This window comes from Wolbachia endosymbiont of Rhagoletis indifferens (assembly GCF_048537595.1).
Lineage (GTDB): Bacteria > Pseudomonadota > Alphaproteobacteria > Rickettsiales > Anaplasmataceae > Wolbachia.
Map to the genome: position 1 here is coordinate 979,423 of NZ_CP175923.1, position 115,343 is coordinate 1,094,765.

General features: G+C 35.1%; 110 protein-coding genes, 2 tRNA genes, 2 other RNA genes and 6 pseudogenes (2 of these 120 only partly in view). 59 read left to right on the plus strand and 61 right to left on the minus strand.

All coding sequences use genetic code 11. The annotated features are described in order from the left end of the window. The 3 genes from ACJZL1_RS05135 to recA all read right to left on the minus strand — a co-directional run. Positions 1-32, minus strand: partial view of a CDP-alcohol phosphatidyltransferase family protein gene (locus ACJZL1_RS05135; protein WP_265026190.1) — the 5' end (the start) only. It extends 739 nt beyond the left edge of the window; 32 of the gene's 771 nt are visible here — the first part of the coding sequence; it begins with the start codon at positions 30-32; its stop codon lies off the left edge, out of view. Beyond that, positions 29-721, minus strand: a complete 693-nt coding sequence (locus tag ACJZL1_RS05140) for a phosphatidylserine decarboxylase (protein WP_265026674.1) — start codon at positions 719-721, stop codon at positions 29-31. The genes ACJZL1_RS05135 and ACJZL1_RS05140 overlap by 4 nt, the downstream gene beginning before the upstream one ends. A 181-nt stretch (positions 722-902) precedes the next feature. Next, positions 903-1,970, minus strand: coding sequence for a recombinase RecA (recA, locus tag ACJZL1_RS05145; RefSeq protein WP_265026191.1), 1,068 nt, complete (start codon positions 1,968-1,970; stop codon positions 903-905). A gap of 142 nt (positions 1,971-2,112) precedes the next feature. Here recA and truA point away from each other — a divergent pair. After that, a pseudogene (gene truA, locus ACJZL1_RS05150) lies at positions 2,113-2,847 on the plus strand (tRNA pseudouridine(38-40) synthase TruA); the annotation flags it as partial. Between the two features lie 89 nt (positions 2,848-2,936). Here the strand turns inward: truA and dnaN are convergent. The 8 genes from dnaN to ffs all read right to left on the minus strand — a co-directional run bounded on the left by dnaN (position 2,937) and on the right by ffs (position 9,152). Further along, positions 2,937-4,094 (minus strand): DNA polymerase III subunit beta, encoded by a 1,158-nt coding sequence (gene dnaN, locus ACJZL1_RS05155; RefSeq protein WP_265034555.1) that lies wholly within the window; start codon positions 4,092-4,094, stop codon positions 2,937-2,939. A gap of 123 nt (positions 4,095-4,217) precedes the next feature. Further along, on the minus strand, positions 4,218-4,715 hold the full coding sequence (locus ACJZL1_RS05160; protein WP_419247108.1) for an invasion associated locus B family protein: 498 nt from the start codon (positions 4,713-4,715) through the stop codon (positions 4,218-4,220). After that, positions 4,708-5,601 carry an RNA polymerase factor sigma-32 gene (locus ACJZL1_RS05165; protein WP_419247109.1) on the minus strand — a complete coding sequence of 298 codons (894 nt, stop codon included), beginning with the start codon at positions 5,599-5,601 and terminating at the stop codon, positions 4,708-4,710. The genes ACJZL1_RS05160 and ACJZL1_RS05165 overlap by 8 nt, the downstream gene beginning before the upstream one ends. Before the next feature lie 138 nt (positions 5,602-5,739). Then, the gene (locus ACJZL1_RS05170; protein ID WP_265034552.1) at positions 5,740-5,907 is read right to left on the minus strand and encodes a hypothetical protein; all 168 of its coding nucleotides are present in this window, start codon (positions 5,905-5,907) and stop codon (positions 5,740-5,742) included. Positions 5,908-5,919: 12 nt separating this feature from the next. Continuing rightward, on the minus strand, positions 5,920-6,621 hold the full coding sequence (locus ACJZL1_RS05175; RefSeq protein ID WP_419247110.1) for a P44/Msp2 family outer membrane protein: 702 nt from the start codon (positions 6,619-6,621) through the stop codon (positions 5,920-5,922). A 482-nt stretch (positions 6,622-7,103) separates the two neighbouring features. Continuing rightward, on the minus strand, positions 7,104-7,418 hold the full coding sequence (locus ACJZL1_RS05180; RefSeq protein ID WP_320109942.1) for a YbaB/EbfC family nucleoid-associated protein: 315 nt from the start codon (positions 7,416-7,418) through the stop codon (positions 7,104-7,106). 21 nt (positions 7,419-7,439) lie between these two features. Continuing rightward, on the minus strand, positions 7,440-9,041 hold the full coding sequence (gene dnaX / locus ACJZL1_RS05185) for a DNA polymerase III subunit gamma/tau (RefSeq protein ID WP_265026201.1): 1,602 nt from the start codon (positions 9,039-9,041) through the stop codon (positions 7,440-7,442). Between the two features lie 21 nt (positions 9,042-9,062). Continuing rightward, positions 9,063-9,152, minus strand: an RNA gene (gene ffs, locus ACJZL1_RS05190) — signal recognition particle sRNA small type. 215 nt (positions 9,153-9,367) lie between these two features. Between ffs and ACJZL1_RS05195 the strand changes: the two are divergent. Both ACJZL1_RS05195 and ACJZL1_RS05200 read left to right on the plus strand, forming a co-directional pair. Next, positions 9,368-9,484 (plus strand): annotated as a pseudogene (locus ACJZL1_RS05195) (WPE palindromic element domain-containing protein); the annotation flags it as partial. A gap of 107 nt (positions 9,485-9,591) precedes the next feature. After that, entirely contained in the window at positions 9,592-10,245 is a 654-nt protein-coding gene (locus ACJZL1_RS05200; RefSeq protein ID WP_265026204.1) for a glutathione S-transferase family protein, read from the plus strand. 1 nt (position 10,246) lies between these two features. On the opposite strand, the gene ACJZL1_RS05205 is transcribed toward ACJZL1_RS05200, so the two are convergent. Further along, on the minus strand, positions 10,247-10,894 hold the full coding sequence (locus tag ACJZL1_RS05205; RefSeq protein ID WP_265034547.1) for an O-methyltransferase: 648 nt from the start codon (positions 10,892-10,894) through the stop codon (positions 10,247-10,249). A 258-nt stretch (positions 10,895-11,152) separates the two neighbouring features. Here ACJZL1_RS05205 and ACJZL1_RS05210 point away from each other — a divergent pair, with 258 nt between their 5' ends. Next, the gene (locus tag ACJZL1_RS05210; protein WP_250295262.1) at positions 11,153-11,431 is read left to right on the plus strand and encodes a DUF2671 domain-containing protein; all 279 of its coding nucleotides are present in this window, start codon (positions 11,153-11,155) and stop codon (positions 11,429-11,431) included. A gap of 29 nt (positions 11,432-11,460) precedes the next feature. Here ACJZL1_RS05210 and ACJZL1_RS05215 read toward each other — a convergent pair whose 3' ends face one another. The 3 genes from ACJZL1_RS05215 to ssrS form a co-directional block, all read right to left on the minus strand. Then, positions 11,461-12,147 (minus strand): DsbA family protein, encoded by a 687-nt coding sequence (locus ACJZL1_RS05215; protein ID WP_265034546.1) that lies wholly within the window; start codon positions 12,145-12,147, stop codon positions 11,461-11,463. A gap of 53 nt (positions 12,148-12,200) precedes the next feature. Then, a complete protein-coding gene (locus ACJZL1_RS05220; protein ID WP_265026206.1) occupies positions 12,201-12,662 on the minus strand; it encodes a type II toxin-antitoxin system RatA family toxin in 462 nt (153 codons plus the stop codon). Positions 12,663-12,681: 19 nt separating this feature from the next. Continuing rightward, positions 12,682-12,843: non-coding RNA, 6S RNA (gene ssrS / locus ACJZL1_RS05225), on the minus strand. A 109-nt stretch (positions 12,844-12,952) separates the two neighbouring features. On the opposite strand from ssrS, the gene ACJZL1_RS05230 reads away from it, so the two are divergent. Together ACJZL1_RS05230 and ACJZL1_RS05235 are read left to right on the plus strand one after the other, a co-directional pair. Beyond that, positions 12,953-13,543, plus strand: a complete 591-nt coding sequence (locus ACJZL1_RS05230; protein ID WP_265026207.1) for an MlaC/ttg2D family ABC transporter substrate-binding protein — start codon at positions 12,953-12,955, stop codon at positions 13,541-13,543. Then, positions 13,540-14,829, plus strand: coding sequence for a bifunctional folylpolyglutamate synthase/dihydrofolate synthase (locus tag ACJZL1_RS05235; protein WP_419247111.1), 1,290 nt, complete (start codon positions 13,540-13,542; stop codon positions 14,827-14,829). The genes ACJZL1_RS05230 and ACJZL1_RS05235 overlap by 4 nt, the downstream gene beginning before the upstream one ends. On the opposite strand, the gene ACJZL1_RS05240 is transcribed toward ACJZL1_RS05235, so the two are convergent. After that, positions 14,826-15,299, minus strand: coding sequence for a hypothetical protein (locus ACJZL1_RS05240; RefSeq protein WP_419247112.1), 474 nt, complete (start codon positions 15,297-15,299; stop codon positions 14,826-14,828). The genes ACJZL1_RS05235 and ACJZL1_RS05240 overlap by 4 nt on opposite strands. 119 nt (positions 15,300-15,418) lie before the next feature. Between ACJZL1_RS05240 and ACJZL1_RS05245 the strand changes: the two genes are divergently transcribed. Together ACJZL1_RS05245 and ACJZL1_RS05250 are read left to right on the plus strand one after the other, a co-directional pair. Continuing rightward, positions 15,419-15,640 (plus strand): hypothetical protein, encoded by a 222-nt coding sequence (locus ACJZL1_RS05245; protein ID WP_419247113.1) that lies wholly within the window; start codon positions 15,419-15,421, stop codon positions 15,638-15,640. Then, complete coding sequence (locus ACJZL1_RS05250; RefSeq protein WP_419247114.1) at positions 15,625-16,581, plus strand: IS5 family transposase; 957 nt, start codon at positions 15,625-15,627, stop codon at positions 16,579-16,581. The genes ACJZL1_RS05245 and ACJZL1_RS05250 overlap by 16 nt, the downstream gene beginning before the upstream one ends. A gap of 156 nt (positions 16,582-16,737) precedes the next feature. On the opposite strand, the pseudogene ACJZL1_RS05255 reads toward ACJZL1_RS05250, so the two are convergent. Then, positions 16,738-16,887: pseudogene (locus ACJZL1_RS05255) on the minus strand (DnaJ domain-containing protein); the annotation flags it as partial. 616 nt (positions 16,888-17,503) lie between these two features. Next, on the minus strand, positions 17,504-17,662 hold the full coding sequence (locus ACJZL1_RS05260) for a hypothetical protein (RefSeq protein WP_341812821.1): 159 nt from the start codon (positions 17,660-17,662) through the stop codon (positions 17,504-17,506). Between the two features lie 33 nt (positions 17,663-17,695). Here ACJZL1_RS05260 and ACJZL1_RS05265 point away from each other — a divergent pair, with 33 nt between their 5' ends. Beyond that, a complete protein-coding gene (locus tag ACJZL1_RS05265; protein ID WP_265026211.1) occupies positions 17,696-18,715 on the plus strand; it encodes an IS4 family transposase in 1,020 nt (339 codons plus the stop codon). An 805-nt stretch (positions 18,716-19,520) separates the two neighbouring features. Here ACJZL1_RS05265 and ACJZL1_RS05270 read toward each other — a convergent pair. Together ACJZL1_RS05270 and grxC are read right to left on the minus strand one after the other, a co-directional pair. Continuing rightward, positions 19,521-20,393 carry a hypothetical protein gene (locus tag ACJZL1_RS05270; protein ID WP_265034674.1) on the minus strand — a complete coding sequence of 291 codons (873 nt, stop codon included), beginning with the start codon at positions 20,391-20,393 and terminating at the stop codon, positions 19,521-19,523. A 119-nt stretch (positions 20,394-20,512) separates the two neighbouring features. Further along, the gene (grxC, locus tag ACJZL1_RS05275; RefSeq protein ID WP_265026213.1) at positions 20,513-20,863 is read right to left on the minus strand and encodes a glutaredoxin 3; all 351 of its coding nucleotides are present in this window, start codon (positions 20,861-20,863) and stop codon (positions 20,513-20,515) included. Between the two features lie 68 nt (positions 20,864-20,931). On the opposite strand from grxC, the gene ribF reads away from it, so the two are divergent. From ribF to ACJZL1_RS05295, 4 genes are all read left to right on the plus strand, one after another. Continuing rightward, positions 20,932-21,864: a riboflavin biosynthesis protein RibF gene (gene ribF / locus ACJZL1_RS05280; protein ID WP_353285122.1), complete on the plus strand. Its 933-nt coding sequence runs from the start codon at positions 20,932-20,934 to the stop codon at positions 21,862-21,864. Further along, the gene (lspA, locus tag ACJZL1_RS05285; protein WP_265034677.1) at positions 21,861-22,337 is read left to right on the plus strand and encodes a signal peptidase II; all 477 of its coding nucleotides are present in this window, start codon (positions 21,861-21,863) and stop codon (positions 22,335-22,337) included. Before ribF ends, lspA begins: the two co-directional genes overlap by 4 nt. Before the next feature lie 114 nt (positions 22,338-22,451). Continuing rightward, entirely contained in the window at positions 22,452-23,792 is a 1,341-nt protein-coding gene (locus tag ACJZL1_RS05290) for a M16 family metallopeptidase (protein WP_419247115.1), read from the plus strand. Further along, positions 23,779-25,098 carry a M16 family metallopeptidase gene (locus tag ACJZL1_RS05295; protein WP_419247116.1) on the plus strand — a complete coding sequence of 440 codons (1,320 nt, stop codon included), beginning with the start codon at positions 23,779-23,781 and terminating at the stop codon, positions 25,096-25,098. The genes ACJZL1_RS05290 and ACJZL1_RS05295 overlap by 14 nt, the downstream gene beginning before the upstream one ends. Here the strand turns inward: ACJZL1_RS05295 and purN are convergent. Further along, positions 25,092-25,658 (minus strand): phosphoribosylglycinamide formyltransferase, encoded by a 567-nt coding sequence (gene purN, locus ACJZL1_RS05300; RefSeq protein WP_265026218.1) that lies wholly within the window; start codon positions 25,656-25,658, stop codon positions 25,092-25,094. The genes ACJZL1_RS05295 and purN overlap by 7 nt on opposite strands. Positions 25,659-25,963: 305 nt before the next feature. Between purN and ACJZL1_RS05305 the strand changes: the two genes are divergently transcribed. Further along, positions 25,964-26,380: a hypothetical protein gene (locus ACJZL1_RS05305; RefSeq protein ID WP_006279382.1), complete on the plus strand. Its 417-nt coding sequence runs from the start codon at positions 25,964-25,966 to the stop codon at positions 26,378-26,380. Here ACJZL1_RS05305 and ACJZL1_RS05310 read toward each other — a convergent pair. Continuing rightward, positions 26,373-26,903 (minus strand): Na+/H+ antiporter subunit E, encoded by a 531-nt coding sequence (locus ACJZL1_RS05310; RefSeq protein ID WP_353285119.1) that lies wholly within the window; start codon positions 26,901-26,903, stop codon positions 26,373-26,375. The two genes, ACJZL1_RS05305 and ACJZL1_RS05310, sit on opposite strands and share 8 nt — an antisense overlap. A 68-nt stretch (positions 26,904-26,971) precedes the next feature. Between ACJZL1_RS05310 and ACJZL1_RS05315 the strand changes: the two genes are divergently transcribed. From ACJZL1_RS05315 to lgt, 3 genes are all read left to right on the plus strand, one after another. Further along, positions 26,972-29,311: an ankyrin repeat domain-containing protein gene (locus tag ACJZL1_RS05315; protein WP_419247117.1), complete on the plus strand. Its 2,340-nt coding sequence runs from the start codon at positions 26,972-26,974 to the stop codon at positions 29,309-29,311. Between the two features lie 120 nt (positions 29,312-29,431). Continuing rightward, positions 29,432-29,881 carry an SsrA-binding protein SmpB gene (smpB, locus tag ACJZL1_RS05320; RefSeq protein WP_265026222.1) on the plus strand — a complete coding sequence of 150 codons (450 nt, stop codon included), beginning with the start codon at positions 29,432-29,434 and terminating at the stop codon, positions 29,879-29,881. A gap of 6 nt (positions 29,882-29,887) precedes the next feature. Further along, on the plus strand, positions 29,888-30,679 hold the full coding sequence (lgt, locus tag ACJZL1_RS05325; protein ID WP_265026223.1) for a prolipoprotein diacylglyceryl transferase: 792 nt from the start codon (positions 29,888-29,890) through the stop codon (positions 30,677-30,679). A gap of 344 nt (positions 30,680-31,023) precedes the next feature. Here the strand turns inward: lgt and ACJZL1_RS05330 are convergent, their stop codons facing one another. Then, positions 31,024-31,158, minus strand: a complete 135-nt coding sequence (locus tag ACJZL1_RS05330; protein WP_419247118.1) for a hypothetical protein — start codon at positions 31,156-31,158, stop codon at positions 31,024-31,026. Positions 31,159-31,580: 422 nt separating this feature from the next. Between ACJZL1_RS05330 and ACJZL1_RS05335 the strand changes: the two genes are divergently transcribed. The 7 genes and pseudogenes from ACJZL1_RS05335 (at position 31,581) to ACJZL1_RS05365 (ending at position 36,189) form a co-directional block, all read left to right on the plus strand. Beyond that, a complete protein-coding gene (locus ACJZL1_RS05335) occupies positions 31,581-31,748 on the plus strand; it encodes a hypothetical protein (RefSeq protein WP_419247119.1) in 168 nt (55 codons plus the stop codon). Next, positions 31,733-32,690 (plus strand): annotated as a pseudogene (locus ACJZL1_RS05340) (IS5 family transposase). Before ACJZL1_RS05335 ends, ACJZL1_RS05340 begins: the two are co-directional and overlap by 16 nt. A gap of 27 nt (positions 32,691-32,717) precedes the next feature. After that, on the plus strand, positions 32,718-32,960 hold the full coding sequence (locus ACJZL1_RS05345; RefSeq protein ID WP_419247534.1) for a hypothetical protein: 243 nt from the start codon (positions 32,718-32,720) through the stop codon (positions 32,958-32,960). An 83-nt stretch (positions 32,961-33,043) separates the two neighbouring features. Further along, a complete protein-coding gene (gene ruvA / locus ACJZL1_RS05350) occupies positions 33,044-33,625 on the plus strand; it encodes a Holliday junction branch migration protein RuvA (RefSeq protein ID WP_265034685.1) in 582 nt (193 codons plus the stop codon). Then, positions 33,622-34,602, plus strand: coding sequence for a Holliday junction branch migration DNA helicase RuvB (gene ruvB, locus ACJZL1_RS05355; protein WP_419247120.1), 981 nt, complete (start codon positions 33,622-33,624; stop codon positions 34,600-34,602). The genes ruvA and ruvB overlap by 4 nt, the downstream gene beginning before the upstream one ends. 77 nt (positions 34,603-34,679) lie before the next feature. Then, complete coding sequence (locus ACJZL1_RS05360) at positions 34,680-35,579, plus strand: hypothetical protein (protein ID WP_419247121.1); 900 nt, start codon at positions 34,680-34,682, stop codon at positions 35,577-35,579. A 100-nt stretch (positions 35,580-35,679) separates the two neighbouring features. Continuing rightward, positions 35,680-36,189 (plus strand): DNA-3-methyladenine glycosylase, encoded by a 510-nt coding sequence (locus ACJZL1_RS05365; RefSeq protein WP_265026230.1) that lies wholly within the window; start codon positions 35,680-35,682, stop codon positions 36,187-36,189. A 356-nt stretch (positions 36,190-36,545) separates the two neighbouring features. Here the strand turns inward: ACJZL1_RS05365 and ndk are convergent, their stop codons facing one another. Further along, positions 36,546-36,965 (minus strand): nucleoside-diphosphate kinase, encoded by a 420-nt coding sequence (gene ndk, locus ACJZL1_RS05370; protein ID WP_265026231.1) that lies wholly within the window; start codon positions 36,963-36,965, stop codon positions 36,546-36,548. A 113-nt stretch (positions 36,966-37,078) separates the two neighbouring features. Here ndk and ACJZL1_RS05375 point away from each other — a divergent pair, with 113 nt between their 5' ends. Further along, entirely contained in the window at positions 37,079-37,936 is an 858-nt protein-coding gene (locus ACJZL1_RS05375; protein WP_419247122.1) for a hypothetical protein, read from the plus strand. A gap of 65 nt (positions 37,937-38,001) precedes the next feature. Here the strand turns inward: ACJZL1_RS05375 and ACJZL1_RS05380 are convergent, their stop codons facing one another. Then, positions 38,002-38,199: a hypothetical protein gene (locus tag ACJZL1_RS05380; protein WP_265026233.1), complete on the minus strand. Its 198-nt coding sequence runs from the start codon at positions 38,197-38,199 to the stop codon at positions 38,002-38,004. 8 nt (positions 38,200-38,207) lie between these two features. Here ACJZL1_RS05380 and hemH point away from each other — a divergent pair, with 8 nt between their 5' ends. Beyond that, entirely contained in the window at positions 38,208-39,155 is a 948-nt protein-coding gene (hemH, locus tag ACJZL1_RS05385; RefSeq protein ID WP_265026234.1) for a ferrochelatase, read from the plus strand. A gap of 78 nt (positions 39,156-39,233) precedes the next feature. Then, the gene (locus ACJZL1_RS05390; RefSeq protein ID WP_419247123.1) at positions 39,234-40,055 is read left to right on the plus strand and encodes a hypothetical protein; all 822 of its coding nucleotides are present in this window, start codon (positions 39,234-39,236) and stop codon (positions 40,053-40,055) included. Positions 40,056-40,058: 3 nt separating this feature from the next. On the opposite strand, the gene gshA is transcribed toward ACJZL1_RS05390, so the two are convergent. Next, positions 40,059-41,219 carry a glutamate--cysteine ligase gene (gene gshA, locus ACJZL1_RS05395; RefSeq protein WP_419247124.1) on the minus strand — a complete coding sequence of 387 codons (1,161 nt, stop codon included), beginning with the start codon at positions 41,217-41,219 and terminating at the stop codon, positions 40,059-40,061. Between the two features lie 115 nt (positions 41,220-41,334). On the opposite strand from gshA, the gene hslV reads away from it, so the two are divergent. Next, positions 41,335-41,889 (plus strand): ATP-dependent protease subunit HslV, encoded by a 555-nt coding sequence (gene hslV, locus ACJZL1_RS05400; RefSeq protein WP_265026236.1) that lies wholly within the window; start codon positions 41,335-41,337, stop codon positions 41,887-41,889. A gap of 1 nt (position 41,890) precedes the next feature. Continuing rightward, positions 41,891-43,381: an ATP-dependent protease ATPase subunit HslU gene (gene hslU / locus ACJZL1_RS05405; protein WP_265034692.1), complete on the plus strand. Its 1,491-nt coding sequence runs from the start codon at positions 41,891-41,893 to the stop codon at positions 43,379-43,381. Between the two features lie 65 nt (positions 43,382-43,446). Here the strand turns inward: hslU and ACJZL1_RS05410 are convergent, their stop codons facing one another. Both ACJZL1_RS05410 and ACJZL1_RS05415 read right to left on the minus strand, forming a co-directional pair. Then, entirely contained in the window at positions 43,447-44,388 is a 942-nt protein-coding gene (locus ACJZL1_RS05410) for an FKBP-type peptidyl-prolyl cis-trans isomerase (protein WP_265026238.1), read from the minus strand. Further along, positions 44,381-45,388 carry a polyprenyl synthetase family protein gene (locus ACJZL1_RS05415; protein WP_419247125.1) on the minus strand — a complete coding sequence of 336 codons (1,008 nt, stop codon included), beginning with the start codon at positions 45,386-45,388 and terminating at the stop codon, positions 44,381-44,383. Before ACJZL1_RS05415 ends, ACJZL1_RS05410 begins: the two co-directional genes overlap by 8 nt. 181 nt (positions 45,389-45,569) lie before the next feature. On the opposite strand from ACJZL1_RS05415, the gene acpP reads away from it, so the two are divergent. The 4 genes from acpP (at position 45,570) to thyX (ending at position 49,401) form a co-directional block, all read left to right on the plus strand. After that, a complete protein-coding gene (gene acpP / locus ACJZL1_RS05420; protein ID WP_253309951.1) occupies positions 45,570-45,794 on the plus strand; it encodes an acyl carrier protein in 225 nt (74 codons plus the stop codon). A gap of 13 nt (positions 45,795-45,807) precedes the next feature. After that, a complete protein-coding gene (fabF, locus tag ACJZL1_RS05425; protein WP_265026240.1) occupies positions 45,808-47,082 on the plus strand; it encodes a beta-ketoacyl-ACP synthase II in 1,275 nt (424 codons plus the stop codon). Positions 47,083-47,259: 177 nt separating this feature from the next. Beyond that, positions 47,260-48,537, plus strand: coding sequence for a UDP-N-acetylglucosamine 1-carboxyvinyltransferase (gene murA, locus ACJZL1_RS05430; protein WP_265034694.1), 1,278 nt, complete (start codon positions 47,260-47,262; stop codon positions 48,535-48,537). A gap of 9 nt (positions 48,538-48,546) precedes the next feature. Beyond that, positions 48,547-49,401 carry an FAD-dependent thymidylate synthase gene (gene thyX, locus ACJZL1_RS05435; RefSeq protein WP_265026242.1) on the plus strand — a complete coding sequence of 285 codons (855 nt, stop codon included), beginning with the start codon at positions 48,547-48,549 and terminating at the stop codon, positions 49,399-49,401. A 43-nt stretch (positions 49,402-49,444) separates the two neighbouring features. On the opposite strand, the gene ACJZL1_RS05440 is transcribed toward thyX, so the two are convergent. The 3 genes from ACJZL1_RS05440 to ACJZL1_RS05450 all read right to left on the minus strand — a co-directional run bounded on the left by ACJZL1_RS05440 (position 49,445) and on the right by ACJZL1_RS05450 (position 55,675). Continuing rightward, positions 49,445-50,629: a hypothetical protein gene (locus ACJZL1_RS05440; RefSeq protein ID WP_353285141.1), complete on the minus strand. Its 1,185-nt coding sequence runs from the start codon at positions 50,627-50,629 to the stop codon at positions 49,445-49,447. A gap of 115 nt (positions 50,630-50,744) precedes the next feature. Continuing rightward, positions 50,745-53,609, minus strand: a complete 2,865-nt coding sequence (locus ACJZL1_RS05445) for an ankyrin repeat domain-containing protein (RefSeq protein ID WP_419247126.1) — start codon at positions 53,607-53,609, stop codon at positions 50,745-50,747. A gap of 431 nt (positions 53,610-54,040) precedes the next feature. Continuing rightward, complete coding sequence (locus tag ACJZL1_RS05450; RefSeq protein ID WP_419247127.1) at positions 54,041-55,675, minus strand: hypothetical protein; 1,635 nt, start codon at positions 55,673-55,675, stop codon at positions 54,041-54,043. 77 nt (positions 55,676-55,752) lie between these two features. Between ACJZL1_RS05450 and priA the strand changes: the two genes are divergently transcribed. Further along, positions 55,753-58,095 carry a replication restart helicase PriA gene (gene priA, locus ACJZL1_RS05455; protein ID WP_419247128.1) on the plus strand — a complete coding sequence of 781 codons (2,343 nt, stop codon included), beginning with the start codon at positions 55,753-55,755 and terminating at the stop codon, positions 58,093-58,095. A 9-nt stretch (positions 58,096-58,104) separates the two neighbouring features. Here the strand turns inward: priA and petA are convergent, their stop codons facing one another. The 3 genes from petA to ACJZL1_RS05470 all read right to left on the minus strand — a co-directional run bounded on the left by petA (position 58,105) and on the right by ACJZL1_RS05470 (position 61,624). After that, positions 58,105-58,704, minus strand: coding sequence for a ubiquinol-cytochrome c reductase iron-sulfur subunit (petA, locus tag ACJZL1_RS05460; RefSeq protein ID WP_341818393.1), 600 nt, complete (start codon positions 58,702-58,704; stop codon positions 58,105-58,107). 86 nt (positions 58,705-58,790) lie between these two features. Then, positions 58,791-61,499 carry a DNA gyrase subunit A gene (gyrA, locus tag ACJZL1_RS05465; RefSeq protein ID WP_419247129.1) on the minus strand — a complete coding sequence of 903 codons (2,709 nt, stop codon included), beginning with the start codon at positions 61,497-61,499 and terminating at the stop codon, positions 58,791-58,793. A 52-nt stretch (positions 61,500-61,551) separates the two neighbouring features. After that, a tRNA-Val gene (locus ACJZL1_RS05470) sits at positions 61,552-61,624 on the minus strand. Between the two features lie 193 nt (positions 61,625-61,817). Between ACJZL1_RS05470 and ACJZL1_RS05475 the strand changes: the two genes are divergently transcribed. Continuing rightward, on the plus strand, positions 61,818-62,141 hold the full coding sequence (locus ACJZL1_RS05475) for a GIY-YIG nuclease family protein (protein ID WP_265026250.1): 324 nt from the start codon (positions 61,818-61,820) through the stop codon (positions 62,139-62,141). Positions 62,142-62,520: 379 nt separating this feature from the next. Here ACJZL1_RS05475 and ACJZL1_RS05480 read toward each other — a convergent pair whose 3' ends face one another. Beyond that, positions 62,521-63,396 (minus strand): tetratricopeptide repeat protein, encoded by an 876-nt coding sequence (locus tag ACJZL1_RS05480; protein WP_419247130.1) that lies wholly within the window; start codon positions 63,394-63,396, stop codon positions 62,521-62,523. 540 nt (positions 63,397-63,936) lie between these two features. Between ACJZL1_RS05480 and ACJZL1_RS05485 the strand changes: the two genes are divergently transcribed. Next, positions 63,937-64,125 (plus strand): hypothetical protein, encoded by a 189-nt coding sequence (locus ACJZL1_RS05485; protein WP_265034466.1) that lies wholly within the window; start codon positions 63,937-63,939, stop codon positions 64,123-64,125. Between the two features lie 599 nt (positions 64,126-64,724). Here the strand turns inward: ACJZL1_RS05485 and ACJZL1_RS05490 are convergent. Then, positions 64,725-65,135, minus strand: coding sequence for a DUF1284 domain-containing protein (locus ACJZL1_RS05490; RefSeq protein ID WP_265026253.1), 411 nt, complete (start codon positions 65,133-65,135; stop codon positions 64,725-64,727). After that, a complete protein-coding gene (locus ACJZL1_RS05495) occupies positions 65,132-65,659 on the minus strand; it encodes a biotin transporter BioY (RefSeq protein ID WP_265026254.1) in 528 nt (175 codons plus the stop codon). Before ACJZL1_RS05495 ends, ACJZL1_RS05490 begins: the two co-directional genes overlap by 4 nt. 81 nt (positions 65,660-65,740) lie before the next feature. On the opposite strand from ACJZL1_RS05495, the gene ACJZL1_RS05500 reads away from it, so the two are divergent. The 3 genes from ACJZL1_RS05500 to ACJZL1_RS05510 all read left to right on the plus strand — a co-directional run bounded on the left by ACJZL1_RS05500 (position 65,741) and on the right by ACJZL1_RS05510 (position 67,816). Continuing rightward, the gene (locus ACJZL1_RS05500) at positions 65,741-66,328 is read left to right on the plus strand and encodes a nitroreductase family protein (RefSeq protein ID WP_265026255.1); all 588 of its coding nucleotides are present in this window, start codon (positions 65,741-65,743) and stop codon (positions 66,326-66,328) included. Then, a complete protein-coding gene (dapF, locus tag ACJZL1_RS05505) occupies positions 66,309-67,097 on the plus strand; it encodes a diaminopimelate epimerase (protein ID WP_265026256.1) in 789 nt (262 codons plus the stop codon). Before ACJZL1_RS05500 ends, dapF begins: the two co-directional genes overlap by 20 nt. Positions 67,098-67,579: 482 nt before the next feature. Beyond that, complete coding sequence (locus ACJZL1_RS05510; protein WP_353285147.1) at positions 67,580-67,816, plus strand: hypothetical protein; 237 nt, start codon at positions 67,580-67,582, stop codon at positions 67,814-67,816. Here the strand turns inward: ACJZL1_RS05510 and ACJZL1_RS05515 are convergent. Further along, positions 67,759-68,715: an IS5 family transposase gene (locus ACJZL1_RS05515; RefSeq protein WP_264735368.1), complete on the minus strand. Its 957-nt coding sequence runs from the start codon at positions 68,713-68,715 to the stop codon at positions 67,759-67,761. The genes ACJZL1_RS05510 and ACJZL1_RS05515 overlap by 58 nt on opposite strands. Then, complete coding sequence (locus ACJZL1_RS05520; RefSeq protein WP_419247131.1) at positions 68,700-68,828, minus strand: hypothetical protein; 129 nt, start codon at positions 68,826-68,828, stop codon at positions 68,700-68,702. Before ACJZL1_RS05520 ends, ACJZL1_RS05515 begins: the two co-directional genes overlap by 16 nt. Between ACJZL1_RS05520 and ACJZL1_RS05525 the strand changes: the two genes are divergently transcribed. Continuing rightward, positions 68,822-69,307 carry a hypothetical protein gene (locus tag ACJZL1_RS05525; RefSeq protein WP_419247132.1) on the plus strand — a complete coding sequence of 162 codons (486 nt, stop codon included), beginning with the start codon at positions 68,822-68,824 and terminating at the stop codon, positions 69,305-69,307. The genes ACJZL1_RS05520 and ACJZL1_RS05525 overlap by 7 nt on opposite strands. On the opposite strand, the gene sucD is transcribed toward ACJZL1_RS05525, so the two are convergent. The 4 genes from sucD to ACJZL1_RS05545 form a co-directional block, all read right to left on the minus strand. Next, the gene (gene sucD, locus ACJZL1_RS05530; protein ID WP_419247133.1) at positions 69,219-70,103 is read right to left on the minus strand and encodes a succinate--CoA ligase subunit alpha; all 885 of its coding nucleotides are present in this window, start codon (positions 70,101-70,103) and stop codon (positions 69,219-69,221) included. The two genes, ACJZL1_RS05525 and sucD, sit on opposite strands and share 89 nt — an antisense overlap. Before the next feature lie 3 nt (positions 70,104-70,106). Then, the gene (sucC, locus tag ACJZL1_RS05535; RefSeq protein ID WP_341812816.1) at positions 70,107-71,258 is read right to left on the minus strand and encodes an ADP-forming succinate--CoA ligase subunit beta; all 1,152 of its coding nucleotides are present in this window, start codon (positions 71,256-71,258) and stop codon (positions 70,107-70,109) included. A 37-nt stretch (positions 71,259-71,295) separates the two neighbouring features. Then, positions 71,296-71,496 (minus strand): 30S ribosomal protein S21, encoded by a 201-nt coding sequence (gene rpsU / locus ACJZL1_RS05540; RefSeq protein WP_006279819.1) that lies wholly within the window; start codon positions 71,494-71,496, stop codon positions 71,296-71,298. 199 nt (positions 71,497-71,695) lie between these two features. Next, positions 71,696-71,769, minus strand: a tRNA-Pro gene (locus tag ACJZL1_RS05545). Positions 71,770-72,012: 243 nt separating this feature from the next. On the opposite strand from ACJZL1_RS05545, the gene ACJZL1_RS05550 reads away from it, so the two are divergent. The 3 genes and pseudogenes from ACJZL1_RS05550 (at position 72,013) to ubiG (ending at position 75,160) form a co-directional block, all read left to right on the plus strand. Further along, entirely contained in the window at positions 72,013-73,212 is a 1,200-nt protein-coding gene (locus ACJZL1_RS05550) for a phosphoglycerate kinase (RefSeq protein WP_419247134.1), read from the plus strand. 54 nt (positions 73,213-73,266) lie between these two features. Then, positions 73,267-73,844: pseudogene (locus ACJZL1_RS05555) on the plus strand (EndoU domain-containing protein); the annotation flags it as partial. Positions 73,845-73,996: 152 nt separating this feature from the next. Further along, positions 73,997-75,160 (plus strand): bifunctional 2-polyprenyl-6-hydroxyphenol methylase/3-demethylubiquinol 3-O-methyltransferase UbiG, encoded by a 1,164-nt coding sequence (gene ubiG, locus ACJZL1_RS05560; RefSeq protein ID WP_419247135.1) that lies wholly within the window; start codon positions 73,997-73,999, stop codon positions 75,158-75,160. Between the two features lie 340 nt (positions 75,161-75,500). Here the strand turns inward: ubiG and ACJZL1_RS05565 are convergent, their stop codons facing one another. Genes ACJZL1_RS05565 through ACJZL1_RS05575 form a run of 3 tightly spaced genes read right to left on the minus strand, consistent with a single transcriptional unit; the run spans position 75,501 to position 77,264 of the window. Continuing rightward, entirely contained in the window at positions 75,501-75,887 is a 387-nt protein-coding gene (locus ACJZL1_RS05565) for a cytochrome c-type biogenesis protein (protein ID WP_341818748.1), read from the minus strand. Next, positions 75,871-76,902, minus strand: a complete 1,032-nt coding sequence (locus ACJZL1_RS05570) for a hypothetical protein (protein ID WP_419247136.1) — start codon at positions 76,900-76,902, stop codon at positions 75,871-75,873. The genes ACJZL1_RS05565 and ACJZL1_RS05570 overlap by 17 nt, the downstream gene beginning before the upstream one ends. A gap of 2 nt (positions 76,903-76,904) precedes the next feature. Next, positions 76,905-77,264 carry a ferredoxin family 2Fe-2S iron-sulfur cluster binding protein gene (locus ACJZL1_RS05575; RefSeq protein ID WP_265034587.1) on the minus strand — a complete coding sequence of 120 codons (360 nt, stop codon included), beginning with the start codon at positions 77,262-77,264 and terminating at the stop codon, positions 76,905-76,907. Between the two features lie 344 nt (positions 77,265-77,608). On the opposite strand from ACJZL1_RS05575, the gene ACJZL1_RS05580 reads away from it, so the two are divergent. Then, positions 77,609-77,824, plus strand: coding sequence for a hypothetical protein (locus tag ACJZL1_RS05580; protein WP_419247137.1), 216 nt, complete (start codon positions 77,609-77,611; stop codon positions 77,822-77,824). Positions 77,825-77,966: 142 nt separating this feature from the next. Here ACJZL1_RS05580 and ACJZL1_RS05585 read toward each other — a convergent pair whose 3' ends face one another. Next, complete coding sequence (locus ACJZL1_RS05585) at positions 77,967-78,134, minus strand: hypothetical protein (protein ID WP_419247138.1); 168 nt, start codon at positions 78,132-78,134, stop codon at positions 77,967-77,969. Positions 78,135-78,282: 148 nt separating this feature from the next. Between ACJZL1_RS05585 and ACJZL1_RS05590 the strand changes: the two genes are divergently transcribed. Beyond that, on the plus strand, positions 78,283-78,468 hold the full coding sequence (locus ACJZL1_RS05590) for a hypothetical protein (protein ID WP_419247139.1): 186 nt from the start codon (positions 78,283-78,285) through the stop codon (positions 78,466-78,468). Positions 78,469-78,610: 142 nt separating this feature from the next. Here the strand turns inward: ACJZL1_RS05590 and ACJZL1_RS05595 are convergent, their stop codons facing one another. The 3 genes from ACJZL1_RS05595 to ACJZL1_RS05605 are packed head-to-tail and all read right to left on the minus strand — an operon-like array spanning position 78,611 to position 79,930. Further along, positions 78,611-78,853, minus strand: coding sequence for a hypothetical protein (locus ACJZL1_RS05595; protein ID WP_419247140.1), 243 nt, complete (start codon positions 78,851-78,853; stop codon positions 78,611-78,613). After that, complete coding sequence (locus ACJZL1_RS05600; RefSeq protein ID WP_264735368.1) at positions 78,837-79,793, minus strand: IS5 family transposase; 957 nt, start codon at positions 79,791-79,793, stop codon at positions 78,837-78,839. The genes ACJZL1_RS05595 and ACJZL1_RS05600 overlap by 17 nt, the downstream gene beginning before the upstream one ends. Next, positions 79,778-79,930: a hypothetical protein gene (locus ACJZL1_RS05605; RefSeq protein ID WP_419247141.1), complete on the minus strand. Its 153-nt coding sequence runs from the start codon at positions 79,928-79,930 to the stop codon at positions 79,778-79,780. Before ACJZL1_RS05605 ends, ACJZL1_RS05600 begins: the two co-directional genes overlap by 16 nt. A gap of 577 nt (positions 79,931-80,507) precedes the next feature. Here ACJZL1_RS05605 and murD point away from each other — a divergent pair. The 3 genes from murD (at position 80,508) to ACJZL1_RS05620 (ending at position 83,963) form a co-directional block, all read left to right on the plus strand. Beyond that, positions 80,508-81,899 carry a UDP-N-acetylmuramoyl-L-alanine--D-glutamate ligase gene (gene murD / locus ACJZL1_RS05610; protein WP_419247142.1) on the plus strand — a complete coding sequence of 464 codons (1,392 nt, stop codon included), beginning with the start codon at positions 80,508-80,510 and terminating at the stop codon, positions 81,897-81,899. Positions 81,900-81,917: 18 nt separating this feature from the next. Beyond that, the gene (locus tag ACJZL1_RS05615; protein ID WP_419247143.1) at positions 81,918-82,508 is read left to right on the plus strand and encodes a COQ9 family protein; all 591 of its coding nucleotides are present in this window, start codon (positions 81,918-81,920) and stop codon (positions 82,506-82,508) included. A gap of 90 nt (positions 82,509-82,598) precedes the next feature. Beyond that, complete coding sequence (locus ACJZL1_RS05620; RefSeq protein ID WP_419247144.1) at positions 82,599-83,963, plus strand: alpha/beta hydrolase family protein; 1,365 nt, start codon at positions 82,599-82,601, stop codon at positions 83,961-83,963. On the opposite strand, the gene rsmD is transcribed toward ACJZL1_RS05620, so the two are convergent. The 8 genes from rsmD to ACJZL1_RS05660 all read right to left on the minus strand — a co-directional run bounded on the left by rsmD (position 83,960) and on the right by ACJZL1_RS05660 (position 99,221). Further along, on the minus strand, positions 83,960-84,508 hold the full coding sequence (gene rsmD / locus ACJZL1_RS05625; RefSeq protein ID WP_265026273.1) for a 16S rRNA (guanine(966)-N(2))-methyltransferase RsmD: 549 nt from the start codon (positions 84,506-84,508) through the stop codon (positions 83,960-83,962). The genes ACJZL1_RS05620 and rsmD overlap by 4 nt on opposite strands. A gap of 113 nt (positions 84,509-84,621) precedes the next feature. Further along, complete coding sequence (locus tag ACJZL1_RS05630) at positions 84,622-85,254, minus strand: WD_0853 family protein (RefSeq protein ID WP_265034581.1); 633 nt, start codon at positions 85,252-85,254, stop codon at positions 84,622-84,624. A gap of 2 nt (positions 85,255-85,256) precedes the next feature. Further along, complete coding sequence (locus ACJZL1_RS05635) at positions 85,257-88,490, minus strand: type IV secretion system protein (RefSeq protein ID WP_419247145.1); 3,234 nt, start codon at positions 88,488-88,490, stop codon at positions 85,257-85,259. Positions 88,491-88,580: 90 nt separating this feature from the next. After that, positions 88,581-91,523, minus strand: a complete 2,943-nt coding sequence (locus ACJZL1_RS05640; RefSeq protein ID WP_419247146.1) for a type IV secretion system protein — start codon at positions 91,521-91,523, stop codon at positions 88,581-88,583. Continuing rightward, complete coding sequence (locus ACJZL1_RS05645) at positions 91,520-93,934, minus strand: type IV secretion system protein (protein WP_419247147.1); 2,415 nt, start codon at positions 93,932-93,934, stop codon at positions 91,520-91,522. Before ACJZL1_RS05645 ends, ACJZL1_RS05640 begins: the two co-directional genes overlap by 4 nt. A 33-nt stretch (positions 93,935-93,967) precedes the next feature. Further along, positions 93,968-96,517, minus strand: coding sequence for a type IV secretion system protein (locus tag ACJZL1_RS05650; RefSeq protein WP_419247148.1), 2,550 nt, complete (start codon positions 96,515-96,517; stop codon positions 93,968-93,970). Next, positions 96,510-98,915 (minus strand): VirB4 family type IV secretion/conjugal transfer ATPase, encoded by a 2,406-nt coding sequence (locus ACJZL1_RS05655; RefSeq protein ID WP_419247149.1) that lies wholly within the window; start codon positions 98,913-98,915, stop codon positions 96,510-96,512. The genes ACJZL1_RS05650 and ACJZL1_RS05655 overlap by 8 nt, the downstream gene beginning before the upstream one ends. Before the next feature lie 9 nt (positions 98,916-98,924). Then, positions 98,925-99,221 (minus strand): type IV secretion system protein VirB3, encoded by a 297-nt coding sequence (locus ACJZL1_RS05660; RefSeq protein WP_253307377.1) that lies wholly within the window; start codon positions 99,219-99,221, stop codon positions 98,925-98,927. Positions 99,222-99,329: 108 nt separating this feature from the next. Here ACJZL1_RS05660 and lysS point away from each other — a divergent pair, with 108 nt between their 5' ends. The 3 genes from lysS to ACJZL1_RS05675 all read left to right on the plus strand — a co-directional run bounded on the left by lysS (position 99,330) and on the right by ACJZL1_RS05675 (position 102,471). After that, positions 99,330-101,060, plus strand: coding sequence for a lysine--tRNA ligase (lysS, locus tag ACJZL1_RS05665; protein WP_419247150.1), 1,731 nt, complete (start codon positions 99,330-99,332; stop codon positions 101,058-101,060). Positions 101,061-101,428: 368 nt separating this feature from the next. After that, positions 101,429-101,764, plus strand: a complete 336-nt coding sequence (locus ACJZL1_RS05670; protein ID WP_419247151.1) for a recombinase family protein — start codon at positions 101,429-101,431, stop codon at positions 101,762-101,764. Continuing rightward, positions 101,713-102,471, plus strand: coding sequence for a recombinase family protein (locus ACJZL1_RS05675; RefSeq protein ID WP_419247152.1), 759 nt, complete (start codon positions 101,713-101,715; stop codon positions 102,469-102,471). The genes ACJZL1_RS05670 and ACJZL1_RS05675 overlap by 52 nt, the downstream gene beginning before the upstream one ends. Here ACJZL1_RS05675 and ACJZL1_RS05680 read toward each other — a convergent pair. Beyond that, positions 102,454-103,212, minus strand: a pseudogene (locus ACJZL1_RS05680) (IS5 family transposase). The gene ACJZL1_RS05675 and the pseudogene ACJZL1_RS05680 sit on opposite strands and share 18 nt — an antisense overlap. 737 nt (positions 103,213-103,949) lie before the next feature. Beyond that, positions 103,950-105,272, minus strand: coding sequence for a glutamate--tRNA ligase (gltX, locus tag ACJZL1_RS05685; protein ID WP_419247153.1), 1,323 nt, complete (start codon positions 105,270-105,272; stop codon positions 103,950-103,952). A gap of 289 nt (positions 105,273-105,561) precedes the next feature. Here gltX and ligA point away from each other — a divergent pair, with 289 nt between their 5' ends. The 8 genes from ligA (at position 105,562) to ACJZL1_RS05725 (ending at position 114,629) form a co-directional block, all read left to right on the plus strand. Continuing rightward, on the plus strand, positions 105,562-107,559 hold the full coding sequence (ligA, locus tag ACJZL1_RS05690) for an NAD-dependent DNA ligase LigA (protein ID WP_419247154.1): 1,998 nt from the start codon (positions 105,562-105,564) through the stop codon (positions 107,557-107,559). Positions 107,560-107,945: 386 nt separating this feature from the next. Next, the gene (gene alaS, locus ACJZL1_RS05695) at positions 107,946-110,528 is read left to right on the plus strand and encodes an alanine--tRNA ligase (protein WP_419247155.1); all 2,583 of its coding nucleotides are present in this window, start codon (positions 107,946-107,948) and stop codon (positions 110,526-110,528) included. Positions 110,529-110,934: 406 nt separating this feature from the next. Further along, positions 110,935-112,431, plus strand: a complete 1,497-nt coding sequence (gene gatA, locus ACJZL1_RS05700) for an Asp-tRNA(Asn)/Glu-tRNA(Gln) amidotransferase subunit GatA (RefSeq protein ID WP_265034567.1) — start codon at positions 110,935-110,937, stop codon at positions 112,429-112,431. Positions 112,432-112,898: 467 nt separating this feature from the next. After that, positions 112,899-113,078 carry a hypothetical protein gene (locus ACJZL1_RS05705; RefSeq protein WP_419247156.1) on the plus strand — a complete coding sequence of 60 codons (180 nt, stop codon included), beginning with the start codon at positions 112,899-112,901 and terminating at the stop codon, positions 113,076-113,078. A gap of 30 nt (positions 113,079-113,108) precedes the next feature. Continuing rightward, on the plus strand, positions 113,109-113,264 hold the full coding sequence (locus ACJZL1_RS05710) for a hypothetical protein (protein WP_419247157.1): 156 nt from the start codon (positions 113,109-113,111) through the stop codon (positions 113,262-113,264). 108 nt (positions 113,265-113,372) lie between these two features. Continuing rightward, a complete protein-coding gene (locus ACJZL1_RS05715) occupies positions 113,373-113,552 on the plus strand; it encodes a hypothetical protein (protein ID WP_419247158.1) in 180 nt (59 codons plus the stop codon). Beyond that, positions 113,537-114,493, plus strand: coding sequence for an IS5 family transposase (locus tag ACJZL1_RS05720; protein WP_264735368.1), 957 nt, complete (start codon positions 113,537-113,539; stop codon positions 114,491-114,493). The genes ACJZL1_RS05715 and ACJZL1_RS05720 overlap by 16 nt, the downstream gene beginning before the upstream one ends. Then, positions 114,477-114,629: a hypothetical protein gene (locus ACJZL1_RS05725; protein ID WP_419247159.1), complete on the plus strand. Its 153-nt coding sequence runs from the start codon at positions 114,477-114,479 to the stop codon at positions 114,627-114,629. The genes ACJZL1_RS05720 and ACJZL1_RS05725 overlap by 17 nt, the downstream gene beginning before the upstream one ends. A 73-nt stretch (positions 114,630-114,702) precedes the next feature. Here ACJZL1_RS05725 and ACJZL1_RS05730 read toward each other — a convergent pair whose 3' ends face one another. Continuing rightward, positions 114,703-115,343 carry the 3' portion of a heme exporter protein CcmB gene (locus ACJZL1_RS05730; RefSeq protein ID WP_419247160.1) on the minus strand. It continues 7 nt past the right edge of the window, so only the last 641 of its 648 coding nucleotides appear in the window; its start codon lies beyond the right edge, outside the window — the gene reads right to left on this strand; its stop codon occupies positions 114,703-114,705.

Sequence of the window (115,343 nt, forward strand, 5' to 3'; positions counted from 1 at the left end):
AAGAATCTACTGTTACTTCCATCGTTATTCATATAACGTCAAAAGTAAGCTTCTCTTGAACGTTTTCCTTATTTAAGTTTACTATAATTGTTTCACCACCAATAACAGTTTGCCCTTCTGAAACTCTTACTTCTATATCAGCAGGAACATAAATATTTACTCTACTGCCAAATCTTATAATTCCAAACCTTTCACCTGCTTTTACGTTCTGGGATACTCCTAAATTACAAACGATACGACGTGCAATTAATCCAGCTATTTGCTCCACAATAATTTCTTTTCCCTTTTCGTATTCAATCACAATAACCTGCTTTTCATTTTCATTACTAGACCTATTGCTCATTGCGGATACAAACTTGCCTTTTTTATAACTCATTTCCTTTATCGCACCAGATATTGGTATACGATTCACATGGACGTTCAAAACACTTAAAAATATGCTAACAAGCGTGAACTTCTTCTCTTCTCCATTTTCTGCCAATAAAGGATAATTAACTTCTTCAATTTTTGAAATCACACCATCAGCAGGACTTAATATAAGATCCTTATTGTTTGGCACAACTCTTGCTGGATCACGAAAGAAATAAGTACACAATAATGTCGGAAACAAGCACGTAACACCAAACCCCCAAGATATAGAGAATGCTATACACGTTACTATAAAGGAAACTACTATAAATGAATAACCTTCCCTATTTATATTAGGTAAACCAAAACACATAATCTTATTCACAATAACCTATTGTTAACAATTTATCATTTATAATTTCTCATGAAAAGCTTTTTTTAACTGCTTCAGCAAAGTCTTTTTGATACAAGGTAACATTACAGATTGTTATATTAGCACACACCGTCATACTGTAACAACCCGTCCAACACAAAATCTAATGTCTAAGTTTAGATCAGAACACTGATTCTTCTAAAAGTTGCTCACTGTCCTCGTCTATTATGATAGAATTATCATGATTTCTGAGTAAATCTCTGATTTTCGTTTCTATTTCATTTGCGACTTCTTTGTTTGTTTTTAAGTAAGTTTTTACATTCTCTCTTCCTTGTCCAAGACGTGTGTTGTTATATGAATAGTAAGCACCTGCTTTTTCAAGCACACCAAGCTTTGCTCCCATATCTATTATTTCTCCGAGTTTTGATATACCTTCATTGTACATTATATCAAATTTCGCTTCTCTAAATGGAGGAGCAACTTTATTTTTTACAACTTTAACTCTTGTTTCATTACCTGTAATATTTTCTTTGTCTTTTATTACACCAACTTTTCTTATATCAAGCCTTACAGAAGTATAGAATTTTAATGCATTTCCACCCGTGGTAGTTTCAGGATTTCCATACACTACTCCTATTTTCATACGAATTTGATTAATAAATATCAATATACAGTTCGCTTTTGAAACGGCAGAGGTTAGTTTCCGTAGCCCATGACTTAAAAGCCTTGCTTGCAGCCCCATGTGCTGATCACCCATATCACCCTCAATTTCAGCTCTTGGAGTTAACGCTGCAACAGAGTCAATAACTATCACGTCAACCGCGCCAGAACACACTAAATACTCAACAATATGCAACGCCTGCTCTCCAGTGTCTGGTTGCGAAATTACTAAATCATCAGTGCTCACCCCAAGTTTGCGAGCATATAAGACATCCAATGCATGTTCTGCATCGATAAATGCGCATGATCCTCCTTTTTTTTGTGCTTCAGCAATCACGTGCAAGGCAAGAGTGGTTTTACCAGAACTCTCGGGACCAAATATTTCAATTATACGCCCTTTTGGCAGACCTCCAACACCTAGAGCCGAATCAAGCGCAATTGATCCTGTGGATATTGTGTCTATTTTCTCTAAAGGATTTTGCTTCAGCTTCATTATTGCACCTTTACCGAATGCTTTTTCAATCTGGCTTATTGCGTTATCTAGCGCTTTTTGTTTATCACTATTTCTTTCTTCTGGGTTACTTGCCATAGATCATTTATTAATTTATATAATTCTCTATGATAATCGAACGCAAGTAACCTGCCAAGGGTTTTTTAATGATGAAGAACGTTATCGTAGAAAAATTAGCTACCTAAATTATATTAAGATAGAAAGTTAGATAGACTCTGCAGTGCGATACAAAATAACAATAGAATATAATGGCAGTAGTTTCTCTGGCTGGCAAAAGCAGCAACACTCTGCTAACTCAATCCAGGAGAAGATAGAAAATGCTATATTTAATTTTAGTGGTGAGAAAGTTACCTTGTACTGTGGTGGCAGGACTGATGCAGGGGTTCATGCTTTAGGACAAGTTGCTCATTTTGATATGGAAAAGGAATTTGAGCTTTATAGAATAAGAAACGCAATAAATTATCATTTAAAATCAATTCCTATAGTCGTGCTCAATGTAGAAGTTGTAGATGATGCGTTTCACGCACGGTTTTCAGCAAAAAAAAGATATTACGAATACAGAATAGTTAATCGCTATGCTCCTGCCGCTCTGGAGACGGGTTATGTATGGCAAGTGTTTAGCCCACTTGATGTAAATATTATGCGTGAAGCTGCTAAACATCTACTTGGAAAACATGACCTTTCAAGTTTCTATTCAAAAGATTGTCAAGCTGCGAATCCGATAAGAACAATTGATGATATCGATATAATACAAAACGGGAGCCATATACACATCAAAATATCTGCTATTTCCTTTTTACATAACCAAGTGAGGATTATTGTGGGTACTTTAGTTGAATTTGGAAAAAATAGAACCAATCCGCAAGAAATGCTACATATATTAAGCCAATGCAAAAGAAGTGCCGCTGGGGTTACTGCACCACCTTTTGGCTTATATTTGGTAAAGATAGATTACTCATTAATAAAAAATAACATTCTTAGTGAAATAAGTGTCATACCGCCACGGTATCTCCAGATCCCGCTAACAAGCAGCGGATGACGTGTTTAAGTTCTCATTGGCATCACTACATATAATACACTTGAATCGTCTTCATCAGTGATAATTGTAGCACTATTACCATCGGCTAAGCTAAACTTACATTTATTTTTTATACAGGATAGAACATCAAGCAAATAACGCGAGTTGAACCCTATTTCTATAGGGGCTTTATTGTAGTCCGCTTCTATGGATTCAGTTGCATCACTGCACTCTTGAGAGTTTGAATGCAAAGTTAGCAGCTTTTCTTGTAGTGAGAATTTAATGGATTTTACTTTATCAGATACAACAACGGAAACTCGATCTATAACATCTAAAAGTTTTTTACTTTCAATAATCATATGCTTATCTTGAGATGCTGGAATAACTGCTTTATAATTTGGAAAAGTCCCATCTATTAATTTTGATATTAGAATATATTCACCGCATGTAAACTTGATTTTTCTGTCTGAAAGTTTTATATTAACTTCATTACAATCGTCCAATATTTTTAACAGCTCCATAACAGTTTTACGTGGAATGATCACACCAAATTCATCATTGATGTTCCCAGGCTTTGGCCTCTTTATACATGATAAACGATGGCCATCAGTTGCAACGCAGTACAGAAACTGCTCATCCGTATGCAGATATATTCCATTTAAATTATACCTTGTATCATCTAGTGATACAGCAAATTTTGTTTTAGTTAATAAGTCTATCAGGTCCGTATTTAGTAGAATAAAATCATGTTTATAATTGTCTTCTTCAAGAGCAGGAAAGCTGCTTGAAACTACATTCGGTAAAGAAAAGTTTGCATTTCCACAAGACATCAATAATTTTCCTTGGTTGTTTACTTCAAAATTGACATCCAAATCAGCGGGTAACTTCTTCACTATGTCATGTAAAGTATGCGCTGAAATTTTTACTTCTCCTTCTGTTAATACGGTTGCAGCAAGTGAGGCAAACATTGAAATGTCAAGATCAGTTGCCATTAGTTTTATGCTGCCGTGTTGTGCTTTGATATTTATACATGCCAAAACATCTATTGCATTACGCCTTTCAACTACTCCACTTACTCTGGATAATGTATTTAAAAGACTTGTGCGGCTCACGCTAAAACGCATCTGCTCACACACAGAATTTTGCTTTTTGATTTCTGTATCTACACCTGCAACCTCTGACATTGCTAACTCTCAAAAATATATTTTAAATGATATCCACATCCCATATAAAGTAAAGTGCTATTTATATTTCCATTGAAAGAGTAGTCTAGTTTATACTATAGCTGGGTATTCTGTTACAATAATTTACTTTGTATGGCATAAATTATGCATTTTTTGATACGCTTTTTGAAACCCAAGTAGGGAATAAGTATCATCAATGGTCACTGTTTTTGTTTTCCCATTCACTACCATTGATAATCCCTGCTTCATTTTTAGAATGAGATCTTGATCTATTTTTGTATGCTCTGCCCACGCAAGACTTCCCTGTATTATAGGCAATGTGTATTTAATTTTTTTGTCGATATTGAGAGCTACAGGCTCTTTATCATATTGAAAACCAGAGGTAACGCTTACCTCATCTGCTTTTTTATCAACATAACTAACCATTACATATGGCTTGCGGTTGGTTGTATAATGTTCGCTTTTTTTTTTAGGATAGGATACAATATAACATACTTTTTCTCCATCTTCCAATGCAGTATACACGAGCCAATCTTTATATTTTTCCTTCAATTGTACATCACTAACTGATGCAAAAGTGCCTATTGAAAAAAATATTAGAAATATAAAAAAACTATGCATGCAAACCAAATTTCAAACTTTCAGATTGTATATATTGTTTTACCTTAGCCATCGCCTGCTCAGCCAACTGCCTTATTCTTTCTCTTGAAACACAATACTTTTTACTAAGTTCATCTAGAGTTTGAGTGTTTTCAGACAAATATCTACTGATAAAAATGTCTCTTGCCCTTTCGTTGAGGCTCGCTAGTGCATTGTTTAAAATTGTTTCTTTTAATTCTTTTTCTTCATGATTCTGATAGGTTACTTCTTGACTAACCAAGTTACATGGGATCATATCTTGCAACTCCCTTTTAGAGTCATCACCTATTTTTATGCAATCGTTTAGCGACTGATCCTTACAAGCCAAACGGTAATTCATCTGCAGAACGTCTCCTTCGGATACAGAAAGCTCATTAGATATTGCTTTTATTTCTTCATTATTTAAAGTTTCCCTGTTTGTATACTGTAAAATTCTTTTTTTTATTTTACGTAAACTAAAAAATAATCTTCTTTGTGCTTGCGTTGTGCCTATCTTCACAAATGACCAAGATTTCAATATAAAGTCTTTTATTGAAGCTTCAATCCACCACACTGCATAAGTTGAAAAACGAAACCCTAAATCAGGATTAAACTTTTTCACTGCATGCATTAAACCAAGATTCCCTTCCATGACCAGGTCCATCAACAATAGTCCATAATTTTTGAATTTCATTGCAATTTTCACTACCAAATTCAAATGGCTGGTAATCAATTTATGAGCAGAAGAAATATCCTTATATTGGTTCCAATTTTTTGCTAGTTGTACTTCTTCCTCTTGAGACAGCATGGGAAATTTTCGCACCCTAGCAATATATTGCATGAGATTGGTTCTGCTATCAACACATAAGCTTGCCATTGGGGTCAACATAACAACTTAAATTAAAACTTCATGCATATAATATATTGATTTTCTAGCAAAAATTCAAGCTTTGATTTGAAAAAAGCACAAATTTTCCATCTAATTTCTTGGAGACAGTAGGCCGCAGTGTTAGCTAATTGGACAACATTATGTAACTTTAGATAATATTCTACCAGTACAATGGTGAACATTATAGCTTAAACACATAGCAAGTAGTGTTATTCCAGTGCCTTGGCACTGGAATCCACATTTCTTTTTTCTAGATCCCAGTGTCATGCTACTTGGATGACAAGAAAAAACCCACTGGGATAACAAGACTGAGATAGACTAGAAATTAAACGCTACTCCAGCTTCTGCACCAACAGTGCTGTAAAGAACTTTGATTCCGGCATCGTCTTTAGCTGTCTTACCAAAGTTAGCACCATAAGAACCGAAATAACGAGCTCCAGCATAAAGTTTGACTTCTGGAGTTACATCATAACTAACACCAGCTTTTGCTTGATAAGCAACACCAAATCCAGAGGCTTTACCATCAGTAACTTTTGTTGCTAAAGGATTGCTTACATATGCTGCACCAACACCAACACCAACATATGGAGTGATAGGCATATCTTCAATTGCTATATCGTAATAAACATTAACTAGCCCTGAAATTGCTGTTAAGTTCTTTGCAATTCCTCCTGCTGGGACAGAAGTTCCAGTTACCGTAGTATCTTGATTTAGCTGTGAATAAATCCCTTCAACATCAACTCTGATATCGTCCATTTTGTAACCAAATGCACCACCACCAGCCATAAAAGAAGCTGTGTACAGATCAGTAGTGTCGGTTTTATCGTTAGCGCTCTTTTTAAGACCTGTAACACCATCAACTTTTGTGAAAAGAGGTAAAATTTCACCGTTGTATTGCAAACGAACGTAGTAGCTAGTTTCTTCATCACTTATTGGACCAACAGGATCTGAGAAAGCAGAGTTTGATAAACTTAGCAACGTTGCTAAAGCGGCTGCTGAAAAAAACTTTTTATAATGCATAATTGTCCTCGTAAAAAAAAATTAAAATTCCACTTTAGCAGTCTAAGTAACAACTAAAGTTAAGTCAAGTGCTAACTTAATAACACAAAATATTCTACATTTTAACTAATTTTTAGGAGAAGACAAAGATTTTATTAATGAATAAATAGAGTTACACGACTTTTGATTTTTTGGTATAGCTAATACAGGTAAGATTTACTATCGAAAGACCTCGTCATCCCGCTGCTTGTTAGCGGGATCTAGAGATACCGTGACGGTATGACGTAGGACTGCTGTCATTCCGCTCCTTGTTAGCGGGATCTAGAGATACCGTGACGGTATGACGTAGGACTTGCTGTCATTCCGCTACGTGTTAGCGGCTGAGATACCGCGGCGGTATGACATAGGGCTGTGCTAGCTATAGGTGCATTATATGAAGAAGTACTGGCGTTAGAAATATTAAAAAAGAAATACTTACACTAAAAGAAACTTCAGTAGTAAATTCAAAAAGGAAGTTTAAATCCAGGTGGTAAACCCATCATACCTGCAAGATCAGAAGTTGCATTTGCCATATCTTCTTCTGCTTTTTTAACGGCATCATTAAACGCTGCTGTCACTAAATCCTCTACTATATCTTTTTCCTCATTTCTCATAAGTTCTAAGTCTATGTTCACCTTTTTAGCTTTATAGCTACCTATTTTTATGACTTCCACTAATACAGAAACTTTGCCGCCACCAGAAATACCTTGAAACTCTTTTCCAATATATTTTTCTTGAGCTTCTGCAAACTTTTTTTGCATCTCTTGCGCTTGTTTCATTATTTGACTAAGATCCACAACTTACTCCTTATTTTCTATATTAACTACTTTTGCACCTTTAAACGTGTCAAGTACATCCTTAACTGCAGGTGCATAATTTAAATTACTCACTTCCCTGTTTATATAACCCGTATCAACTGTAATAACCCACTCCTGCTGAGTCACCTGGTTTAAGTAATTTTTTAAATCATTGCAAAAATTACTATCCAACTTAGATACAGCTTTTAATTTTAAATACCCAGGTTTACAATCTATTAATTGTAGATTATTACACAGTTGTTTGTAAAGATAAATTTGGTTACTCCGCCGTAATAGTTGCAAAACTTTGTCAAAATCGTAATTTTGTTGTTTATTTTCTACATGGATCCCAGTGTCACGCACTGGGATGACAGAGTGGGGTTGTTGTTTACTTTCCACATATTTTTTTGGATCCGAGTAGTCAGCTACTTGGATGACAGAGGGGGAAGGTGCAACAGGTCTGCCCTGTCTATTTCCTTGCTCTGCATTCTGCGAAAGAATTTTTTTGACCACCTGTTCCGGAGAAGGCAGATCAGAAAGATAACAGAGGCTAATTAACATCATTTCAGCAGCAACATCGTTGCATGTTGAAGTTTTTATATCTTGAATACCTTTAAGCAACACCTTCCACAATCTCGAAAAAAATATTAAAGATCTCTTTATACTTAAATCTTTTATCCTATTCTTTTCATGCTCTGTAACTGCACTATCAATCTCTTTCGTAATTAAAAAACGGCATACTAACTGAATTGTTTGCAATAGACCTTCAAAAATACTAAGTGGGTTTGCTGTTTTTATCGCCTTGTCAAACACTGATAGAGCTTTCTGTAAATCACCTTCTAATATTGCTCCTAATAGATCGAATATAATATCTTTATCCACTAGGCCAAGTATGTCTGTCACGTTTTTAGTGGATATTGCACCATCTTTGCTATATAGCACTGCTTGATTCATCAAAAACAAGGCGTTACGCATTGAATTTCCAGAGTGTCGTGCAATTAATTCTAATGCTCCCTTTTCAATGGAATAACTCTCTTTTTGTGCAACATCATTTAAACGTTCCACTATTTTAGCTACAGGAATGTTGTGTAAATCAAATCTTTGACAACGTGCAATAATAGTTATTGGTATCTTTTTTATTTCCGTAGTTGCTAAAATGAACTTTACACTAGATGGTGGCTCTTCTAGGGTTTTAAGTAATGCGTTAAATGCGCTGCTGGATAACATATGTACTTCATCTATAATGTAGACTTTGAATTTAGAGCTTATAGGTGAATAGCAAATATCTCCCAGGATTACTTTAATATCGTCAATGCTAGTGTGACTTGCTGCATCGATTTCAATTACATCTGGATGGCTTGAATTTTTTATTGCTAGACAGTTTTCACATGATCCGCAAGGTTCAAAAATTGGCCCCAGAGAACAATTCAAACATAAAGCTATTATCCTTGCAGTGGTGGTTTTACCAACTCCACTACTACCAGAGAGCAGTATAGATTGTGGGATTTTGTTTAAAGTAAAAGCATTTTCTAATACACGCACTAATATATCTTGACCTACTAGATCTTTAAAGCTACTAGGACGATGTTTTAATGCTATATTCATAGCCTCGGATAAAACAAATAATGAAATAGGTATGCAACCCAAAAAGGTTCCGATATGGCTGCTTCATTTCTGATCTGACCAAATTACAGAGTTTTTGCCTGCATACCTTATAAAATATTATACTTTTTTTTTTATTTAGCAAGGTATATCCTATATTAGCTCTATAATTTGATATGTTAAATTTTTTACAGTGCTATTTTGAAGTAAACAAAAAGTTAGTTGTCATGCAAGTCACTACAAGATTGTCACTCCAATGTTTATTTATGTCATCCCAGTGCCTAGGCATACAGCTGTATGAATGTTGTGATATAAGAGCAATTTTTACCGAAAAGGATGTCATCCCAGTGCTTGACTACTTGGATCCAGAAAACTTAACTGTAAATGAGCGCACTAGGCAATTGTATAACAAGAACTGGATTCCAGTGTCAGCTACTTGCATCACACCACCTGCTACGCAAACTTCTGTGGACTACAAAGAAAGTTCGTACAGTTGTAGGTCAAGCCATAGAGTAACAAAAAAAGGATATTGGGATAACAAAAGAGGAATATTATGATTTTATATCATTTTCCTCTTTGTCCGTTTTCACGAAAAGTTAGAGTGCTTTTGAAAGAAAAAAAATTGAACTGTGATTTAGTACATGAAAATCCATGGGAAAAGCGGAATGAATTTATGGAGATCAATCCAACCGGGCAAGTACCAGTATTAATAGATAATAACTTTGTAATAGTGGATAGTAATGCCATTTGTGAATATATAGAAGAGACTTACAATAGCGACGTCAAATTACTTGGTTCATCCACTATTATTAAGTCTAAAATACGCGCTCTAATCAATTGGTTCGATAACAAATTTTACAATGAAGTTACTAAGTATATTATGAATGAAAAAGTAATTACTAACCGCAGCCCTGACTCTAGATTTCTTCATGCAGCTCAGCATAACCTGCCTTGCCATATGGAATACATCGAACACTTAATTAACAAGAACGTTTGGCTTGCAACTGATAAGTTCACTTTAGCTGATATTGCTTTAGCATCGCATATTTCCGTAATGGATTATGTAAGTAGTTTTCCATGGGAAAAAAGTAAAATTTTAAAAGAATGGTACTCCATTGTTAAATCAAGGCCTTGTTTTCGCGAAATATTATTAGAGAGAGTTTCCGGGTTAACCCCTCCTAAACATTATGCTGACCTTGATTTTTAACTTATGTTAGCTTTAAAGCTACAGTCATTCCTTCATCAGTTGGAATCAATATAGAGAAATATTTCTTTTCATCTGATAATCTATTATTAAACTCCCTCATAGCATGCCATGATTTTTCTGATACTTCTTTTGGAGGCGATTCTAAAAATACTGTGTTAAACAGTAGAGTGTTATCTGCAACGATTAGCCCATCTCGTTTAATGTATGACTCTGCCCAATCTAAATACTTAGGATAACTGCTTTTGTCAGCATCGATAAATATCATGTCAAATGGTGCCTTTGCTGATAATTCATTAATTTTTTCCAGTGCATCGCCTTCTATTAGAGTAATTTTATCACTTAGATTAAAAGCACTAAAATTTTTTTTTGCTATTCTTGAGTGTTGAGGATTATTTTCTATTGTATATATATGACCGTCTTTCAGTAGAGCTTTTGCCATACAAATCGACGAATAACCGTATAACGTGCCAATCTCAACAATACTTTTGATTTTATGGATTTTTATAAATAAACTTAATAGCTTTCCTTCTTCAGGGCCAATCTGAATATGTTGCTTTTTTTCAAGAATACAATACTCTTCTATTGTTTTATATTCTTTTGCAAATAGATTTCTTATGTATGACAATTTTGTACTAGGATTATTACGCATTACGTTTTATATTATAAATTAGGGAGGCTTAATTCATACACAATTTATAAATATAATAATATAGTTTAAAATAATAAAAACATTTATTTTAAGTTATTATTTCATAGTATAAAATTTTAAGTGACAAGAATTATTATATATTGTACTATAGTTAACTAGTATAATAAACAATCGATTATTATGCTAGAATTAAAGGGATTGTTTATGCGCATTTCTCTTTTTAAAATATAATTTTTATAATCAATTAGAGGGGGTTATATGTCTTATACTATTGCTGGTGAAGTTGAAACGTTAAACAAAAAATCTAACAAGAATGAAGGGGTTATGTTACTACATAATCCAGCTTATCGTGAAAAGTATAAAGAACGTTTTAATGAAGCTCAGAAAAAAGTTATGGATATGGTTCAGTTTTATGATGGGACAATAATATTAATAGAGAATAAAATCGCTATGTATTACTACACTTGGCACAGTAAAAAAAGAGAGTTTGAGCGTAAAAAACAACAAACAGTAGTGAAAAACAATGACTCAGCATAGAGTCTTTTATATGGTAAGCTACAGTGGTATTACTTCACTATAGCTTTTCCATATAATTCATCTATTACGTTAGTGAAGTATTTCAGCTCTTTATACCCTTCATGTTTAACTTTATTATGCTCTATATATGACTTACCATCGTTGAGCTTGATGAAAAATATTGGAGTGGCTGTGATACCAAGTTTATTAATTGCCAGTGATTTATCATTTATGATTTTATCCATCATTTTCTTATCATTAATGCATTGGTTAAATGCATCTTGCTTTAAGTTGCTTAGTGCAGCAATTCTTTGTAGTAAAGTCAAATCACTCAAATTGGAGTAATTCCACGAATCTATTGAGTTAAAAACAGCTTTGTTAAAATTAAAGTAGTCTTCTTGTTTTTCGTAGCAATGACTTAGCATTGCAGCCTTTAGCCCTCTGTAATCCAAAGGAAAATGACGAAATATATATAACATCTTACCTGTATCTATATATTTCTCTTTAATTTTGGGAAAAACATTCTTATGAAAAAGAGAGCAGTGATAGCAAGTTAATGAAGCATATTCTATCATTAGAATTGGTGCTTTTGGATCTCCTAATAATTTATCATCAGGTAATAGTGATAGTAACTCTTTTGATGTTATTTCATTAGTTTCTTTTTGAATATGTTGGTTAACAACTGCATAAGAATCAACACTCATAAGAATTAGTAAAAACAATAGTCTAAAAATCATTACAATACAAACACTTAACTTACTAAAAAAATTACATATTTATATTAATAATGTCAAGATAACTTTTGTTTAGCAAGGCTTTCAGCCCTATCTTTAAATGCAGCAATTATTTTACTTTGTGTATATTTATATACTGAGTTTAATAAAGTGGAAAATGAGTTGGACTTAAACTTAAACTCTATATAAAACTTTACCATAGTTTTATTTTCATCTATGGGAATGAATTGCCATTCATTGTATAGATGTTTAAATATTCCATTTGATGATACAGCTTTTATCCAACCTTCATTTGTTCCACTTGGAGAAAGAAAGGTTACTTCTGATGTGTACCTTCCTTTAATTCCATGAAAAGCTGCGAGGAGATCCACAACCATTTGGTTGTTAATTTTTTCTTTTATATAAACGGCTTTGCACCAAGGAACAAAATCAGGATACCTTTCAACATCAATTACAATTTTGAATACTTCATTAGGCGAACATAGGAAGGTACCTTGTTCTCTGTATTGATAAAGCATAAATTTAGTACCAATCAAAAAAGGATCCGTATCTACCGTCAGCCTTAGTAGATTCCTGAGACCTGAAGTTAAGGTGGGCATCGCATATTAGTTTCAACGAAACCAGCAGAGGCATTTCCCTTCTCTAGAAATTATCGCTCAGGAAATTTAACTTAACTCATAACGCATAGCACAGACCCCTACTTGAATTATAGATGATTTACACAGGGCATGTCTATAGGTATATTAAAGTCAGCGATTATTATTTAATCTTTATTAAATTTTGCATTTTAAGTATTATAGTTTATCTTATGAACATTACTAAAGTTTTAATCATTATTGTTTTTATTGTAATTTCTTCAAGTGCTTATACTAATTGTACAGATCACAAAATTTTTGTGCATACTATGAAGCAACAAGTGGATGGTATATCTACAAAAGGAAATAGAAAAAACCTAGAGCATGTACACGAAAAGCTTCAGGAGGTCATTCAGAATAATGTTAACCTCAAAGGAATATCGCAATTCGTTATAGGGAAACATTGGGCTTTAGTTAAACAAAAAGAAAAAGAAGATTTTTTAAGAGAGTATGAAGTGTATCTTACGCGTTTGTGCGTTAAAATTTTATATAAATACATGCATGATAGTGAAATGATCATAATGAGTGCAAAAGCAGTTGACGATGAAACTTGCTTAATTGGTACAAGGTTCTCTTATGGTGATGAAGAATTTACAAATATTGATTTTAAAGTTACTAAAAATAACAGTTCTTTCTTGATAAGTGATGTTGTAATGAGTGGAATAAGTATTGCTATTAATCAACGTTCTCAATTTAGTGAAAAAATCGACACACATGGCATAGCAAGTGTGATAGATGAATTAAAATGTAACAACAATCTATGATATATATGCCTCATTGGCCTAAGCCACTTGGTAGCAGGCCGAATGATTTTTCTCTTGATCGCATAAAAGGCTTTCTTAGCAAACTAGATAACCCCGAGAAAAAAATGCCTCCCGTAATTCATATAGCTGGAACTAATGGGAAAGGCTCAACACTAGCATTTATAAGATATATAATGCAAGCAGCAGGGTATAAGGTACACGCATACACTTCTCCACATTTGGTGAATTTTAATGAAAGAATAGTTATTGCAGGCAGTTATATCGACGATAATGAATTATATAGCTTGTTAGAAGAATGCCGTGCCGTAATTGCAGAACAACCTATCACTCTGTTTGAAGCTGCAACTATTGCAGCTTTTTTAGCTTTTTCTCGTCATAAAGCCGATATAACTTTAGTTGAAGTGGGTATGGGTGGAAGGCTTGATGCAACAAATGTTATAGATAATCCGATTTTAACAATCATTACTTCCATTGCACTTGATCATACAGAATATCTTGGCCCTACTGTAGAAACCATAGTAGGTGAAAAAGCTGGAATAATGAAACCTAATATTCCTTGTGTAATAGCACCACAAAAAAAGTCTATAATGAATACACTAGAATTCCATGCAATAAATAAGAAATCTCCTTTATATAGAGGAGGCTTTGAATGGAATTGCAAAAAAAAGAACAACAAAATGGTTTTTCAATCAGCTATTCAATCAATAGAATTTCCTTTGCCGTCTTTAAAGGGTGATCACCAAATAATCAATGCAGGAAACGCCATTGCAGCATGTAGCATTTTGAGTGGAAAATATGGATTTGACATTGGAGAAGAGGATATCACTTCAGGTTTACAGCATACCTATTGGCCTGCACGACTGGAGCGTATAAAAGAGGGCAATTTAATTTCTTTATTACCAAAAGATTGGCAATTATTTTTAGATGGTGCGCACAATAATGATGGTGCTAGAGTGCTATCTCAGTGGGTAAGAGATAACTTTGCTGAAGGTATCTATATAATTTTTGGTGTTACTCGTAACAGAAATGTAGAAGAGTTCTTAGAACACTTAAAACCATATATCAAACTACTATGTGCGGTTTGTGTTAAGTCTGAACCTAAAGCAACAAATACAAATTTGATTAGGGAAAAAGCCAATAACATAGAAATAAAGGCAGTTGAATGTAAATCAATTGGCGATGCAATATCAAGTCACATATTAAAAGCCTCTATCCAAAACGTCAAAACCATACTAATCTGTGGCTCATTGTTCCTAGCTAGAGACTTCGCTATGGAGAATAGCTAACTTTGATGATATGTGAGCATTAACTGACCGATGGGGAAATAACTTTGATTGCTCATAGTACTGCTTGGTTGTTCGTCATCAACTTCTACAAGTGGACCATCACCTTTAAATTGCTCCTCAATTGAATTTATAGTCGTCTTTTTGAGAATATAATTACTTGCAGCATTTAAAACAGGTAAAGTAACAATTAAAAGCGTGAATGGTAATGAAAGTAATAAGCCGGATAACATCATAGAGTTAGTTATACCAAAACCATTGGCAACTAAATCTAATCCCACACCGAAAAACATTAAAGGTGTACAGATTATGTTGCTCAAAATCAATGAATTTTTTAGCCACTTTAATTTAGTCCTATCACTCTTTGAAAAATTTTCGCATTCTTGGTCAAAGTTAAACAACGATAAAATATCAGTCTGACTATTAAACTCTTTTCCATTTCTAGTATAAATGCTCTTGATAGCTGAACTCAAAATAAATCCTGCTAACAAGGGAGCAAGAAAACCTACTGCTATTGGTACATTACAAGAAATATCATTAATGATTAAAAATGCAATTGATGTGAAGAATACTAAAAGCCTTCCTAAGAGATATGAATAAAAAGAATATTTTGAATAAGCAGTTACATTATTGTCAATTGACTGCTGCTTATTATAGAGTTTATTTCTGTGCTTATCATCTAAGTATTTTTGCAATTCTTCATAACTGCGACTGGCTTTGTTGCATAGCAACCGAAAAAATCTGGTGGCTACTGACAAAATTCATTATAAATAACCATTTAACTGTTGAAGAAAAAATATGCCACAGAAAATGAAAGTCAGTAACCAAAACGAATATAACAAATTCCTTGAAAAAAGGAGAAATATTTTTCGTTACATCGATGAAGCTATCGAAAATTGGTATGAAAATAGTCCAAAAATGCAGGGCGGCAACTATATTTACAGTGATAAAGTCGTAATTTTGGTGCATATAATTGTCAATCTTTTTAGAATTGGTTTAAGACAAACGGTGGGGTTTATAAAAGGATATCTGCAACAAATAGGAAAAAATTTGGCAGTTATCAGCTATTCACAAGCATCAAGAAGGTTTAAAAAACTTAATATTAAGATAAATGATTGCAGGGTTGATAAAAGCAACATGGAAAATATTGAAATTATCATAGATAGCACAAGTATCAGCATTTACAGTAACACTCCTGGCCACAGTAAGGAAAACAGTGCAGATAGAAAGTACCGAAGCTACGAGCAAGTAAGAAAGTTACATGTTATGTTAAGTGTGAATAGTAAAAAAGCTATAGCTGCAAGATACAGTAATGGCGTCTACTCTGACCACTATGGAGCTTGCGATTTGCTTGAAGAAGTTAATTTTCAGCACAAAATAAAAGCATTATATGCAGATAGGGCATACGATAGGCACAAACTTTATAAATTGTGTAAGAAATACGATATAAAGACAAAAGTTCTACCAAAAAAGGATGCAGCAGAACATTCAAAAATAGATTATATGTCTGACAGAAATGCTGCTATTAGGTTAATAAAATTATATGGACAAGATGGTGTAAAAGAGTGGAAAAAGGAAGCAATTTATGGAAAGAGATCTTACATAGAAGGATTTTTCTCAAGGTTGAAGCAAGTATTTGGATTTAGCTTTAGGAATAAATCTGAAGTAAATCGTGAAAAAGAATTACTAATTAAGTGCTATTTGCTCAACAAATTCACTGATATTGGTATGGCTAAATTTGAAATCATTACATAAATTTGTCGTAAACCATCACTGCTTAAGGTGCTATGCAACAAAGCCACTGCGACTCCACAACTTACCGCGTAATTCTTTTATTAAATTATTTCTTTTATTGAGACCTTTCTCCAACGGCTCTATTATAAATTCTTCAAAAAATGGCTTATTTAATGCAATAACCTTAAATTTCTCCTCCGCTTCTTTATTGTTTGGGTTTTTATCTGGGTGATATTTTAACGATAATTTACGATATTGTTCACTAAACTTTTTATTAATATTCTCAATGCCAGAATTTACCACATCCTTCTTCTGAATACCAAACATTAAAAACAACCGCTTAAAAGCGTGATACTCATTTTCATTCAAAATCTTTCTAGCCATATTACACCTACAAATTAACTAACTATTAATGTTCTATAATATACATATTTCCAAACTATGTCAATAGTTTCATAAATATCTCTGGTAAAAATTATTTCTGTTATGACTAGCATGATAAGTGTATGAAGCGACTAAAATTGTCATTACAGCGCTTAGTGTACGACAGTGCTCCAACATTTAGGGTTGCAGTTTACTTGTAAGCAAGCAAACTGAGTTGGTGAGTATAAAAGTATAGCTTCTACGTCATAACGCCGCGGCGCTAACACGTAGCGGGATACTTAACCCATCATCTACACCGTCATACCGCCGCGGTATCTCTTAGCCGCTAACAAGCAGCAGGATGACGAGTTACTATACCGCCGCAAACCGTCATCCCGTCACGGTATCTCTAGATACCGGCTAACAAGCAGCGGGATGACGGTTGTCAGGGTAGCTGTCATCCCAGTGCCCCTTTTTTTGTCATCCGAGTAGCTGACACTGGTTCACTCTATAATGGCAGTGCTCCTTTCTTGTCATCCCAGCGCCTCCTTCTCCTGTCATTCCAGTGCTCCTTTTTTTGTCATCCGAGTAGCCCCTTTTTTGTCATCCCAGTGCCCAGACACTGGGATCCAGGAAACTTAACTCTACACCAAGTAAATGTACAATAAGAACTAGATTCCAGCGTCACGCGCTGGAATGACATCATAGGGGCACTGGGCATAAGTGTTGAAAGTAACACAAAAAAGACATAAAGAACTATTATTGCAAGAAAATGGAGGCAATAATGGATCAAATAGAAAGAGTACTAAATTTAATAAAAGATGAGGATTTAGAAAGGCTAGGAAAATTAAGTGAAGTAGATAAATGTAATACTAAATTGTTGGGCAAGATTATATTTAAAGGTCTAATGAAGTTAATATTAATGGGGCAAAAAACAAGCCTAAGAGCGCTAGAAATGGTAATAAACAGGTGTATAATGGATAAGAATAGCGATAAAAGTACAGTAACATACAGTGGTTTGTCAAAAAGGTTAAAAGTTATAAATCCAGAATATTTTAAGGGAGTATATATTGATTTGATGAGCAAGATTAAAAAGCTATTACCCCAAAAAACATCAAATAACTTACATAAGTTTGATTCGACGATCATAAATTTATCGGGATATCTCATAAAAGATGGGCTAAAAATAGGCGGTAAAAGTAACGACAGTCAAGTTAAAGTGAGTGTAGGATTAAAGGATCAATTGCCGACAAGTATAAGATTTTGTAAAGGACAAGAAGAAAGTAGTGAAGATATAGCATTAGTGAGAGCAATTAATGAAGCTAAAGTTGAAAAAGAGGATATTTTATTATTTGATAGAGGAATCAGAAAAGTTGGAACTTTTGCCGAATTTGATGAAAAGGAGTACAAATTTATCACAAGAGTTAAAGTAGGAAGAAAACATGATGTTATAAGCAGGAACAAAGTTATAAGAGAACAAAAATCGGATGGATCAGAGATTTTAGAAGATATAATAGTTAATCTTTATCGTGCACGAGGTAAAGTGGCAGAAAAGCATGATCTACGGCTAATAAAAATCAGAAATAAAATTGGAGATGAAATATGGTTTTTGACAAACTTGTTTGAAATGCCAGCTTATGAAGTAACAGAGCTATATAGGCGCAGATGGGATATAGAAGTGTTCTTTAAATTTATAAAGCAAAATCTTGGATATAAGCACTTTTTAAGCCATACTATGAATGGCATGAAGGTGTATATTTACATGATCGGCTTTGTTATTTCTTGTTTATAAAATCAAAAATAATCTACATGGGTTCAAAATAGCATTACTGCAATTCACATTGGATCTAAATGACTCTTTTATACGTTCGATTGTTTTACTGTCGGGAGGTAATTTACATGCCGTTGATCATCTCATATCACGTTATTTTTGATACTTTCAACACTTATGGGGCACTGGGATGACACCTTCCTGCCCAGTTCATGTTAGCTATAAATACTAAGAAATTTACCAAATGAAAAAAAAGGCAAAAGAAGCCCCGTGGTTATTATCCGCTTTAAAATATTGGCGTTTTTTATGTTTTAAACGCTTGACAAGCGAGATTAAGCTGCTTTTAATTGCAACTAACCTACGCTGCAAATGTTTAAGAAATTTACCAAGCAGAAAAAAAGGCAAAGAAACCCCGAGTTAGCTAGTCCTTTACTATCTTTGTCGAGTATTGGCATTTTTTGATGTCTTGTAACGCTTTATAAGCGCGTTCAGCTTATTTAGATAAAAATCTAGATGTAGATGAAGTTTTGTAAAGACATACAGTATCTATATACTGCAAAAAATTGAACATAAGACGCCGATACATTAAGTAATCCTTACCTTTTAATCTGCAGATTGGCGAAAGCAAATACAATAGCTTCACTGTTATGATAAGGGGGCTAGCGGAGTTTGTCAAGTAAGTTTTTCGTTTCTGCGGGCTACTGAATAACGGCTACAATGTTTGTACAGCTATGTACATAGTGCTGGAACCCAAAAAAAGAACCAAGTAGCTTGGCTACTTGGATGACAAAAGGTAATGCAAGAAATCTATTGGCTCTCGTATACCTTAGTGAAACTTAACAAGTTTATCTATAGTTTTAGTGATGATTCTTGGAGTATCCGGAGAAACTGCTGAGCTCAGCCTATTTAACCGCTCTATAGCAAATTCGCTGTTCTCATTTGTTATGAAATCACATAAAATATTTTCTATATCCTTAGTAACACTTTCATGCTTCCTCAGAGGATGATTATGTGGATACCTATTGATGGTTCTGATGCTAGAATACTCAACAAAAGCTTGATCCTTAAAAGCAAGTTGTCTCAATTTCTCTTTGAATTTTCCTTCTTCCTCTTTTGCTAAAAGGCGGGACTTTATCAGTGATTTTATAATCAAATTTATAGCTTGATGTATTTCAGAATGCACTATAACTTTAATAGTATTTTCCTCTACTATACAATCATAAATACTTTTTTCGCTCTTTAATGACTCTATAAGCGTTCTGCTATTTTGTGAATTCAATTCCAAATTCTCTTCACTCATAGGAGTTATTATAAAGGTATTCTTATTTACTCTGATGTTAAATTGTGAAAATCCTTCAGAAAAGGAAAATGCTACATCCTTAGATTCAAGTGCGTGATTGCATGCAGAAAAAAGGGTATGTGCTATAACATTGCTGGGCACCTTCATTCCATGTTTACTCAGGTGGTTCAATACATTTTCAACCTCATGATATGTAAAGTCTGTATCTTTTAGCAATTCAACAACTTCTATGCCGTTGTGCTGCTTATACTCTATTCTCACTTCTTCTGTAAAAAGTGTTTTAGCTGCTATATGTTTATCAAGCACTGTGAAAATCTTGATGAAATTCTCTAAATCTTGTTTGTTAACTAATTCGATACTAATTAAGTTTCTGCTAATAATTGAAATATTTTTTGTCATTTTTTCCCACTAAAAAAACTCACTAAATGAATTGTATTTTTAATTCATTAAGAATTGTTTAAAGTGAGCATACTAGCTTTTCACTCGTGCATTACATGACAATGAAAGCGAGATAAAAATTATATAAAATCATCGCGTAGTACAACGCCTTCTTCATATTCGTCATTGCTACTTGTGTAGGTTGTGACATCAATGTGATTGTCATTATTATTTAGCATATCATCCAACTTTCCTTCTTTTTCAAGATCCATCAATTTGTCACACCCCCCAATGTGCTTATCGTTGATAAAAATCTGTGGAACTGTTCTAACGTTATACTTTGATTTTATGTCGTTAAATAGATCTGAGTTTTTGAGCACATCGATTTCTTCATATTTCACACCTTTTTTATCCAGCAACTCTTTTGCTTTTTTGCAGAATGGGCAGTGCTGCTTTACATATATTATAACTTTTCCTTTAGTATTTTTCACAATTTATCTCCGTAGCTTACTAAAATATAGTTATTATATATAAGAAACATGTAAAAACATCAAATTGTATGAAAATTATTTATAATTGTGAGCAAGGGATAGAAAATAATATAGCACTGACCTTCGGAAATTTCGATGGCATTCATTTAGGACATGAATTTGCAATTTCCACTCTAAAGAAGGTAGCACAAGAAAGAGGATTACCCTCCGCAGTTTTAACTTTTGAGCCTCACCCATCAACTGTTTTATTTGGTAGAAACAATTTTAGGTTAATAGACCAAGAACAAAAAAAGGAACTGATCAGCAGCTATGGTATAGATTACTTGTATATTATTAATTTTAATAGAGGTTTTTCTGAGGTTAGCTGCGATGACTTTATCAGTAAGATTTTAATAGATAAATATGGCGCTAAACACATAATTGTCGGAGAAAATTGCACTTTTGGTCATAAACGATTGGGTGATATATTAACTCTAGAGAAATATTCTGAAACATATGGATACTCTTTGACTAAATTAGAGCCATTAATAATTGACGGCAAAATTTGCTCTTCTTCTTCAATAAGGGAGTATGTACAGAGGGGCGAAACAGAAATTGCTAATAAATTGCTCGGCAGACCTTATCAAGTTTCTGGTGTTGTGACAAAAGGTGCATGTAGAGGTAGAGAAATAGGATTTCCAACCATAAATATTCCTATAGAAGATTGCATGATAAAACCAAAATTTGGTACATATTACGCTAAAGTGATGTTTTCTGATAATAACCCAAATTGGTTATATGGAGTAGTCAATATTGGTATGAGACCTACATTTAAGGATCTGAAAAAGCCCATAATAGAAATGCACATATTCGATTTTGATGAAGACGTATATAATCATAAAGTCAACATACAACTTTTAAAATTCATAAGGTCAGAAAAAAAATTCCATAGTATTGAGGAGTTAACAAAACAGATAAATTATGATATACTTAAAGTTTGTAGGTTAAAGGCAAATTTATGAAAAAGTTATGCTTAATTGTTATATTAATTATAGTATTGATTGACCAAACGAGCAAATCGTACATAAACTCATTGATTGATGAAGGAGAATCAATTGAGATCACTAGCTTTATAAAGCTAGTTGAAGTTTGGAATTCAGGTATTAGTTTTGGAATGTGTAGCGCTTTACCACATGGCGGTTTCTTTTTTTCAGCAGTTTCAATACTAATAATTGGTATACTTGCATACTTGATATACAAGTCTGATGATCAGTCAACTTACCTTGGTTTTTCTCTGATGATTGGTGGAGCAATCGGAAACGTAGTTGACAGGATCTACTGGGGAGCTGTATATGATTTCATATATTTTCATATTGATGATTGGTATTGGCCAGCCTTTAATTTAGCAGATTTATCTATAGTTTGTGGAATGTTTACATTGCTATATAAGTGGTATATATACGATATGCTTATTTCTAAACAAAATGAGGAATAAAATAATTATGTTTACATAATGTTGACATCGCTATATAAGTGGTATACATATGATATGTTTATTTTCAAACAACAATGAGGAATAAAATAATTGTTTTTATATTAGGTCGAAATAATGCTTCATAAGCTTTTTAGTTTTCTTATACTACCTGCACTTTTTTTTACTTATCCAATTTCTTTGAAGGCTTTAAGCATAGAGCACGACATAAAACATGCTAAACTCAGTAACGGACTAGATGTCTATGTTGTTCCTAATCATCGGATTCCAGCCGTTTTACATGCAGTGATATATAAAGTTGGGGGAATGGATGATCCAATCGGCAAAGCAGGATTGGCTCACTACTTTGAACATTTAATGTTTGAAACTACAGGGAAGTTCACAGATATAGAAGCCACTATGAGTAGCATTGGGGCTCAATTTAACGCATTTACCACTAAAGAATATACTTGTTATTTTGAGTTGGTCCCAAAAAAAGATTTACCACTTGCAATGGAAGTTGAAGCAGATAGAATGGGCAGCTTTAATGTTACTCAAGACAAAATAGATAGAGAAAAAAACATTGTACTGGAAGAAAGAAAAATGATATTTGATAATCATCCTAACAACTTGTTATGGGAAGAAATGAATAGTGCATTTTACCGTACTGGCTATGGTAGATCTGTTATCGGCTGGGAGAGCGATATCAAAACTTACAATCAAGATGACATAACGAGGTTTCATGATAACTATTATCACCCCGGCAATGCAATATTACTGATTGTTGGTGATGTGGAATTTGATGAAGTAGTGAAGCTAGCAGAAGAAAAATATGGTGACATTAAGTCTAAGGCAGTAATTAGGCATTACCCAAATCAAGATCCAGTGCATAATGCAGGTTTATCGGTGATTTTAGAGAGCACTGAAGTAAAAGAACCAGTTTTATATTTTCGTTATCGTGTTCCCTTATTTGAGCACATAAATGAAGCCTCTGCTGCTCATTTAGCGATTGACATTTTAGGTGGCGGCAAATCCAGCAAACTGTATAAAGATTTGGTTTTAGATAAAGATGTGGCAGTATCAGTATCTGCTTATTACAATAGTTTAACTTTTAGTGATGGCTACATTGATATTGAAATAATTCCAAAAAGCGGAGTTAATTTAGATATTGTTGAAAGAGAGTTAGATAATGCTATTAATAACTTCATGTCTAAAGGAATAACGGATGAGGAGTTGCAAAGCTCGAAATATAGATACAAAGTAGCACAATTTGATAATCTATCTGACTTAACTCATATAGCAATGTTTTATGTGCCACGCCTCGCACTTGGTATTCCACTTGATGAAATAGATATTTCATATAGCAAAATCAATGATGTTAATTTAGAGGATGTAAATAACAAAATTCGTACTATCTTTTCTGCTAATAAGTTAATTGGCCGTTTATTACCAAAAGGAGATGATAATGAGAATAAGTAAATTTGTACTTCTATTTTTTTTCTGCCTAAGCTTTAATTTACAAGCAAGTGGTAACTTAAATATAGAAGAGGTTACTACCCGTAAAGGGTTTAAGTTTCTATTCGTTGAAAGCCACGATTTACCAAAAGTTTCACTTAATATATCGTTTAAAGATGCAGGTTATGCACATGAAAATGCAGAAAAACAGGGACTTACTTGGTTTACTTCTCTTGTAATTCAAGAAGGGGCAGGAAAAAATGATGCCAAAGGTTTTGTGAAAAAGCTTGAAGATAAAGGGATTAGTCTACGTTTTAGTGCTGGTTTAGAAACGTTTGGAGTTTCGTTGAACACTCTGTCTGAGAATTTAGAAGAAGGTGTTTCACTACTTAGCGACGCTATAACGCGTCCTAAAGTTGACTCTGAAGGGTTGAATAGAGTTTTCGAGAAAGCCAAAGTTGATTTTAATAATCTTGAAAAAAATCCTTTTTTTGTTGCTAAAAAAGAATTGGGAACGTTGTTATTTAAAAAGCACCCTTACTCAAAAAGTGAATATGGAACTCTTGATACTATAACAAATATTACTAGAGACGATGTTTTAACATACATAAAGCGCAATTTTGCTAAAGATAACATAGTTATCAGTGTTGTTGGTTGCATAAAAAAAGAAGAAACTATTACATTATTAGATAAATATTTATCTAAATTACCATCAAAAAGATCGAAAGTTAGAAAAATACCTGTAAAAAATAATTTTGGTTCTGCAGAAAGTAAAAATATTTTTATGGATATACCACAGAGTGTGATACTTTTTGCTCAAAAAGGTATAGCTTATGAAGATCCTAATTATTATAACGCTAGTGTCTTGATTAATGCACTTGGTGGCATGGGATTGAATTCAATATTAATGAAAGAACTGAGGCAGAACTTAGGTATTACTTATGGTGTTAATGCACGTATTCTTACCAATAAACATGGGAACGTTATAGCTGGAAGTATTAATACTGATAGTTCTACTGCCAGTCAATCAATATCAGCAATAAAAGATACGCTGAGCAAGGTTCGAAAAGAAGGAATTGACGAACAATTGTTCAAGGATGCAAAAATTGGCTTGGTAAATAATCTTGTCCTTCTCCTGTCCAATAACACAAATACAGCAATGCTGCTCGATAATATGCAGATAAATGATCGTGATGTTAACCTTATAAATAATTATGCGAATATCATTAATGATGTTAAATTAGAGGAAGTAAACGAACTGGCAAGTTCTTTACTGGAACCCGAAAATTTATTTTTTGTTGAAGTTGGAAAAAACACTCAAAGTCAATAATGAATACTTTCTGCTATTGATCTTACTGCTTCTACATAACACTTATGCTCCTCAGCTAGAATGCGTTCTGAAAGGCTTTGAATATCATCAGCTGGTAACACTGGCACAGCAGCTTGAGCAATTATGGCTCCAGCATCAACTTCAGGAGTGACATAATGTACAGTACAACCTGTAATTTTTACACCTGCTTTTAGAGCTTGCTCTTGAGCGTTTAGACCTTTAAAAGACGGAAGTAAAGAGGGATGAATATTTATAACCTTGTTATGCCATTTACTCAGAAAATCAGCTTTGAGAATTCTCATAAACCCTGCAAGGCAAATTAAATCAACCTTATGTTGAACAAGTATTTTGTGAATTTTATCAGCATCAAGTGGTTTATTATTAACAACAAACGCTGGGATTCCTGCTTGCTCTGCTGTTTTCAGACCAGCAGCTTCGCTATTATTTGTGATAACACATGCAACTTCTGCGGGAAAATTCTGATCTTGACATGCTTCTATCAAGGCCTGCATATTTGATCCCCTGCCTGAAATTAGTATTCCGAGTTTTATCTTTTTCATTGTAGCACAGTTAATTTAAAATTTAGTTAATACTAACAAAACAGCTCAAAAGGAAAACTTATTTTATAGCAAAGAAGGCAGACTAAACTCTTTATATAAGTGGACCTCTAATTTTTGACCTCACTGGACAACACAAAAATAACGAATAGCCCCATGTACCCAGCTAAAACTAGCTTTAATGCTTAGATATTGTGCTATTTTTGTATAATATACCACTATAAGTATATATTTTTGTAATCGCGTTATTATTTATTTAACAAAGTATTAGTATAATTTATTACACTGGATTAAATGGAGAAAGTTCAATGAGTAAATTACCGAACAATGCAAAAATAGGTAAATCTCAGGTTACTCAGTGGGAGGTAATAAAAAATTGTGAATATGCTGATAATTGCTTGTCAAAAATAGTAACTTTGTACGTTATTAGAATAACTCAGCTATCAGATTTTTATACGAGTGACGAACCTGAAATTAACACTGTTTTAGCAAGAATAAGCGTGACAAGTGAAAATGTATTTTTAAACAAGGCTACTACTATTGAAGTTATGGAAGGTATTTTTCCGTATAAATTTAACAGCAAGAAGAGAAATAACATATTAAGGTTAGAAGATTTATATAATTATTTATGTTCTATTGTTAATAATAGCCTCCCAAAAGAAATGCTTGAAAGTCTTGTAAGGGAATATAAGGATGCTGTTAACTTATTTAAAGCAATTACTTAACTGAACGTAGTATTTTTAAGATTCTACTTTCTATTTCAGAAATGCCACTTTCAAGATCTTTATCTATCAAACACATGGTAGACAAATACGTTTTTTGCTTGCTTTCAACATTGATAGTTAAAGTTCCGGGAGTGATTGTAACTGAACTAGCAAATAATGCAATGCTTTCATCATTATGCCCTTTGCATTTTCTTAGGATAATGATCGGTTCAAGCTTAGATTTGAGTTGTAGCACCTTTTTTGTTACATAAACACTTGATAAAATGATTTGGTAAATTAACCATGGTATATAACTCACGAGCTTATAAAACGACAGTCTACTCGTACCATTTAAAATCTGACTCAGAGCGCTTTCAGCGTTTATCAACCGTCTAAAGATAAACAATGTGAATATAGAGGAAAACACTCCACAAAAAATAAAGAACGGCTCAAAATAACCAGACAGTATAATCCATAGAACAAATAAAGTTATAAACGACAGAGAAAAAAATTTGATTTCCTTCCTAAAGTTGAGGTTTTTCATAGTCTGTAATATAACTTAAATGACTCTTTAAGGAAAGATAATAACGAATATTTAGGTTCTTGACTTCTATGTTAAAAGATATAACAACTAAGTTATGCATTTTAAGTGAGGAAGTTATGAAATATGACGAATTTATGGGAATATTAAAAGAAATAGATAGCCTTTTAGATTTGAGCAAGGACAATATAGTTAAAAAAATAAAAGCTGAGTTACAAAAAAAAGATTCAGGTTTATGTCAAGAGTGGGAAAAGAGTAACCCTGACAACGATAGTAGACCTAACATAGATCACAAATTCACTATATCTCGTGATCAAAATTATGGGAAAGTCACATTGTTGCATCTTGCTTCTTATGGGAACTGTGCAAAGGTAGCAAAAGCTCTGATTGAAAACGGGGCAGATGTTAATACAGAATATGATAATAAAATTACTTCTTTACGTATTGCTGTTCACTATGGCCACAAAGATACAGTAGACATTCTAATCGCAGAAGGAGCAAATGTTAATGCAGAAGATGATAAAGGATGTACTCCTTTACATATTGCTGCTACACATGGCTACGAAAAGATAGTACAAGCTCTATCAAAAGCAAAAGGAATCAACGTTGATGCAAAAAATAGTAATGGATGGGCTCCTTTACATATTGCTGCTACAAATGGCTACGAAGGTGTAGTAAAAATTCTAATCGAAGAAGAAGCAAAGGTTGATGTACAAGGTAGTAGTGAGTATACTCCTTTGCATTATGCTGCTAAAAATGGCCACGAAGATGTAGTAAAAACTCTAATTGCAAACAAAGCAAATGTTAATGCAGAAGATGATAAAGGATGGGCCCCTTTACATATTGCTGCTGAAAAGGGCCACGAAAAGATAGTACAAGCTCTATTAAAAGCAGAAAGAATCAACGTTGATGCAAAAAATAGTGATGGATGGACTCCTTTACATATTGCTGCAAATAACCACGAAAAGATAGTACAAGCTCTATTAAAAGCAGAAGGAATCAACGTTGATGCAAAAAATAGTGATGGATGGACTCCTTTACATATTGCTGCTACATATGGCCACGAAAAGATAGTACAAGCTCTATCAAAAGCAGAAGGAATCAACGTTGATGCAAAAAATAGTAATGGATGGGCTCCTTTACATATTGCTGCTACAAATGGCTACGAAGGTGTAGTAAAAATTCTAATCGCAGAAGAAGCAAAGGTTGATGTACAAGGTAGTGGTGTGTGTACTCCTTTGCATTTTGCTGCTGAAAAGGGCCACGAAGATGTAGTAAAAATTCTAATTGAAAACAAAGCAAATGTTAATGCAAAAGATAATTATGAACGTACTCCTTTGCATATTGCTGCTTACTATGGCTATGCGAATGTAGTAAGCATTCTAATCGCAAAAGGAGCAGAGGTTAAGGCAAAAAGTAATAATGGATGTACTTCTTTGCATTATGCTGCTGAAGAGAACCACATAAAGGTAGTAAAAATTCTAGTTGAGAAAGCAGATGTTAATGCAGAAGGTATTGAGGACAAGACTCCTTTACATATTGCTGCTGCAAAGGGCTGCAAAGATGTAGTAGAAACTCTAATTGCAAAAGGAGCAAAGGTTAATGCAGAAGATAATTATGAACGTACTCCTTTGCATTTTGCTGCTTACTATGGCCATACAAATATAGTAAGCATTCTAATCGCAGAAGGAGCAGAGGTTAATGCAAAAAGTAATGATGGATATACTTCTTTGCATGTTGCTGCTGAAAAGGGCCACGAAGATGTAGTAGAAACTCTAATTGCAAAAGGAGCAAAGGTTAATGCAGAAGATAATGATAGATGTACTCCTTTACATCATGCTGCTGAAAAGGGCCACGAAGATGTAGTAAACATTCTAATCGCAAAAAGAGCAGAGGTTAATGCAAACAATGGTGATGGACGTACTCCTTTACATCTTGCTGCTAAAAATGGCAAGATAAAAGTGGTGGAAGCTCTGCTAGAAGCTGGAGCAGACCCTTCATTAAAAGATGTTGATGAAAAAACGCCAAGAGACCTTACTAAAGATCAAGGTATAATTCAGCTTGTAGAGGAAGCGGAAAAAAAACAAACGTTAAAAAATGAGAATAAAAAAACGCCAAAGGATCTTACTGAAAATAAAGATGCAATACAGCTCCCAGAGAAAAAGGAAGAAAAACAGGTTGGAAAAAATGCAATTGTAAAAGGTATTATTGTGTGTTTTGTAACTGCGGTGATAGTTGGTGCTACACTTGCACTTACTACCGCCCTATCTGTGCTAGCAATAATTGGGCTAGTTGCAGGATCTGCGCTCATAGTTGGTGCTGGTCAATATATAATGTCAAAGCCTAAAACTGAAATGAAAGGAGTAAAGCAGGAACTTGTACCTGGAAAGGCAAAAAAAGCACTTACTTGATTTTTGTTATCCTGTTGCTATCAGACTAGCCTGGCACCTTATATTTATTGGAATAATTGTTTTGTTATGAATTAAGTCAAAAATTCTGTAATATATTGAAGCTTAAAGATATCTTTAGATATGGAAGTTATTGCAGAAAATAGGAAAGCAAGGTTTGAATATTTCATCTTAGAAGAATTTGAAGCAGGTATGGTCTTATTAAGCAGTGAAGTTAAATCGCTAAGAGAAAGAAAAGTAAATATTTCCGACGCTTACGTTATCGAAAGAAATAGTGAAATATGGCTGCATAATATGCACATTGCAGAATATAAAGCTGCAAACCGAAAAAATCATAAGCCAAAAAGGGAACGTAAATTACTCTTGCATAAAAAGGAGATAAACAAACTAATTGGTCAAATCAAGACTGCTGGGATAACTGTTGTGCCGCTTTCGATCTATTTTAATGATAAAGGATTTGCAAAAACTAAAATTGCCATTGTAAAAGGAAAAAAACTCTACGATAAGAGAGCAACCATAAAACAGAGAGAGTGGGATCGTGAAAAAAGTAGATTGTCTAAGAATAATTTGTAGCAAAATATGTCTTTAAATCCAGTAATTTTCAGCATCGGTCCTGTTTCTATATATTGGTATTCCTTAGCCTACGTTTTGGGTATAGTGTTTGCATATTGGTATTTACATAAGCTAGACGACCAAAAAATATTTACTAAGAATTTTTACGATTCGTTATTAATAGCCACTATTGTAGGTATTATCCTTGGAGGCAGACTTGGCTACGTATTGATATATGATCCAGTTCTTTATATAAGCAACCCTATCGAGATATTGAAAACCTGGGAAGGAGGGATGTCATTTCATGGTGGTGCTATAGGAGTTTTGCTTGCAGTAATAATTTCGTGTAAAAGACATAATATCCCTACATTTTATGCACTGGACCTAATTTCTTGCGGAGTTCCCATAGGTTTATTTTTAGGTCGCATAGGCAATTTTATAAACGGAGAGTTATTTGGCAGAGTTACAACTATGCCATGGGGTATGGTATTTCCAGAGAGTGGTGATAATTTGCTGCGTCATCCAAGCCAGCTTTATGAGGCATTTTTTGAAGGACCGCTACTTTTCGCAGTTGTAAATTCACTGTTTTTCTTGACTAGAATAAGACTGTATCACGGTGCGTTAACTGGTATTGCAGTTATGTGGTATGGAATAGCACGTTTTTTCGTTGAGTTTTTTCGCGAACCAGACTATCAAATTGGCTATTTGTGGCTTGATTTAACTATGGGGCAGTTGCTTTCTATACCTATGGTTTTGCTGGGAATGCTTGTATATCTAGGCGCATTAAATTTAAAATTTAATACGAAATCTGTTACATAGAGGAAAGGTGAGTTTAATAGAAAAATGTAGCCAGAAACCCTACATCATGCACAATTGTACGAATTTTCTGCGTTGTAGTAGAATGAATGTGAGATCCGGTGGGCTTTGTTGCATCGCTACTTATGAAAGGCTAACTATAGCTAGGATTATAAGCAACCTATTGAAAATCTTGTTTTTTTGCAATCAATCTGATCAAATTTAAGAATAGTAATTTATTATTTATATTAATAAACTTAATTCTATTGAAAATAGCTAAAGCATTGAAATTCTTGAATTTTAGCCGGATTAGTGAGTGGTAGTGAAATTTCTTTTACTCAAATTTAGGTATTCACTGACCGTTCTTGTTATAAATACCAGAATAATAAGCTACTGATATTCTCCATCTTTTTCATCTTTAATCCATCATAGCTAGCGATGCAACAAAGCCGATCCGGTGTCATTCCAGCGCGTAACGCTAGGCCATAAAAATTCCTTGACAAACTTCGCCAGCCCTCTTATCATGGGACTGAAGGTATTCAGTTATCTTCATCTGTGCAGATTAAACAGCAAAAAAACAACGTAGTTGGCGTCTTATTTTTAATTTTTTGCACTATGTGCACCTTATGTCTTCACAACATTTCTAGGTTTTTACCTATATAAGCTGAAACGCGCTTATAAGTCACAGTATAGTACGCCGATTTGCAGGATTAGAGAGTGAACACTAATTACCACGGGGTTTCTTTTGCCTTTTTTTCTGCTTAGTAAATTTCTTAAACATTTAAACTAAGGTGAGTTGCATTTAAAAGCAGCTAAATTGCAGTGTTTAAGACTTAAAAAACGCCAATACTGAAAATAGACAATGACTAGGGCTTCTTTTGCCTTTTTTTTCGTTTGGTAAATTTCTTAAATATTTATAGCTAACATGAAGCTAAGTACGAACTTTGTTAAACACAACAAATGGTGTCATCCCAGTGCTCCGACACTGGGATGGCTTTGTTGCATAGCAACCGAAAAAATCTGGTGGCTACTGACAAAATTCATTATAAATAACCATTTAACTGTTGAAGAAAAAATATGCCACAGAAAATGAAAGTCAGTAACCAAAACGAATATAACAAATTCCTTGAAAAAAGGGGAAATATTTTTCGTTACATCGATGAAGCTATCGAAAATTGGTATGAAAATAGTCCAAAAATGCAGGGCGGCAACTATATTTACAGTGATAAAGTCGTAATTTTGGTGCATATAATTGTCAATCTTTTTAGAATTGGTTTAAGACAAACGGTGGGGTTTATAAAAGGATATCTGCAACAAATAGGAAAAAATTTGGCAGTTATCTAGCTATTCACAAGCATCAAGAAGGTTTAAAAAACTTAATATTAAGATAAATGATTGCAGGGTTGATAAAAGCAACATGGAAAATATTGAAATTATCATAGATAGCACAAGTATCAGCATTTACAGTAACACTCCTGGCCACAGTAAGGAAAACAGTGCAGATAGAAAGTACCGAAGCTACGAGCAAGTAAGAAAGTTACATGTTATGTTAAGTGTGAATAGTAAAAAAGCTATAGCTGCAAGATACAGTAATGGCGTCTACTCTGACCACTATGGAGCTTGCGATTTGCTTGAAGAAGTTAATTTTCAGCACAAAATAAAAGCATTATATGCAGATAGGGCATACGATAGGCACAAACTTTATAAATTGTGTAAGAAATACGATATAAAGACAAAAGTTCTACCAAAAAAGGATGCAGCAGAACATTCAAAAATAGATTATATGTCTGACAGAAATGCTGCTATTAGGTTAATAAAATTATATGGACAAGATGGTGTAAAAGAGTGGAAAAAGGAAGCAATTTATGGAAAGAGATCTTACATAGAAGGATTTTTCTCAAGGTTGAAGCAAGTATTTGGATTTAGCTTTAGGAATAAATCTGAAGTAAATCGTGAAAAAGAATTACTAATTAAGTGCTATTTGCTCAACAAATTCACTGATATTGGTATGGCTAAATTTGAAATCATTACATAAATTTGTCGTAAACCATCACTGCTTAAGGTGCTATGCAACAAAGCCATCCCAGTGTCAAGCACTGGGATGACAAGAAGAGGGCACTGGGATGACATCTTTCAACATTATATCATGGACAAAATAAACTTTCTAAAATTCATTGAACTGTGCTTTCAAACGGTGGTGCCGGGGTGTGAGTATAATGATTATCAGTATATGAAAGTCATAGCAGACAGACTTGAAGCGGCAAATGTTGGCAAAATGTGTCAAGGAAGTTTTTCGTTTCTATGAGCTACTTGGCTCTCTGTTATAATGTTCGTTTGCTTGACCTAAGATCCAGGAGTATTTAAACTGAACTCTATATAGTGTTAAAAATGATAGGAAATCTAAGCGGAATAGTTGATGAAGTGCGCAGCGATCACATAATCCTGAATGTGAATGATGTTGGCTATATGGTGTATCTTTCAGCCAAAACTTTAAGTGCTTGTGCAATTGGAAGTAGAATCAAATTACTTATCGAAACCCATGCAAATAACAGAGAAAACACTACTCAGCTATATGGTTTTATAAGCAAAGAAGAACAACAGTGCTTGAGATTGCTAGTTAAAGTAAGCGGCGTTAGCTATAAAACTGCAATGTCAATTTTGAGTAAATTAACTCCAGAACAGCTATTTTTGGCAATTATGAATGAAGATAAAGTAGCACTCAAGATGAGTGGACTTGGCCTGAAACTCATAAATCGAATCATCACTGAATTAAGTGGCAAAGTGAGTAAATTAGAAATAAATAACAACAATTTTCATCCAATCAATGAAGATGCCCTTTCAGCATTGATCAATCTTGGATATGAAAAAATGAAAGCTTATGATACGATAAAAAAAATACAAGACGAATCGCCAAATCTGGATACTAAGGATATTATTCGCATAGCGCTTAAGGAGCTCTCAACATTATGAAATCAATATCGTGCGATAAAGAATATACTGAAGATGCACGCAATATCAACATCAGACCTGAACAACTTGATGATTTTGTCGGACAAAAAGACTTAATACAAAATTTAAAAGTGTTTATAAATGCTGCAAAGACGAGAACTGAAGCTTTAGATCACGTTTTATTATATGGTCCTCCAGGACTTGGCAAAACAACTTTAGCGCAAATTGTCTCTAAAGAGTTAAGGGTCAGCTTTCGCGCAACTTCTGGTCCTTTACTTAGTAAAGCTGGGGACTTGGCTGCAGTGCTTACCACTTTAAATGCAAAAGATGTTCTATTTATCGACGAAATCCATAGATTAAATCGCAGCATCGAAGAAGTTTTATATACTGCTATGGAAGATTTTTGCTTGGACATATTAGTAGGTGAAGGTCCATCTACTCGCACTTTAAGGATAGATCTACCACCATTTACGCTAATCGGAGCAACTACACGGCTTGGATTACTTTCTGCGCCACTCAGAGATCGTTTTGGCATTCCTTTGCATCTTGAGTTTTATTCTTTTGAGGAGCTAGTCGATATTATAAAAAGAGGCGCAAGAGTTCTTTCTGCTGAAATTGAAGAGGATGCTGCACGGGAAATTGCCTACCGTGCACGTGGCACTCCAAGAATTGCTTTGAGGTTACTCAGAAGAATAAGGGATTTTGTTGAAGTGAAAGATGATAAAAAAATCACTTGTGAAGTCGCTGATTCTGTATTGCTAAAATTGGGTGTAGATAAAATGGGACTCAATAAACTTGATGTGCATTATCTAAGATTTTTATTCAACACCTCAGGACCTGTTGGAATTGACACTATATCTATTGCACTATCTGAGGATGTTGGCAATATTGAAGAAACAGTAGAACCTTATTTAATCAAAATTAGTTTTGTAAAGCGCACACCAAGAGGACGCGTTCTAACCGACCAAGCAAAGGAGTATTTGAGCTTTCAACATTAAACATCATAATTTATATTGACTAATTGGCATGATATCTATATGTTAACATTTATATATTAAGAATAATGGAGGCATATATGTTAACTAATAGCACTGAAACTGTATCTTTGATTGGAACTTCTTCTAATCCAAATATCAGTCCTTCTGATAATAATCCAATTTCGGATACTAAAAATGTACCTAAATCAACAATTGAAACTTCTCCTGATCAAAGTGTAAGTGATGATTCTTATGCAGTGGAAAAAGGACTTCCTGATAATGCGCCCAAACTTGCACCAGGCGAGAGGCCGTTTACAGGTACCAAAGATACACGTGACTGTAGTAAAGTTATAGATCTTGATGATGAAGAAACAAGACGTAAATTCTTTTCTGCTGCTAAAACTGACAAAGAAGGACAAAATGAGCATAGGGGTAAGTATGTTGTAGGCAAAGTTCTTGACGAAGTTATTAGTGAAGTAAAGAAACATTTTCCTCACTATAAAGCAGTAAATCTTAGAACAGGTAGAAAGCCAGGTAAGCCTGAACTTACTGCAAGAGTTATGCTAGACAATATACAAGAAGGGATAAATATAGCTAAATTTTTAAATAGTGATGTGTGCAAACAATATAACATAAAAGCATTTACATTGTTACTACCTCCAAGCGAAAAAAGAGGGATACGTCTCCGAATTGACGAACATGGAACAAAAATTTACGAAGTGGCAAATGGGTCATATGAGATGACTCTGAAGTGGCATGTTGAAGGAAAGGAATGTAATATTAAAATTAACATTTATGATAATGGCTCCGTAGAACTTATTGAGAGTAACGGTGTTACTAAAGAGCAATTGGCTGCAAATAATCTAAAAATAGGAAGGCAATATGAAGCAAAGCCTTTACATGAAGCGTTAGTATCACAATTGCCACAAACACAATTACAACAAGGCTCTGAAGTAGTAAAAGTTTTGCCACAATCTTCACAAGTGCAACAGATGTGAGCATAACGCGAAAACATCAAGCTTCTGCTGCTCACAATAGGTAAAGTAGTGAAAATTCAGTATAAGTTGCTTGCATCTGCAAGTAACTTATACTCTTATAATGAGCAATGTAATACTGCCAAGAAATTTCTACGAGCGGCCGACCTTAACTGTAGCTGGAGAGTTATTGGGAAAAGTCCTCAAATTTTCTAACTTTAGTGGAATAATAACCGAAGTTGAAGCCTATATAGGAATGAGTGACCCAGCTTGTCATGCAGCAAGAGGCTATACTAATCGAACCTCAGTAATGTTTGGTATGCCGGGGTTTTCGTACGTATATTTTATATATGGGATGTACTATTGTCTAAATATTGTAACAGAAGCAGAAGGGTTCCCAGCAGCAGTGTTAATACGGGGATTAAAGCTCATTGAACCGCTTGAGGCAAATTTAGGTGGGCCAGGAATATTGTGTAAAAGATTAAATATTACAAAAGAACACAACAAACTAGACCTTACTATAAGCCACAAATTTTGTGTTTATGAATCTCACCTCAACCCGGATTATGTGTGCACTCCGAGAATCGGAATTAGTAAAGGCCAAGAGAAATTTTGGCGGTTTAAGATTTTCTAAATTGAGCATAACCGTTCAGCCAATGGCGTCAACTTAAGAGCCTTCATTAGCAAACCCTCCTATGGATTTTCTGAAAAGTTTTTGAGTATATTGTATTTTTAATTTGTAAAATAAGATTTTTTCCTTTCTGCACGTCTCGTCTAAAAAGGACACATTTTAAACTTTTTTGTTGAAATAAAATAGAAACAAAAGTGCTGTTTCTTGCACTCTTTGGATAATTTAATGATAAAAAATTTAGAGAGAAATTTTACACACAATCACTGATATTTTCCCTTAAGTTGACGCCATTGTCTGAACGGTCACGACATAGGATCCAGAAAATTTAGTTATATATAGAAAAATCTGAGTTGAATTAACTACACCAACTCACATTCAGCAAAAAAGAAAGCTATTTCCTTACGAGCATTTTCTAGACTATCCGAACCGTGTACTCTATTTTCACTAATATCATCAGCAAAATCACCTCTGATTGTACCTTTATCTGCCTGCTTTGGATCGGTAGCTCCCATGATTTGTCTGTATTTACTTACTGCATTTTCACCAACTAAAACTTGAATTATCACAGGACCAGAAGTCATAAACTCTACCAATTCCCCAAAAAAAGGCCTATCTTTATGAATTTCATAAAATAGCTCTGCTTGTTTTTTTGTCAGCAACATCATTTTTTGTGCTATAATTTCTAGTCCAGATTTTTCGATGTAAGAATTTATCTTGCCTGTAATATTATTTTTTACTGCATCAGGTTTTAATATCGAAAGTGTCTTCTCAATTGTCATATTATTTCCTTATATAAGATTGTATATTTATAGATTCATTTTATTGCAAATTTTTGTTTCATCAAAGAGGTTTTTTATTTATAGTCAAGAATAAATCATCAAGGGAGTATTGTATGCATACTTGTTGTAAAAAAACTAATGAAAAACCTGAATCTACTACCAAACAACTGGTTGAAACTGAATCTACTGCTAAAAAATTGGTCAATAACTTGAAATCGTCAATTTTTTGTGGAGCAAAAGGGTTTTTAACTTTTAATTTGGCTTTTTTAAGTTATTTAGAATATGGTATGTGTGACCATATTCTACAAAAGCAAGGAAAAAGTAATAATCAATACACGGAGCTAAAAAAAGGCGCTGCCTTTGCAATGAAAAGAAACACTATTCCATTTCTTGAAATGGCTATCATAGTGCCATTTGTTTGTTTTGCGCTGCCAGCTATGGTAGGTAGTATAAGTCTTATGCAGTGTGCGCTTATATGTGCTGCATTGATGGTTACAACATGCTTTTTTGTAAGAACTTTTCACGTGCGTGAGTGGTCACTAGAAAAATGGACCAAACATAGTACACAAGAAATAGATGGGCAATTTAAGAAAGATACTATAAAATTTCCTATCTTTGATCAAAATAGAAAGCATATTGAGTATAATTCGCCTAACTCAGGGCTACTACTGGATGAAACAAGTAGCACCTCTCTTTTAGTTAAAGTTTCACTTTTTCCCCTAAAGGTTCTTTTGAAGGTTCTTCAAAGTTGTATAATGCTATCTTTAGCTGCTGTTGAACTTCTTGAAGCAGTGCCAAGTTTTTGTGTTGACGCGGTTTTTGATAAAAGCTTTGCATCTACCAAGAGTAATGTGCGAAGATCTGGTCATTTATTGTATGCAAGTGTGAGAAATTTAGTGCCTATAACTAAATTTGATGAGCCTATAGCTGAGTTTATAGGCACCCCAAAAGCAACTTGTTGCGGAGCCTGAATGTGCCTCTTTTCTGTTATTTAAGTGTATTCTATTTTGTCATTCCAGTCTGGAATACAGCACTTTCACACAATTTCATCGAGGACGTTGTTTTCACATAACACTTTTATACTTACCAATTTAGTAAAATCCTGGATCCCAGTGTCGGAGCACTGGGATGACACCATCTTAGTAGAAATAGCCCTCAAATCACAATGTTGTTGTGCATCATGCGCTGGAACGACGGCAAAAAGTAATCTTGCAGTTTTAACAATTATTTGCAAAAGACCAAATGAAAAAGGCAGTTATCTTATTTAATCTTGGTGGACCTGATTCACTGAATGCGGTCCGTCCTTTTTTATTCAATCTTTTTTATGACAGGAGAATAATCAGTCTACCAAACCCTTTTCGGTTTCTTTTAGCAAAGTTTATATCTGCGAAACGAGAAAATACTGCACGAAAAATATACGAGGAAATTGGAGGTAAATCGCCGATTTTGGATAATACGAAAGCGCAAGCTGATGCTTTAGAACTAAAATTAAATGAAGATAGAAACCATGTACACAAGGTATTCATTTGCATGCGCTATTGGCATCCATTTGCTGACGAAGTTGTTAAAAGTGTAAAACAGTTTGATCCTGATGAAGTAATTTTGCTGCCACTATACCCTCAATATTCAACTACCACAACTTTGTCATCCATCGAAAATTGGCAAAAAAATGCTAAAAACCATGGTCTAAAGTGCAATATAAAAATAATTCACCATTATTATAATAACGAAGACTTTATTGAAGCTCACGCTAATTTAATAGCTAAGCATTACAAATTAGCCAGCAGAATCGATAAGCCAAGAGTCCTATTTTCAGCCCATAGCTTACCTCTTAGTATTATTAAAAAAGGCGACCCTTACGCTTCACAGGTAGAAAGAAGCGTAGAGTTAATAGTAGAAAAGTTAGCTATCAATAACTTAGATTGGTCAATATGTTATCAGAGTAAGATTGGTCCTGTAAAATGGCTAGAGCCAAGCACTGAAAGTGAGCTATCACGTGCAAAAGCTGATGGTGTACCTGTAGTTTTATCGCCTATATCTTTTGTTTCTGAGCATTCAGAAACACTTGTGGAACTTGATGTAGAATATAAAGCAATTATCAAGGATGGATATTACTTTCGCGTGCCAACTCTCAGTATCGATCCCTTGTTTATTAAATGCTTGGCTGATTTGTGCATAAATCACCCTTAAAGTCCTGATTTATAGGACTTTTCTTTAAGGCTTTTATGTGATAGAATAAAAGAAAGTTATTGTTTTATTAACTATTTTATGCCAAGCAAGCTAAAAAAGAAATCGAGCACGTTCACACAAAGGGTACATGATGCTTATAATCATGATTTCAGGAAGGTAATCTGCATCACAACAGGTTTAACAGCCCTATTGTGTAAGATTTCACTGCAATTTTGCTGCGAGTTCATTGACAATAATAGATCCAATATCTTTCTTATACGGGATGTTGCTCGACTAATGAAGTTTCCGACATCTATTCTATATATTGCCCATTCTGCATTTACTCTACAGGATCTAATTAAGGATTACAGAAACCCTGAGAGTAAAAAAGAGCTGGCAAAAGTTGTGGGTAAATCGGCTAGTCTTGCAAGCAGCATCATAGAAGCATTGATGATGTTGAAAGTCATCCATTTTTTTACTAGGGGTAATGCAGACGTAATAAGTCACATTCACTTAACATCAACGATCCTATTTCTGTTTATTTCGGAACCTATAAGTTACTATTATTCATGGAGAAAATACCTAGATAATAAGGATCCTGAAAAATCTGCTGAGTGTAAGAAGGACCTTATTATCAGCACATTAACTTTGTCATTAGGTTTGTTAAACTTCATATTAAAAAGAATGGAGACTGCAACCATACCAATAAACTTAGGTAATGGTATAATCTATAATTTCAACTTAAGCGTAACAGTTAGCATAATATATAGCGCAGTATTCCTAGTACTTCAGCTTGACAAACTATTTAGCCAACCTATCAACGATGACCCTTCTACTGAACTTAATAATGCTGGCCATAACCATATTCAGCCCGGTAATGATGGTAATGATCTGCCCGATGGCAACGCTGTGGGAATGTAAGGGTTAGAGGTGAAAAGATTTTATTTCTACTGCCAATGCTAGCACTGCTAATTTACTAACTATGTTCCAAAGTGCTAGAGGTTTTTCTTCCACTATTTTGCTAACGTCATGAAATTCGCAATCAATGGAGTTTAAGCTGGAATATACATCTTTCCTGCTATTACATCGGTATAAGTAACATGTTGGAGTATCTCCTATATAGTATATTAGCGGTTCTGCAGAACTGCTTTTAAATACGTCAATGGTTGGTACACCTTCTTGTATAATAACGCTATTGATTGCTATTCCTTCTTTTATCTTTTTCATTTTATGACGCTTTTTTTTATTGAGGTTTAATATTTCTTCACCACTTGTTGCTGTTATAATACCCATCCCATATGTGCCATTGCTTGCTTTGATAAAAACGTAAGGTTGTGTTTTTATTTCATATTCCTCATATTTCTTTTGCACTAGAGACAATATTTGGTCAACTTTAGCCGCTACTGTTTTTAGTGATGAATCATCATCAAAATCAACTCCATCACAGCTCTCTGTAAGCACAGAAATTAGCCATGGGTCCATTTTAAATTCGCTACAAAACTCGGACGCTAATTCTTGATAGATTTCAAAATACTTAAATTTCTGCCTGCTATGCCAACCGTATAGTGGGCTTGGTACTATATCTTGCTTTACGTCTTTTAGCGTGTCTGGAATGTGGCTCGTCATATCACGGTTCAGTATAATAACATCAGGCACAAATCCTGAAGTTGTCTTCAGCAGAGAGTTTTCTTTCACAACAGTTTCATACTGTTCTATTAAATTGTATACTTCACTATGTAAAAGGCCAATTCTAGTCTCAAAACCTGCGAGTTGCAGTACTTTCTCTATAACAAATACGTTTTCTATATACATTTTATTGCGTGTATAATTTTCCGGTATTATAAGAACCTTTTTGTATTGATGTCTTTTAAAGTAGCTTTCTATCAATCTTGCTGCCATCGTTCTTGATTCTTCACTTAAGTTATTGAACCCCGCAGGAAATAAATTAGCGTCCACTGGGGCAATTTTGTAACCAGAGTTTCTAAGATCTATAGAGCTATAAAATGGTAATGTAAGGCCGTTAAGTTTTGCTTCGAACCAATTATTTATACTTTTTTCCAAATCTGGGTGAATTATGTTTTGCATCTGCACTTTAAATGTTATAAGGAAGGTATTATATTATAAGCTATAATTAAACATATTTAGCAAATTTGACTAAAGATTAAAGTATAATGAGATTCTTATTTAAAGTGATAGAAAAATGATTCAACACGATAACAATAAAATGTATGGAACTACTATACTGTCAATTAGAAAAGATAAAAGCGTAGTAGTAATAGGTGATGGACAGGTTTCAATGTGCCACACTGTTATAAAATCCGGAGCAAAAAAAGTTAGGCGTCTCTCTGGTGATTCTGTAATTGCTGGGTTTGCTGGAGCAACAGCTGATGCATTTACTCTCTTTGAAAGACTAGAATCTAAACTTGACAAGCACCCAGGGCAATTAATGAGAGCATGTGTTGAACTTGCAAAAGACTGGAGAATGGATAAATATCTGAGAAAATTAGAAGCTATGATGATCGTTGCAGATAAATCTATTTCATTAGTAATTACGGGAACAGGTGATGTTCTTGAACCTGAAGATGGAATCGCAGCTATTGGCTCTGGGGGAAATTTTGCTCTATCTGCAGCAAGAGCTTTAATTGACATTAAAGGAATATCAATAGAGGAAATTGCGAAAAAGGCTATGAAGATAGCTGCTGATATATGTGTTTATACAAATCATAATGTAATTATTGAAAAAATAGAGGAGTGATATGTCTTCTGAACAAGAAACTTTGTGCACTAATTTTTCCAATCAGCCTATAACCCTTTCAGAAGGGCGGTCTTGTAGTAGTGACACCTACGATGAAAAAGATGGCCTCTATAAAGATACTAAGAGTGGTTTTGATTCAAATGACAGCGATGTTCAAGTTAATGACAGTACTCAAGTTTTGTTAGATGACCTGCCACCACAGAAGATAGTTAAAGAATTGGACAGATTCATAATCGGACAGGATGATGCAAAGCGTGCTGTTGCTATTGCGCTCAGAAATCGTTGGCGTCGCAATCAGGTTCCATTTCCATTGCGTGATGAAATCATACCTAAGAATATATTGATGATCGGTCATACAGGGGTTGGTAAAACTGAAATAGCTCGTCGCTTAGCAAAACTTGCCGGTGCACCATTCATAAAAATTGAGGCAACGAAGTTTACTGAAATAGGGTACGTTGGACGTGACGTTGATTCGATAATACGCGATTTAGTTGATGCAGCAATAGTTTTAGTTAAAGAGAAAGCCTGTAAAGCCTTAGCTGAAAAGGCTTTAGATTTAGCTGAGAAAATAATAGTAAACTCTATGGTAGGCGAAGATGCAACCGGAGAGAGTAAAAGAATCTTTAGAGAAAGATTAAGAAATAAAGAGTTTGAGAACGGAGAAGTTTCCATTAACGTCAGAGAGAGCAAGAGTATGTTGCCTACTTTCGATATACCAGGCATGCCAGGTGGGCAAGTTGGTGTGATGAATGTAACAGAAATAATGGGCAAGATGTTTAACGGGAGCAAAAAAACAAAAACTATTACGGTGAAGGTAAAAGAAGCGCGTGAAATATTAATTAATGAAGAAAGTGAAAAGCTAATGGATGAAGATAAGATAATCAAAGAAGCCATTGATCTTGTTAGTAACGATGGTATAGTATTTTTGGATGAAATAGACAAAATTGCAGCGCGTACAGAAATAAAAGGTGAAGTAAACAGAGAAGGAGTGCAACGCGATCTGTTACCACTACTTGAAGGAACAACTGTTACAACTAAGTATGGCCATGTAAAAACAGACTATATATTATTTATTGCATCTGGTGCTTTTCATCAGTCTAAACCATCTGACCTCTTACCGGAATTGCAGGGCAGATTACCGATCAGGGTAGAACTTAAGGCACTTACTCAAGAGGATTTAATAAGAATATTAAAGGAACCAGAATCTAGTTTGTTAAAGCAGTACATAGCTTTAATGAAAACAGAAAATGTGACGCTTGAGTTCACTGATGATGGTATAAAAACCATAGCTGAAATAGCGTTTACAGTTAATAGGCAAGTGGAAAATATAGGCGCAAGAAGGCTTCACACTGTCATGGAGAAGCTTTTAGACGAAATAAGTTTCATTGCTTCTGAGAAAAATAGCGAAAAATTCATTATAGACAGCAAGTATGTAAAAGATAAACTTGAGTCGATTTCGAAGCAGCTTGATTTATCTAAGTTCATACTTTAGGAAAAACGAGAAGCCTATTTTAAGCAGTTAGAGAGTGTTCAGAAGATCAGCCAGTAGACCTAAAATCAGCTATATTCTTTAGGCTGTTTTTCAACAGTAGAATGGTGTGTTGCGACCTCTTGTTTAACATCTAATCTTAAGTCAATTATTGAGATATTTTCTTCATCATAATCTATGTCTTTTATTAACATATCGTCAGTAATAGTCAAAAGGTCAGGCGGAGAAAGAATAGTTCTTTTATTACCAGCTCTCATTCCCACAACACCAAACTCTATAGCAAGTGGTATTTCTTTGTTACCAACTTTGAATTGCACTGTTTGATCTTTGACTATATATTCTCCATTATGCTCCTTTACGCTATATTTAACCGATATCTCATCACCGCACCTTACTTGTTTTCCAGTCTTGTTAATTAAGTCATTAAAAACCATCAGATTATTTACTGAGTCGGGATATTTATCCTTTACTTCGATCAGTTTGACGTAATAAGAATTAAAATTCATTTTGTTATCATTAGCAATAGTAACTACACGCTCTCCGCCTTCTTTCATACCTATCACCCCTAAACCCACTTCTTTTAGGTCATCTTGACCTATTTTCAAAGTAACATCAGAAACTTTGCTAGGGAGTGTTGCTAAGTTATTATTAGAAATTTTATATATTTGCAGTAGGACTTCCAGGCCACAGAAAGCCTTACTGCCATTACCTTCAGTAATTTCATAAAAATTTATTGAATCTTCTTCCTTTTGCTGCGTTATTTCTTCTAAATATTCTGTTAGCCCATGCTTTTCAATATAGCGGTCAAGTGCTGATTCAAGTATTGGCTTCACTAGGTAATGTGCTATCGTCTGTATCAAGCCACCATGCGTGGCATTTATCTCATAAAGCTTGTCCTTTTTTTCCGGTTTACCTTTGTTTATATAGACAATAGTAAACACAAAAGCAGAAGTTAAAGTGAGAATCATTACTACGGAAATAAGCATTTGTAATATAATTTTTCTAACCATCTTTCTTTACTTGATTCAATAAATCATATAAATAATTAGTATCCCCTGAAAGCGCACTCAAATTATCCAAGCCTTGTTTAAAGAGGCCGTCTATATAGTCCTCTACTTCACTTTTACCAAGCACAGACATTAGATTATTTGTTTTATCTTGTTCGTAGTCTTCAATATCATCCTTAGCTTGAAAGATAAGCCCTAGGTTTATCCCGTAGTTATATAACGCTTTACGTTGCTTGTCTGTAGCATTCCCTATTATAGCGCCTATTTCGCATGAAGCTGCAAATAATTTTGCGGTTTTCATCAAATGAATTTCTTTTATTTTATCAGCTTGGCCCGACGTCATTCCAGCGTTATACATACAGCTGTACGAATGTTGTGGTTTTAAGGTAGAAAGGGTGTCATGCAAGTAGCTGACACTGGAATCCATTTCATGTTCAGCTCCACCATCGCATGGCTTTTTGCACGAAATGCTTGTAGGCAAAGCCTTCTGGATCCCAGTGTCCGCTACTTGAATGACAGAGGGTTGGGGTCTAAAATCTATATGCTCACTGTTAATATCTAAAGCCTGTCCTCCCACCATTCCCCTAATTCCTATTGCTTGAGAGAGCACTTTTATGATCTCACAGCGTTTCTCATTTAACGAAGATAATACCTCAAAAGCCAGAGTAAGTAGTGCATCTCCGGCAAGCACTGCTGTTGCTTCATCAAATTTTTTATGGCAGCTTAGCTGGCTTCTGCGAGTATCACTGTTGTCCATGCACGGTAAATCATCGTGAATTAGAGAATAAGCATGAACAAATTCAATTGCTGCAGCAACTGATATTACTTTTTTAGCTTCCGCGTTAAACACTCGCGATGAAGCTACGACTAAAAAGGAGCGTATATGTTTTGCAGGAGCAAGGAGTATATAACGCATAGCTGATATAAGCTTATTCTCGCTATTTTCTGGTAAAAGTTTATTTACTTCTACAATAAGCAAATTTTTTGTTGTTTCGTCTAGCATTTTTGAATTGTTAATTGTTTAGCACGTAACGCTAGCCAGCTAGGGCAGTAGAAAACTTTACTGTAGTTTATCAGTTATAAAAGATATTGCAAACATAAAAATTTTTTATAACATCAAAGAATAGGTTATTTTTTTGGTAAGAAATGTGAATAGCGAACTAGCAAAGAGCACTAGAGAAGACATAGAAGAGAAAGTGAAAAAGATTATACTAGAGCACATTAGTAAGGATGTAGAGAAATTCAACAGCTCTTCAAAGCTTTCGGAGCATGGTGCAGACAGTTTAGATGCAGTTGAAATCATCATGGCGGCAGAAGAAGAGTTCGGGATAGAAATCCCAGATGAAGACGCACAAAAAATGGAAACTATGGAGCAAATAGTTGAGTACATTAATAGTAAAAAAGGCTAATAGTTAGTGTTAAATGAGCAGAAGAGTAGTAGTCACTGGTGTTGGTTTAATCACTCCACTAGCGGCAGATGTTGACAACACTTGGTCAAGGCTGATAAAAGGCGAGTCTGGCATAAAAGCAATCAATACAGATAGATTTGACTCTTCTGATCTTGCTTGCAAGGTTGCAGGGCAGGTGCCTGTGCAATCCGATAACATTGAGAATTACTTTAATCCTGTAGGTTATATTTTTGAAAAAGATCTAAAAAGAACGGATCGTTTTATTCATTACGGCATTGCAGCAGCGATTCAAGCTGTGGAAGATTCATCTTTAGAAGATTCAAAAGTAGATAGGGAACGTGTTGGCGTAACTATTGGCTCTGGTATAGGTGGTCTTCCGTCAATTCAGGAAAATGTTATTACCATGCAGGAAAAAGGGCCCAGACGTGTCAGTCCATTTTTTGTCCCTGCAAGTCTAATAAATTTGATATCTGGCCATATTTCTATTAAATACGAATTTACAGGTCCAAACGATTCAGCAGTAACCGCATGTGCAACAGGTGCGCATGCAATCATAAACTCAGCAAGAACTATAAAACTTGGTGAAGCGGATGTTATGATTGCAGGTGGAGCAGAAAGTGCACTGTGTAGAGTTGGAATTGCAGGTTTTGCATCTATGAAAGCGTTATCAACTAAATTCAATGATAAACCCAAAGAAGCTTCAAGACCATGGGATGCAGAACGCGATGGTTTTGTTATGGGTGAAGGAGCAGGTATATTGGTGCTGGAGGAATACGAACATGCAAAAAAAAGGGGGGCAAAAATACATGCTGAACTGGTTGGGTACGGACTGACAGGGGATGCACACCACATTACAGCACCACATCCAGAAGGAAGAGGCGCATTTAAGGCAATGCAGCTTGCTTTAAAGAGCGCACAAATTAATCCCAATCAAGTAGGGTATATTAATGCACATGGAACTTCAACACCACTTGGAGATAAAATTGAAGTAATAGCAATGAAACAGTTATTCGGTGACTACGTTTATAAAATACCTGTTTCTTCAACTAAATCTTCTATAGGACATTTACTTGGTGCTGCAGGGAGCGTTGAAGCAATATTTAGTATTCTTGCGTTAAATAATGGAATTATTCCGCCAACCTTAAATTTACATAAACCTTCAGAAGGATGTGATTTAAATTTTGTACCACTTAAAGCTCAAGAGCATAAAATTCAATATGCACTTTCTAATTCGTTTGGTTTTGGTGGCACTAATGCATCGCTCATCTTTGGAAAAAATTATAATTAAACCTCTTAAGGATAAAATAAACGTAAGGTATCAATAATTGGCTAAGAAAGAAAACAATGGTGTCACGCTACTTGGATGACGGAGGGAGAAAAAGCAAATTTTTGCCTTTTACGGTCAATCTATTATACTTAGTAAGACTTCAATAAATTAATGAATATATACTTTATATCTAATTAAATGCACAAGATATTAATAAGAAATAACTACAAATCCCTGGTCGGAAAAATCAAGATTAATGGTTCAAAGAATGCTATTTTACCGATAATGGCAGCAAGTCTATTGAGTAGCTTCCCGGTGATTTTGCATAATGTACCTGATTTAATTGATGTGCATCTAATGTCTAAGCTGCTTGAGAGTCTTGGAGCGAAAGTGAACTTTACATGTAATAAAGATTATAAAGCAAATCATACTTTGGAAATTGACTGCGGTAATATCAACCATCACGTAATGTCACATGAAACTGCAAGTAAGCTGCGAGCATCTTTTTTAATGCTAGGTCCAATTCTCAGTAGATTTGGTAAAATCACAACAGTCTTTCCTGGTGGATGCAATATCGGAAAGCGTCCCGTTGATATGCATATCAAAGCATTAGAAGAAATGGGAGCTAAAATTAAAGTTGAAGGCTGTAATATAATTGCAACAGTGAAAGGAAAGCTACAAGGAAAAGAAATCACATTTGAGAAAATAAGTGTTGGCGCAACAGAAAACATAATAATGGCAGCAACACTTGCAGAAGGAGTGACAATAATAAACAATGCTGCAACGGAGCCGGAAGTTCTTGATTTAATAGAGTTCCTAAAGAAAATGGGTGCTAATATTGAGATTAGTGATACAAGGATCACAATAACAGGAGTTGAAGCATTAAATGGATGTATTCATAAAATAATACCAGATCGCATAGAAGCAGGCACCTATGCACTAGCTGCTATAATAACCGGTGGTAAGTTGGAGTTAGAAGGAATAAGTCTATCTGATATAAGATGTATTGTGAATGAATTGAAAGCTATAGGGGCTAATGTTGAACTATATAATGAGGGGGTTATGATTTCCAGAAAAAATTGCTCTATTAGGTCTGCTAACATTGCAACAGATCCATACCCCAACTTTCCCAGTGATATGCAACCACAACTGATGTCTGCAATGTGCATCGCTGATGGGATATCAGTAATTGAAGAGAACGTTTTTGAAAACAGATTTGCACATGCAGATGAATTGAGAAAGTTAGGTGCTAATATCAGCATCGAGAAAAGCAAAGCTACTATAAGTGGAATAAAAAGCTTATCTGGAGCTAATCTATATGCTACTGACTTAAGATCAACAGCAGCTTTGGTGCTTGCTTCTTTGGTAGCCGGTGGAGAAACTATAATAAACAATTCACATCATTTATGGAGAGGATATGAAGCAATGCATGAAAAACTCAATTCATGTGGAGCTGATATCTCCATTTCATCTTGAGGATATTTTATGAATGAAGCAACCAAACGAACTACAGTAAAAGAAATAGATGGAATCTTATATGAAGAACATAAGGTATTAGACCATGGATTTATTCGAGTAGTGGATTATATGGGCTCTGACAGTAGCATAGTTCAAGCTGCTCGTGTTTCTTATGGCAAGGGAACAAAACAGATAAGTCAGGATGAAGCACTTATAAAGTATTTAATGAGACATCATCATACAACTCCATTTGAAATGTGTGAAATTAAGTTTCACGTGAAACTTCCAATTTTTGTTGCAAGGCAATGGATAAGGCATAGAACTGCAAATGTGAATGAATATTCAGCAAGGTATTCAATACTTGATAATGAATTTTATACACCTAAACCAGAACAAGTTGCAAAACAATCTGACAATAATAAACAAGGTAGTGGGGAAGCTTTTGATCCAGATACCTCAAAGGAAATAATAGATTCTCTAACAAATGACTCTAATTTAGTATATTTTCATTATGAAAAATTTATTGAGCAGGGGCTTGCAAGAGAAATTGCCCGAACTAACCTAACGCTTAATTACTACACGCAATTTTATTGGAAAATAGATCTACATAACCTTTTTCATTTTTTGAAGCTTAGAGCTGATAAGCACGCCCAATATGAAATCAGAGTTTATGCAGAAGTTATGTTGGATATAATAAAAAAATGGGTCCCATTGGCCTACAATGCCTTTGTTGAATATTGCCTAGAATCAGCCTGTATTTCAAGAACTGGTTTAGACATAATTCGTAAATTAATTAAAGGGGAAACCGTTACTAGAGAAGAAAGTAATATTGGTAAAAGAGAATGGGACGAGCTGATGTCTATACTTGATAAACGATCTTAAAGATAAAGGCATATACATAAATCTTTATGGCAATTGTATATCTCTATAGATTTATAGGTGTAAGCAACAATTTACCAGTATTGTTATCAACTGATATATCAACTATTTTTGAATTTGTTCTCTCTCTTGTTTCATAAAGTTCCTCAGCTTTCCTTAACATTAATGTTGCGTTTCTAAGCGTAACGTAAATTTCACAATAATCTGGAGAATTTTCAATATACATATTATATGAATAAAAATTTACAGCCAGTTCCACTGCCCTACAAACCTCCTCTGATGTAAAATTAGCAACTCCTGTATTAGGACAAAAGCCAACTGCTCCTCTATTAGGGTCAAAAAATATGTATTTACCATTCTCTGCTTTATATACCAACATAGAATGTGCAATATTCTCGTCATCATCATCACTATCTCCTTCATTACAAGTATAACAGGAGAAATTAAATTCTAAGCAGCATTCTATCTCTACATTATCCAAAGCACACTTAACTTTTTCTTGATTAATATGGATCCATACTTCTGTTGACGATAAATCATTACACTCTTGTTCATATATTGTCTTGTCATAAAATTGATCTCCCTCACGTCTCTCAATGCTCTGAATATGAAGAATAGGTAAGAATTGTAGCAAGATCTGCGTTGCTAATAATCCGGTCGTTTGTTCTTTTCTTCCATCAACATAAGCTATAAAATCTTGTTCAGACACAACATCACCAGACTTGAGAAGTTTAGCAAAGTCTTCCCTACTCTTTAATCCTAAAAGAGTAATAAAATAAATTAATGGCTGACATAGGCCTTCTTCGGGATCAAAACCCAAAATTCCTTCAAATCTACTTCTTAAGTGTACAATTTTTGATATGCTATCTGACATAAAGTCATTCAAATTAAATTTTATAGCTTGCCTGCTATCAAATAGCTCTCTGTACTGTTCTTCAGCTAATAAATCCGATTTATATACATATCTACCATTCTCTCTATGTATACCTTCTACATCTCTAATGATGCCTTGTTCCACATTTTTACTAATGGCAGATTTGTTTTCATGATCTCTTATATTGGTAGTTTGATTTAAAAATTTCACTACTTCTTGCCCTGAAAAAATTCTATCAATTTCTTCATTTGCAATTTTGAAAAATACTTTAATTTGAGAGTTATCTTCGGAAGTATAAACTTTTAATATATTAGACTCAGTAATACTATTAATATATTTCTTAACGTATCTTGGCATATTAATTATTTTAAAATATTAACTATATTAGCTAATATTACAATAATTTACACCATTGGACAATTAATATTTTAATAAAAATCTCACTAAAATTAATTTATTGCGCTAATATTGATCAAATCAATTCATCACTTTTATAGAACATCTCATTGAAATCATGTAGAGTTCCAAAATCCTGACCCTTGATAAATAGGTGATCATTAGCAACATGTGCTTCATCAAGAGTAAACAGCTCGTAATGATGATTATGAGCTGGCCTAACAATTCCATTATATAAAACCATTACTTGCTCACGGTTATATCCACTGCCGTCATGGTACTTGCCACGTACGGTATCATAAAAATTCTTTATATCATCATATGTCACTTGCAGCTCCACCTTATACTTTCCCACTTCAAGAGGACTTCCTGTCCTTATTTTTAAGGGATATTGTGAATTTGCAACACTGTTAGAAATTTCTGCTTCAATATCAGAATTTTTATCCATATTTTCTATCACACTTGCCATAACAGTTTCTTGTTCGTCTTCTATCGGTTTTGCTTGTTTTTCAATTTTATTATTGCTACTTTCAGTTTCCACAGTGACTTTTCTTGTTTCCATATCTTTTTGAGCTTTCTCATTACTTTGCTTGCGTATTTCATCTCCATGCAATTTCTCCTGCAGGGCTTTTTCCATGTCAGCATAACCGTCACGATTGCTTTGCAAAGCTGGTTGATCTTCAACATAACTGCTGCTATCATCCGCTTGCATTTGATCTATATAGTTAGATTCTTCTTCCTGTATAGTATTTTTTGTGACTCCCTTAAGGTAATCAAGCATATCTTTTCCAGTCTTTTCCCAACTTGCAGCATCTGCATATTTTCTATCACTATTGATTACATCCTTTAATATTCTTCTATCATCTATCCATTGTTCAGCATGCTCAAATAGCGTCCATCCTTCATTACCATGAATATCAACATCAGCTCCATTCTTTATCAGGTACTTTACTTTGTCCAATTGCCCATGCCTTACTGCATGAATAAGTGGTGTCCAGCCTTCACTATCTCGAACATCAATATTTGCATTATTCTTTATTAAATATTCTAATATCTCTTGATTTCCTAAATTAACAGCAAAGTGTAAAGGTGCTAAACCGTAACTATCTTTAACATTAACATCTGCACCATGCTCTATTAGGTAATTTGCTACCTCTGTATTTTTTATGCTCATGGCAAAATGTAGTGGAGGTTTGCCAGAGCTAATATCACGAGTATTAATGTCTACATTGTGATCTATTAAGTATTTAGCTATCTCTGTATGTTTTAGTTCAATAGCATAATGTAGTAGTGTTTGAGCAGAGGTGTTTTTGACATTAAGATCTGCACCATGTTCAACTAAATTCTTAACTATTTCTGTATGTCCTAGCTTAACAGCAGTAAACAATAGAGGAGTATAACCTTTACTATTAGGATCTGCATTATGATCTAACAGATATTCCACTATTTCTGTATTATCTGAATAAATAGCACTTTGTAGTGGCGTTCTGGAATAAGCATCCTGAATATTAGGATTTGCACCATGATCTACTAAGTATTTAGCTATCTCTGTATCTCCAGATTCAACAGCATAGTGTAAAGGTGTTTTGTAATAAACATATTGAGTATTAGTTTTCTGATAATAATTGTCCTGAATATTAAGGTTCGCACCATTATCAATAAGGTATTTTGCTACTTCCGTATTTCCTGACTGAATAGCATAATGTAGTGGCGTTTGTCCGTTATGGTCTCTTGCATCAATATACGCATTGTGTTCTATAAGCGTTACTATCTTACTTAAATCTCCCAATGAAGCAGCAGAGTGCAAAAGTGTTGCACCGTTTTCATCTGCCTTATTTACATCTTCTATAACGTTTTTCTTACTATCCTCATCAACTACCCTTTTCTTCCTAGATTTAATTTCATTTCCTACCACAACTTCTTCGTCTATTTGTTCATCATCAATTGTAAATTCAGTACCTATCTGATTACTATCTTCCTCCAACTCATTAGATAATTTTTCAGATAGCTGATCACCACTCAAATATGGTTCTTTTGAATATTTAGCGTAATTATAGGGATCAGTGCTGTCTGCTGAATAAAACCCACTTTCGAAGTCTGAGTAGAAGCTTTTATTGAGCACAAAGAATAAATTTTCATAATCAAGTAGCATGTCATAATCAGAACTAACACAATGCAAGAATTCACTATCTTCATAATCTGCTATATAGAATTTTTCGGAATCAAGGGTAATTTCATTTGTCCCCTTACCTTCTGCAGTAAACTGTAAAACTACTGCTGAACGCCCGTTACCTACGTCATTACCTTTTACCACTTTAAACAAGGTAATTTCACCTTTTTCTATGAACTCCTTTAATTCCTCATTCTTTTGATCTAATTCTTCCTCTGCTTGTCTTTTCTCTCTTATCAATTTCTCCTCTTTTTCAGTAGCTTTATTTTGCAACTGTAAAAACATCTCTTGTGTGGTTAAGCTATTTGTGTTGCTTAAAAAATTATCTAACACATTTGATGCAATTGGTGACAATTCACCGTGATCATCAAATACTTTTTCCTTTGCTTTATCATAGTGATTTGGGTTATAGATTGCATACAGAGGATAAAAACCATAATCTGCTATTGACGCCCCATCAGATGATAGTTCCATTGAGAATCCATAGTGATTAAGTGGAAGATTGGAAGTTAAATATCTACCGTTATCATCCCTAACGTATAGCTCGCTTCTACCATTGTGCTCACTATATTTATTGTAGTAGATATAAAAATTCTCATGGTTAAGATTGAAGTGATCATCTAGATTATCGAATTGAATTGTACTGCCAAGCTTCTCGCGCAAAAAATTTTTGCTTTCATCTGTAAGCTTTATACGTGCAGAAAAGTAGTATCGATCTATAGGTTCGCCTTTTTCTATCTCAAAGTTCAAAGTAATCTTATCGTTGACCATTGGTAGCTCCAAATATTGTATTAATTATTTTAATATTTATCAATCATACGGTCTGTACTATGAAAAATGTGTTAAATGTTAAGATTTTTTTGTGCACCTAGGTAAGGTAATTGCAATCTGTCATTTCAGTGCATAATGTACAACTGTATGAACATTTGCTTTTGTTAAGGTAATTCACACAGCAAATGGTGTCATTCCAGCGCGTGACGCTGGAATCCAGCTTTCTATGCAACCTCATCAAAGACATTTATTTAGTACAGATTAGCTACTTTTTACGCTCACCAAATCAGTTTGCTTGCTCACAACCTGGATGCCAGTGCCTATGACACCCTTCCTAGTGAAAGTTGCTCTCAAATCGCAATGTTCATGCAGTTGTGCACACAATACTAGAACCCAGAAAAAACATGTTTAGATTGGCTATTCGAACGACATTAGTTGTTAGTTATGCAGCTAACAGCTCCACTATTACAACATTTGTTTACTGTTATGTCTGTAAGATACCCTACTATACCACCTAATGCTGCACCTGCAATTCCTAATAATACAGCAGTTGCAACTACTCCAATAGCAACAATCTCAGGTATAATTCCTATTGCAGCTAGTGTGGCTCCTACAGCACCAAATAATAATGCTAAGCCTATTGTCCATCCTCTCGAAGAAATTCCTGAAGGCTGTTTTTGTGGAGAATTACGTTTTGGATTGCCTACTATAGGTGGCTGATTATCTTGCTTTTTTGGCTGTAGATTATTATTAGTTCCATTACTGACAGGTGTTTGCTGCAATGGAACTGCACTGCCTGTAACCGTTTGTAGGCCACCATTTACTGGTTGCTTCTGTTGTGCAGAAGTTGGGGTAAATGGTTGTGTAGTGACATTGCTTGCAGTCGGTTGTTCTAAAATTTGCTCATTATCACAGTTAATAGCCACATTGCTACCCACTTTTGATTGAAATGATTCGGTAAACACTACACTGTAATCTACATCATCAATTATTGTTTCTGAAGTTAGATCTGGATTTTGATAGTAAGTTATAGTAGCAGTGGATACTTTAGGTTTACCTTTTATCGTCTCTTTTACTAATCTTTTCTTTTCTATTGTACACACATTAAACTGATCAGAAAAACTAAAAGTTAATTTACCTTTAAGTTCCCTTTCGAAATCACTCACAAAGCTATCTTTAAAATCAAATGGAACAGAGATGTGCTTTCCACCTAGAAAGATCTCTCGCATGCAGAACTTATTAGGGGCTGTTTTAATACGCTCACCTTCAAGCTCCATAACCTCTTTGATAGCTAGGTACATTATACCTTCAGCTATTTTTGGATTGATTTTATTAATCAAATTTCTGATATACTCTTTATCTTCTTCAGCCACTATAATAACTCTAATGTTAAATCTTTCACATAAGTATTCGTTAGGAATTCCATACCTACCTCCACCTATAAATACTCCTCCAATTCCATCTCCTAAAACTACTATTGGAATAGTAGATAATCTATCATATGCTTCTTCCATAGATCCATCATCTTTCAAAAGCTTATTAGCTTTTTCCATAACACTTTTGTCTACACTTTGTTTATGATATTTTTTAAGGTATTTTTCACAAAAATTATTATAGCTATAACTGTGTTTCTGCGTTACCATTTCTGCGTAGCGAAATGTGTTAAACAAATGCGAGCTTTCATTATTAAGCCCAACTGTTGACACACTATTTTGGCTCACTGTGTTTGGATAATGGGAACCTGGACCATATCTATTTTTCTCATATATCAATTCGCCTGCAACAACAGGTATTCCCCTTACTTTCATTTCATTTTTTGGTAGTAATTGGCCATTTGTAAAAGCAAATGCTGAAAAAAGTGCCCAAGCATTGGTACCGTGTGAAGCAAAAGTTCTCTTATCAATCACATTACTGCGTGCATTCAATCTAACTTCAGGGTGTTCCCTTTTAAATTCCTCACTTATCTCAAACAATTGTTTTCCCGACTCGCTTGGTCTTCTGTTCTGCATAAAGTTCTTATGAAGTTCAGAAAATTCTATTAGTTTCTGTATATGAGCCTCTTGCATATTTACCATCCTAGCCAAATAAACTTACATAATACCAGTTTAACCCACAAAAATCAAGCAAACAAATCCTTAAAACAATGCTAAACTCAATCACTATGGCAAGAACAGTTGACGTATTACTACCACTTCCAATTGATCAGTTATTTTCATATGCAATTGAGGAAAATACTGAGATTTTACTTGGAGATTACGTAGTGGTGCCATTTGGCAAAAAACGCTTAATCGGAATAGTTTGGAAATACAGTGATAAAAGTAACCGAGAATTAAAATTTATTGAGCAAAAAATCGATTTACCAAATATTAGACCAAAATTGATCGCATTTGCAGAGTGGGTTGCGCAGTATAACTTAATACCTATTGGTATGCTTGCCAAAGTGATAATGGGAGGAGTGCTAAAAGTAAACCAAATAGACAAATTGATTTGTGCTAAGCAGAAGCAGGAAATAAGTGAAATAAGTTGCCAATTAAGCCCTGAACAGCAGGTAGCTAGTGATGAAATAATAAGCAATTTGAACGAATATTCAGTGACTTTGCTTGACGGTGAGACAGGATCTGGAAAAACGGAAGTTTATCTCTCTGTGATTGCACAATTGATTAAGAATTACACTGCCGTTCCAAATGCTGCTCAAACTTTACCATCCCAGTGCCCAGAGACACAACTGTACGAACATTGTGATTTAGGTCCACCAAGAGGGTGTCATCCCAGTGCCCAGACACTGGGATCCAGTTTTTCATATAACCTCATTACAAATGTTTATTTTAACTTAAGACCAATACCTAATTTACAATCAAAATTCCTGGATTCCAGTGTCAAGCACTGGAATGACACCTTTGTACTCAAGGCAAAACCCACTGTAACATTTAGCATACCGTCTTTGCCACGTACTAGTATGACACCAGAACGTGTTGAAATGACATCAGGAGAAGGTAATGCACAAGTTTTAATCCTCCTACCTGAAATTGTTTTAACTTCACAATTGGTAAATCGTGTTCGCGGTCAGATATCAAAAAACTTAGTTGAATGGCACTCAGGACTCACTCCAAAAACTCGCCGGAATAATTGGCTCAATATAGCAAGTGGAAATGCGCAGATAATTATTGGTGCACGATCAGCACTTTTTTTGCCTTATAAAAACCTAAAATTGATTATCGTTGATGAAGAGCACGACTCATCTTTTAAACAAGAACAGGGAATTATATATAATGCTCGAGATATGGCGATAATCTTAGCCAAATTTGAAAATATTCCGATTATTTTATCATCAGCTACTCCACTGCTTGAAACAATTCATCATGTTAAAAGCGGGAATTACAATCATGTAAAGCTAACTAAGCGATTCGGTGGTGCAGAATTGCCACTCATTAAAGTAGTGGATATGAGAAGCAACAAGCAATGGATCTCCGATGAGCTTTTTGAAAGCATCAAACAAACCATAGAGAAAAAACAGCAGGTTATGCTTTTTCTAAACCGCAGAGGGTATGCACAACTGGCAGTTTGTAAAAAGTGTGGATATAAAATTTCCTGCTTAAATTGTGCTGTTTGGCTTACATATCACAAGAAAAAAAATGCTCTTTTGTGCCATCATTGCTCTTATCAATTGAAACTTCCAGAAAAATGTTCTAATTGCCAAGGTGAACAGTCATTGTCCCTTTATGGCGTAGGAATTGAAAGGTTGCTTGAAGAAATGGTGAAATTAATACCAAACGCAAAAACTGCGATGATAAGCAGCGATCAGAAGTCGGTTAGTAACGTAATTGACTTGGTACTGAAAGAAGAGGTGAACATTATAATCGGCACACAAATAATTGCTAAGGGGCACAATTTTCCCAAATTAACTTTGGTTGGAGTAATAAATGCAGATTTGAGTCTCGAAAATTCTGATTTAAGAGCAGCGGAAAAGACGTATCAATTGTTGCACCAAGTTGCAGGCAGATCAGGAAGGTTTAATGAAAAAGGAATGGTAATAGTGCAAACCAATAATCCTGAAAGTTCAATAATAAAAGCATTGCTGCATCAAAAAAGGGACTCATTTTATGAAATTGAACTTAAGTCAAGACGTGAAGCCAAAATGCCACCATTTAGCAGATTAATAGCGCTTATAATTTGTGGTAAGAATCAGATTGCGACACAAAAAGCAGCGAATGAAATAGTAAAATCTCTTCTCCGTCATCCAAGTAGCTCAACTACTTGTATCCAGGAAGAAAATGTAGGTGCAGACAAAAAGGAATTTGAAATTCTTGGCCCATCACCAGCAGCGATAAATTTTTTAAATAATAAGTATCGGTATAGGGTATTATTAAAAATACACAATAAGCACAGTCTATCCATACAAAAAAAGCTGAAATGTTGGATTAAAAATTGTAACTTGAATTCGAGTATTGCAGTGATAATAGATGTTGATCCTGTGAGTTTTTTTTAACGAGTTCCGTTAAGCCTTCTTGCCAATTACCACAACATTCTCACTGGGAAAAAAATAATCAGGTACAGTCATATTTTTTGGTGCGGGCCCCCCAATTACTCGGCCTGATGTATCATAATATGAACCGTGGCAAGGACAGAACCAACCATTACCATCTCTTGTAGCATGGTCAACCGGTACACACCCAAGATGTGTACATATTCCGATCATGATTAACCATTCATCTTTTCCTTCGCATACTCTTTGCTCGTCTGACTGAGGATCCCTCAAGTTCTTCACATTCACAGCTCTTGCAACCTCAATTTCTTGCTTTGTGCGTCTACGAATGAATACTGGTTTACCTTGCCACTTTACTTTTACTCCGTGTCCTTCCTGAATTCCAGACAAATTCACCTCCACTGTGGAAGTTGCTAGAACTTCAGCAGAAGGATTCATAGACTTAACCAGTGGCCAAAGTCCACTTGCAGCTCCTATACCCGCCATAGCGCATGTAGTTAATGTTATAAAATCTCTCCTACCCTTATTTTTAGTAAGATCTTTAACAGGAGGTGTTTTTTTATCCTCTTTGTCTACCAGTGGTTTTTTATTTTTAGTTAATTTTTTGTCCATTGATCTTTACTTAGCCATAAGTATATATTTTAATTTAAATACTGCGTATTAATCAACAAAAACTTGCGCTTTTTGTTTAACCTGTACTACGGTTGAGAAGAGATAGAGTTTTCAACTTCAAAAATACTATCTTCAGTGGAATCAGGATCTTCAATTTTCGCTACTGACACCACTTTTTCTCTACTCTCTGTTTTAAACAGAGTGACTCCTTGAGTGCTGCGTCCTGCAATTCTAATCTCATTGACCGAAATGCGAATTAACTTTCCTTTATCTGTAATAAGCATTATATTATCACCCTGCTCAACCGGAAAACTAGCAACAACATTACCGTTTCTGTTGGTAGTAAGAATATTGGTGATACCAACACCACCCCTGTTAGTTATTCTGTACTCATATGCAGAAGTTCTTTTACCAAAGCCATTTTCGGTAATAGTTAATATAAACTCCTCATTCACTGCAAGTTTTAAGAATAATTCGTTATCTATTCCTAAATCATTCGAAGTCTTTTCCAATTTAGAATCAATGGAGTTATTAATTGCAGTCCCCAGTCTTTTTGCAAGTGGAACTTTTAAGTAAAGTTCTTTTGTTTCTGTTGCTACACCTATCCCATTTAATATGGTCATGGATATCACGCTGTCATTCTTTACAAGTTTGATACCTCTTACGCCATCTGAATTGCGACTCTTAAATTGACGCACATCACTTACAACAAATCTGATACTTTTTCCAAGCGTTGTTGAAAGTAAAACATGATCAATTTCATTGCATACTTTAACCGATATTAATTTGTCTCCTTCATCGAGCTTTATTGCTATTTTTCCATTGCTTGGAATATAGTGAAAGTCCGCTAAAGAGTTACGCCTTATGTTTCCATAGGCAGTAGCAAAAACTATGTTTTGATTTTCGTCATTTTCACTTGGCAACGGCATTATATTAGTTATAGTTTCACCATTGCTAAGCGGAAATATGTTAACAAGCGCTCTTCCACGTGCAGTTGGTTCTGCAAGAGGCAACTTATAAACCTTTAATCTATAAACTCGGCCAATATTAGAAAAGAATAAAAGGCTAGTGTGGGTATTTTCAACAAATAATTTTGTGATCACATCCTCTTCTTTTAACCCCTGTCCTAGCTTTCCTTTTCCACCACGATGCTGAGTTTTGTAGTGAGAAAGCTTCACACGCTTGATATAACCATTCATAGTTACAGTTATCACCATATCCTCTTGTGGAATTAGATCTTCAGCTTCAATGTCCGTATCTGATTCCTCTATTGAAGTTTTTCGCGGCACAGCAAATCTGTTCTTTATTTCTTGTAAATTGTTTTTTATTTCCTTCATCAACTTCTCTTCTGAGCCAAGAAAAGCGATATATTCTTTTATCAGGTTGATCATTGAACTTAGCTCAGCTTCTAATTTGTCTTTTTCAAGGCCTGTTAAACGCTGCAGTTTCATATCAAGGATAGCCTTAATTTGTAGCTCAGTTAATCTATACACTCCATCTTTCAAAAAGCTTGCGCTATCTGAAATCAACTCAATAATAGTGTTGATTTCATTCGAAGTTTTCCATTCTTTATTTAAAAGTTCTCTACTTGCTTCCGCAGGATCTTTTGCACCGCGGATGATTTTTATCACTTCATCTATGCTGAGGACCGCAATGTAGAGCCCTATATATATATGAGCTTTTTCTCTCGTTTTTCTTAGACGAAATTCTGTTCTCCTGATTAATACTTCTTTTCTAAAATCAACAAAAGCAGCTATGATTTCTTTTAATGACATCAAAGCAGGCTTGTTGTTGTTGAGGACTAAAGTGTTAACACTAAAACTACTTTTTAGTGGAGTTAGTCCCAATATTTGATTAAGTATAAAACTTGCTTCAGCATTTCTTCTGAGGTCAATTACTACTCTAATACCAGACTTATCGGACTCATCCCTAATTTCTGTTATGCCATCAATTCTTTTTTCTTTTACAAGTTCACCTATCTTCTCAATTAATTTTACTTTATTTACCTGGTAAGGTATTTCATCAATCACTATTGCTTGCCTATCTTGTGGCAGGTCTTCCATGTGAGTCTTGCCTTGCACAACAATTGATCCACGACCCGTTGCAAATGCTGATCTTATTCCAGACCTTCCAAGAATCGTTCCCCCAGTTGGGAAATCCGGCCCTGGCATCACTTCAAGTAACTCATCCAAAGTAACTTCAGGATTATCTACATATAATATACAAGCATCTATTATTTCTCCAAGATTATGAGAAGGAATATTGGTTGCCATACCAACTGCAACACCACTTGCACCGTTTACCAGTAGATTCGGAAACTCTGCAGGCAGCACAACAGGCTCTGTTTCATTTCCATCGTAGTTTGGCCTAAAATTAACAGTATCTTCGTCAATATCATTTAGTAAAAAGTGTGACACCTTCTGAAGCCTTGCTTCTGTGTATCGCATTGAAGCTGGTGGATCTCCGTCTATTGAACCAAAGTTACCTTGCCCATCAATAAGTGGTAAAAGAAGAGAGAAATCTTGAGCCATTCTAACCAAGGAATCGTAAATAGCTGCATCACCATGTGGGTGATATTTCCCCATTACATCCCCTACTATACGAGCTGCTTTTTTATATGGCTTACCGGCATCGAATCCAGCTCTCGACATTGCATATAATATGCGCCTATGAACAGGTTTAAATCCATCTCGCACGTCAGGTATAGCCCGGCTTATGATAACGCTCATTGCGTAGGAGAGATAAGAATCTTCCAGCTCTTTTACTATTGAGATTGGTACTATATTATCCTGCATTTTCTATACTTTGATCGAAGTAATTAATAATACTAACATTTAGTTAAGCAAATGGGCAATGACAGACTTGAACTGCCGACCTCCTCGGTGTAAACGAGATGCTCTACCAGCTGAGCTAATTGCCCCTTTAGATGTAATTCTATAGTTCAATATTATTATTGTAAACAAAAATAGCGATAAATTGTATCCGTTCAGCAGAGTGGCAAAATAGGTAGACAAGGTGATCTAAAAAGATAATCATAGGGTAAATGTGAGGTAAGTCCTTACAATAAATGGTGTCATCCCAGTGCCCAGACACTGGGATCCAGGTTACTATATATGAAAAGTTATTATGTCTATATACTTGCAAGTGAACGAAATGGAACCCTGTATATAGGTATAACATCAAATTTAATTAAACGAATTTGGGAGCATAAAAGCAAAGCCATTTCCGGTTTCACGTCAAAGTACAATGTTAGTAAATTAGTCTACTCTGAGGAGTTTCAAGACATAAATTTAGCAATTAGTAAAGAAAAGCTTCTAAAAAGCTGGCAGAGAAAATGGAAAATAAACTTAATTGAAAAAACAAATCAAGAATGGAAAGATTTATATGATGAAATCGTATCTGGATTCCAGACTGGAATGACACCATTTGTTGCATAACTGTACGAACATTGTGATTTGGGCCTACCAGAAGGGCAATGCCTCTTATCCAAGTACCCTCTTCTTGTCATTCCAGTCTGGAATCCAGTTTTCCATATAATCTCATCAAAAATGTTTATTTTCTAGCTACTTTTATACTTATCAACTCAGTATGCTTACTTACAATTAAAATTCCTGGATCCCAGTGTCAAGCACTGGGATGACACCCTCCTGATGGGCCAAAATCACAATGTTCGTACAGTTATGCATTTGTTGTGCAAATTACCTTTGCAAACAAATGTTCGTACAGCTGTGCGTCACGCACTTTGCTTCAATATTTGCACATTAGCCACTCCCCTGAACAGATACGATAAATTAGATTTAGGTAAGCTATAAGCTTTTATGAAATCTTTGGGTGCATACTGTGGAGTTTTATAAATTTTAGTCTTGCTGTCACTTTGTATAAAGGTATTTTTTCACTCACATCTTTCGAAGTTGTAGCCATGTTCAACAACTTTAAGTAGAATATTGTAGCATTTTTAAAATCTGAAAGTTTATCTAGAATAACAGCTAAATTATAGGTATAAAAAATATTGTTTTCATCAAGGGAAATAGCAGTTGTCATATACTCCTTACCTTTTACATAATCCTCCTTTTTCATATAAATCAGACCTAAATTTGCTAATAAAGGAGCATAATTTTTATGTATATCATACAATTTTAACATTTCACTCAACGCCAGATCAGGATCATATTGTGAGATTATCGTCAGAAAATTTTTTAATATGTAAGGGTTACTAGGGTGTTCTTTTAACAGTCTTGTGTAAATCTCTACAGCTTTTTTGTATTCTTTATTAACGTAATAAATGTTCCCCAATCCAATTAAAGCATTTTTATGATAAGGAAACTTTGCGATAATCTGATTAAGGAGAGAAATAGCTGTCTCATTATCTCCTAACTCAAAAGAATCTTTTGCTTTTTTTAAAGTAGAGTATATGTCAAAACTCTTGCCAGAATTCTGCGCAATTTTGATATTAAATTTATCACTTTTTCTCTCAATAACATCAAGATCTTTATATTTTTTATCAGCTTTTATATGCTTGACAACACTATCAAAGGCCTTCTGTATCTCCAAATTTTCACTAGCATAGGTAACAGAAGACCTACATAAAATCACAATGCAAATTAACATGCAGACAAACATAGATCCTAGTGTTGTGGCATTGGCTGCAGCGTGTAACCAGTAAACCTTATTTTTTTGAGCTATGCGCAACACATTACAAATTTATAAATGCTAAATTACCTATCTCATACAATAATAAAGATATTATTAATTAGCGGGACGAACATGCTGTGTTGCCTTTTAGAACGCACTTATCTTTTGTCTTCTATATTTTGCTTTATTAGACTTCTTGCATAACCCAAACTTAAGTAGAAAAAAGGCAAATAGTTAATATAGCTCTAAGTTTACCGATGATAAGAACCGTCATTCAAGTAGCCCCTCCCTGCCATCTAAGTAGCCTTCTTCTCCTGTCATCCCAGCACCTTCTTCCTGTTATCTAAGTAGCTGACTACTTGGATCCAGAAAACTTAACTTTAAATAAGTGGCTGCATCTAGATTCCAGACTGGAATGACAAGGCTATAAGCGTCAACACTGGGTTAGCCCAAGCGAGACGTCATACCGCCACGAACCGTCATACCGCCGCGGTATCTCTAGATCCCGCTAACAAGCAGCGGGATGACGAGCTTATCGTCATTCCACCACAAACCGTCATACCGCCGCGGTATCTCTAGATCCCGCTAACACGTAGCGGAATGACGATTGTCAGGCTAGCTGTCATCCCAGTTTGGAATCCAGGAAAAAGAATGGTGTCATCCCAGTGCCCAGACACTGGGATCCAGGAAAGTTTGCTTGTTTACAAGCAAACTAGCATAGAAAGTGGTTACAACGTTTTCGATGAGATTATATGGAAAACTGGATTCCAGTGTCAAGCACTGGAATGACATCACAGGGGCACTGGAATGACACCTCTCTTGGGCTCTTTTAGCTATAAACATTAAGAAATTTACCAAATAAAAAAAAAGGCAAAAGAAGCCCTGGGGTTATTATCCGCTTTAAAATATTGGCGTTTTTTATGTTTTAAACGCTTGACAAGCGAGATTCAGCCGCTTTTAATTGCAACTAACCTACGCTGCAAATGTTTAAGAAATTTACTAAGCAGAAAAAAAGACAAAGAATCCCCGAGTTAGCTAGTCCTTTACTATCTCTGTCGAGTATTGGCATTTTTTGATGTCTTGTAACGCTTTATAAGCGCGTTCAGCTTATTTAGATAAAAATCTAGATGTAGATGAAGTTTTGTAAAGACATACAGTATCTATATACTGCAAAAAATTGAACATAAGACGCCGATACATTAAGTAATCCTTACCTTTTAATCTGCAGATTGGCGAAAGCAAATACAATAGCTTCAGTTTCATGATAAGAGGGCTGGCAAGGCTTGTCAAGGAAGTTTTTTCGTTTCTACTGAATGACAATTGTGGTTTGGGAGGTGATGCAAGAAGTCTATTTCCACAAAAATGCTTCAATTTATCTTAACATTTTGTCAACTACCTTTGTAGGAATGACAATTTAAAAGGGCATCTTTACATATTCCATATGGCTGCCAGTTGCACCCTTCACATGCGTAATCAAATTTCTTTAAAGACATTTTCTCTCTAATCTTTTTTACTGCCTCATTCCAAGTTAAAGCCTCGCCAATTTTTATTCCTAAAATTTCCATATGCCTTCTATCTAGCTGTAAAACTTTAGCTTGTGTGGTGCATTCACCTTGTTTAGTCTGATTTGGACAAGCACTACAGATACTATCAAGGTTACCAACTACTTCGATTTGAGTGTTAGGATCACTAATTACTTTGCTTGCTATCTTTTTATAATTTTCTACAAAACCCTGAGAATACCCATATCCCCGAAACGCGAGGGTGCACATAAAATGATGAGGGCGAAATTTTATCATTTTTTCAAATATTGCAAAGCTGCTACAAGTAGAAAAATTTTTACCAAACCAGGAAGGATAAATGGTAAAACACCCACCATTATTGCTTGTTCCAGACCCAAGTAAACAGCAAGCCAACTGGTACCACATATAAAAATCATAGCTGTGCCAACTATACAACTAAAAGAATTGCGCGCGAGTAATTCACATTTAAGGCTTAAGAGTTCATTTACTTCGCCCATCACTATGACAGCAGCTAAACAGCCAATTAAATATCCACCTGTTGGTCTGAGAAAAATGTGATAACCACCAGAAAAATTCGCAAGAACAGGCAATCCTGCTGCACCAAGTGATAGATATGTAAGCACAGAATAGAATGCTGTTCTGCGGTTAAATTTAAGCCCAATAAGCATTACTCCTAAAGTTTGCAATGTGATAGGCACAGGCTGCAATGGTATGCTTATTTGAGCCATCAAGAATAAAAGTAAAACGCAAGACAATATTTCAGCCAGTGTTGATCTACTGCTAGATTGTGTTATAAACATACCTTCCCAATAAAAATAACTTATAAAATGTAATATATATAAGAGGTTTTGCAATTTAAATTTTGCTTATATTGTGCTACAATGAATTATTTATGCACTATTAAATTAAAAATGATAAGTAAACAAGATCTATTATCGTTGATGAAAGCAAGACACAGCGGACGTTCATACGATCCTACAAGAGCAATATCTCAGGAAGACATGGATATTTTAATGGAAGCTGTAAGGCTGACTCCCTCATGTTTTGGTGATGAACCTTGGAGATATGTGATATGCAACAAACAGAACAATCAAAGCGCATGGGAAAAGCTGCTAAATTGTCTTGATGAATCTAATCAAAAATGGGCAAAAGATGCACAAGTGTTAATCATATCTTTCAGTGCTAAAAATTTCCGCAAATCTGGTAAAGGAGAAAATCTTTGGGCTAATCACGACACTGGTGCAGCGAATTATGGACTTATGTTACAAGCTGCAGCTATGAACTTAATGGCCCATCAAATGGGTGGATTTGATAGAGATAAAATAGTGAAAGAGTTCAATATACCCAATGACTTTAACGTAATGTCAGTGATAGCGGTTGGTTACGAAGAAGAGGGTGCTGAAATCAAAGAGAAAAAAAGAAGGTCAGTAGAAGAAATATTTTTCTACGATGAGTGGCCAAAATTCTGAAAATTTTATCAAAATGCACGGTACTGGCAATAATTTTGTTATCATAGACTCACGTTCAGCAAATGATTTAAATTGGAACTATAAAAAAATTGCTAACCAAAACGGTTGCGATCAAGTCATAGTGATAACAAACTCCAGTTTAGCCGATTGCTTTATGCATATCTATAATGCTGATGGTAGCAAAGCTGAAATGTGCGGAAATGCAGCACGTTGCGTTGGATATTTGCTAATGTCAGAAAAAGGTGCTGAATACTCCATTATTGAGCTAACAAGCAAACGCATTTTAGAGTGTTTTAAAGTGGGTGATAAATCCATAAAGGTTAACATGGGTAAACCTTTGCTAAAATGGCATGAAATTCCCTTGTCTACTGAGTGTGACACTCTTCACTTACCTATAGAGCTTGAAATGCTAAAAGATCCTGTTGCAGTAAATATTGGCAATCCTCACATAGTTTTTTTTGTTGATAACATAAGTGAAATACCATTGCGAAATTTAGGACCAAAGCTAGAAAATCACGCATTATTTCCTCAGAAAATTAATGTTAGTATTGCACAAGTTGAAAAGTCTGGAGAAATAGCTTTAAGAGTTTGGGAAAGAGGTACAGGCATTACTGCATCGTGCGGTAGTGCTGCCTGTGCAGCACTTGTTGCATCCACACTACGTGGATATCTGGCTGCCCAACAGACTTCAGTAGATTTACCAGGAGGTAAGTTATTAATCGAATGGGCAAATAACGTATTCATGACCGGTGATATAGGATTTTTGTGATAATTGTTTTCACAATGCAAAAACCACTTGACAAACTTCGCCAGCCCCCTTAATCATGATGCTGAAGGTATTCAGTTATCTTCATCTGTGCAGATTAAACAGCAAAAAAACAACGTAGTTGGCGTCTTATTTTTAATTTTTTGCACTATGTGCACCTTATGTCTTCACAATATTTCTGGGTTTTTACCTATATAAGCTGAAACGCGCTTATAAGTCGTTTAAGACAGTATAGTACGCCAATTTGAAGGATTAGAGAGTGAACACTAATTACCACGGGATTTCTTTTGCCTTTTTTTCTGCTTAGTAAATTTCTTAAACATTTTAGCTAAGGTTAGTTGCACTTAAAAGCAGCTAAATTGCAGTGTTTAAGACTTAAAAAACGCCAATACTGAAAATAGACAGTGACCAGGGTTTCTTTTGCCTTTTTTTTCGTTTGGTAAATTTCTTAACGTTTATAGCTAACATGAAGCTAAGTACGAACTTTGTTAAACACAACAAATGGTGTCATGCCAGTGCTTGACACTGGCATCCAGCCTTCCTGCAATCTCATCGAAAACGTTGTATTTCAACGTAAAACATCTATTTTTATGCTTATCAACTTAGCTGGATCCCAGTGGGCTTTGTTGCATAGCACCTTAAGCAGTGATGGTTTACGACAAATTTATGTAATGATTTCAAATTTAGCCATACCAATATCAGTGAATTTGTTGAGCAAATAGCACTTAATTAGTAATTCTTTTTCACGATTTACTTCAGATTTATTCCTAAAGCTAAATCCAAATACTTGCTTCAACCTTGAGAAAAATCCTTCTATGTAAGATCTCTTTCCATAAATTGCTTCCTTTTTCCACTCTTTTACACCATCTTGTCCATATAATTTTATTAACCTAATAGCAGCATTTCTGTCAGACATATAATCTATTTTTGAATGTTCTGCTGCATCCTTTTTTGGTAGAACTTTTGTCTTTATATCGTATTTCTTACACAATTTATAAAGTTTGTGCCTATCGTATGCCCTATCTGCATATAATGCTTTTATTTTGTGCTGAAAATTAACTTCTTCAAGCAAATCGCAAGCTCCATAGTGGTCAGAGTAGACGCCATTACTGTATCTTGCAGCTATAGCTTTTTTACTATTCACACTTAACATAACATGTAACTTTCTTACTTGCTCGTAGCTTCGGTACTTTCTATCTGCACTGTTTTCCTTACTGTGGCCAGGAGTGTTACTGTAAATGCTGATACTTGTGCTATCTATGATAATTTCAATATTTTCCATGTTGCTTTTATCAACCCTGCAATCATTTATCTTAATATTAAGTTTTTTAAACCTTCTTGATGCTTGTGAATAGCTGATAACTGCCAAATTTTTTCCTATTTGTTGCAGATATCCTTTTATAAACCCCACCGTTTGTCTTAAACCAATTCTAAAAAGATTGACAATTATATGCACCAAAATTACGACTTTATCACTGTAAATATAGTTGCCGCCCTGCATTTTTGGACTATTTTCATACCAATTTTCGATAGCTTCATCGATGTAACGAAAAATATTTCCCCTTTTTTCAAGGAATTTGTTATATTCGTTTTGGTTACTGACTTTCATTTTCTGTGGCATATTTTTTCTTCAACAGTTAAATGGTTATTTATAATGAATTTTGTCAGTAGCCACCAGATTTTTTCGGTTGCTATGCAACAAAGCCATCCCAGTGTCAAGCACTGGGATGACATTATGGGGCGCTGGCCTGACAATCGTCATCCCGCTGCTTGTTAGCGGGATCTATGCTAAAAGATACTGCGGCGGTATGACGGTTTGTGGTGGAATGACGATAAGCTCGTCATTCCGCTACGTGTTAGCGGAATCTATGCTAAGAGATACCGCGAATGAATCGCGGTGTGACGGTTCGCGGCGGTATAGTGATTCGTCATCCCGCTACGTGTTAGAGGATGAGATACCGCGGCGGTATGACGTAGAGTCAGCGTTAGCTATAACACAACACTTTTATACTCACCAAATCAGTTTGCTTGCTTACAAGCAAACTTTCCTGGATCCAAGTAGTCAAGGCACTGGGATGACATCATTCTTGGTCCCTTATATCACAACGTTCGTACAGTTGCGTTTTAGATTAGGCACTGATGCATTACTTCCAATACCTTCTTACCAATCACTGCAGGGGTTTCAGCAATTGCAATCCCGGCACTCCGCATAACTTCTAGTTTTGCACCAGCACTTCCACCGCTGGAAGAGATGATTGCTCCAGCGTGTCCCATACGTCTTCCTGGAGGTGCTGTTTGACCTGCTACAAAACCAACGATTGGCTTTTTAGTTTTTTCTGTTTTCACAAAATGTGATACATCTTCTTCTTCGTTTCCACCTATTTCACCAATAACTACAATACCATGAGTATCGTCATCTTTTAAAAAGAGCTCCATACAGTCGACAAATGTCATACCATGAACTGGATCTCCCCCAATTCCGATACATGTGGATTGACCAAGACCAACAGCGGTTGTTTGTGCTACTGCTTCGTAAGTTAAAGTTCCAGAGCGAGACATAATTCCTATGTATCCACGCTTATGGATATGGCCAGGCATAATTCCTATTTTGCACTCTTCAGGCGTAATAATTCCCGGACAGTTGGGACCAACCAATCGACTTTTTGAATCAACAAGCGCGCGCTTAACTTTCACCATATCAAGTATAGGAATGCCCTCTGTAATACAAACTATCAATTCTATTTTTGCATCTATTGCTTCAAGTATTGCAGCAGCAGCAAATTTAGCAGGTACATATATAACTGTAGCATTTGCACCGGTTTTTTCTTTGGCTTCTGCTACAGTATTAAAAACCGGTAAACTAAGGTGAGTGCTACCACCCTTTCCAGGAGTTACACCGCCAACCATTTTCGTCCCGTAGTCAATAGCTTGCTCTGAATGAAACGTACCTTGTGCACCAGTAAAACCCTGGCATATTAATCTTGTATCTTTATTTACTAAAACGGACATGCTTTATTTTACCTCTTTTACTATCTTTTGCGCAGCATCACCCAGTTCATCTGCAGCAATAATATTTAATCCTGACTCTTCTAAGATTTTTTTTCCTTCTTCAAAATTAGTACCTGATAATCTAACCACTAGAGGAACTTTAATGCTCATTTCTTTTGCAGCCGCAACAATTCCACTTGCGATAATATCGCAACGCATTATACCACCAAATATATTAACCAAAATTCCTCTTACGTTGCTATCAGACAATATGATTTTAAATGCTTCAGTTACAGTTTCTTTACTCGCTCCACCACCAACATCCAAAAAGTTAGCAGGCTCTGCTCCGTAGTATTTTATTATATCCATTGTTGCCATAGCAAGACCTGCACCATTTACCATGCAACCAATACTGCCATCCATTTTGATGTAACTGAGCCCATACTTTGAAGCCTCTATCTCTTCTTTCACTTCTTCATCATAATCACGAAGTTCCATAATTTCTGGGTGACGATATAAAGCATTGTCATCGAAATTAATTTTCGCATCGAGCGCAATAAAATCTCCAGAACTTGTTTCAACCAGTGGATTAATTTCAATTTGGCTCGCATCAGTTGCAATAAACGCATCATATATATTTTTTGCAACATTTGTTATTTTTTCTATTTGTTCTGGACTCAAATGAAAACTGCTGCTTAACTTGCTGCTATCAAAACTTGTAGCAGAATCAATATCAAATTTCACAATTTTTGCGGGAGAATTTTTCGCCACTTCTTCAATGTCCATTCCACCTTCTGAGGAAAATATGAATATTGGCCTACTGAGCTTCGGGTCGATTACCAGGCTTAAATAATACTCTTTCTTAATGCTTGAGCCTTCTTCAACGTACACTTTTCTTACTTGCTGCCCGCTTGGCCCTGTTTGATGAGTAACTAAAGTCATACCAATCATGTCCTTTACAAACTGTTGAGCTTCTTCAGCTGACTTTGCTAGCTTTACGCCACCGGCTTTACCCCTACCACCTGCATGAATTTGAGCTTTAACTACAAACACGTCAGATTTTAATTGACTTACTTGAGTCTTTACTTCTTCCGCAGATGTAGCAACAAAACCTTTTGGCACTGGGACATTAAATTTATGCAAAACTTCTTTCGCTTGATATTCGTGAATATTCATAAAACAACCAATGATAAACTATTAACTTGAGTACAAACTACCAACCATAACGCTGCCTTCTGCACTCTTGTTGGTACCTCTTTTTTTTAGCTTCAGCTTTCTTTTTAGCTCTTTTTTCTGATTTTTTTTCATGATATTGTTTTTTCATTTTCAACCCTCTTCCTTCCTTTTGAATTGTTTTTTTCAATACTGGAAGAGCTCTGTCTACATCACCATAATGGACTGATACTTCTATCAAACTCTATACCTCCTTCGGTAATCATTTCAAAATCTATTTATAAATTAGAAAATTAACATTGTCAATTATTTTATAAACTTGAGCATTAAAATATAATATGCCATAATTTACATGATAAATGATGTCATTCCAGTGTCAGCTACTTGCTTACTGATGGAGATTGCTCTTATGTTACAGCGTTTTTACAATTATACTAACATCGGGGCGGAGAGATTTGAACTCCCGACCCTTTGGTCCCAAACCAAATGCGCTACCAGGCTGCGCTACGCCCCGACTTCTTTACTCAGAGTATCAATAACTCAGGCAAAATGCAAGATTCATTTGTTTACTTTAGAAAAAATATAATACGAGATTTAATATTATCTTAGAATATGTTTTTTATTAGCTCCTCTTTAACAACAGAGAAGGTACTAGGATGACACCATCTGGATGCAAATTTCCTTAAACGTTCGTATAACTCAAAACTTTACTTTAGATCAAACTGCTGTATAGTGACTTTATAGCTTCAATTTTGTAATGAACATACCTAGTATAGGAAATTGTGATCTTCACAATAAAACCGTCTTACTCAGAGTTGATTTCAATGTTCCTATAAAAGATGGAGAAATTCGTGACGTCACTCGTATTTTGAGAGCATTGCCTACTATTCAGTATTTAGTAAATGCGAGTGCAAAGATTATTATTATATCGCATTTCGGACGCCCAAAGGCCAGAGACAATAATCTGTCGCTAAAAAATGTAATTGACACTTTATCGCAGTTACTAAATAAAAAAGTGAAATTCATTGATGATTGCGTTGGTGAAAAAGTGCAAAAAGCAGTGAGTGCTATGGATGCAAGAGATATAATATTACTAGAGAATCTAAGATTTTATAAAGAGGAAGAGCAAAGTGACTCAAATTTTGCCAAACAACTAGCATCTCTAGCGGATATATATGTAAATGATGCATTTTCTTGCTCTCACAGAGCTCACGCTTCTATTTCACGCATTACAGAATTTTTACCCTCCTATGCAGGATTTTGCTTACAAGATGAGCTAAAGTATCTTGAAAAAGCTGTATCGTTTAAAGCTAAACCTATTACTGCGATAGTTGGGGGAGCTAAAATATCAACTAAGATAAAAATGCTTATAAAGCTAACAGAAAAGGTTGATTACCTAGTTCTAGGTGGTGCAATTGCTAATAATTTTTTGTCATTTAGCAAAGTAAATATAGGGAAATCTTTCTTTCAAAATGGTGTTGACAACCTTCTACATAATATTGTTGAAACAGCAAATAAAAACAATTGCAAAATAGTTGTGCCAGAAGACGTTCTGGTTGCAGTAAACTCTGATTACAGCACTAGTATTTCAAGAAAAACTGAGTCCATTTTGGACGGTGATATAATTTTGGATATCGGACCACAAACTTTGAGTACAATAAGCAGTATAATAGCAAGCAGTAAGACTCTGCTGTGGAATGGACCTATTGGTGTTTTTGAACATTCAGCTTTTGCAAGTGGTACAATAGGGGTAATGAAAGTCGTAAGTGACTTAACGCACAAAGGAAAGTTAACCAGCATAATAGGGGGAGGCGATAGTCTATCTGCAATAAGCGCTGCAGGCCTTACCGATAAGGATTTTACATGTGTTTCCACTGGTGGAGGAGCGTTTTTAAGTTGGCTGGGTGGCGATGAAATGCCGGGAGTTGCTGCTCTGCAAAAATGCACTCAACATTAGATTAAAACTTTTTTAAATTGTTTCTTATAAGCTAGCTTTTTTGTGAACGTGATTATGTCGAAGACAGTTAAACTAATTTTGTGTTTAATAATACCAATAATAGGATTTATTTTTTATATTAAGGATCATTATTTTCACACCGGCTATGTAGAAGAAAATGTTAAGGTCAATTTTGAACCATTTTTCAGTTCACAACCAGCCACCGTTTCCAGAATTAACTGACTTCGATAGAGGAGTGTTGAAAGTTTGTGGAGATTGAGGAGCACATCCAGATAAAGAAGATTTCAAAATTTTACTTAGTTGTCCGCAGCATCAAGAAGTAGTGAAAGGAATATATGATGAGCTTGATCATCAAGTGATTACGCCAGATGCGGATTTGGAGTTATTTAAAGATGAACTGGCTAACATTTGGTTTACAAATAGTGGAAGTGAAAAAGAAACTATAGGGTTTGGACATATTTTTTGTGGTGAGCCAAACGATAAATTAGGTGGTATGCATTTTGTAGGTAGATATGTTGAAGCTCAAGAAGATAAATGGGCAGGTGCAATTTGGAATCCTATGCAATAAATCAGATATTAAGCCGCCAGTTTATACATTTGGAATGAAATATTTAGGTAAGGATGGGGAAGTCATTCCGCTACGTGTTAGCGCCGCGGCGGTATGATGTAGGAAAACCTTAGCTATAGCTTTAGAACTCCCAAAAGGTCAGGAACATTGAATGACTTGACAGAAAGTTCAAAATAAATTACCCATATAAAATGTCCTTGAGTCATAATTTTTTATATGTTAGATGTGGTATCAATTGCTTCAGATCATGCTGGTTATGAATTAAAATCAGAAATAAAATCCTATCTGGAAACCCTAGGTTATAGAGTGGTAGATCAAGGCTGTACTGCTAAGCAAAAGTGTGTAGATTACCCAGACTATGCTGTTAAAGTTGTAGAAGATATAACAAACAAAAAAGCAAATTATGGGATATTAATTTGTGGTACAGGTTTGGGCATGAGTACTGTGGCAAATCGTTTTGAAGGAATCTACGCTGCTTTATGTAACAGTGTTGAGATCGCAAAATTAGCTCGCGAGCATGGCAACGCAAATGTACTGTGTCTTGGTGCAGGATTTACTGCGAGTGGATTAGCAAAAGACATAGTCAAACAATTCCTCGAAACAGAATTTTCAAAAGAAAGCAGACATAAAAAACGCCTTGATAAACTCAGCAATATAACCTCTAAGAAAACAAAAACTTATAACGAAGATGAAATATCAAAATTCGCTAAAATAGCAGGCCAGTGGTGGGATGAGAACGGCAAATTCAAACCATTGCACATGATGAATCCTGTTAGAGTATCTTACATTATTGAGAAAATAAAAGAGTTAAAAAAATGCGATTTAAAAGAATTATCATTGCTTGATGTTGGATGCGGTGGTGGCATTTTGTCAGAGTCAATGGCACGCGTTGGCATTAACGTTGTGGGAATAGATGTATGTGAAGAAAACATCAAAGTAGCGCATTCACATGTGAAAAAAGTAGGGTTAAATATAGAATACACGCACACCAGCATTGAAGAGCTAAGCAATGACAAGAAGTACGACGTGGTTCTGCTGATGGAAGTAGTTGAGCATGTAGATAATTTAGAATTCTTTATGAGAAGAGCAATAGAACTGCTAAAACCGGAGGGGTTAATCTTTATATCCACAATAAATAGAACTATCAAATCCTTCTGCCTTGCAATAATTGGTGCAGAGTACATATTAAATTGGCTGCCTAAGGGTACGCATAACTGGAATAAATTTCTCAAGCCGTCAGAAATTGCAAATCACTTAAGAGAAAATAATGTAACGCTGCAAAACATGGCTGGCATGGAGTACAACGTGATAAAGCGTGAGTGGAATCTAACTAAAGGCGTGGATGTTAATTATATACTTTATGGAAACATTGTAGTTTGAGAAGGTTCTAATGTCATCCGAGTAGCTTGACTACTTGGATCCAGAAAAAAGAATGGTGTCATGAAAGTAGCTAACACTGGTTCCTTTATGACGATGTCATCCCATTTGGTGTCATTCCAGTCTGGAATCCAGCCTTTCCATAATCATCAAAAACGTTGTATTTTAACGTAAAACAGCTATTTTTATGCTCACCAACTTAATAAAATTCCTGGATTCCAGCGTTACGCGCTGGAATGACAGCAGTCCTACGTCATACCGCCGCGGTATCTCTTAGCCGCTAACACGTAGCGGGATGACGATTGTTGGTGAACCTAAGTTACTTTAGCTATATATAAAAGGTTTAAGTGGTTGTATTGATGTATCTTTGTATTAAAAAACACCCAATAAGCAGAGTTGTAAGTGGAATAAACCACAAAATGTAAGTGCTAGATTTTACAGGTGGTACGATTATAATTGAATTGCCGTAAGAATTTTTTAACTCTGAGATTATCTCTTCATCAGTGTATCCATCATTGATTTTTTTACGAATTGCTTCTCGCATATCATACGCAATCTGAGATCCAGATTCAGACAATGATTCGCCAGAACATATTGGACACCTTATTATTTCAAATAAACTGGTTGCTCGTTTTTCCATGCTTTTATCTCTGAGTTTATTATCCAGAGTAAAAGCGTTTACGCCTGAGTGGAATATCAATATGAAAAGTAAGCTAATTACTATTCTCATTCTTGGTTAATTGGATTATTTTACTGAGTTGGTTCATAAAATCAGTGATGGATAACTTTCCAATAAAGCTTGACCCTACATCATCATCGTACTTTATTGAAAATTGAATGCCATTATCAGTTGTTTTTTCTGATAAGGAAGGTACTAATTTTTCGAACGCATCTGAAGTTTTTGAGTCACCAATCATAAACGAGATTAATTCTTTATAATTTGATATAGCCACGTTGATTTTGTCTTTAAATGAATATGTAACTAAGTTGTAATTGTTTACCCCACCATCTGCAGCAAAAGAAAAATTATTACTTTGAATCAAAAATTTCTCTATATTGAAATTAATTCTGGAAGCTGAGATGTCGTTTACAAATTCATAATCAAATTTAGTGTCGATACTAAGGTAACTTTCAGGACTTGCAGTATTTTTATACCGATAAGTATACAAATCAAATCCTAGCTTAGCATTTCCACTTGGTTCTTTATCGAGGTGAAATTGAATGTAATTGCTTTTATCATTCACTTCAGTTATAACACTTTGCTGATTTTCTGAAACATCACATTTTAATCCATAATCTTCGTAACGAAGTGTACCTATATAGTCTATCACGCTGTTGAATCGCAATGAAGATGGTAAATCGTTTAGTCTAACAACAAAGTGGCTGCTATCGTTTGTGTGGCATTTTATATTCTTTTTCTCATCACCATGAACAGTAATATCAACTTCATTACTTGGTGTATAAATATATACTGATTTATCAAACAATCTGTTTTTCACCAGTAGAGCTTTAGATGAAATAGTCAATTGCTCATTGGAAAATTTTGGGTTTGTCACGTGGAAGATTAGATTAAAAGGAAATCCGCTAAAATCATATGAGATGTCAAATTTTTCGTCATTGATGTAGGATATTGTTTCAGCTAAAAGATTTTTTGTCTTCCATGCAGAAAGATACCAGAAACCGCTATATGCTGTTGGAACAAACAAGCATAAAGAGACGATAATATAGATAAAAACCTTACGCATAGCTAATCACTCCCTTGTTTATCCAGCGATATATTTCTTGTACCTCTTGGTATATTAACACACAAACCATCAATATCTTTTGTTATTTTAATTTGGCACCCTAGTCTTGATGTCTCTGTTAAGCCAAAAGCCAGATCTAACATATCGTTTTCCTCATCAGATATGGGATTATGCGTTTCTACAGCATCATAAAATTCTGGATCAACAATCACGTGGCATGTAGAACAAGCAAGAGAGCCTTCACATGCACCTTCAAGCAGATCTGGATCACTTCTGTGGGCTAAATTAAGCAAAGTTTCTCCCTCTGCAGCTTCATAGCTTTTCTTACTCCCATCAGGTAAAATAAAAGTAACAGATGGCATATTATTCCTATTAAAATCCTTACTAATTTCTCTATATCCTACAGGTAATAACTAATATTTGCAAACTCTTTACAATTCCAGTACCTATTTCTTGTTATCCAAGTATCTCCTTTAGCATAGATCCCGCTAACACGTAGCGGGATGACGATTGTCAGGGTGTCATCCCAGCGCCCCATAAGTGTTGAAAGTGCAATCACACAAGGTGATTAATGGTATGTAAATCTCCTCTTGATATCAACCTTCGTTGTTGGGAAAGCAGATAAACCACGTCGAAAATTCGCTTAAACCTTCTAACCACAGGCAAAAAGGCGCTTTTTTAATTTATTTTATTACCATTGAAATTTATGCCGTTAACCACCTTATATAATGCCACTTATAGCACTTTCAACACTTATGCCCAGCGCCCCTATGATGTCATTCAAGTAGCTGACACTGGTTCCTTTATGATGATGTCATCCCAGTGCTTGACACTGGGATGGCTTTGTTGCATCGCTAGCTATGATGGATTAAAGATAAAAAAGATGGAGAATATCAGTAGCTTATTATTCTGGTATTTATAACAAGAACGGTCAGTGAATACCTAAATTTGAGTAAAAGAAATTTCACTACCACTCACTAATCCGGCTAAAATTCAAGAATTTCAATGCTTTAGCTATTTTCAATAGAATTAAGTTTATTAATATAAATAATAAATTACTATTCTTAAATTTGATCAGATTGATTGCAAAAAAACAAGATTTTCAATAGGTTGCTTATAATCCTAACTATAGTTAGCCTTTCATAAGTAGCGATGCAACAAAGCCCACTGGGATCCAGAAGACTTAATTTCAACCAAGTGGCTGCATAATAAAGACTGGATGCCAGTGTCAAGCACTGGCATGACAGCAGTCCTACGTCATACCGCCGCGGTATCTCTTAGCCGCTAACACGTAGCGGGATACTTAACCATCATCTACACCGTCATACCGCGATTCATTCGCGGTATCTCAAAGCATAGATCCCGCTAACACGTAGCGGGATGACGATTGTCAGGGTGTCATCCCAGTGCTCCGACACTGGTTTCCATCCAAGACGGTGTCATCCCAGTGCCCAGACACTGGGATGGCTTTGTTGCATCGCTACTTATGAAAGGCTAACTATAGTTAGGATTATAAGCAACCTATTGAAAATCTTGTTTTTTTGCAATCAATCTGATCAAATTTAAGAATAGTAATTTATTATTTATATTAATAAACTTAATTCTATTGAAAATAGCTAAAGCATTGAAATTCTTGAATTTTAGCCGGATTAGTGAGTGGTAGTGAAATTTCTTTTACTCAAATTTAGGTATTCACTGACCGTTCTTGTTATAAATACCAGAATAATAAGCTACTGATATTCTCCATCTTTTTTATCTTTAATCCATCATAGCTAGCGATGCAACAAAGCCCACTGGGATCCAGCCTTTCTGCAATCTCATCGAAAACGTTGTAACCACTTTCTATGATAGTTTGCTTGCTCACAAGCAAACTTTCCTGGATCCCAGTGGGCTTTGTTGCATAGCACCTTAAGCAGTGATGGTTTACGACAAATTTATGTAATGATTTCAAATTTAGCCATACCAATATCAGTGAATTTGTTGAGCAAATAGCACTTAATTAGTAATTCTTTTTCACGATTTACTTCAGATTTATTCCTAAAGCTAAATCCAAATACTTGCTTCAACCTTGAGAAAAATCCTTCTATGTAAGATCTCTTTCCATAAATTGCTTCCTTTTTCCACTCTTTTACACCATCTTGTCCATATAATTTTATTAACCTAATAGCAGCATTTCTGTCAGACATATAATCTATTTTTGAATGTTCTGCTGCATCCTTTTTTGGTAGAACTTTTGTCTTTATATCGTATTTCTTACACAATTTATAAAGTTTGTGCCTATCGTATGCCCTATCTGCATATAATGCTTTTATTTTGTGCTGAAAATTAACTTCTTCAAGCAAATCGCAAGCTCCATAGTGGTCAGAGTAGACGCCATTACTGTATCTTGCAGCTATAGCTTTTTTACTATTCACACTTAACATAACATGTAACTTTCTTACTTGCTCGTAGCTTCGGTACTTTCTATCTGCACTGTTTTCCTTACTGTGGCCAGGAGTGTTACTGTAAATGCTGATACTTGTGCTATCTATGATAATTTCAATATTTTCCATGTTGCTTTTATCAACCCTGCAATCATTTATCTTAATATTAAGTTTTTTAAACCTTCTTGATGCTTGTGAATAGCTGATAACTGCCAAATTTTTTCCTATTTGTTGCAGATATCCTTTTATAAACCCCACCGTTTGTCTTAAACCAATTCTAAAAAGATTGACAATTATATGCACCAAAATTACGACTTTATCACTGTAAATATAGTTGCCGCCCTGCATTTTTGGACTATTTTCATACCAATTTTCGATAGCTTCATCGATGTAACGAAAAATATTTCCCCTTTTTTCAAGGAATTTGTTATATTCGTTTTGGTTACTGACTTTCATTTTCTGTGGCATATTTTTTCTTCAACAGTTAAATGGTTATTTATAATGAATTTTGTCAGTAGCCACCAGATTTTTTCGGTTGCTATGCAACAAAGCCATCCCAGTGTCTGGGCACTGGGATGACAAAAAAAGGAGCACTGGGATGACATCATTTGTTGTGTTTAACAAAGTTTGCACTTAGCTTCATGTTAGCTATAAATATTAAGAAATTTACCAAACGAAAAAAAAGGCAAAAGAAGCCCTGGGGTTATTATCCGCTTTAAAATATTGGCGTTTTTTATGTTTTAAACGCTTGACAAGCGAAATTCAGCTGCTTTTAATTGCAACTAACCTACGCTGCAAATGTTTAAGAAATTTACTAAGCAGAAAAAAAGACAAAGAATCCCCGAGTTAGCTAGTCTTTTACTATCTCTGTCGAGTATTGGCATTTTTTGATGTCTTGTAACGCTTTATAAGCGCGTTCAGCTTATTTAGATAAAAATCTAGATGTAGATGAAGTTTTGTAAAGACATACAGTATCTATATACTGCAAAAAATTGAACATAAGACGCCGATACATTAAGTAATCCTTACCTTTTAATCTGCAGATTGGCGAAAGCAAATACAATAGCTTCAGTTTCATGATAAGGGGGCTGGCGGAGTTTGTCAAGGAAGTTTTGTTTCTATTGAATGACAGTTGTGACCTATGCAAGAAGTCTGTTGTAGTTTGTACGATATCTTTATAAAATGGTTCGCATAAGTTATCTAGCAGTGCAACTAAACAAATACAAAAATCAAAACGTTGCGGTTTTTGGTCTTGGTAAAACTGGTTTATCCGTCATTAACGCTCTAATAAAGAGTGGTGCAAGAATATATGCATGGGATGATCATGAAGAGCGAATAGCAAATGCAAAAATGATGTATAAAAAATGTAATTTTATTCATCCCAAAGAATATAATTGGCAGGAGATCAGTGCATTGGTTTTAAGCCCTGGAGTGCCAATAGAGCCACATTGGATAGTAAAACTTGCAAGAAGTTTTGATTGCAAAATAAAATCAGACATTGAGCTATTTCTTGAAGCTAAAACTACAAACCAGAAGGTAATAGGCGTCACAGGAACAAATGGCAAATCAACCACCACATCACTAATAGGGCACATATTAAAATCTGCAGGGAAAAAAGTAGCTATTGGTGGAAATTTAGGCGTTCCTGTTTTGGATCTAGAAAGAGATGCAGAAATTTATGTAATTGAATTTTCCTCTTTTCAATTGGAGTTGATGAATGAAATTAACGTGGACATTTCAGTACTGCTTAATATTACACCAGACCACATAGATAGGCATGGAAGTATGGAGAATTACATAGCAACTAAATTAAAACTGATAAACGGTAGTGAGGTTGCCGTGATAGGATGTGACAATGAGATTACCGCTGATATATTCAACAAATTCACTGGAAACAAAATTCCAATCTCAGTAACATATTCCCCGGTGTCATTCCAGCCACCCTCTTTGTCATCCCAGTGCTTGACTACTCGGATCCAGAAGATCTCGTTAAAACTAGAGAGTCATAGCTTATCAGTAAGCGACGTGAAAATAAACCTAATATCCAACGCAGAAAACATAGCAGCCGCATATGCCGTATGTAAGCTACTTGGAGTAGATAGCAACACTATTATCAATGGAATCAAGTCCTTTTCAGGACTGAGGCATAGGAATGAACTGCTTGGCAAAATAAGAAATGTGTTTTTCGTGAACGATAGCAAAGCAACTAATGCAAAGTCGAGCGAAAAGGCGATCTTATCTTATGAAAACATATATTGGATTGTTGGTGGAAAAAGTAAAGAGGGTGGAATAGAATCATTAAGCAAGCATTTCACAAGGATTGGAAAAGCTTTTCTTATTGGGGAATCAACCGAAGCCTTTGCAAATGTTATGGAGAATAAAGTAGATTTTGTAAAATGTTGCAATTTGAAAAACGCACTTAAACTAGCTTTTGAAGAGGCCTTAAATAGTGCAGAAGAAGTAACAATATTACTTTCTCCCGCGTGTGCTTCTTTTGATCAATGGAAAAATTTCGAGGAACGCGGCGAAGCATTTTGTAGAATGTTTGAAAATCTCAGGTACAATCACACATGATGTTTAGTATAATGTTGCGTGGAACAAAAGTTAATAATAGATAAGCTAATTAGGGTTATTCCATTTGAAGGGATAAGCGATGAAACCCTATTAAAGGTGTGCACTGACCTTAATCTAGCTAATAGCTTTTGCAAATTTCAGAATGGAATATATAGCGCTTTGGAGCGCATAGCAGAGGACTTAAATAGCTCAATGGAAGCTGAACTAAGAAATTCTAATTTAGAAGATATAAAAGTGCGAGAGCGAGTAAAGTTAGCTATTCAAATACGCCTTTCAAACTACGCTAAGCTACCGAATTATAGAGAACTTTTAAAAAATGTTTTATCATTCTCCGTATCACCAAAAAATACATATTTTTCTAGTAAACTTTTATACAGAACTATTAGCGCGATTTGGTATGGCATTCATGACCAATCAACAGATTTTAACTACTATACAAAAAGAGCAATATTAGCTGGAGTGTACTTAAGTACGATACTTTTTTTTATCAATGATTATTCAGAAGATTTTGCGGATACTTTATCGTTTCTTGATAAACGTATCAACAATGTCATGACATTTCAAAAATTCAAAACTCGCTTAAAAGGAATCATAGGAAATTTCTTATAAGCCTTTCATCATACTGGTTATTCATATTTATATTCTCTTGTTTTTTTTTGATCTTTATGTTAAAATAACTAAATATTCATTAACGATAAAATGAAAGTTATTTATCATACCAATGGTAATATCAAGCCAGAAGAAAATACAAAACACGTGATAAACTTTTTTGGAGTACTTGGATGTATTAAGGTTAATGCTCGTAGTAAAAATCCACCTAAGGAGCAAGAAAGTAAGTTAGTTAAGCATTATTTTGACTATCCTTATTTTTCTAGAATTGTTAATCCAGAATTCTTTAAAAAAGAATTGAATGATGAAGAAAGAAAATTCAATAGGAGAATAGTATCACTATGGTTATGTTCTGCTATATTTTCTACTGCTTCTATTGTATCGTTATACTTGGCATACCAGAATCAAAAATCAAAAAAGGTACTTACAGGGTTAGCTTTTGCATCAGTAGTGCTATCAATTTTGGCTACCATATGTTTTATCGTATTTTGCCTATGGATGCTTTTTGACTTTGTTAAGAAAAGGTTCGTTGTACATAGAATCAAAAGCTTTTTGGAAAATGAAGTTAGCCCTGAGTGGATAAAGCGTTACAAAAAAGAACTTGTAGGTGACGATAAGGAAGTGGATGCAGAAGCTCACGATCAAGAGTTAGGAGAAAATAAAGATATAGAAGATATCGTGGAGTTTCTCTTGGAAAGAAAGAAAATTGTAGCGCTATATGAATTTCTAACAAACGGTGAAAAGTTAGTTCAAGCTGGAATGGCAATGGTAAACATGTTGCTTGTAAAAGGTGTGCATCCGAACGATATAATTTTGGATACTAACTCTCTTGGAGGAGGAATTGCAGCAGAAGTTTTAAAAAAGTTTGAAAAGCAAGGGATTTATTTAACGCTAATTCATAGTAATTCTTATAGCTCACTTAAGGATGCAACTAATAACTTTCCTCATGGGATAGGGAATTTTTTCATGAGACGGCTTCCTGCAAAATTCTTGAATTTTTGGTTTAATCGTTGCGGATTGGAATTTAATTCACGAGAGATTATAGAGAATACAAAATGCCCTGTATTAATTGCTGGCAGGAAAGGCGATACTGTAATTCCACAGGAAGCACAACTCGTTGGTAAACTTCCAGATTCATCCACATCTGACACATCTGAATGGTTTAGATGGAATATAGTACTTGAACACGATCCTCAAAACACGGAGTGTAAGAGCAAAAATATTCATGCTGATCATAAAGAACATTTAGTTTATCGTGAGGATAATGATGATATAACAAAATACACCAGTTACGAAGAAAAAGAAAATAAATTTATTGAAAAAGCACATAAATATTTGTTGAAAGGTGAATTTAATAGAAATTTTAAGCTAAAAGACTACTGTAAAAGTAGTATCTTTGGAAGCTTGACGAAAATAGAACTGAAACCCATCAATGAAAAGCATATACAAGTTTAAGTTGATAGAGAAAGAAAAATTATTCTTGCTATACCGTAGGTACGTTCCAAGATTATACTAAAGTTTTTATTGCACTCAAAACCTTCGTTTTTCCTAATCTCTAGAATTATCAATGCATCATCACTTAACCAGCCTGAGTGAGCTAGTCCATTCAACGTTGATTCAACTAGATTGCTATTGTAAGGTGGGTCTATAAAAACTACATCGCACTTTGAAATAGGTTGTGGCAATTTGTTAGCACTGCAACAAATTAGCGTGACATTGTCCGTAATTCCAAAATCTTCTGCTGTTTTTTTAGGCAGTTGCAAATTGTAATAGTCTGAATCTACCATGAATGCATGTTTAGCACCGCGAGAAAGTGCTTCAAATGAAAAAGAGCCACTTCCGCAAAATAAATCAAGTACATTCAAGTTATAAATAGGTTTTCTCGAAGAAAGTATACTAAATATTGCTTCTCGGACAATGCTCATAGTTGGCCGTGCAGCCAAATGCTTACCTGTAGTTATTTTTCTTCCGCGATATTTGCCTGCAATGATGCGTAGCATATTAAATAAGCTCCAAAATAATTAATTATTTATACTATATGATTAATGTCAATATGGCTTTAGCAGTTTAATAGAGAGAAGCTATCGAGCCGCTTGTAAGAAAAACACAAGACTCATCCGTTATCTTTTTCTGATTTGTCTGCTGCATTAATTGCTTGACCAATCTCATCTTGTAAATCACCATAACTATTTCCTTCATCGTGATTGATCCCTTCAATTCTGCTTTCTAATTCTAACTTAATTATGGTGTTGATTTTATCTATATCATCTAGGAAGCCTTGACATTCTTCATTACTATATTCCTCACCAGATGCCTTTTTTTCGATAAATAGACTTTTAAACTCTGCAAGATCAGAATTCTGATCGGTATTTAGTACAACATTTCTCTCTATGAAGCTAAGATCCGACAGCAGTAAGCTAACCTCCAACAGATCTTCACTTTTCACGCTTTTAAGGTCTTCAAGGCTTTCTAAAATACTAAACACCTTAAGCCTTTCTTGTGCAATCTCTTTGTCTTCCTTATCAAATTCAGACAATAAACTATGATTATCTACAAATTTCTCACTCAAAGCTTTATTTAACCTAGTGAGGTCGATATTGTTGTCCGGTGTGTTATCTAATAGTAGATCTACTCTCGCCCTACGCGCATTTAAAATGTCGTCGTAGTCATTTAACTTTATGTTGCCATCATCGTCTTGCTGCAATTTATAATAATCAAGGCCTTTGAAATTTTTATTAGTCTTCATCTTCAATCCTCTTCTCCTTTTGCATCTGGTTTCCTCATTGGTTCCGGTAATTTCCTTTTGACCGGTTGATCAAGCTTGTCTTTTTCTGGTTCTCTCTTGCGTCCTATGGTGTAATCATGAAGCTTATTCAAGAAATCTTGCCTATGCGATTTTGCTCTACAGAGCAGATTACCTTGGTAACCATCTTTTTCTCCTGTACGGTGGCTAACTCCTATAGAATCAAGGCCATGCTCCCAAGTAAATTTCATAGCATCTTCTATTGTATAGCCCAAATGTGATCCTACATACCCTTTGTAATATTCTAAATATCTATCAATTCTTCTATGCGCAATATCTTCTTTATCAACTCCAAATGCCCTGTAGATCTTTTCCTCAAGCTTATCGACGTCATTTTTAGGTGATGTTGCAAACTTTGTTGCTTCAATAGTAGCACCTACAAATTTACGTGGCACATCAATAACGTGTTTCAGCACACCTCCGACTCTTGGTATCCTGCCTAGTAGATTAGCTGTACCTCCAGCTAGTTGATTAGGGAGCCCAGTAGCAAATTTACCTAGAGACTCAAGTCCTCCACCAATAGCACCTTGCAACATATGCTTAGGTAGAGAAATTAACCCCATTAAATTAGTTACTCCAGCCTTTTCAAAAAATTTAGGTAACGGTATCTGAGATAATATACCACCTCCCTGATACATACTAGATATATTGTAAACGCTGAATCCACCACCAGCTATACTTGAGCCCATTTGTTGTACGAACTCGCGTAAAGAGAACATTAAAAATGAAAGCAGGAATAATACAAAGATTTCCCCTGCATTGATTAAATAACCTCTCTGTATGTCTTGCACCCTTTGGTAATCGCTATTTTCTTGATAATTTTTGCAATCCTCACAATCTTTACATTTCTGACAGTATTCACTGTTGGGATCCTTATATAACTTATGAAGTTTCAGTATTCTACAACCTTGTTGTTCTACTACTCTCTGCACCAAAGACTTTATCTCTCTTTTTAGATCTGGTCTTATGGTACCTTTTCTGTAGTCATCCACTATTTCCCTATAATTTTTACATTTTTCTTCATCTTGCTGAGATTGACAGTAAAGCTCTGTTATTTTACTATTCATACCACCTATCTTTTTGTCTATATTATTGATCAGTAATATAATGTCAGCCCTCTCTGATGCATGAGATAAACTATTTGTTAAGCGCACTAGATCTTTTTCACTACAGCCATTACTAACTACCATATCACTTTCTGCAATATAGTGGTCTGCTGGATTCTCCTCAGTACCAGGAACCGGGTTAAAGAAAGGATAATCTATATAACGAAAACCTTTTTCAACGTAACCCGGTGGAAGAGGGATATATCCAGCGCCGCCAGTAAATTTTATTGTACCACCTTCTCTGCTTAGTTTTTCTATACCTTCTATATTTTTATCTATGTTAAGTGGAGAAGCTTCTCCAAGAGTGTAAGGTACAAAAATTTGCCCTGGGGTCCAACCAAAGTACTGCTTATCAACGATACAAAAACCACCAAACACCCATTTTGGAGCACATAACCTTACCTCAAACCATTTATTGTAGCATACAGTAAAACCTAACTGCCTATAAAAGGTATTCATTATAATGGAAGCCAGTAATGACAAGAGAGTAAATATCATAATCGACTGTAAACAAAAACTGATGCAGAATTTTATCCAACCTTCAAATAGACTTTTCAACGGTGAAAATAAAATAGAAATTAGAAACAGTGGCATGATGGCTATAAGAAAAGCTATACCCATAAAACCAGAGAGGAATATTATGTAAGCATATAAGCACAGCAAGAAATATAAAACTATCCCTATGAAAATTGCCGGTATCATAAGAAGGCTTGCCCACATTTGGTAATGTAAAAACGCTGCAAACTTTTTCCAAACAGAGTAAGCAAAAAACTTGTTGAACATGTTCTCCATAAAACCAAACAACTCATCAGTATTTGAATTAGGAGCAAAGTTAGTAATTATACTTATCAATTGTTCAAGACCTTTGATGAATAAAACGAGAAAATGATCATAGAAAAACCTAAAACTTCCAGGAGATATAAGCACTATTACTAGAGTGATTTTCATCATTCTGATGAGCATATCATGCTTAGTTTCTCGTATCATGCCAAAAAGATAAAGAAGCGATGAAATCATTACAAATAGAACAAGCAAGGAAAGAACAAAATTGTGAAAGCTCGTACTTTTTTCAGCTATATTTTCGAACATAGCTTGTGCAACTGCAGGATCATTGCTATTAAAATGTTTTTTGCAATTTTCGTTAATCAATAATACACATTTTAGATAGTTATAAATGTAATCAAAAAACCCAAAACTACTTGGCTGCTGCACTCCACTTAAGAACTCAAAAGAGTAGCCACCTACATTATCTAAGTAATATCTATCTAATATTTTTACATATATTTTCCATCCCTTTTCTAACTTCATCGTCTTACAATTCCTATCTTTTAATTTAGTGCTATCTCTGTCTAAAGTAAAAAGTCCATTGTCGCCCTCAGCTGTGGAATTATAACCTAGATGTACAGTAGGATATTGAGGATCGCGCATTAATTTTAGATTTTCGTTAGGATCATCTTTCCCCGTTTGAAACAAAAGATAAGCACCATGACCATTGGTAAACCAACATGGAGCACCACGTGATACTGTATTTGCGCTATCATCTTCATTAATGCACTTGCAATTTACAGTGCAACTTGCATTAGGATTACTTGAAAATTTTTCTATGCTAGGTTTATAATCATTACAAACTAAGTGAAAGTCAGGTAGACTATTATCGCCTGACTTTCCTTCAAATTTAGTTGCATATTTTAACTGCTCCAAGCTCTGTAAGTTATAACTGCCTTTAGATTCCTTCTTGTTATTATTACTCCAAGATGTCCATGCACCATTAACTCGCACTTTTAAACTATCTCCATTGGTTTCGAGTCCGGTATCCTCCCACTTCACCACTTGGTTATGGTGAAAACCATAATTAATTTCGCCAGTTTCAGGATCAACAACTTCTCCATCTCCTGGAATAAACGCATCGTGGTCGCTTGAAAAATGAGCGCTTACTGCAATAGGTTTAGGACCAAAATAGTCAGCAGATATGCACCTTGGAAAAGGCATATCATTCTTACTACAACCTGTGATCAGCATATAAGCTGCAAGAAGTAATACCCTAAACCAACATTTGCCTAAGCGTGATTGCATATCTAAACTTTTTCCAAATACAGAAATAAATTTCTAAAACTTTACTTAAAATATCTTTTTAATTAGTTACTCCATAACATCATTCATATCTTACTCCTCTCCATTCTTGTTTTTAGCTTCATGATCACTAGAATTACTTCTTATTATTTCATCAGGAATTTCTTGCTTGCCTGATTGTTTTTTAGGTCTATCAGAATCATCACCCGTTGTTTTATCAGAACTTCCTTTAGAATCTTCTTTTTTGTTTGATTGATTTGGTGTATCAGGCAATCTAGCCTCAATTTTTCCCCGATCTTTACTCATTTTCTGCTTGATACTCTGTATCATACTTTGGGTCTTATCATCAAGGCCAACGGTTGACAGTATAGCTTGTGATGCGCTACCGGCAACTTTGCTAACACTTTGAGCAACCCCAAAACCAGAGCCGAATAGTGCTTGTGCCATAGTTTCTGATATAGAAACAAAAGCTTCCATTGCATTAGCAATAATTAAGTACATAAATGCTTGGATCAGATCTATGGGCAACGCTGCAAAGTGCCCACCAGCCCTTTCTCCGGTACTTAATGCAACATCAACATTAGTGCCAGGACTGTATCCAAGAGGCAGTATTGATTTCATCAAGCACAGATCATACGATAAGAAATTTACGCTAATTAAACATTGATAGCATGCAGAAAAATTTGTGAGATTGTATAGAACTGAATACATCAACTGATTTAAAAGAGATAAAGATGAAAATAAAATAACTGGTTGTACTGCAACGTGAGCCAGCGTTTTTATCCAGTTATCAAACAAGGGTTTAGTCTGTTGAAATAAAATAAACACGATAAACAAAGGTGTTAATGACAGTAAAAACGCTACTAGAACAGTAGATATTACATATTTAAACGTAGCGCTAATAATGCATTTTAAAAACGCAAAAGTAGCGTAGAGTATTGCCAAAAATGCAATAAAGCCAAAAGGACCAGAGAGCATCAACGATAAAAACTTTAACCAAGTTTCTGCTGTGAATAATACTCCTGCTGTTAAGTCTAAGAATGCAAATTTCTCCTCCCCTTCCCCTATATAGCCAGAAAAGCTATCAACTAAATAAGTGCTACCATCTATAAAAAGTCTGGATAAAGTTGTACCAAAAAGTTCCCAGCTTCTATCGCTAAAGGCAAAAGCTATAAATGCTATCTTGAACATTCTTACAATGAAATCAAATTTACTTAGCTGTATTGTTCCAAGCATATAGCCAACGACAGTAAATATAACGTATAGAGTAAGCAAAGCTCTTACTCCTTGAAGAAGACCTCTTGCATATCCTTTGTATGAATCTTTAACGCTGTCCCCAATTACTTCTTCTTTTATAAGTTTAAATACCCCGTTTACATTCGATGAAATAAAATCATTAATTTTTCTTTTGACAAATAAAGTTACTGTGTACTTATTATTTTCATAATATTTGCCATATTTGTCTGTAATATCACCTTTCTCTACATTGCTTACATCAATACCGAAATATATCTTCTTAGATTCTTTGTTCTGAAAGTGTTCTCCGCTTATTACATCTAATATGGTGTACTCATCTTTTCCGTTTATTCTTTCTCTCACTCCTACCACTTTGAAATCATTAGTTCCCACACCATGCAGATCTTTAGGTGGCTCATCACCCAAATACACATACAGTTTTTCGCCATTAATGTATTGACATGATCTAGTCACTTTAACATGGTACCCACCCCTATTAGCTCCATAGTGACCATAATCTGCAATAGCGAGCATCACACTACTACCAGATGTTACATTTTTTACTGTATAGTCACTATTTAATTTCAGAGAAAAATCCTTAAAATTATCACTAATTTGCGAACACACATTATCCTTTCTTGCACCTACTTCATTATCTGGAAGACATTGCATACCTTTAGCAGTACCTTGATTATCAAGATCACCAATTTTTGCAACAAGAGCCTCAGCCCAGGAAATATCTTCTTCAGTGTTTGATGTAAAATCAACATTAATCTGCTTAAGCTTATCTTCAACCTCTTTAAGGTGAGAATACATATCACATCTATTTCCTTTATCATATTTGCTATACCTTATAGAAGAGACACAGTTCCGTTCTTTGTCTTTATATGTATAATTCCATATACCCTTCTCAGTATAGCATATATTTTGATGGTAACAGTTGAGCTCATAGGAGGAGTACTTTTTTCTCTCATCAAGACTACAGTTTTTTCCATCACATAACTCGTTCAATCCTATTTTAGCGCGGCGCAAATCAAGTAGTGAACCATATCTCCATGGTTCGTTGTCTTGAATATAACCTTTATTAAAATGTACCTTATTATCATATGGGGTATACCCATTGCCAACTAGCACTTTGCTTTCCTTTGCTTTTGTTTTATCAAGAGGTAAAAATTTTATTTTATTTCTCTTTCCATCCTTGCCCTCACAAAAAAATTCCTCTCCCTCTTGCTTGCTAACATTCAATATTTCACTTGCTGACACTTTTTCACCTCCTTCTTCAGCTCTATAACAATTGTCATCAAAGCTGATACCTTTCCCTCCTGGATTGTCATAATCAATTGTTATCTTTCTGGGAACTAAACTGAAGCTTAACTTATCACCACGATTTACTTTAATTCCAGTGTCTACATAACGTCTATTGCTGCCAAATCCTTTACCGCCGCACAATTCGTTTTCATCAACGCCATAATTATTAGGCACATTATTAATATCTGCAGCTTTATTGTAATTTGGTTCTGAACCGTCGACACAAAAGCTAGCAGGTACAAGTACTTTCCTTGGATTTTTGTCTTCTTTAAAAGGGCAAAAATTTACTGATCCATCGAGGGTGAATTTGATTTCCTCACCCTCACTAATTACCTGACCAGAATCAACCCAATGAATTTTATCGGCTTTATGAACTGGAACATCCACATTAACGCTGGTGTTTCTGCTTTGCAACCCAGGTTCGACACAATCCATGTTACAACCAGTGATTGTAAGACACAGTATCAATAATAGTGATCTTTTACTTATCATTGCTGTCTTCCTGGTTGTGGTATCTGAGGCGTTGACCTTTGAGTCCCTTGTGGTATTTGAGGTCTTGACGCACCTGACTGTTGAGAAGTACCTCCTCCTCTTCTTTGAACGCTTTGTTCGTCTAACCCTACTGTTCCCATTAAGCTTTGTTGATACTGTCTTCCAGGTTCGCTTGCTACATAAACACTAAACAACGAGTCAGATATTGTCGAAGAAGCTTCAACTAAAGCTTTCATAGCGTGTCCCAAAATAACAAAAGCCATCATAGCGGTAATATTAGGTGTATATTTGGAAGCATAACCATAGAAGATACAAGGGTTAAAAATCTTTAGGTTAATACTAAGTATACACGTAGAGCAGACTTCAAAATCAAATACTGAATATATGATATAATCCATAACCTGACTTATCAGTGATATAAAAATTAAAAGCACTACCGGATGAATCGCAAATCTTGCTAAATTTTTAACCCAGTTGTGAAACATCTGCCTAGTATACGCAAATAAAAGACAAATAATAAAAATAGGTGCTAAAGAAAGTAATAACGCAACTATTGCTATAGATGTAATAAAAGAAAATAAGGCGTTGAAAATAGATAAGCTCACTGTGATTAAACCCCAGATCACTAAGCAAAAAGATACAATGCCCAAAGGGCCAGAAAATATAAGAGATACTATTAACAATACTGAATGCGATGACAAGAACCTATTGAGCGGCAAATCAAGAAACTCAAAAACATTTGAAGTAGTGCCTCTAAAATTTGCTATTTCTATTAGTTGTTTTGGAGTGTTAATAAGCATAGAGAATGCATTGTTATAAAAAAAGTCCCAGCTATTATCCTGCAACAGCTGGACGATGATTCCTATCTTTACGCATACAATTAAAAATTCATATATAGAAATATGAGTTAATCCAAAAAAGTAGTAAAGGGTATATAAGGTTATGTATAATACTAACAGCGATATTATCGTGGATCTAATGTTATTTGTTCTGCCTGATTTTATAAAACTTTCATAAAGAGACTTTACAGGACTGCTATCGGCATGAATCGCGTTAGGGTCTTTATAGCTGGAACCAAAAAATGCAGTTTTCACTTTTTCATCAAAGAAATTATATATTGCACTAAAAGTTCTTGTAGGTGGCTCTTTAGTTGTGAGGTTAATGCTAAACTGACCTTCATTTTTGTAATCGCAGCCATGGTCTCTTATTCCGTAATATATGGTACCTGTTTTGTCTTTTAACTTTTCTTTTAAGCTTTCCATGTATTGAACGTCATGAACTTTGCTAATATCCACAGATATATCCCCCTGATTTTCATCACCAGGCTGATGCTCAGGGAATTTATCAGAAACGCGTATGTATAAGTTGTTTTCCAGATTAGGAATCCTTGTTACTCTTATATTGAAACCACCTTTGTCATTTTTATCGTAGCAGTACTTGTCATTTCTACTACATAAACTAAAAGTTAATCTTGGTGTTCGATAGTTATCTCTTATCTTGTGATCACAATTAGTGCATAAACCACCTCCTGGAATGTGTTCAAAATCTTCACCATCCATGTGAATTTTCAAAAGTGTAATGCCAGTTTTTATCTGTTTTTCTTTTAGTATTTTACTAATAGCTTCAACATCAGACCGGGATATCTCACCTTCTACACTATTGTATTCAATATATGCGCAACCTTTGTTTCCGCTGCCGGAAGGAAATTTACATATACGTCCACAGAGTAAATTTAAAATGTGCGTATCTATATTACTTGCACTGCTCTCTGAAAGCTTGCTGCAATCTATATTTTCTCCTTGTTTTATAGATTTGGCAATCTTTTCAATCTTTTCTCTACTATTCTCTTTAACTAATTTTGATGGGTCTGAACTCCAATACTCTTTTCCATTCAACCATTCTGGGGTACCCACAATATACTTATTAGGGCATATACCATCTTGAATACTACCTTGACATTCTTCACGATTTAAAACGTGTGCAAAATACTCCTCTTCTTGTTCGCTGCACTTTTCATCAATTTTCACATACCTGATTTTTGTCTCACTCTCTTTATCTTTACACACTTTACTTCCAATAACACTAAAGCTTATCGTATCGTCAGCTTTAAGTGCAAATGGTAATGTTACGTCATTTCTCCCAGGTCGAATTGCAAAATCTGCATACTGCTTAGGACAAAAATTAATCTTGCTAGGCACTATATTAATCTCTGTTACTCTTATTCTATCTGAGATATTAACACCGGAATCAACCCACTTCTGCTCTGTTGACACTATATCTAGTTTTTCACGCAAACCTGATAAATTTTCTGGCTTAATACAGTGATCCTCCCCGCATCCAGACAATAAAAAAAGCACCACAAAACTTATGCATAGCTTACCCAAGTTTTGGTTACTTAAACGTTTAAGCATCTGTTACTTACCTTAACTAGCATCACCGCCACCTTAGTTAATCTTTTCGCTGGAACCTTTACCACTATCTCCACCTCCTCCACCAGTACCTCTTGCCTTCTTGACAGCCGCAGCAGCAGCTTGACCAACACCTCCAGCAGCAGCTTTGGCAGCAGATAAAGCTTTGCCCACCATTTGTCCAGGTGTCCGACCTGAGCCAAGTGCTGCTCTATGGTTACCAGCAAGTTCAGCAGCCATGCCAGGAAGAATGTTTAAAAAGTGGTAAAAGAGGAATAATACTAAACACAATTTTAATAATTCTCCGATGAGAGAGCTGCCAAACTCCATGTATGTAAAGTCGAATAGACCAAGTATGCTGCTCTTTTTAAAGCTATAATTTTGCATCATACATGCAAGAGTAGTTTCATTTTTATCACATTCCCCATCTTTCAATTTAAACCACTGTTTTTTCTTACTATATGAGATTTCTGCTTGTTTCTTTTCATATGACTTGTCCGGTTGTTCATTTTTATATGACTCGTCCAGTTCAAAATTTAAATTTTTAAAATAGATTTTATCACATGCTATGAACATAAAGGACAAAAACGCAAAAAGGATAACCGGGTATAAGCTATAGGTAATCAACTCTTTCACCCAGCCTTCAAAATATCCTTTGGTGTGTTGGAATAAAACCATAGGAATGAACAAAGGTGATAAAATGATGATTACACTTAAAGCAACTAGAGATAAAATAAATACATAGCACAGCCACAAAATAACCATCATCATCAGAACGGCCATAAATATACAGACAAGAGCTACTAAAATTTGTCCACCAGCAAAAATAATACCGATTACCGAACCTGCAACTAATAAGACAGGAGCAGCACCAAGCAAGACTGCTAACGTTGCAACACCTCCAGTACCAATTTTGCCACCAATTCCATCTAAAGGGGCACCTAAATAAAATAAAATTCTACAATCAAGCCTATCCCAAGGTGCAAGATAACTGTAAGATACCCTCTTTCCTGCACGAGTATATTCATAATCTGTACCTGCTTTATAATTACATATGCCTTTACTTTCAGATGATGCTTTTAGCACTATCTCTGACAAACCATTTGAGAGACGAGTTAATTCTCCATAATAATGAGACATGGTACTGCCTGTTGTGAAGTAAATCACTAAAGCGAATTTTATGATCAACATATACATTTCTTGAGGCCTCTGAACTCCACCAGACATGGCTTTTATAGAGAACAGTATTAAAGCTAAAACTAAAACAGCAGTTACAGTGTTTTTCAGCCTTTTCTGTGCTACAGATATAAAACTCTCACCATTTGGTGCACCTTTACCTGCAACTAAATTATCTAACGATTCCTTAATGCATTGCACTATCATAGAAGTTACGGGAATAGGAGCTAATGATTTACTCCCTGCCTGGTTATAACAAGCTTCAGAAACATACGAGCTAAAACAGCCAGCATTATCATAACCTACAAAAATTTTCCCCCCTTGTCCGTTGAGTCTTTTTTCTTTAGATCTGATAATAGTTTTATAGTCATCATTATTACCAATAGGAACTTTTTCCTCTCCTGTACCATCTTTATTTTTGAATATCATCACAGATTTTTCACACATAGGAGCAAGTGGGTCAGGTGGCAATTCCGTGCACCCCATATCAACCCCTTGCGGCCAAGGAGTCATTTCGATACCAAGCATTTTCACACTTGCTAACTCCACACATAATCTGCCCATTTTTCTTACTGCTTTAAATGTAGCTCCATGTATGGGTTCGCTCTGTCCTGCTTTGAGAACTTTACATTTCAGCTCACCATCAACCTTCGGGGACCATGACCCATCTACATATCCAGTATCTTTCTCCCTGACATCAAAATCTATGTATCCAGTTTCTTTTCTGAAATCAAAGTCTTTCTTGTTAAAAAGATTACCAAAAGTTAAAGGGTTTCGATGACATACTTCTATATATTCACTGTATTGCACACCGTTTTTTGGCCAGTAATAACTCTCTGTACTCTCCTGAACGTTAGAATTTAAGGCTTCTTTTTCTGCTCTTTTCCCGTCATAATCTTTTTTGTTCACGTCTTCCCGAGCTTTATTTTGCAAACAAGAAAAATATTCCTCTTCTGTTTGGTAATTTTCATTGGTGCAGCCACTATAACCTGTGTCTTCTAATTTAAAATTTTTGTATTTTCCATCATGATCACGTGCAACTGGGTGTTTAACAAAACTATGTTCACAAACAACAAGCCCTCCTATCGCTTTCCAGACTCCAACAATTGCAGCTATCATTCCAACAATAACAAGAGCGGTAAACAAACCAGCAGAAGAAACGATCAAAACAATGCCAGTAAATATTGCGCCAACAGCAATCGCTATTCCAGCAAGTGCTGCAGCTGTTTTAAACGCTCCACAATCAGGATTAGAGGCACGACTAAAACTGCCAGTGGAATTAAATCTGCTAACAAATTCTGTCTTGTCAGTACCACTTACTCCATCTGCAAGCACTGGATATGAGAGTAAAAAGTCTATATTTAGTAAAAATATCGCAATTAATAGCAATGACAGCTTAGTCTTAAACATTTTTTACCTTCTGATAAAATATAGGCAACCATACTTTTGGGTTGTCCCCAACTTCATTTAATATATCGTGTAACAATAGAACACTTTCTGCACGTCCGGATAATACGTTGATTATATCATCCAGGCCTTTTAAGTCTATTCTAGCTACTACAGCATTAACTCCTTGTTTCACCAAAAAGAATCTAGTGCTTGGATCTGTATGCTTAATTAATATATATTCACGTTCAGTTAACATAAAAACATCCCGATAGACACTAGTAGCTTTCAGATTTGGTAAAAAAATCTGTGTCGCTGTTTGTTGTACAAGCGTATCGCTAATAGCACTTTTACTTGCATCCTCAACACTCTGAGTAGCAAAAATCACAAAAGCATTTAGTTTTCTCAGTACCTTCAACCAGTCTTTTATCTTGGGTGCAAAAACTGGATTATCTATTAATGCCCATGCCTCATCAAGAACGATAATAGATGGAGTGCCATCAAGAGATATACTAATCCTATGAAATAAATAAATCAATACTGGTCCAAGGGCAACAGGATCTTTGAGCAAGCTAGCCATCTCAAAACCAAATACTCTTGCTCGTGAAAAATCTAGCAAATCTTCTTTATTGTCAAATATTGCAGCATGAGAACCATTATCATGCCACATAGATATTGCCCCAGCTAGAGTATCAGGACCTGCAAGCCCTAAAAACGGTACGAGGTTTCTCAAGAACCTGTCTTCTTTTCTTAATTTAAAATTCCCTTCAATTGCATCATTAATTCGTGCAATATCTTCTGAAGTAAATTTATCATTATATACCGAAATTAAAGACTTTATCCACTCCATTAAAAATGTTCTATTATCAGAGGTGTCATCAAGTTGCAAAGGATTAAAATTTGTTTTAGTTCTTGGTTCTATTACAGTATAGATACCACTAAGTGCTCTCAAAAAAATCTCTGCACCGCGATCTTTATCAAAAAAGAATATCCTTGGAGAAAACTTCATCGCTTGGGCACACAAGAAATTCATTAAAACAGTTTTACCAGCACCAGTTGGGCCAATTATCATAGTGTGTCCAACATCCCTTATATGAAAGTTGAAAAAAAATGGAGTACCAGATGTTGTGTCAAAAACTGTAACGGCATCTCCCCAGTGGTTATTGAATTTATTACCAGTAGGATAATTATGTTGAGATGCAAATCCAGCCAAATTAAGACTACTTATTGTAGCTTTTCTCACTATATAATCGAAATTACCAGGAATTTGCGCCCAAAATGCTGGTTCAAGGTTAACTCTCTCACGGATAGGGTAAACACCGCAATTAGAAAGCTCTGATTCTACCAACGACAGAGCGTTATCCAATGATTTAGGACTTTTTTCTATACATAAAATAGTCAGGTGATGTTGACCAAAGGCAATCTTACCACTCATTGCGTCATCAAGCGCTTGAGAAATTTCTGCTATTTGAGAAATAGCTTTATCTGCAGACTGTATCATTCGATTTTGCTGTATCTGCATTTTTCCAATTGCTATTTGCCTGTTTGTAAATTGAAAAGATTGCGTAATTATAAATTCGTAAGGAAGTTGTAAAAAAGAATCAAGCATTCCTGCAGAAGTATTATTTCCATACTCTTTTATACTAACTATTCCAGCATATTTACTCTCATTATGAGTCACAACCTGTATCATCTTACGGCCAAAGAATAATCTATGTACTGGTAAGTATCTTGATATTTCAGTTCTTAGCGGAAAAAGCGTATTTGTAACGAAGCCACAATTTACAATTCTAGATAGAAACTCCATTATTTCACAGAACAAACCACCTGGAGTTTCTTTTACTCCAAGGATTTTAGGCGAATAATTCCTAAGGCTTGTCACTACACGATTTGTCGTTTCCTCTAAATCTTCATATGTGGCACGCATATCACTTTCCCAAGCATGTTTTGAAGTTACATGCCCGAATTTTTTTAGTAGATGTGACAAAAATTCTACTCCTTTCGTGTCCGCTCTACGGATAATCGTAATGTATAGGTCATTAATAAATGATTGCCTTGTTGCGTGTTTTTCTCTCCATTTTAGATTTACGTGATTAGCGAAAAAATTCGGCAAACCTTGACTTGCAAATTCATCAGAAAAAATATTTTTCTTACGTCTGATAGTATGAAAATACAAACTAAATGCCGGAGATGAAATGCTTCTTAGCATCTGATTCCTGATGTTGTTCTGTATGACTAAATCCTCGTCATCAGCGGTTTCAAATGCAAAACCACTTAATTTTATAACCTTAACCAACCAATTTTCTTTTGTCATCAAGGTTGTGCTATTCCAATAGCAAGAATAAGGAATAAATTCAGCAGCGTGAACTTCCCTGTTCAGAGTAGATTTATTCTTCGATTGAATAGCCCTAAACCTCAGCATCACACAACGTTAAGCAATATCATAAGAATTGGCTCCATGATAAAAACGATTTAAACATTTCGAGCACTTTCCTAATTTTACCATAAATAATTCAATAAACAACGGTTCTTTTGCAGAAGCTATATAGCCAAGTCCATGTATACCTGGTAACATTAAGAGAATCACTCTCAAATCATTTGAATTAATGAAAATTAGCAGGCAAATCAGAACGTTTAATATTGCAAACATATAACTCACACCAAAGAGCATTGCAGGTCTTGTAAGACCTTTAAATAATTGATCTGTTTGTATACTACCTGTGGACATATCTTTAACCTTCTAATAATCGCTCTAACACTAATACTATATCATTATATTAAAAATCCATTGAAACTAGTAGCACTTTAAGTTAAGGTACATTATTTAACCCAGATAATGACAAGTTGGCCATTTCAAGAAGCAGAAAAAATATTGCAAGAGTTTCCTAATAAAAAAGAAATAATATTTGAAACTGGTTATGGACCCTCTGGTTTACCCCACATAGGAACCTTTGGAGAGGTTTTTCGCACTACAGTTGTTGTAAATGCATTAAAAAAAATAGCTCCTGGTATAAAAACCAAAATCATTGCAGTTTCAGATGATATGGATGGTTTACGAAAAATACCAGATAATGTGCCAAATCAAGAGATGCTAAGAGAGCACTTAAATAAACCATTGACTATGATACCTGATCCATTTGGCACTCATCAGAGTTATGGTCATCATATGAATTCATTGTTGTGTAAATTTCTTGATTTGTTTGAATTTGAATACGAATTTAGGAGTGCAACAGAGTGTTATAAATCTGGCGTTTACGATGAAAAACTTTTACTCTTGCTGAAAAATTATGATAAAGTGATGGACGTAATGCTTCCATCATTTCGGGAAGAAAGGCAGCAGACTTATAGTCCATTCTTGCCAATATGCCCAAAAACTTCTCAAGTTTTACAAGTTCCAGTAATTGAAACAAATACAGATAAAGGAACAATCACGTATGAAGATCCAAACGGGGAAAAAATAGAAGTTCCGGTAACAAAAGGAAAATGCAAACTGCAATGGAAACCTGATTGGGGAATGAGGTGGGCCGCATTTGGAGTAAATTACGAAGCTCACGGAAAAGATGTAACTCCATCTGCTGTGCTTTCAAGTCAGATATGTGAAATACTTGGAAAAAAGCCACCACTTCTGTTTTGCTACGAGCTTTTCCTTGATAAAGAAGGAAAGAAAATATCAAAATCAAAAGGAAATGGCATTTCAATTGAAGAGTGGTTAACTTACGCACCAACAGAGAGCTTAGCATTGTACATTTTTCAGAGTCCTAAAAAAGCTAAACGTTTATATTTTGATGTGATACCAAAATCAACTGATGAGTATCTAGAGTTTGTTAAGCGTTATAATGAGAATAAAGAAAAGGATACAGACAGTAGACTGACTGCAGAATCGCCTATAATTTCAGAACCATTTGTTACCTCAGAGGCTTCTGTTATCCCAGACCCCTCTACTGTCATCCGAGTAGCGGACACTGGGATCCAGGAAGAAAAAATATGGATTCCAGTGTCAAGCACTGGAATGACACCTGACCGAGGTGCTAATTTTTCACTAGAACAACGATTAGACAATCCTGCATGGCATATCCACCAGGGCAAAGTTCCAAATATAGATACTTCAGGCATAAATTTCTCGCTACTTTTAAACCTAGCAGCAGCTTGTAACGCCGAAAACAAAGAGATCCTATGGGGTTTTATATTCTCTTATGCACCAAACGTTACACCAGAAAATAATAAAATGCTTGATAGACTTTCAGACTTTGCAGTAAAGTATTACCACGATTTTATCAAACCAACAAAATCATATAAAACTCCAAATGCAAAAGAGAAAGAAGCGTTACTAGATTTGAAGGACACTTTACATTCTCTATCTATAACTGCTACTGCTGAAGAAATTCAATCTCAGGTATTTTCTATTGGAAAAAAATATGATTACACCAACTTACGTGATTGGTTTCAGCTATTATATGAAACGTTACTTGGCCAAAAAACCGGCCCAAGAATGGGATCCTTCATAAAGCTTTATGGAATAGATAATACGATTTCTCTCATAGGAAGCGCTACTAAATGTATACTTTAGAGTTTACCTTCTTTCATTTGAGCTCTTTAGTTTTAATAAGAATTCCTTGACACATTTTGCCAGCCCCCTTATCACTACTCCGCCAACAATGTTGCAAAAAACATAAAACTAGAGAAAACTATTTCTCGAAAACTTCTGTGTCCAAAAACAAAAGTGCCATTTATTTATAGCGCTAATAATCGATTAACCATCAGCTTCAATGAATGATATGAACATATTATTTCAAGGAAAGATAATGGGAAATAAGAGATTAGCTATACGGATTAGTTGTAGCCATGAGCCTAACCGGTTGGCAGAAAAGTATTTATCAGATGCTTATGAAAAGTCAGCATCAAAGGGAGAAAGTCAAAAAAACTTAAAGGGTAAAAATGGGATTCAAGGAGGATCAAATGGTAACAGTGAGTTTATATGCAAGGGTTTCTTCAGGGAAACAAGCACAAGAAAATACAATAGCAAGTCAAGTTGCAGCTTTAGAGAAGCAAATTGGTATGGATGGGTACAAATTATTGAGTGAGTATAAATTTATTGATAACGGCTACAGTGGATCTAATTTGGTTCGTCCTGATCTAGAAAAATTACGCGATAAAGTAACAGAAGGTAAAATTGATAGATTCACTCTCCTGATCGTTTATCTAGAAAATATGCATATCAAATGGTATTACTTGAAGAATTTGAGAAAGCAGGAGCAGAAGCGGTTTTTTTAAATTATGAGATTAACGATAACCCAGAATCTCAATTGCTGTTACAAATGCAAGGTATGATAGCAGAATATGAACGAGCGAAAATTATGGAACGAAGTCGTCGTGGAAAGATTTATGCAGCTAATAAAGGTTGTGTAAGCGTAATGGGAGGAGCTCCTTATGGCTATCGTTATATAGATAAACATATGGGAGGAGGACAAGCTTTATTTGAGATTAACGAAGAAGAAGCTGATATTGTTCGCAAAGTATTTTTGTGGGTAAGCAGGGAAAGAGCAAGTATTGGGGAAGTATGCCGTCGGCTAAATACTATGTCTATTATAACACGAACAGGAAAAAAGTGCTGGGATAGGAGTGTAATTTGGGGTATGTTAAAAAACCCTGCTTACAAAGGACAAGCAGCTTTTGGTAAAACAAAAGTAGGTGTAAAGTTACAACATATAAGACCACAAAAACATTCTTGTGAACAACCGAAAGATAATTACTCTACTTATTCTGTTGAAAAAGCAAATTGGATTTATGTTGAAGTGCCAAATATAGTGGACGAAGATGTGTTTGATATAGTTCAAGAACAATTAGCTGAGAATAGAAAAATAGCAAGGACAAGAGAAAGAGGAGCAAAGTATTTACTACAAGGTTTAATCGTATGTAAGCATTGTCGTTATGCATATTACGGAAGTTCTGTAAGAACCTGTTTAAAATCTCCTCAATAGAAGAGAAATGAAGGAAAGAACAACCATTTGTAAACTTGTGTTGAGTTTACGCTTGCAATTTTTCCATAACCGTCTACATTTTTCCAACCAAGCAAAAGACCGCTCGACAACCCATCTTTTTGGCAATACAGCAAAGGTATGTAATTCGCTTCGTTTTACTGCCTCAACAGTTGCACCAATAGTTGCTTTTATTTGTGTTGCAAAATTTTCTCCTGTATAGCCAGCATCAACGAGTATATTTTTGACTTCAGAGAGGTTTTCTTTAGCATTTTCCACCATTTTCACAGCACTGCTACGATCAGTTGCTTCTGCCGTTGTTATATGAATTGCATGTGTTGTGTATCAACTGCGATATGACCCTGAAATCTTTTCACCTGCATCATAGCCCTTTCTTTCAGCAGTATCTGCGTTTTTGACGCTTTGAGCATCAATTATGCAGAAACTGGTTTTCTCTTTCCGACCACTGTTTTGTCACAACCAATTTTTTTTAACCAACAAGCTTGGCTCCTTTCCTTTCTTTTTACTCCACATTTGAAAATAGTAATATATGTTTTCCCACCTTGGAAACTCTTTTGGCAACATTCTCCACTGACAACCACTTTTTAGCACGTATAACACTCCACAAAATACTTTGTATATATCAATTAATCTTGGTCTTGTTTTCTTTTTCCTACTTTCTAAAATTGGTTTGATTTTTTCAAATTGCTCACGACTTATGTCGCTTGGATACCTTTGACTCATTTATATACCTCATTATTTACCTGTTCCTACTTTAGCTCATCTCTTTGAGATTTTAAACAGGTTCTTAGACAATCCCTTCACATAGAAGCATTCAGTTGGCCACCTTCTTAATCATTCTTTAAAATAAAGAATAACAAGAGCTTCCATGTGGTTACTCCGTTCCATGAAATCGTTTCTCGTTAAACTTAGGTCCTTACTATTTGCCGGGGGATTGAAAACATCTTAGTTAGACTGCACCATTCTGACTATTCATTTCCCCATACCTTTGGTCTATGCGTATCAACTTTATTTCGCATATTTTGATTAACGACAATTCAACCATAAGTTCCTTTCGTAACCATATTTAACTATTCTCAGGGGGATTTATTACAAAGTTTAATATTACCCCTTTTTGATCCATGCTTGCACCTTAGTAAGTCGCCACTTTCCTAAAATGTGGATCGCGATTTCAACCCGATGTTAGAGCGGATGGAATTTAACCATCACGATTTCATGACTATCGGATCGCACTAATGTAATCAGACTGCATTCTGTGATTTTTAGCAAAACACGATCTTTCATTTGAGCTTTCTTCAATTTAAAATAAATACAGAAAATTGCTGCCTATAGCTAAACTGACTTAGATTTACCGACGATTTGATAAACGACAAATTCGTCATCCCGCTGCTTGTTAGCGGGATCTAGAGATACCGCGGCGGTATGACGTAGGGATTGTATTAGCTATAATTCTTTGGTTTTCACTTTTCTTTTAACCTTGCAATGATGTTTTCTTTGCCGATAAAAATTAATAATTTAGCGAGCTCTGGTCCTGTTTCTGTTCCTGTTAAAGCTGAACGCAACTGCATAAATAGGTTTTTTGCCTTTATATCCACTGTTTGTCGAATAGTTTTGACCCATTCTGACAACGTGTTTTCATTACAATCACCTTGAGGCAATGCATTGAACGCAATTTTTATAAGCTCCTTATCAAGAATCACAGGCTCTATATCAGATTTGCATATTTTCCACCACTTGGCCACCTCAGAAAACCTTTCTATATTGTTCCTTATAAAATACCAAAACTCTGAGGAGTCCACTCCAATTTGATTTAAACGTTCTTGTACAATTTCAAATGACATTTGTTGCAGAACTTTGCTATTTAGCTTGTATACTTCACTCAAGCTGAATTGTGCAGATGCTGAGCCAAATTTTTTAATATTAAATGAGTCAATCAAAGATTGCATACAGGTGCAAGCTTCAATTGGATTGGATGTTCCGAGCTTCACTAAATAACTAACTAGCGCCATCGGTTCAATTTCATCTTCTTTTATAGATTTGATATCCAGCCCACCGACTCGCTTGGATATCTTGCTATCATCAAAATGTAGCAGAGAAAGGTGAGCAAATGTAGGGATTTTCGCTTTTAATGCTTTAATCATTTGGATCTGTACTGCAGTATTAGTTACATGATCTTCCCCGCGTACAATATGGGTTACGTTAAAGTCAACATCATCAATAACAGAAGGTAACATGTATGTGTAAATTCCATCTTCTCTCTTTACCACGGGGTCACTTATGCTACTGGTTGCAATATTTATTTCACCTTTAACTTCATCATTCCATTTAACAACTTCATTTCTATCCAACTTAAATCTAAAATGTGGTCTTCTTCCTTCTTGCTCATAACGAATTTTCTCTTGCTCAGTTAGAAGTAACGCGCTTCTGTCATATACCGGGGGAAGTCCTTGTTTTAACTGCAACTTTCGTTTAATTTCTAACTCTTCTCTTGTTTCATAGCATGCATAAATATGCCCTTCTTTTATTAACTGCAAAAACACCTCATTGTAACGCTCAAAGCGCTCTGATTGCTTAAAACTTGCATCCCAATTGATACCAGTCCATTTCAAGTCTTGTATGATATCATTTATATATTTGACATCTGAACGCTGAAGGTCAGTATCATCAAAACGGAGTAAAAATTTTCCATTTTGATTACGTGTGTACATCCAACAAATCAAAGCAGTTCGTATGTTTCCTACGTGGAGGTAGCCAGTTGGGCTTGGAGCGAATCTTGTTAGCATTTAAATAGCAATATTGTAAAATAATAACTTATTTACTCTAATTTATTTTAATTTTATATAAATATATGGCTAAAGCAAGTGTTTCTACTCTTCTTTCTTGGCTAATCCATAATTAGCGTTAAAGAAGCTCGTTGCTACGGCTTATTGGCGTAGAAGAAGGAATAGGTATGGTTTGTAGCACCTTTGATGTTTGGTGAATTAAGACCATGTGTTGAATTAAGAAATTTCACAACTTGACGATAAAGCTAGTGTGACCCTATTATATTAATATGTAAATTTCAATTTACACATGACTAACTTAGAAAAGATGAGAGAAAAACTACAAGATCAAATAAATTATCATAATGTTTTGTATCACCAAAAAAATAAGCCAGAAATAAGTGATGCTGAATATGATGAACTGAAGAAAAAGTTAGCTGAAATAGAGGCACAATTTCCAGAAATTTATGCAACACAAGATAGTGTTGGTGCTCCACCTGATGAGAGGTTTTCTAAGGTGGAACATCAAGAACCTATGCTTTCTCTTGAGAATGCTTATGATGAACAAGGTGTAGAGAAATTTTTGTCTAAAATAAAGAGGTTTTTAATTGAAGACAAAATAGAGATATTATGTGAGCCCAAAATTGATGGGTTGTCGTTTTCTGCAATTTATGAGGATGGAAGATTTGTTAAAGCTGCAACTCGAGGTGACGGTTTTGTAGGGGAAGATGTCACTCACAATGTTGCAACAATAAAAGGCTTTCCTAAGTTTTTGCAAGGTGTGCAAGGTAGATTGGAAGTAAGAGGTGAAATATACATCAGTAACAGCGACTTTTTAAAGTTAAATGAAAACGATGAATTTGCCAATCCTCGAAATGCAGCTGCTGGTTCTCTAAAGCAATTGGATGCAAATATTACAGCAAGTAGACCTCTTAGATATTTTGCTTATTCTTTGATTGGTGGAGCAGAGAAAAGTCAAAGTGAAATACTAAATAAGCTTGAGGCACTTGGTTTTTGCGTAAATGAGCATCAGTCCTTAACGAGTAGTTTGGATGGAATGCTGAAGTTCTATAACGAGGTCTATAATTGTCGCTATAACTTGGATTATGATATTGATGGAATAGTCTACAAAGTAAATGATTTGATACTACAAAATCGTCTAGGGAATACTCACAAAGCACCGCGCTCGGCACTTGCATATAAGTTTTCTGCGGTTTACGCAAAGACAAAGTTAAATAAGATATTTATACAGGTGGGCAGAACAGGGGTTTTAACTCCAGTTGCAGATTTAGTGCCAGTCAATATTGGTGGGGTGCTAGTTAGTAGAGCAAGTCTGCATAACCAAGATGAGATAAAACGTAAAGACATAAGAGAGGGAGATATTGTAACAATTAAAAGGGCAGGGGATGTGATTCCTCAAATTGTCAAAGTAGATGAGGGTTTTCGTCACGCAAGTATGCCTGAATTTTTATTTCCTGAGGTATGTCCTGAATGTGGTAGTAAAGTACGTCAGGTTGAGGGAGAGGCGGCAGTAAGATGTCCTGAGGAATTTGCCTGTAAAGCTCAAATAATAGAAAAACTAAAGCATTTTGTATCGAAAGATGCATTTGACATTGTTGGCCTTGGTGATAAGCAGATAGAGTTTTTTTACGACCTTGGTCTGATAAAACAAATCCATGATATTTTTACTTTAGAAGAAAGATTGGATGAATTTAATCTGGAAGAACAGCCTGGTTGGGGCAAGAAATCAATAGCTCATTTATTAAATGCTATACAAAGCAGAGGGGTAATAACTCTAGATAGGTTTATATTTTCTTTAGGTATTAGATTTATTGGTCAAGTTGCAGCAGAATTGCTTGCAGATTATTATGTTTCTTATAATAACTGGTATAATTCGATGATTGAACTGTCATCAGATAATACTGAGCTAGTAGGTATAGACAGCATAGGAAAAAAAGTGGCTGAATCTTTGGAATCATTTTTTTCTAAGGAACATAACATCAAAATGTTAAATGATCTTACTGCTTGTCTTCAAATTCTTCCTGTGAGCTCCAACTCTAGTGACTCTGTTTTAAATAACAAAATTATAGTGTTTACTGGTAAGCTACTTGCTATGAGTAGAGGAGAGGCGAAAGTAAGAGCTAAAACTCTGGGAGCAAAGGTCAGCTCAAATCTTTCTGCTAAAACTGACTACCTAATTGCAGGAGAAAAACCAGGATCCAAATATAAAAAGGCAGTGGAATTAGGTGTAGAAATTTTAGATGAAGACCAGTGGCATAAAGTAATAAGTTTGGGAGTGTTCAAATGACACTTGGATTGTATATTAAATCAAAGTTGCAAGACTATAATGAGCAAGCTGTTAATTGGATTGATTGGATTACCACAAAAAAACTCCTTTCTTTCTCTCCATTTTTTCTGGGTAAGGTCACTATCCATCTCCTGCTTATTTGTTGTTTCTTTCGCATGCTATTCTTGGTGTTCTGGAATTCTTTTGGCATTTCATACTCCTTAAATTAATTAATAAAATATTACTACATATATGATGAATAAATTATTTTAGTCTATAATTTTTATTAAAATTTTTATATAAGAGTTATATATATTATACTAAATAATATATATCAATATTTAGATTGATAAATTGATTTTATTTCCATTGCAGCTTATTATTCATAAATACTCTCAATAAAAATAATGAAGTTAAGTGAAATCAGAGAAAGATTTATAAAATTTTTTGTAAGTAACAATCACAAGCAGGTTTCTTCTTCTCCTTTGATTCCAGAACATGACCCAACGCTCATGTTCACAAATGCTGGTATGGTGCAGTTTAAAAATATTTTTACTGGCGCTCAAAAAACTGAAATGAAACGTGCTGTCTCAAGTCAAAAGTGCCTAAGAGCAGGCGGTAAACACAATGATCTTGAAAATGTTGGCTATACAACTCGGCATCATACATTTTTTGAAATGCTCGGAAATTTTAGCTTCGGTGATTACTTTAAGGAAACTGCGATAGAATTTGCGTGGAAATTTATCACTAAGGAGTTATCTCTTGATAAAAACAGACTATCCATAACCGTCTATCATACTGATGATGAGGCGTACGAGATTTGGCGTAAGATAAGTGACTTTTCAAGTGATAAAATCATAAGAATTGCAACGGATGATAACTTTTGGAGTATGGGAAGCACTGGTCCGTGCGGTCCATGTTCTGAAATTTTTTATGACCATGGGAGTCCTAATTTACAAGAGGGCGATAGAATTGTTGAAATCTGGAATCTGGTATTCATGGAGTTTAACAAAGATGAAGAAGGTAATTTACACAAATTGCAAAAAAAATGCATCGATACTGGAATGGGCCTTGAGAGAATAGCTACTGTAATGCAAAATGTCCATGATAACTACGATATTGATCTATTTTCTGCTCTGATAAATAAATCACAAGAGTACTGTGGAAGAACGGAAAATAAAATAGTGCATAAGATCGTAGCAGATCATCTTCGTGCAGCTACATTTCTCATCGCAGAGGGGGTGCTCCCTGGAAATGAAGGCAGGAATTACGTATTACGCAGATTAATTAGGAGAGCCGCGCGTTATATCCACCTGCTTGGATATAATGATTCCCTACTCCATCGCATTTTTCCGGCGCTGATAGATAGCACGAGTTCGGCTTATATGGGAGATGTTTATCCTGAATTAGTCAGGGCCAAAAGCTTAATAGAAACGACGTTAAAATCAGAGGAAGAAAACTTTAAAGACACTTTGATGAAAGGCATTAATCTATTGGAAAAATTCACTGCAGATTTAAAACCAGGTGACACTCTGCCTGGAGAATTAGCGTTTAAGCTATATGATACTTATGGATTTCCTTTGGATATTACACTTGATATTTTAAAAGAGAGAAAAATAAATTTTGACCAGAAAGGTTTTGATGATGCAATGGAAGAGCAAAAAGAGAAAGCACGTGCTAAATGGGCTGGATCTGGTGAAAAATCTGTTGAGCAAGTATGGTTTGATTTGATCGATAAATTTGGCAAAACAAAATTTGTTGGTTATGAGTTCAATGAAGTAAGTGATGCGAAAATACTAGCTATAGTTTCCTCTAAAAATGAAATAATTGATTCTGCAAAGGAGGGAGAGAAGATAACCATTATACTTGATAAAACACCTTTTTATGGCGAGTCAGGTGGACAAGTGGGAGATACTGGCAGTCTGATCAAACCTGGTAGAAGTATTATTATAGTCGAGAATACCAATAAGGTTAATGACCTATATTTGCACAGATGCATAGTTAAATCTGGCTCAATGTGTAAAGGTGATACAGTTGCAGCAAGCATTGACAAGGAAAGAAGGCAAACCTTAAGAAGAAATCATTCAGCTACACATCTTCTGCACTTTACACTCAGAAAAATTCTAGGTGATCATGTCACTCAAAAAGGTTCCCTAGTTGCACCAGATAGACTGAGATTCGACTTTAGTCATAACACTCAAGTCGCTCAGGATCAGTTGTTTTGGGTAGAGGATATGGTAAACTCTCTAATCAGAGAAAATCTTTCTGCATCTACAAAAATTCAAAGCATGAATCAGGCAATAGACGAAGGAGCTATGGCGTTGTTTGGTGAGAAATATGGTGATCAGGTTAGAGTTGTAAATATTGGAGATTCGAAAGAGCTATGTGGTGGCACGCACGTTGAACATACTGGAGAAATCGGTTTATTTAAGATAGTAACAGAGAGTTCTGTTGCTTTTGGAGTGAGGAGAATTGAAGCTTTAACTGGTCAAGAAGCAACCAATTATGTACGTGATAATGAAATTCACTTAAAAAAAGTTGCAGAATTCGTAAAAGCGCCAGCAAGTGAAATAATAAACCGATTAAATATTTTAAATCAAGAGCGCAAGAAATCCGAAGCTAAAATAAAAAACCTATATAAAAAGCTTGTGAGTGCAGAGAATATAAAAAGCACTGAAATAAATGGAATAAATTGTGTAAGCCATGCTTTTACCAATATTCCAGCGAATATAATAAGAGAATTTATTTTACAGCAACAAAAACCAAGAACGGTAATAGCTTTCACGGCAACAGAAAAAGATAAAACAGTTTTGATTATTAAAGTAAGTAAAGACTTAATCAATAAGATTAGCGCAAAAGAACTAATATCAATAGCAGTTGAAAAGAATTGTAGTGGGAATGCTGAACTTGCACAAACAGGCTGTGATAGCAATAAAATAGATGATGCCATTACAGCCATTTATAGCAAAATAACAGCTTCTAAGGACTAATACACTCTACGTCATACCGCCACGAACCGTCATACCGCGAATGAATCGCGGTATGACGGTTCGTGGCGGTATGACGTAGAAGCTATACTTTTATACTCACCAACTCAGTATCCAATCTGGATCCAAGTAGTCTGGGCACTTTAGACAATGTTACAAAAAATATTATAGAATTTAAGAAGATAATCCCTAGAAAATTCCCACGTTCAAAGGTAAGTCGTGTATAATGTTGTTTAATGTTTTGAATAGAAGAGTAGGCGGCATAATTTAAGGCGTATTGCCAACTTAATCATAAACCCATTTTGGTGAATCTAAATTACCTTAGCTACATTTCTAGCTGTAACTATAAATGTATGGATTTTTTATCGTACTATGTTACAATTAATGTCTTGCTAAAAATTAAATATTAATGAACGAACTAAGAAAGTTAAGTATTACACAAATGCATGACGGGCTCAAAAAAAAGAGTTTTTCTGCCGTTGAACTCGTAGAGGCGCACATTAGTGCGGTTGAAAATGAGAAATTAAATGCATTTATAACAAAAACCCCAGAGATAGCAATGAAAGCTGCTAAAGCTGCAGATGAATATTTCTCTAGGCAAAAGGATGATTTAATCTCGCCGCTCATGGGTATACCAGTTGGCATCAAAGATCTATTCTGTACAAAAGGAATAAAAACAACAGCATGCTCAAAAATGCTGGAAAATTTCGTTCCGACTTACGAATCTACGGTGTCTGACTTGCTTTTAAAAAGTGGAGCAGCCATGCTCGGTAAGCTTAATATGGATGAATTTGCTATGGGTTCTGCGAACACAAACAGCTATTTTGGCCCTGTTGAAAATGTGTGGATTAGAAAAAGTGATGGGGAAAAAGTTGTTCCTGGTGGATCATCTGGTGGATCTGCAGCATCGGTTGCTGGATTTTTATGCGCTGGAGCGTTAGGGAGCGATACCGGTGGATCTGTACGCCAACCAGCAGCTTATTGTGGAGTAGTTGGAATAAAGCCAACTTATGGAAGATGCTCGCGTTTTGGTATGATTGCATTTGCGAGTTCTCTGGATCAAGCAGGAGTCATTACTCGTTCTGTCTCTGATTCAGCATTAATGCTGGAAGCAATTTGTGGCTATGATACAAAAGATTCAATATCAAGCGAAAAGCCAGTGCCTAAATTTTCTAGCTTCATAAATGGTGATGTCAAGGGTAAGCGTATTGGTATACCAAAAGAATATAGGATGGATGGAATTTCAGAGGAAATAGTCCATAATTGGGAGAAAGTTGCTTCCTATTTAAAAGAAAATGGCGCTGAAGTTGTTGACGTTACTCTGCCACATACTAAATATGCAATACCAGTCTATTATTTAATCTGTTCTGCTGAAACTTCATCCAATCTTGCTCGTTATGATGGTGTGCGTTATGGATTAAGGGTTGATGCTGATACCCTTGAAGAAATGTATTCACTAACAAGAGCAGAAGGTTTTGGTAAAGAGGTGAAAAGAAGAATTTTAATTGGCGCTTATGCGCTTTCCTCAGGTCATTACAATGAATATTACGAAAAAGCGCAGTGCATTAGGGCATTAATCAGAAATGATTTTATAAAAGCGTTTGAAAAAATAGATTACATACTTGTGCCATCTGCTCCAACAGAAGCTTTTGGCTTAAATGAAAAGCCAGATCCGCTAATTATGTGCATCAATGATGTGTTTACTGTGCCGGCAAGTCTGGCAGGATTGCCTGCTATTTCTGTTCCTGTAGGACTCTCCAATGAGGGTTTACCACTTGCCTTGCAAGTAATTGGAAATTATTATGACGAAGCTGGAATATTAAATGTGGCAAGTGTGATAGAGCAAAATTGCGGCAGAACAATTAGCACTGATTTCCATCCAAAAGAGTGTCATTCCAGCGCGTGAAGCTGGCATAAAACGGAACTAGAATTAAATGCAAAAATTGCTTTACAAGCTTCGCCAGCCCCCTTATCATGAAACTGAAGGTATTCAGTTATCTTCATCTGTGCAGATTAAACAGCAAAAAAACAACGTAGTTGGCGTCTTATTTTTAATTTTTTGCACTATGTGTGCCTTATGTCTTTATAAAACTTTTAGGTTTCTACCTATACAAGCCGAAACGCGCTTATAAAGCGTTTAAGACAGTATAGTACGCCAATTTGAAGGATTAGAGAGTGAACACTAATTACCACGGGATTTCTTTGCCTTTTTTTCTGCTTAGTAAATTTCTTAAACATTTAAGCTAAGGTGAGTTGCATTTAAAAGCAGCTAAATTGCAGTGTTTAAGACTTAAAAAACGCCAATACTGAAAATAGACAATGACTAGGGCTTCTTTTGCCTTTTTTTTCGTTTGGTAAATTTCTTAAATATTTATGGCTAAAAGAGCCCAAGAGAGGTGTCATTCCAGTGCCTCTGTGATGTCATTCCAGTGCTTGACACTGGAATCCAGTTTTCCATATAATCTCATCGAAAACGTTGTAACCACTTTCTATGCTAGTTTGCTTGTAAACAAGCAAACTTTCCTGGATCCCAGTGTCTGGGCACTGGGATGACAGCTAGCCTGACAATCGTCATCCCGCTGCTTGTTAGCTGATGAGATACCGCGGCGGTATGACGGTTCGCGGTGGCATGACGATAAAGCCTCGTCACCCCGCTACGTGTTAGCGCCGTGGCGGTATGACGGTTCGTGGTGGCATGACGATAACTTCGTCATCCCGCTACTTGTTAGCGGGATCTAGAGATACCGCGGCGGTATGACGGTTCGCGGTGGCATGACGATAAGGTTTATACCTTGTCATGCCAGTGCTTGACACTGGCATCCAGTTTTCTTTACAAATTCACCAAAAGTGCTTCATTTTATAACGCAAAACCCATACTCACCAAACCCAATGCATTACTTGCAATTAAGTTTCCTGGATCCCAGTGGGCTTTGTTGCATAGCAACCGAAAAAATCTGGTGGCTACTGACAAAATTCATTATAAATAACCATTTAACTGTTGAAGAAAAAATATGCCACAGAAAATGAAAGTCAGTAACCAAAACGAATATAACAAATTCCTTGAAAAAAGGGGAAATATTTTTCGTTACATCGATGAAGCTATCGAAAATTGGTATGAAAATAGTCCAAAAATGCAGGGCGGCAACTATATTTACAGTGATAAAGTCGTAATTTTGGTGCATATAATTGTCAATCTTTTTAGAATTGGTTTAAGACAAACGGTGGGGTTTATAAAAGGATATCTGCAACAAATAGGAAAAAATTTGGCAGTTATCAGCTATTCACAAGCATCAAGAAGGTTTAAAAAACTTAATATTAAGATAAATGATTGCAGGGTTGATAAAAGCAACATGGAAAATATTGAAATTATCATAGATAGCACAAGTATCAGCATTTACAGTAACACTCCTGGCCACAGTAAGGAAAACAGTGCAGATAGAAAGTACCGAAGCTACGAGCAAGTAAGAAAGTTACATGTTATGTTAAGTGTGAATAGTAAAAAAGCTATAGCTGCAAGATACAGTAATGGCGTCTACTCTGACCACTATGGAGCTTGCGATTTGCTTGAAGAAGTTAATTTTCAGCACAAAATAAAAGCATTATATGCAGATAGGGCATACGATAGGCACAAACTTTATAAATTGTGTAAGAAATACGATATAAAGACAAAAGTTCTACCAAAAAAGGATGCAGCAGAACATTCAAAAATAGATTATATGTCTGACAGAAATGCTGCTATTAGGTTAATAAAATTATATGGACAAGATGGTGTAAAAGAGTGGAAAAAGGAAGCAATTTATGGAAAGAGATCTTACATAGAAGGATTTTTCTCAAGGTTGAAGCAAGTATTTGGATTTAGCTTTAGGAATAAATCTGAAGTAAATCGTGAAAAAGAATTACTAATTAAGTGCTATTTGCTCAACAAATTCACTGATATTGGTATGGCTAAATTTGAAATCATTACATAAATTTGTCGTAAACCATCACTGCTTAAGGTGCTATGCAACAAAGCCATCCCAGTGTCTGGGCACTGAGATGACAACGAAGGGCTACTTGGATGATAGGGAAGGGTGCTGGAATGAAGGTTGTTCAAATTGTCGGTAAACCTAAATCTATAATAACTATTTGCCTTTTTTCTAGGTTATGCAAGAAGTCTACTGAATAACAGTAAGATTTTTCAATCCTGTTCCACAGCAAATTTTAGTGCCATGTGAGTAGTTACAGTGCTGTTGACAATCAAAATGACAAAAACTAAGATGGTGATTAGTAGTGTATAAATATTCAAGGACAAATTTTCAAATTGAGTTAGCATTTTAAAATACACAAAGGTTGGCATTATCATTGGCAAAACAAGAATTTGCGATACTCCTGATGCTAAGTTGTTTCGACCAATCATCAATGCATTTCCAGTAGCTGAAATATTAATGATTATCAGCGTATTAAATAATAAAGACACTCCAACTGCTATTGAGTGTTCAATACTATTGCCTAGAACTGCAAAGCTGAATATGGAAGAAATTACTGAAATCGGTAACCCAAATAATAACCAGTGAGCGAAAATTTTATAAGCAACTATAAGCCTAGAAGAGAGTGGCTGTACAAAGATTTGCTCTAATATTCCATCATGATAATCAGATGTAAACAAATTATTTGTAGAGATCTGCAAAACAAATGTAGCACATATCCATGTTAATGTTAACATAACTTCTTGTTTATTGTTGTTTTCAAGTGTAAATGAAGATAAACTTAACATTATAATGAAAATACATACTATATAGGTAAGATTCTTATCATTTATTACTAATTTTTTTACTGGGC

What these genes read in the sequence shown, in the direction of transcription:
- ACJZL1_RS05140 (WP_265026674.1), bottom strand. Translation starts at nt 721, where the DNA reads ATGTGTTTTGGTTTACCTAATATAAATAGGGAAGGTTATTCATTTATA.
- recA (WP_265026191.1), bottom strand. Translation starts at nt 1,970, where the DNA reads ATGGCAAGTAACCCAGAAGAAAGAAATAGTGATAAACAAAAAGCGCTA.
- dnaN (WP_265034555.1), bottom strand. Translation starts at nt 4,094, where the DNA reads ATGTCAGAGGTTGCAGGTGTAGATACAGAAATCAAAAAGCAAAATTCT.
- ACJZL1_RS05160 (WP_419247108.1), bottom strand. Translation starts at nt 4,715, where the DNA reads ATGCATAGTTTTTTTATATTTCTAATATTTTTTTCAATAGGCACTTTT.
- ACJZL1_RS05165 (WP_419247109.1), bottom strand. Translation starts at nt 5,601, where the DNA reads ATGTTGACCCCAATGGCAAGCTTATGTGTTGATAGCAGAACCAATCTC.
- ACJZL1_RS05175 (WP_419247110.1), bottom strand. Translation starts at nt 6,621, where the DNA reads ATGCATTATAAAAAGTTTTTTTCAGCAGCCGCTTTAGCAACGTTGCTA.
- ACJZL1_RS05180 (WP_320109942.1), bottom strand. Translation starts at nt 7,418, where the DNA reads ATGAAACAAGCGCAAGAGATGCAAAAAAAGTTTGCAGAAGCTCAAGAA.
- dnaX (WP_265026201.1), bottom strand. Translation starts at nt 9,041, where the DNA reads ATGAATATAGCATTAAAACATCGTCCTAGTAGCTTTAAAGATCTAGTA.
- ACJZL1_RS05200 (WP_265026204.1), top strand. Translation starts at nt 9,592, where the DNA reads ATGATTTTATATCATTTTCCTCTTTGTCCGTTTTCACGAAAAGTTAGA.
- ACJZL1_RS05205 (WP_265034547.1), bottom strand. Translation starts at nt 10,894, where the DNA reads ATGCGTAATAATCCTAGTACAAAATTGTCATACATAAGAAATCTATTT.
- ACJZL1_RS05210 (WP_250295262.1), top strand. Translation starts at nt 11,153, where the DNA reads ATGTCTTATACTATTGCTGGTGAAGTTGAAACGTTAAACAAAAAATCT.
- ACJZL1_RS05215 (WP_265034546.1), bottom strand. Translation starts at nt 12,147, where the DNA reads ATGATTTTTAGACTATTGTTTTTACTAATTCTTATGAGTGTTGATTCT.
- ACJZL1_RS05220 (WP_265026206.1), bottom strand. Translation starts at nt 12,662, where the DNA reads ATGCTTTATCAATACAGAGAACAAGGTACCTTCCTATGTTCGCCTAAT.
- ACJZL1_RS05230 (WP_265026207.1), top strand. Translation starts at nt 12,953, where the DNA reads ATGAACATTACTAAAGTTTTAATCATTATTGTTTTTATTGTAATTTCT.
- ACJZL1_RS05235 (WP_419247111.1), top strand. Translation starts at nt 13,540, where the DNA reads ATGATATATATGCCTCATTGGCCTAAGCCACTTGGTAGCAGGCCGAAT.
- ACJZL1_RS05245 (WP_419247113.1), top strand. Translation starts at nt 15,419, where the DNA reads ATGAATAAAAAGAATATTTTGAATAAGCAGTTACATTATTGTCAATTG.
- ACJZL1_RS05250 (WP_419247114.1), top strand. Translation starts at nt 15,625, where the DNA reads ATGCCACAGAAAATGAAAGTCAGTAACCAAAACGAATATAACAAATTC.
- ACJZL1_RS05265 (WP_265026211.1), top strand. Translation starts at nt 17,696, where the DNA reads ATGGAGGCAATAATGGATCAAATAGAAAGAGTACTAAATTTAATAAAA.
- ACJZL1_RS05270 (WP_265034674.1), bottom strand. Translation starts at nt 20,393, where the DNA reads ATGACAAAAAATATTTCAATTATTAGCAGAAACTTAATTAGTATCGAA.
- ribF (WP_353285122.1), top strand. Translation starts at nt 20,932, where the DNA reads ATGAAAATTATTTATAATTGTGAGCAAGGGATAGAAAATAATATAGCA.
- lspA (WP_265034677.1), top strand. Translation starts at nt 21,861, where the DNA reads ATGAAAAAGTTATGCTTAATTGTTATATTAATTATAGTATTGATTGAC.
- ACJZL1_RS05290 (WP_419247115.1), top strand. Translation starts at nt 22,452, where the DNA reads ATGCTTCATAAGCTTTTTAGTTTTCTTATACTACCTGCACTTTTTTTT.
- ACJZL1_RS05295 (WP_419247116.1), top strand. Translation starts at nt 23,779, where the DNA reads ATGAGAATAAGTAAATTTGTACTTCTATTTTTTTTCTGCCTAAGCTTT.
- purN (WP_265026218.1), bottom strand. Translation starts at nt 25,658, where the DNA reads ATGAAAAAGATAAAACTCGGAATACTAATTTCAGGCAGGGGATCAAAT.
- ACJZL1_RS05305 (WP_006279382.1), top strand. Translation starts at nt 25,964, where the DNA reads ATGAGTAAATTACCGAACAATGCAAAAATAGGTAAATCTCAGGTTACT.
- ACJZL1_RS05310 (WP_353285119.1), bottom strand. Translation starts at nt 26,903, where the DNA reads ATGAAAAACCTCAACTTTAGGAAGGAAATCAAATTTTTTTCTCTGTCG.
- ACJZL1_RS05315 (WP_419247117.1), top strand. Translation starts at nt 26,972, where the DNA reads ATGTTAAAAGATATAACAACTAAGTTATGCATTTTAAGTGAGGAAGTT.
- smpB (WP_265026222.1), top strand. Translation starts at nt 29,432, where the DNA reads ATGGAAGTTATTGCAGAAAATAGGAAAGCAAGGTTTGAATATTTCATC.
- lgt (WP_265026223.1), top strand. Translation starts at nt 29,888, where the DNA reads ATGTCTTTAAATCCAGTAATTTTCAGCATCGGTCCTGTTTCTATATAT.
- ACJZL1_RS05335 (WP_419247119.1), top strand. Translation starts at nt 31,581, where the DNA reads ATGAAGCTAAGTACGAACTTTGTTAAACACAACAAATGGTGTCATCCC.
- ruvA (WP_265034685.1), top strand. Translation starts at nt 33,044, where the DNA reads ATGATAGGAAATCTAAGCGGAATAGTTGATGAAGTGCGCAGCGATCAC.
- ruvB (WP_419247120.1), top strand. Translation starts at nt 33,622, where the DNA reads ATGAAATCAATATCGTGCGATAAAGAATATACTGAAGATGCACGCAAT.
- ACJZL1_RS05360 (WP_419247121.1), top strand. Translation starts at nt 34,680, where the DNA reads ATGTTAACTAATAGCACTGAAACTGTATCTTTGATTGGAACTTCTTCT.
- ACJZL1_RS05365 (WP_265026230.1), top strand. Translation starts at nt 35,680, where the DNA reads ATGAGCAATGTAATACTGCCAAGAAATTTCTACGAGCGGCCGACCTTA.
- ndk (WP_265026231.1), bottom strand. Translation starts at nt 36,965, where the DNA reads ATGACAATTGAGAAGACACTTTCGATATTAAAACCTGATGCAGTAAAA.
- ACJZL1_RS05375 (WP_419247122.1), top strand. Translation starts at nt 37,079, where the DNA reads ATGCATACTTGTTGTAAAAAAACTAATGAAAAACCTGAATCTACTACC.
- hemH (WP_265026234.1), top strand. Translation starts at nt 38,208, where the DNA reads ATGAAAAAGGCAGTTATCTTATTTAATCTTGGTGGACCTGATTCACTG.
- ACJZL1_RS05390 (WP_419247123.1), top strand. Translation starts at nt 39,234, where the DNA reads ATGCCAAGCAAGCTAAAAAAGAAATCGAGCACGTTCACACAAAGGGTA.
- gshA (WP_419247124.1), bottom strand. Translation starts at nt 41,219, where the DNA reads ATGCAAAACATAATTCACCCAGATTTGGAAAAAAGTATAAATAATTGG.
- hslV (WP_265026236.1), top strand. Translation starts at nt 41,335, where the DNA reads ATGATTCAACACGATAACAATAAAATGTATGGAACTACTATACTGTCA.
- hslU (WP_265034692.1), top strand. Translation starts at nt 41,891, where the DNA reads ATGTCTTCTGAACAAGAAACTTTGTGCACTAATTTTTCCAATCAGCCT.
- ACJZL1_RS05410 (WP_265026238.1), bottom strand. Translation starts at nt 44,388, where the DNA reads ATGGTTAGAAAAATTATATTACAAATGCTTATTTCCGTAGTAATGATT.
- ACJZL1_RS05415 (WP_419247125.1), bottom strand. Translation starts at nt 45,388, where the DNA reads ATGCTAGACGAAACAACAAAAAATTTGCTTATTGTAGAAGTAAATAAA.
- fabF (WP_265026240.1), top strand. Translation starts at nt 45,808, where the DNA reads ATGAGCAGAAGAGTAGTAGTCACTGGTGTTGGTTTAATCACTCCACTA.
- murA (WP_265034694.1), top strand. Translation starts at nt 47,260, where the DNA reads ATGCACAAGATATTAATAAGAAATAACTACAAATCCCTGGTCGGAAAA.
- thyX (WP_265026242.1), top strand. Translation starts at nt 48,547, where the DNA reads ATGAATGAAGCAACCAAACGAACTACAGTAAAAGAAATAGATGGAATC.
- ACJZL1_RS05440 (WP_353285141.1), bottom strand. Translation starts at nt 50,629, where the DNA reads ATGCCAAGATACGTTAAGAAATATATTAATAGTATTACTGAGTCTAAT.
- ACJZL1_RS05445 (WP_419247126.1), bottom strand. Translation starts at nt 53,609, where the DNA reads ATGGTCAACGATAAGATTACTTTGAACTTTGAGATAGAAAAAGGCGAA.
- ACJZL1_RS05450 (WP_419247127.1), bottom strand. Translation starts at nt 55,675, where the DNA reads ATGCAAGAGGCTCATATACAGAAACTAATAGAATTTTCTGAACTTCAT.
- priA (WP_419247128.1), top strand. Translation starts at nt 55,753, where the DNA reads ATGCTAAACTCAATCACTATGGCAAGAACAGTTGACGTATTACTACCA.
- petA (WP_341818393.1), bottom strand. Translation starts at nt 58,704, where the DNA reads ATGGACAAAAAATTAACTAAAAATAAAAAACCACTGGTAGACAAAGAG.
- gyrA (WP_419247129.1), bottom strand. Translation starts at nt 61,499, where the DNA reads ATGCAGGATAATATAGTACCAATCTCAATAGTAAAAGAGCTGGAAGAT.
- ACJZL1_RS05475 (WP_265026250.1), top strand. Translation starts at nt 61,818, where the DNA reads ATGAAAAGTTATTATGTCTATATACTTGCAAGTGAACGAAATGGAACC.
- ACJZL1_RS05485 (WP_265034466.1), top strand. Translation starts at nt 63,937, where the DNA reads ATGACGATTGTCAGGCTAGCTGTCATCCCAGTTTGGAATCCAGGAAAA.
- ACJZL1_RS05490 (WP_265026253.1), bottom strand. Translation starts at nt 65,135, where the DNA reads ATGATAAAATTTCGCCCTCATCATTTTATGTGCACCCTCGCGTTTCGG.
- ACJZL1_RS05495 (WP_265026254.1), bottom strand. Translation starts at nt 65,659, where the DNA reads ATGTTTATAACACAATCTAGCAGTAGATCAACACTGGCTGAAATATTG.
- ACJZL1_RS05500 (WP_265026255.1), top strand. Translation starts at nt 65,741, where the DNA reads ATGAATTATTTATGCACTATTAAATTAAAAATGATAAGTAAACAAGAT.
- dapF (WP_265026256.1), top strand. Translation starts at nt 66,309, where the DNA reads ATGAGTGGCCAAAATTCTGAAAATTTTATCAAAATGCACGGTACTGGC.
- ACJZL1_RS05515 (WP_264735368.1), bottom strand. Translation starts at nt 68,715, where the DNA reads ATGCCACAGAAAATGAAAGTCAGTAACCAAAACGAATATAACAAATTC.
- ACJZL1_RS05525 (WP_419247132.1), top strand. Translation starts at nt 68,822, where the DNA reads ATGACATTATGGGGCGCTGGCCTGACAATCGTCATCCCGCTGCTTGTT.
- ACJZL1_RS05520 (WP_419247131.1), bottom strand. Translation starts at nt 68,828, where the DNA reads ATGTCATCCCAGTGCTTGACACTGGGATGGCTTTGTTGCATAGCAACC.
- sucD (WP_419247133.1), bottom strand. Translation starts at nt 70,103, where the DNA reads ATGTCCGTTTTAGTAAATAAAGATACAAGATTAATATGCCAGGGTTTT.
- sucC (WP_341812816.1), bottom strand. Translation starts at nt 71,258, where the DNA reads ATGAATATTCACGAATATCAAGCGAAAGAAGTTTTGCATAAATTTAAT.
- ACJZL1_RS05550 (WP_419247134.1), top strand. Translation starts at nt 72,013, where the DNA reads ATGAACATACCTAGTATAGGAAATTGTGATCTTCACAATAAAACCGTC.
- ubiG (WP_419247135.1), top strand. Translation starts at nt 73,997, where the DNA reads ATGTTAGATGTGGTATCAATTGCTTCAGATCATGCTGGTTATGAATTA.
- ACJZL1_RS05565 (WP_341818748.1), bottom strand. Translation starts at nt 75,887, where the DNA reads ATGAGAATAGTAATTAGCTTACTTTTCATATTGATATTCCACTCAGGC.
- ACJZL1_RS05570 (WP_419247136.1), bottom strand. Translation starts at nt 76,902, where the DNA reads ATGCGTAAGGTTTTTATCTATATTATCGTCTCTTTATGCTTGTTTGTT.
- ACJZL1_RS05575 (WP_265034587.1), bottom strand. Translation starts at nt 77,264, where the DNA reads ATGCCATCTGTTACTTTTATTTTACCTGATGGGAGTAAGAAAAGCTAT.
- ACJZL1_RS05580 (WP_419247137.1), top strand. Translation starts at nt 77,609, where the DNA reads ATGCCGTTAACCACCTTATATAATGCCACTTATAGCACTTTCAACACT.
- ACJZL1_RS05590 (WP_419247139.1), top strand. Translation starts at nt 78,283, where the DNA reads ATGACGATTGTCAGGGTGTCATCCCAGTGCTCCGACACTGGTTTCCAT.
- ACJZL1_RS05600 (WP_264735368.1), bottom strand. Translation starts at nt 79,793, where the DNA reads ATGCCACAGAAAATGAAAGTCAGTAACCAAAACGAATATAACAAATTC.
- ACJZL1_RS05605 (WP_419247141.1), bottom strand. Translation starts at nt 79,930, where the DNA reads ATGTCATCCCAGTGCTCCTTTTTTTGTCATCCCAGTGCCCAGACACTG.
- murD (WP_419247142.1), top strand. Translation starts at nt 80,508, where the DNA reads ATGGTTCGCATAAGTTATCTAGCAGTGCAACTAAACAAATACAAAAAT.
- ACJZL1_RS05620 (WP_419247144.1), top strand. Translation starts at nt 82,599, where the DNA reads ATGAAAGTTATTTATCATACCAATGGTAATATCAAGCCAGAAGAAAAT.
- rsmD (WP_265026273.1), bottom strand. Translation starts at nt 84,508, where the DNA reads ATGCTACGCATCATTGCAGGCAAATATCGCGGAAGAAAAATAACTACA.
- ACJZL1_RS05630 (WP_265034581.1), bottom strand. Translation starts at nt 85,254, where the DNA reads ATGAAGACTAATAAAAATTTCAAAGGCCTTGATTATTATAAATTGCAG.
- ACJZL1_RS05635 (WP_419247145.1), bottom strand. Translation starts at nt 88,490, where the DNA reads ATGCAATCACGCTTAGGCAAATGTTGGTTTAGGGTATTACTTCTTGCA.
- ACJZL1_RS05640 (WP_419247146.1), bottom strand. Translation starts at nt 91,523, where the DNA reads ATGATAAGTAAAAGATCACTATTATTGATACTGTGTCTTACAATCACT.
- ACJZL1_RS05645 (WP_419247147.1), bottom strand. Translation starts at nt 93,934, where the DNA reads ATGCTTAAACGTTTAAGTAACCAAAACTTGGGTAAGCTATGCATAAGT.
- ACJZL1_RS05650 (WP_419247148.1), bottom strand. Translation starts at nt 96,517, where the DNA reads ATGTTTAAGACTAAGCTGTCATTGCTATTAATTGCGATATTTTTACTA.
- ACJZL1_RS05655 (WP_419247149.1), bottom strand. Translation starts at nt 98,915, where the DNA reads ATGCTGAGGTTTAGGGCTATTCAATCGAAGAATAAATCTACTCTGAAC.
- ACJZL1_RS05660 (WP_253307377.1), bottom strand. Translation starts at nt 99,221, where the DNA reads ATGTCCACAGGTAGTATACAAACAGATCAATTATTTAAAGGTCTTACA.
- lysS (WP_419247150.1), top strand. Translation starts at nt 99,330, where the DNA reads ATGACAAGTTGGCCATTTCAAGAAGCAGAAAAAATATTGCAAGAGTTT.
- ACJZL1_RS05670 (WP_419247151.1), top strand. Translation starts at nt 101,429, where the DNA reads ATGGGATTCAAGGAGGATCAAATGGTAACAGTGAGTTTATATGCAAGG.
- ACJZL1_RS05675 (WP_419247152.1), top strand. Translation starts at nt 101,713, where the DNA reads ATGGTATTACTTGAAGAATTTGAGAAAGCAGGAGCAGAAGCGGTTTTT.
- gltX (WP_419247153.1), bottom strand. Translation starts at nt 105,272, where the DNA reads ATGCTAACAAGATTCGCTCCAAGCCCAACTGGCTACCTCCACGTAGGA.
- ligA (WP_419247154.1), top strand. Translation starts at nt 105,562, where the DNA reads ATGACTAACTTAGAAAAGATGAGAGAAAAACTACAAGATCAAATAAAT.
- alaS (WP_419247155.1), top strand. Translation starts at nt 107,946, where the DNA reads ATGAAGTTAAGTGAAATCAGAGAAAGATTTATAAAATTTTTTGTAAGT.
- gatA (WP_265034567.1), top strand. Translation starts at nt 110,935, where the DNA reads ATGAACGAACTAAGAAAGTTAAGTATTACACAAATGCATGACGGGCTC.
- ACJZL1_RS05705 (WP_419247156.1), top strand. Translation starts at nt 112,899, where the DNA reads ATGGCTAAAAGAGCCCAAGAGAGGTGTCATTCCAGTGCCTCTGTGATG.
- ACJZL1_RS05720 (WP_264735368.1), top strand. Translation starts at nt 113,537, where the DNA reads ATGCCACAGAAAATGAAAGTCAGTAACCAAAACGAATATAACAAATTC.